Source organism: Candidatus Pelagibacter sp. HIMB1709, from assembly GCF_052047635.1.
Lineage (GTDB): Bacteria > Pseudomonadota > Alphaproteobacteria > Pelagibacterales > Pelagibacteraceae > Pelagibacter.
Genome location: NZ_JBNAJW010000001.1, coordinates 917,547 through 1,031,113, shown reverse-complemented (window position 1 = coordinate 1,031,113; position 113,567 = coordinate 917,547). Strand labels below are relative to the sequence as shown.

The window sequence follows — 113,567 nt, the reverse complement described above, 5'->3', positions numbered from 1 at the left end:
TTTTTTTCCTTCATCCTCAAGTTTTTTTGAAGCTTCATTAATTGCTAGGGTAGAAGATGGTTTTAAATCTTTAACTATATTTTTTAACATTTAATAACTTAACTGTTTCAAATTTTTGTATTGTTTTAAAACTTCTGGGTTTGCTAAAGCTTCTTTATTTTTAACAACACTTCCTTCTATAGTGCTTTTAACTGCAAGCTCAACAATTTTACCACTTTTGGTTCTTGGAATATCTTTTACAACAATTACTTTGCTAGGGACATGTCTTGGTGATGCATTTATTCTTATTTGAGTTTTTATTCTATTAAGCAAAGAATCATTAAGTATGTATTCATTACTCATTACAACGAAAAGAATTATTCTGATATCATTATCCCAAGATTGACCAACTACTAGTGCTTCTTTAATTTCTTTAAACTTTTCAACCTCAGAATATATTTCAGCAGTCCCAAGTCTTACACCTCCTGGATTAAGGGTAGTGTCAGATCTTCCATGTATAATAAAACCATCGGTATTTCTTCTTTCAGCATAATCCCCATGATGCCAAGTATTTTTATATCTATTGAAGTAAGCTTTTTTAAATTTTACGTCATTTTTATCATTCCAAAATTTAAGAGGCATTGATGGAAATGGATTTTTACAAACTAGTTCACCTTTAGAATTTTTTAAAGATTTGCCGCTATCATTAAAGACATCAATATCTAAACCTAAGCCGGAATTTTGTATTTCACCAATATTTACTGGCTGATATATATTTCCTAAAACAAAACATGATACAATATCTGTACCACCCGAAATAGATGAGAGATGAACTTTCTTTTTAATATTTTTGTAAACATATTTAAAACCTTCACTTGATAAAGGAGAACCTGTTGAACATATTGTTTTTAGTTTTTGAAGTTTATATTTAAATTTAAGATTAGGTTCTAATTTTCTTAGAGCATCAATATATTTAGCACTAATTCCAAACAGAGTAATTTTTTCTCTTTGTGCTATTTTTAAAAGTAAATCACTTGATTTATACATTGGAGAACCATCAAAAAGTACTATTGATGCCTTTGAAGCTAACGAGCTTACTAACCAATTCCACATCATCCAACCACAAGTGGTAAAATAAAACACATTATCATTTTCTTTTATATCGCAATGTAATTGGTGTTCTTTCTTATGTTGAAGAAGAACTCCACCAGTTCTATGGCAGATACATTTTGGTTTTCCAGTTGTTCCACTTGAATATAAAATAGTCAACTCGCTTTCGAAATCATACTTTTTAAAATTTATTTTTTCAGATTGATTTTGAATAATCTCACGCCATTTAATTAAATTTATTTTCTTATATTTACTTTTATTAGTGACATATTTTTTTCCAGGATAATTAACAATCACAACATTTTTAATTGATGGAATAGATTTTAAAATTTCAGATAATCTCTCTAATACATTAATTTTTTTCCCGTTGTAAAAATACTGGTCTGTAATGAACAAAACTTTTGGATTAATTTGAGAAAATCTTTCAACAACACCTTTAATACCAAAATCAGGACTGCATGATGACCAAATGCTTCCTATAGTACACGCTGCTATAAACGCCTCAACTGTCTCGATAGTATTAGGCATATAAGCTGCAACTCTGTCTCCTTTTTTAATTTTAATTTCCTTTAAAAACTTTACAATTTTGCCTGTACTTAAATTTAATTCTCTCCAAGATTTTTCTTCTCTAAAGCCATTTTCGCTTACAAAAGTGATTGCCTTATCATCATTATTTTTTGACAATAAATTCTCACCAAAATTTAACTTACTACCTGGTAAGAATAAATTTTTATGAAATATTTTAGATTTTTTAATTTTTTTTTTACTTTTCAATCCTTTAATTTCTGAAAATTCCCAAAAATAATTCCAAAACTCAGGAGAATTTTTAACAGTCCAATTTAAAAAAGTTTTGTAATTTAAATTAAATTTTTTTTTGATTTTATTTGAAATAAATTTTTCAAAAGCATAAAGATTTGAATTTTTTTTCTCTTTTAAAGATGCTTCCCAAAGTTTATTGGTCATTTTTATTTTATTAAATTACTATTATAGAATTAATCTCAATTATGATATTCTCATTAATATTAATATAAAAATGAGAACTTTTTACCCTCCGATTCGGTCATGTTTTAGTCTATTTTTGTTCTTTAGCACTAACAATATCTGGTAGGTAAAAAAAATTATACACCAAAGATAGAAATGCCTAAAAATAAAATTACAGCTGTTCTTGGTCCAACAAACACAGGTAAAACTCATCTTGCAATTGACACAATGCTATCTTTTGACAGCGGAATGATTGGGTTCCCATTAAGATTATTAGCAAGAGAGGTTTACGATAAAGTAATAAAAAAAATTAGTATAGACAAAGTTGCTTTAATTACTGGTGAAGAAAAAATAATTCCTACAAACGCAAAATATTATTTATGCACAGTCGAATCAATGCCTATTGAAAAACATTTAGAATTTGTGGGCATAGATGAAATCCAAATGTGTGCAGATCATGAAAGAGGTCACATATTCACAGATAGATTATTAAATTTAAGAGGTGAAAAACTTACGATGCTAATGGGTTCTAGTACTATTAAAAACATCATATCTAAATTAAACGAGGATTTAGAGTTTATTAATAGAGATAGATTGTCAAAACTCACTTATGCCGGACATAAAAAGATATCAAGGATAAATAGAAAAACTGCAATTATAGCTTTTTCAGCGGAGGAAGTTTATGCAATAGCAGAATTAATAAGAAGACAAAAGGGTGGGGCAGCTATAGTTATGGGTTCATTAAGTCCTAAAACGAGAAATGCTCAAGTAGAACTTTACCAATCTGGAGATGTCGATTTTTTAGTAGCCACTGACGCTATTGGAATGGGAATAAATATGGATCTAGATTATGTATATTTTTCAAATCTTAAAAAATTTGATGGAAAAAAATTAAGAAAATTAAATTTATCTGAAATAGGTCAAATAGCGGGAAGAGCTGGAAGATATTTAAATGATGGTGGTTTTGGAATAACTGGTGATTGTAAAGAAATTTCACCTGAAGAAGTCGAATTAATTGAAGGACATAAATTTGAAGAAATAAGAACTTTATTCTGGAGAAATTCTGATCTTAATTTCAATAACCCAAATTCACTGATTAAAAGTCTTGAAGAAAGACCCCAGATGGAATGGTTAAGAAAAGTTCACGAATGTGAGGATGAAAGAGCGCTAAAATATTTTATAAAAGATGAAAAAAATAATCTAGAATTTAACGAAAGAACTCTCAAATTATTATGGGAATGTTGTCAGATACCTGATTTTGTTAAAAAAACCTACGGCAATCATTATGAAGTGATCAGAAATGTTTTTAAATTTTTAAACAGTGAAAAAGGTCTAATTTCAGAAGATTACATGAGATTACAGCTCATGAAACTTGATAAATTAGAGGGAAATGTAGATTCTTTATCAAATAGAATTGCAAATGTAAGAACTTGGTCTTATGTTTCAAATAAAAATAATTGGGTAGAAAATCAAAATTATTGGATAGAAAAAACAAAACATTTAGAAGATAGACTTTCTGACAGACTTCATGAAGAACTTACCAAGACTTTTATCGACAAAAGAGCAAGTATACTTGCAAGAGGTTTAAAACAAGACATGGAATTCAAAACTGAAATATTACAGAACAATGACGTTAAAATAGATGATCAGTTTATTGGTAAAATCAAAGGTTTGAAATTAGAATTAGATTTAAAAAAAGGCTCTCTTGAAACTGATATAAAGTCATTAAAAAAAGCTGCTAGACAATCAATTGGACCTGAGTTTGATAAAAGAATTCAGTCAATTGTAGATACAGGATTAATAGATTTAAAAGAGGATTTTAAAATATATTGGAATGAATTTCCAATTGCTAGACTATTACCAGGAAATGATTATTTAAGTCCTAATTTTACTTTAGTTGTTGATGACATTATTGAACAAAATCCAAAACAAAAACTAAATGATTTTATTCAAAAATGGTTAAACTCTAAAATAAGCGATGTCTTGAAAAGTTTAATAGATTTAAAAAACATTAAAGAAGATAAGTCTTCGATTAAAGCTTTAGCTTATCAGCTTTATGAAAATAATGGTGTTTTAAAAAGAGAACAAGTTTCTGATTATTTAAAAAATCTTGAACAAATAGATAGAAAAGTACTTAGAGAATTGGGTGTAAAATTTGGAAGATACCATGTATTCCTTTATCAGCTTATAAAACCAGATGCTGTATCTTTAAGAACCTTATTGTGGAAAAATTTTCATCAAAAATTCTATAATTTAAAACCACCAACTTTTGGATTGAATTTTTTAGAAGATAAAGATTCTCAAAATAAAAACTTTATGCTTCTCTGTGGATTTGAAAAATTTGATAATTTTTTTGTAAGAATAGATATTCTTGAAAGACTGTTTGTACAAATTATTAATGCTACTTCAAAAGAAAATAATGAAATAAAAATGATACCTGAAATGTTAAATCTTTTAGGGTGCAGCAAAGAGAACTTTAAAAAATTATTGCAAAAAATGGGTTATAAAACTTATGAGAAAGAACTAGACATGTTTTTTAAATATAATCCTGTTAAAAAATTTAAAAAGATACAGAACAAAAAAGTTTCAAATGAAAATCCATTTAAAGTTCTTAAAAATCTCAAGTTAGGTTAATTTTATGTTTTTTAAAAAGACAGATAAAAAAGAAGAGAATAATTTTATAGTAAAAGTTTGTGCTTTATTGATCCATGCTGCAAAAATAGATGAAAATTATACTGACAAAGAAGAGGAAATAATTAAAAAAACACTTCTAGAGTTGGGCCTTGAAAGTGAAAAAATCACAAAAACTATCCAAGATGCAAAAATTATTGAGGAAAATTCAAACCAAATTTTAGACTTCACAAGAGAAATTAAAAATTTACCTGAAAAAGATAAAATTAAAATAGTGGAAGCTCTTTGGTCAATTATTTATTCTAATGAAGATGCAGATATGTATGAAACAAATCTTATGAGAAGATTGGCGGGACTTTTATACATTGACAGTAAAACTATGGGGGATATTAAGCATAGAGTAAAAGAGGAAAGTAAAGAGTGACTTATATTGTAAACGATAATTGTATTAAGTGTAAACTTACTGATTGTGTAGACGTTTGTCCGGTTGATTGTTTTTATGAAGGTAAAAATATGCTTGTAATTAAACCGGATGAGTGTATAGATTGTGGCGTTTGTGAGCCAGAGTGCCCCGTTGATGCTATAAAAGCAGATACAGAACCTGGAAGCGAAAAATGGTTAGAGATCAATAAAAAATATTCAGAAATCTGGCCAAACATAAGTGAGAAAAAAGATCCCCCTGCGGATCACGAAAAATTTAAAAATGAGCAAAATAAGTACGAAAAGTATTTTAAAGAAAATCTTTAAAGGCAAATCAGACAAAGAAATGACAAAAAAAGTTAAAAAGAAAAAAGTTACCAAAATTAAAAAAACTGCAAAACCTAAAACTAAAAAAGTTAAAAAAGTAGTAATAAAAAAAACCAAAAAAGTATTAAAAAAAATTCCAAATAAATCACCTAAAATACAAAAAGTTTCAAAAACTACTGAAACGCCAGATGAACCAAAAGTAGATAATTTAAGAATATCAAAAACTAATGAGGTTAAACCTGAAATAAAAAAAGTTAAAAAACAAGAAACTGAAAAAAGAGAATTTAAAATTAAAGATTATGTCGTTTATCCAAAACACGGAGTTGGTCAAATTACAGAATTTAAAAAAATAAATATCGGTGGTATTGATGTTGAAACATATGTTATCAAATTTGAAAAAGATAAAGCTAATGGTATGGTACCTGTTAACAAACAGTCTCACCTAAGACCTTTAGCAACAATTAATCAAGTAAATAAATGTGTCTCCATATTAAAAAGTAAACCAAAAATCAAAAGATCAATGTGGAGTAGAAGAGCACAGGAATATGAGGCAAAAATTTCATCTGGTAAAATTTATGAATTAGCTGAAGTTGTAAGAGATCTAAACAAAGGTGATGATCTTATGGTTGATCAATCTTATAGTGAAAGACAACTTTTTGAAAAAGCTTATGAGAGAATGCAGTCAGAATTTCAGATAATTTTAAATTTATCGCCAGAAGACACTCAAAAAAAATTAGATAAAGCATTAAAGAGAAATGTTGGTGGACAAACACAAGCGATCAGCGCTACTCCTAAAACTCCAACTGCTGATTTACCTGTCGAAGAACCTATTTCTGAAACTGACGAACCTTTAGACGAATAAAAAAAACGCCTCTCACACAAAAAGTTATGAGAAGCGTTTTTTGTAAAGAATACTAAGTTATTATTTTCTTCTTTTCTTAGCTTTTTTCTTAGCTTTCTTCTTAGTTTTCTTTGCAGCTTTTTTCTTAGTTTTTTTTGCCGCTTTTTTTCTTTTCTTAGGCATCTTTAGCTCCCTTTTTAGTTTAGCGAATCAATTTGATTCGCTGTTAGTTTATTTTTATTTTTTTATATAACTTATGTCAAATCATTAATTAGAAGTTAATTTTTAAAAAAATTATTTTTTATTTTTTATTTTTTTTTAAAAAATTTTTTATTAATTTAGTTAATATTTATGCGATAAATAAACTATTAATTAATAATTATTTAATAAAGATTTTCTATTTCAGTTTTATACTTTTGAATAATTTTATATCTTTTTAACTTTAAAGTTGGTGTCATTAATCCATTTTCAATTGTAAATTGATCTTTAATTACAAAAAATTTTTTTATTTTTTCTATCTTAGATAAATTTTTATTTATTGTTTCTATTTCTTTTGAAATATTTTCATCAGAGACATTACTTGTATCTTTATTTAAAACTAAAATAGCTACTAAATAAGGTTTATTATCTCCATAAACTAATGCTTGTTCTACAAATTCAATTTTAAGTAAATCATTTTCAATTTTTACTGTAGAAATATTGTCACCACCTGGTGTAATTAAAATATCTTTTTTTCTATCAGTGATTTTTAGATATCCATTTTCAAAATGCCCTATATCTCCAGTATATAACCAGCCATCCTTTAAAACTTTTTCAGTTTCTTCCTTTTTATTCCAATAGCCTAACATGACATTTTCGCCTTTGACCAGAATTTCACCATCATCAGCAATCTTTACTTCATTACCACTAAAAGCAGGACCTACTGTATCTATCCTTATATCTTTTATTGGGTTACAACTTACAACTGGAGAAGTTTCAGTTAAACCATACCCTTGCAAAGTTGGTAACCCTATTGAATTTAAAAAAACACCTACTTCTTTATCTAGTGCACCTCCACCAGAAATAAATGCCTTTAAAGAACCCCCAAATTGAGCTTTTATTTTTTTTCTAACTATTTTTTCACAAATCGTATTTTGCACTTTTTCAAAAAAAGTAAGTTTTTGATTGGTTAGTACTTTTTCTCCAAGGTAAAGCATTTTGTTTATTAGAGTTTTTTTAAAACCAGTAGCTTTATTAAATGTTGAATTAATTTTTTGATAAAGATTTTGATAAAATCTTGGAACAGCTGTCATAATATCTGGGCTACATTCTCCCATATTTTTAATTAACTTATCTATACTTTCTGCATAGTAAACTTCGGCGCCTATTGCTATTTGGACAAACTGAACAGTGTGTTCATAAGAATGAGATAATGGTAACCAGGTTAGGAATTTAGGTTTGTAAGATATTATTTCTCTTAAAAGTGAAATAGAGCCTTCACAATTATTTAAAATTCCCCCATGGCTTAGCATTACTCCCTTGGGATTACCTTGGGTCCCTGATGTATAAATAATACAAGCTACGTCTTTTCTTGAAATTTCTAACTTTAAAAAATCGATCTCTTCATAATCGTTCTTCGAAAAAATATCTTTAGTGCATCTAGTATCTGATTGACTGTTAATTTGATCAAAGGTGATAATCTTTTTTATAAATGGCTTTGTAGAGATTATATTATTAATTTTATTATATTGAACTTGATCTGAAACAATTATTACTGATGGATTACAATCATCAATTAAATATTCATAATCTCTCTCTGTGTAAGTAGTATAGGCTGGCACCGTAATTCCACCAGCTAACATTATCGCTAAATCAGTTATCATCCACTCAGGTCTATTTTCTGAAATTAATAAACATCTATCTTTTTTTTGAATTAAAGATTTAAGCTCATTGCTTAACTTTAAAATATTCAAATAAGTATCTCTCCAAGAAAACTTATCATTTGGATTTTTTAAGGATTTTAAAAAAATCTGATCAGCTTTTTCTTTTGTATACTGATTATAAAATAGTTCTAAAAGATTATTTTGGTGTTTTATATTCATAAACTTTGGTGGGCGAAGAGAGAATCGAACTCTCACTTCTTGCGAAACACGATTTTGAGTCGTGCGCGTCTACCAGTTCCGCCATTCGCCCATTAAATTAAATTATAATTAAATAGTATAAGAACTAAAATTATATTAAAACCAAAAAATGTTCCAAAGTCTTTATAAAAAGTGTTTAAATTTAGCTGCTCACAAAAGTTCAAAATTATATTTAAGCATTGTTTCTTTCACTGAAAGTTCATTTTTTCCTATACCACCAGATGTAATGATAATACCGATGGTGATTGCTAAAAAAAAAGAATATTTTAAAATATTTTTAATCGCATCTATATTTTCAGTTTTAGGTGGAATTTTTGGATATTTAATTGGTTATTTGTTTCATGATTTAGCTATTCATGTAATTGAATTTTATGGTTATGAAAATAAAGTAGAAAATTTGAAAATAAGTTTGTCTCAAGGATCAGGTTTTTTTACCTGGCTCAGTGTTCTTTTTCTAGCAGGATTTACTCCACTTCCCTATAAAGCATTTACTATTGCGAGTGGTATTATTGCTTTTAATTTCCCTGTATTTATTATTGTAAGCTTAATCTCGAGAAGTCTTAGATTTTTTATTATTGCTTATTTATCTTATAAATTTGGTGACTTATTTACTGAATTCATGGAAAAACATGGATCAAAATGGTTCACTATAATTGGAATTTTAATAGTTATATTGTTAGGTATTATATTTTTAATTTTTAAATTTAATGCTTAATAACAAATCATTGTTGCTTAACCTAATTTTATTAGTCAGTTTCGTCGCTTTAATATCAGCATTCTTTATTGAGTATGTGTTAGGTCATCAACCATGCAATCTTTGTATTTTAGAAAGAGTTCCATATGTAATTGCAATAGTAATTATACTTTTGAATTATAAATTTTCTCAGTTTGAAAAAATATATTTGGTTTTATTAATAATAGTTTTTTTAACAGCAACTATTTTATCAGTTTATCATTTTGGTATTGAACAAGGATTTATTGAGGAATCATTAGTTTGTGACCTAAAAAATGGCTCAGGAGTAACTTCAAAAGAAGAAATTTTAAAACAATTTCAGGAACAAAAAGTAAGCTGCAAAGATGTAACATTTAAAATTTTTGGATTATCTCTTACAACCTATAATATTCTAATTTCTATATTAATTACAATGAATACATTAAAAATATATTTAAACTATGCCAAAAGTAAGTAAAAAAAAAATTGAAGAATTTATAAGGGTAGATCATGCTGGTGAACGCGGGGCTGTAAAAATATATGAAGGTCAATTATTAGCTTTAAACACTTTTGTAAAAGATGAAAATTTGAAAAAAATCATAGAAGATATGAGAATTCATGAGAAAGAACATAGTGAATTCTTTGAAAACGAAATTAAAAAAAGAAATATTACTCCTACAAAACTTTTACCACTATGGGATTTGTTAGGTGTTGGTTTGGGATTTGGTTCTACTTTATTAGGAAAAAAAGCAGCCATGTTGTGCACAGCATCTGTGGAAGAAGTAATTGATGAGCACTACTTAAATCAAATCAATCAGTTAGATCAAGAAGAAAAATTTCTCAAAGACAAAATTACAAAGTTTAGAAAAGATGAACTTAATCATAAAGATATTGCTTATGAAAAGGGCGCAACAAAAAAAGGACCTTATAGCATTTTAGATAAAATAATTAAAACTGGTTCTAAAATTGCAATTAATATTTCTGAAAAAATTTAGGCTTCTAACTCAACATCCCAATATAAATAATCCATCCAACTTTTGTGTAAAAAATTAGGAGGAAAGTTCTTACCATTTTTATGTAAATCTTCTGTTGAAGGTCTAAAAGGATATTGATTTAATTTCATTCCTGAATGTTTTAATAATTTTCCACCTTTTTTTACATTACAAGCTGAACAAGCTGTAACAACATTATCCCAATTTGTTTCTCCACCTTTGGATCTTGGAAGCAAATGATCAAAAGTAAGTTCCTCATTACTTCCACAATATTGACAAGAAAATTTATCTCTTAAAAAAACATTAAATCTAGTAAAACTTGGTTTCGTTTGAGGGACAATGTAGTCTTTTAAAGCGATAACGCTTGGTAACTTCATATTAAATGATGGACTTCTGATAGTTCTATCATAATGACTTACAATGATAACTCTATCAAGAAAAACTGATTTTACTGTGTCTTGCCACGACCATAACGATAGTGGATAGTAGCTAAGAGGTCTATAATCAGCGTTGAGAACTAATGCAGGACATTTTTCTAATGATACGTCTTGTTCAATAAAATTGTTCACTTTAAAACATTAACTTAGTTTGAGAACATAATCAATATGGTCAAATGTTAAATTTTTTTTAAAATATAATTTAAGGCTGTACTTGATGCTTCAATAGGAATGTGATGATCACAATTTTTTATTAATAATGTCTCTATTGGAATATTATTTCGAATTAAAAAATCTTTAGCTTCAAGTAAATGTGTCGATGGAACAATTGGATCATCATCACCATGAATTAATAATGTATCTGTACTATTTTTAATTCTATCTTTTAAATTAATTTGATCTATTATTTTACCAGAAAATCCTACAATACATAAAAACTTTTCATTTGAAGTAAGACCAACATTCAAAGACATCATACAACCCTGACTAAAGCCTGATAAACAAATTTGTTGATGTGATAAGTTAAATTCTGTTTTAACTTCCTCAATAAATTTTTTAATAACATTTTCAGCTTTAATTGACTCATTAAGGATATAAGAAGAGTCCTCTTTTGTTAAATCAAACCATTGATATCCTGATGGATTAATTGCACACTTTTCGTGTCCATTAGGACAAATAAAAACTGTATTTGGTAAATGTCTTTTCCAATTTAAAGTTAACATGCTTATATCTTTTCCATCTCCGCCATACCCATGAAGTAATACTATCGCATTCTTAATTTCCGTCCCATCTTCTGGTTTGATGATGATTGAATTTAGGCAAAATGTCATAGAATGATTTATTATGTTTTTTATTATAAAAAATACTCTACTATAATTAAATGATTTCAGGAATATTTGTTAAAATAATATCAATAGTACTTCTTGTTGCAGTGGGCATTGTTTTAATTCTGGGTATTGGAACCCTATTTAAAGGTGGGGAAACGAGTAAAAAATATTCAAACAAATTGATGCAATTAAGAGTTCTTTTACAATTTGTTGCCATTCTTGCTTTAGTGGGGTTTGCTTATTTTTTTAAAAATTAATTATATTTTTTTATCCAATTAACAAAGTTGTCATCTTCAAAATCAATGGAGCCCATAATACGAGCAAATTCTTTTCCATCTTTATTAAATAAAATTGTTGTGGGAACACCCCTTAAAGAAAAAATTTTTGCTAATGTATTGGGTGAGTCAAAAAAAGGATCAAAGCTTGTAATATTTAGGTTTTCAAAGAACTCATTAACTTTCTTTGGATTGTCTTTACCGATATTGATTGCAAAAATTTTTAAGTTATTTAGACCATAATTTTTTTTAAGATTGTCTAAAGATGGCATTTCTTTTTTACAAGGTTCACACCAAGTAGCCCAAAAATTTAATATCAACAAACTTTCTTGATAATTATTAATATTAATTTCTTTATTATTTTTGTTTAAAAAAATAACATTATCATATGTTTTTGGCTCTTTATGTACTACAATATTTTTTATTCCAGATACTTTCTCGGCCAATGCATTTGTTATCAAAAAAATAAATAATATTAAAAATCTCATGTTAAATAGGTATAATTAAATATCATGGCAAAAAATAAAAACAACCAAGCAATATGGAATACACGTATAAAAAAAAATGCCTCAAGTTTATTTCAAAAAATAGGAAACTCCATCGATATAGATAAACGTCTTTATAAACAGGATATTCTAGGATCAATTGCTCATACAGAAATGCTTTTCAAGCAAAAAATTATTTCATTTAAAATTAAAAATAAAATTATTTATGGTCTAAATAAAATTAATAAAGAAATTTTAAAAAATAAATTTGAATTTAATAAAAAATATGAAGATATTCATATGAATATTGAAAAGAGACTTTTTCAAATTATTGGAGAAGAAGCAGGATATGTTCACACAGCAAGATCACGTAACGATCAAGTAATAACTGATTTTAAAATTTGGATCAAAGATGCAGTTAAAGATATTAATACTAATATTAATCAAGTTATTAAAAGTACAATTAAGTTGGCTGAAAAAAATGTAGAAACTATTATGCCAGGATTCACACATTTAAAAAATGCTCAAGCAATATCTTTTGCTCATTATTTATTATCATATGTAGAAATGTTTAGTAGAGATAAAAAAAGATTTTTGAATAATCTGGATAGTCTAAATGAAAATCCTTTAGGTGTTGCAGCTTTAGCTGGTACTTCATTCAATATAGATAGGAACTTTACAACAAGAAAACTTGGTTTTGACAGACCAACAAAAAATTCTATAGATACTGTTTCAGATCGAGATTTTGTTTTAGATTTCTTGTATGCAACTTCCGTATGCTCAATGCATATTTCTAGAATCGCTGAAGAGCTTATAATTTGGAATTCTGATGGATTTAACCTGATCAATTTATCTGACAAAGTTGTGACAGGGTCATCAATAATGCCTCAAAAAAAAAATCCTGATTTACTTGAATTTTTAAGAGGAAAATCAGGGTCTACTTATGGAAATTTATTTTCAATGCTAACGATTTTAAAAGGCTTGCCATTGTCTTATTTCAAAGATTTACAAGATGATAAAGAAATTGTTTTTAAATCAAATGATATTTTAATGAATTGTTTAAAAATTTTAGATGAGGTGCTCAAAAATTGTAAACCAAATAAGAAAAAAATGCTTGAACTTGCAAATAATGGATACACAACCGCAACTGATCTAGCTGATTATTTAGTTAAAAATCATTCGATGTCATTTAGAAAAGCTTATCAAAAAACTGCTGCTATTGTTAATTTTTCAGAGAAAAAGAAAAAAAAATTAAATGAATTAACTTTAGAAGAACTAAAAAAAATTGAACCAAAATTAAAAGAGGATGTTTTAAAAGTATTTGATTTAAATAATTCTATAAACTCTAAAAAATCATATGGAGGAACATCTTTTGATAATATTAAAAAAATGATAATGAATTATAAAAAACAAAAATGATTAAAAAAATTACGTTAATTATATTATTTTGTTGCACTTTGATTTCTTGTGGAAAAAAAGGAGATCCTCAGTATGTAGATCCTGATAAAAAAGCAGAAATTGAAGCAGTTTTAATTAATATAGCTTAATGAAGTACATTAATAACAAACTAACTATAGAAAAAATTAGTTTTTCTGAAATTGCCAACAAATACGGAACACCATCTTATTGTTATTCTCAAACAAAATTAGAAGAAAATATAAATAAATTTAAAAAAAATTTTAAATCTTTCTCACCTTTAATTTGCTTTGCAGTCAAATCTAACACTAACGTTAATTTAATAAAAGTAATCAAAAAACTTGGATTAGGAGCTGATGTAGTTTCCATGGGAGAACTAATGATGGCTTTGAAAGCAGGAATAAGTCCAAATAAAATAGTCTTTTCAGGTGTTGGTAAAACATCAAAAGAAATAAATTTTGCAATTGAAAAAAAAATATTATTAATTAATGCAGAATCTTTAAGTGAAATAAAAGAAATTAATAAAATTGCCAACGCAAAAAACAAAAAAATAAGTATTGGAGTAAGACTTAATCCCAATACAGATCCAAAAACTTTAAGTCAAATTTCAACTGGGAAAAAAGAAAATAAATTTGGAGTAAATAAAGAAACTTTTTATGAAATAGTAAATTACTGTAAAAATTCAAAAAATATTAACCTACAATGTCTTAGTGTTCATATTGGAAGTCAAATTTTAGATCATAAACCATATGAAAAAATGCTTATAGCAGTTGATAAAATTTTAAATAAGACAAATCATAGATTTCAATACATAGATTTAGGCGGTGGAATGGGCATAGCCTATTCTAATAAAAATAAACAACTAAATTATAAAAAATATAATAACGCTATTCTTAAATTTTTAACAAAACATAAAGTTAAAATTATATTTGAGCCAGGAAGATCAATAATTGGTAATACAGCAACATTAATTACTAAAGTGGTTTATATTAAAGATAGTGATAAAAAAAAATTTATAATTCTAGACGCAGCAATGAACGATTTAATGAGGCCAGCTCTTTATGGTGCATTACACACAACTCTTCCAGTTATAAAATCAACTAAACTCTCAAATAAAACATATGAATTCGTTGGTCCAATATGTGAGAGTACAGATAAATTTATAACTTTAAAAAAATTTCAAGAGTTAAAAGAAAAAGACCTAATTGCAATTTGTGATGTTGGGGCTTACGGAATGTCGTTAAGCTCAAACTACAATTTAAGACCAAAACCAATTGAATTATTAATTAAAGGATCAAAAATTAAAATAATCAGAAAAAGACAAAAGCACAAAGATTTAATATAGCTTTTGAAACAATGATAAGAAACTTTTTATTTTCGATAGCATTTTTTACTGGAATAATTTTTATCTCTTTAATTTTTTTGCCAGCATTTTTTTTACCTAGAAAAATTGTTTTAATTGGTGGAAAACTAATGGGTTATTGGACAGGTTTTTGCTTAAAAACAATTTTATCTGTTAAAATTTTTGTTAAAGGAAAAGAAAATATTGTTAAAAATGAAAAATTTTTTATTGCTGCATCTCATCAATCAATGTTTGAAACTTTTTATTTACAAACAATTTTTAATTCACCAGTATTTATTCTTAAAAAAGAGTTGCTGTTAATACCTATATTCGGTTGGTATTTAAAAAAAATAGGCTCAATATCAATTAAACGAAACAAGGTAACAAAAGATAATTTAGATTTTTTTAAAGACATATCTCACATGATAAACACCTCGAATAGACCATTAATAATATTTCCTCAAGGAACTAGAGTTCAACCAGATGAAAGACCAATGTTTAAAAAAGGAGCTTCTAGAATTTATGAAGAACTGAAGGTAACATGCCAGCCAATAGCAATTAATTCTGGCTATGTTTGGCCTAAAAACGGTCCTAAAAATAGTCATAAGACAATATCAATATCAATTTTAAAACCAATTTCTGCTGGCCTACCCAAGGAAGAATTTATAAAAACTTTAGAAAAAGATATATATACTGAACTTGATTTATTAAACTAGCCTTTCATAGGCATAACAACATAAATACTATCAAAATCACCTGGATCTTTTATTAAAGCTGGAGAGCCTGTATCATTAAAATATATTTCCACTCTATCTCCATCAAGTTGTGAAGCAACGTCTAACAAATATCTAGAATTAAAGCTTATTTCTAAATCATGTTCAAATTTAACATTTAATGTTTCTTTACCATCACCACTATTTGTATTGTTCACAGATAAATCCAGTGTGTCTTTTGATAAATTAAATTTCACACCATCTTTTTTATCTAAAGAAACAGAGGCAACTCTATCTACTGAATTTAAAAATAACTTTAAATCTATTTCTAATTTTTTTTGATTATTTTTAGGAATTACTTGAATATAATTTGGAAATTTTCCATCAATAAGTTTAGATATTAAAATACTATTATTTAATTCAAATTTAATTTTTGATTTAACATTTGATACTTTTACATCGCCATCATAATTATCTAATAACGAACAAAGTTGAAAGATTGTTTTTTTAGGTAAAATAATTGGTTCAAAATCAATTTTTTCATCTAGTCTAATTTTAGAAATTGACATTCTATGACTATCTGTTGCAACTGCTGTTAAATAATTTTTATCCTCAACTTCAGTTTGATGAAAATAAATTCCACTTAAATAATGTCTGGTCTCATCATTTGAAACTGAAAATTTACATTTATTTAGAAGTTTTAAAAGTTGTTTTGATTTTATAACAAATTCATTTTCATTAAAATTTTCGTCAGTTAATGGAAATTCTGTTGCACTAATACAATTTAAATTAAAAATGGATTTCTCGGATTCGACTTGTAATTTACTTACATCTGTTAAAGATAAATTTATTTTTTTTCCTGAATTGAGCTTTCTAATAATATCATACATTATCGATGAAGTTGTCGTTGTTTTTCCCTCTTCAATAATCTCAACATTGCTCAACTTATGAATAAATATTAAATCTAAATCAGTAGCAGTAATTGTTAAATTTGAATTACTCACATCCAATAGAATATTTGAAAGTATTGGTAGTGTACTTCTTTTTTCTATAACACCTTGGCAATAATTTAATGCTTGCTGGAGATCTTGCTGATTTACGTTAAATTTCATTTTCTTTATTATTATACAATATCTGGTTTTTTAACTTATTAATATTCTCAACCATTTCAGTATCTTTTTCCTTTAATTTTTCAATTGTTTTTACCGAATGAATTATAGTTGTGTGATCTCTATTTGAAAATTCTCTTCCTATCTCTGGTAATGATTTTGAGGTTAAAATTTTCGTTAAATAAATCGCTGTTTGCCTAGGTCTTACTAAATATCTTGACCTTCTAGAGGATAACATTTCATTTTTACTAATTTTAAAAAATTTACAAACAATTGTCTGTATTAAATCAATTGTAACTTTATTTTCTGCAAGATTTAGCAAATCTTTTAAAACTACTTTTGTTTCGGATAAATTTGGGGCTTTGTTATAAATTCTTGAAAAAGAAACAACTCTATTAATTGCTCCAACTAACTCCCTAATACTTCCTGTAATTTCAGAACTAATAAAATTCTGAATTTCTTTAGAAACACTTAGTTGATCTGAATACAAATTATTTAATTCTTCAGTTTTCTTCTCGACTATTTTTTTTCTTAATTCAAGATCAGGCTTTTGAATATCAACTACTAGTCCTCCAGAAAATCTAGATTTAATTCTTTCTTGAATTCTTGATAATTTGTTTGGAGCTCTATCAGCAGAAACAATTATTTGAGATCCTTTATCTAGTAAAGCATTAAAAGTATGAAAAAACTCTTCCTGCATAGCTTCTTTTCCACTTATAAATTGAATATCATCAATTAGTAAAATATCTGTGTTCCTAAAATATTCTTTAAACTTAACCATGTCATTTGCTTTGATAGATTTAACGAACTGATACATGAAACGTTCTGCTGAAATGAACATAACTTTATTATTTTTTTTTAATTCTAAGCCTATAGAATTTAACAAATGAGTTTTACCCATTCCAACTCCACCATAAATGTATAATGGATTATAATGAGAAATATTTTCTGAAACTTTTAAAGAAGCTTCATATGCAAGTCTGTTGCTACTTCCCGTTATGAAGTTATCAAACCTTTTGTTTGGATCAATACGATTATATTGAAGATAAGAATCTTTAATAAATGAAATATTTTGGTTAGTATTATTTTCTATTTTTTGATTTTTTTCGGTAAAATTATTTTTAGCTTGTTCTACAATTTTAAATTCTATTCTGATTATATCTTTTTTGTTCAATCTAACTATTTGCAATATTTGGTCTAAATATCTTGAAGTAATCCAATCTCTTATGAATCTTGTAGGGACTGATAATAATAAATAATTATTAAATTCTTCTACAAAAGTTATTTTTTTTAACCAACTTTCATAAACCTCTAAACCTAGTTTATTTCTCATCTCAGCTTGAACCAACTCCCAATCAAAGCTATCTGAGTTTATATTAGTTAAATTTTTTGTATTTATAGGTTTGTTCATAAAATATATGGAGAAATCTCAGTTAGAACGATTTAAAAAAATTTGCAACAAGTTAATAAAAAAATATAAAAAAAAATAAAATCTACGATTGTAGTTTTGATTGTCGCATTATTTTTTTCAAAATTTTTTAAAAGAATTTTTTTTGTATTAATTAGAATAACAAAACAATTTATAAAATTTCTAATTGAATCAAACGTAGATTGAATCAAATATAAATTGTATTTGCTATATTCATACGTTTACTAAATCTAAATATAGTAATTTTTTTTTTATACTTGTTATATGATGTGTTAAATTTTTATATCTAAAAAATAGATATTTATAATTTTATATTGTTGAAATTTTCTTAGTAATTCTTGAAACGTTTCTTGATGCGTTCTGCTTTTTAATTATTCCAGTCTTGGCTATTTTCATCAACTCTGAGTTTAATTTAGGTAAAAATTTTAATGCCTCATCTTTCTTTTTGGCATCAATTAAAGTGTTCATCTTCTTTAATGCATTTCTAAATCTACTTTTTCTAGCTTTATTTACAGCTGTTTGCTTAGAAATACGTCTTATACGTTTAATAGCTGATTTTGTGTTTGCCATGCGCAGGGGTATAGCTTGAGATCTTAAAGTGGTCAACTAAATATTTAACTATTTTTGACAGGAAACACAAAAGAAAGTGGATCTATTTGATATAATTTTTTTTTTTATAGTACCTCTACAACCTCTTGTTTTACATCTTAATCCCTCTTGCTGATAAACATTGAATTCCTTTTGAAAATTTCCCAAAATACCTGAAGCATCTTTAAAATCTCTTATACTTGATCCTCCTTTTTTAATTGCTTTTGAAAGTACTTTTTTTGAATTTAAAATTATTTTTTTACAATCATCAATGGATAATAAGCTTGCTTTTTTAAAAGGATTAATTTTACTTAAGAACAAAATTTCGCTTGCGTAAATATTACCAATACCTGAAACAAATTTTTGATCCAATAAAAAGTTTTTTATACTTTTATTCTTTCCTTTAAAATATTTAAATACATAATTTAAGTTAAATTCTGAATTAAATGGTTCTGGTCCTAAGTTTTTTAATCTATTTTTTAAATCATCATAAGTCTCAATCAGTTCAAAAAAACCAAATCGTCTTGGATCGTTATAAATTACTTTTAAAGAATTAAATATCAATTCAATATGATTATGTTTATTCGGAAGTATTGGAGAGTGATAAAAACTTGTATTGGTAAATTTTGATTTTTGTTTTTTACTTAAAACATGAATTGTACCTGACATTCCCAAATGTATTATACAAAAACCACTACTCTTAAAATTTATTATTAAATATTTTGAAAATCTATCAACTTTAGCAATTTTTTTATTTTTAAGGAAAGTAGAAAAATTTTTTGGAATTGGGAATCTAAGATTTTTATTTCTAATGATTACTTTTTTAATAGTTTTTTGTTTGATTTTTTTGTCTAGTGATTGTCTGACAATTTCTACTTCTGGTAATTCTGGCATTTCGTACTATATTAAATATATATTTTTATATGCAACAATATCTTCAAAATAAAAAAGGTCTAGTAGAGGAAGTTTTTGATCAAGTTTATAGTAAGTACGACTTGATGAACGATTTCATGTCATTGGGGATCCATCGTTTTTGGAAAAAAAGTTTGATCAATATAATGAATCCATCTTCAAATAAAAGTCTAGTGGACGTTGCTTGTGGAACAGGAGATATTGGTAAATTATTTTTAGATAATACTCGCGAAAGATCAGAAGTAATTTGTGTAGATCCAAACAAAGGTATGATTAGTGAAGGTAAACAAAAATTATCTAACTATAAAAATATAAAATGGGTCAATTCAGCAGCTGAAGATCTTCCTCTCAAAGATAATCTTTTTGATTATTACACAATAAGTTTTGGCTTAAGAAATACAAAAAATTTAGACAAAACTTTATCTGAAGCTTATAGAGTGTTGAAGCCAGGCGGTAGATTTTTGTGCTTAGAATTTTCAAAAATTCAAAACTCTAACTTAGACTTTATTTATAAAAACTATTCAAAGCTTATACCTCATATTGGTCAGCTCATTGTAGGTGATAAAAAACCTTATGAATATCTGATAAAGAGTATTGAAGAATTTATTAATCAAGAAGAACTAATTGATTTAATGAAAAAAAATAATTTTACAAAATGTAGTTATAGGAATTTTTCTGGAGGAATAGTTTCTATTCATAGTGGCTGGAAGATATAATGATTAAAAAATTAATTACATTATTTAAATTAGGTAGAAAAATTGCAAAGTCTGATATTTTAAAAATTGCATCAAAATTTAAAAAACCACCTATCGGAATTACAATTTTATTTCAGTTATTAGCAATTTCATTTAAAAAAAAAGATTTAAATCAAAACATTCAAGATGATGGGGAAAGACTTTCAAAATCATTGGAGTCCATGGGAACAACATTTATAAAACTTGGACAATTTTTAGCAACTAGACCAGATATTATAGGTGAGGAGCTTTCCGCAAAACTAGAAAATTTACAAGATCGTTTACCACCATTTTCAGTTAATCAGGCAAAAAATATAATTAAAAAAGACCTAGGCATTGATGCTTTTAATTCTATTATTGATTTGAGCGAACCTGTGGCTGCTGCATCTATAGCTCAAGTTCATAAAGCAAAAATTAATGATAATGGAACAATTAAAGATGTAGCTATTAAAATTTTAAGACCAGATATCAAAAAGATTTTTAATGAAGAAATTGATGCCATGATGTTGTTTGCATTTATCATTGAGTCATTTGTAAAAAAAACAAAAAGATTAAAACTTGTAGAGGTTGTTTTTTTGTTAAAAGAAATAACTAACCTTGAAATGGATTTAAGATTTGAGGCTGCAGCTGCTAACGAATATGCAGAAAATACAAAAAATGATGCTGGATTTAAAGTTCCTGAAATATATTGGAATTTTACCAGTGAAAATGTCATGACTTTAGACTGGATAGATGGTGTTTCAATTCGTGAAACCGAAGAATTAAAAAAAAGAAATCTAAATACAAGTAAAATTGCTGAAGATATCATCCAACATTTTTTAAGACACGCTGTAAGAGATGGTTTTTTTCATGCAGATATGCATCAAGGTAACATATTTATTGATGATAATGGCCAAATAGCCCCCATAGATTTTGGAATAATGGGTAGATTAGACAAAATGAGTAAACGTTTTTTGGCTGAAATTTTATTTGGATTTATCCAAAGGGATTACAGAAAAGTTGCTGAGGTGCACTTAATAGCTGGTTTAGTTCCTAAAGATGTTCCTATTGATGATCTTGCTCAAGCATTAAGATCAATAGGTGAGCCTATATTTGGACAAGAAGTCAAAGATATTTCTGGGGGAAAACTACTAAAGCAACTTTTTGATGTGACTGAAAAATTTAATATGCAAACCCAGCCTCAATTATTAATGCTTCAAAAAACAATGGTTGTAGTTGAGGGAGTTGCAAGAAAATTAAATCCAAACACCAATATATGGACGACGTCTAAACCAGTTCTTGAAAGTTGGTTGAGAGAAACAAAAGATCCTATAAGTAATTTGAATGAAACATTAAAAAATACCTCAGAGGTAATTAAAAGACTACCTGAATTTCCTGAGATCATGGATAAAGCAAATCAAGCATTAACATTTTTAGCTAGTGGACAAATTCCTCAAAACTCAAATTCATATACTGCATTGAATGATAAAAAATTAGAAATGGTAGCTTTTAGAAATCAATCAATTATTGGCTTATTACTTCTTGTAATTTTTGGTCTTATAGTATTTTAATTCGACAAATGAAAAATCTTCATAACAAAAAAATTCTGTTTATAATTTGTGGTGGTATTTCTGCATACAAAAGCCTTGAAACAATAAGATTGTTTAAAAAAAATGGTGCAGAAATAAAAACTATACTAACATCAAGTGCTAAAGAATTTGTAACTCCCTTATCAATTACATCTTTATCTCAAGGAAAAGTTTATACTAATTTATTTAATGTAGAAAATGAAACTGAAATGGACCATATATCTTTATCAAGATGGGCTGATGTAATTGTTGTTGCCCCTACAACTGCAAACACTATTTCGAAACTAGCACAGGGTTCAACAGATGATTTAGCATCTACAGTTATACTAGCTTCAAATAAAGATATTTATTTAGCTCCTGCAATGAATGTTAGAATGTGGGAACACAAATCTACAAAAATGAATTTAAAAAAATTAAAAGATTATGGATATAAATTCATTGGTCCAGAGATCGGTGATATGGCATGTGGTGAATATGGTGAAGGCAAAATGTCCGAACCATTAAAAATTGCAGATGAGTTAAATCAATTTTTTTTAAACCAAAGTCAAAATAAAAAATTTAAAGCTTTGGTTACCGCCGGACCAACAAATGAGTATATCGATCCTGTTCGTTTTATAACAAACAAATCAAGTGGCAAACAGGGATATGAATTAGCTAAATGTCTATCAAAAAAAGGTTTTGATACAACACTGATTTCAGGACCAACTAATCTAGAAGTAGAACAAGATATTAAACTCATTAAAGTTGAAACAGCGGATGAAATGTTTGCCGCTACACAAGATAATTTGCCTGTAGATGTAGCAATTTTTTCAGCAGCAGTATCAGACTTTAAAGTAAAAAATAAATCTCAAACAAAGATAAAAAAAGAAGAATCATTAAATTTAAATTTAGAAAAAAATGTTGATATTTTAAATTATATATCAAATCATAATTCTATGAGGCCTGAAATTGTGATTGGTTTTGCAGCAGAAACGAATGAAGTTTTAAAAAATGCAGAAGAAAAATTAAATAAAAAGAATTGTGACTGGATAATTTCTAACGATGTTTCTAAAAAAAACATTGGATTTAACTCTGACTATAATGAAGTTACAATCCACTACAAAAATAAATCTTTAAAAAGTGAAGTCCTACCGTACAAAAGAAAATCCGAAATTTCTGAAGAAATAGTTGATAGAATAATTGATCAATTAAATTAATGGCAAAAATCCTTGTTAAAAAATTAGATCCTTCAATAGAGCTACCTGCCTATAAAACAGAAGGGGCTTCAGGAATGGATCTTATGGCTTTTATAAAGGAACCTATTCTACTTAAATCTGAAAATTCCTGTTTAGTTCCAACTGGAATTGCTGTTGCTTTTTCAAATGAATTTGAAATTCAAATACGACCCCGATCAGGTTTAGCAGCAAAAAATAATATTAGTGTTTTAAATACGCCAGGAACAATAGATAGTGATTACAGGGGAGAGATAAAAGTAATACTTTACAATCACGGAAAAGAAGATTTTTTAATAAACAATAAAGACAGAATAGCTCAATTGGTTCTTACACCAGTGATAAAAATAAATTTTGAAGAGACAGATGAGCTTCCAGAAACAATAAGAGGCGAAGGCGGATTTGGCTCAACGGGAAAATGAGCAAAAAATTAAACAAAAAACAAATCGAGCGTTTTTCAAGACAAATAATTCTAAAAAATATTGGTATTTTAGGTCAAAATAAAATTTCAAATTCAAAAGTATTAATAATAGGCATGGGTGGTCTTGGATGTCCAGTGGCAGAATTCTTAACTAGATCAGGGATTGGCTCATTGGGAATTGTAGATCACGATCGAGTTAGCCTTTCAAATATTCATAGGCAAAGTTTATTCAATGAAAAAGATTTAAATAAACCAAAAGTTAAAATTGCTAAAAAGAAGTTAAACAAGATTAATTCTTTAACAAAAATAAAAATTTTTAATTACAAATTAAATAAATCTAATTTTCAAAAAATTATTAAAGATTATGATTATATTGTTGATGGAACTGATAATTTTGAAAGTAAATTTCTAATTAATGACTTAAGTTTCAAATATAAAAAATTTTTGGTAACAGGTGCTATAAGTAAATTTGATGGTCATATCTTTACATTTAATTTCAAAAACAAAAAAGAACCATGCCTTCGATGTTTTTATCAAGAGGAAAAAATATCAAATGAAATACTTAATTGTGAATATGAGGGAATCTTAGGAACTGTTGCAGGAATTGTTGGCACAATGCAAGCAAATGAAATTTTAAAAAATATTTTAAATATAGGCCAAAGTTTAAATAATTATATTTTAATTATTGATTTATTAAATTTAAATTTTAGAAAAGCAAAAATTACAAAAAGAAAAAACTGTCTATGCCATTAATTATAAGAATAATTTTAATTTTTATTTTATTAATATCAACAAGCTCAGCAAAAGAGATATTTGTTTCTTTAAAAAAAAATAAAGTAAACGTTAGGTATGGTCCAAGTTTTGACTCAGATGTAAAATATGTTTACAAAAAAATTAATCTTCCTTTAAAACAAATAGATAAAAAAGAAAACTTTAGAAGAATTATAGACTTTAAAAACAATGGTGGTTGGATACATATATCTCAATTAAAAAAAAATAATTCTGTAATAGCAACCAAAGATAAAATTTTATTTAAAAACCCAACATCTTTTTCAAAACCTATTGCTCTTATTAAGCAAGGTAGGTTATTAATATTCGAAAAATGTGAGCAAGAATGGTGTGAAATAACCTCCGGAGAATTTCAAGGTTGGATTAAAACAGATAATATCTGGGGATTTAATTAACTAAAATCAGCCGAAAGTGACTTTTTGTTCTCAGCAGATAACTTGGTAGTATGAGAATATTCTTTGTGATCTATTCCTATTTCAACTTCAATTTCTTCAGATTTAAATTTAGCTATTTGGTCGTCTGAAAAATTAAAATGAATAAATTGAACTGAAGAAGCTTTTCCTTCAGCTGATGTTCTATCAACATCTTCCTCTGGTATAGCTTTTATTTTTTCTCCATTAATTTTCATAAACACAGTTTCCTCAATTCCGCCTACTTTTCCAAGGAAAGCCGCGCGAGATATAGGGTTGTCTATTTCAAACATTAATGTAGCAGTTAATTCTTTACCATTTGGTATTAGAGGATTGTATGCTGACAACTCGTCTTTAAGCTGTTCATCTCCACCTTTTTCAATATATAGCATTTCTTGAACTTGAGCCAACATTGTCTCGTAGCTTTCAAAGTAAAAGGTTGCATAAGGTCCTAATGCAATTCTTCTATTTTTTTTAAAATCAACAATGCTTTTTCTTAATTCTCTTCTGTTTTTTGTATAGACATCTAATGGCATAATGTCTTCTTTTTGTATCTCTCTTTTTTCTCTTGGCATAATCATAATTTATAACTTTTAGCCATCAATTCGATAGGATGTAGTGCCTCATCATTGGAAATGTTAGTATCCACTTCAAGCTGCTTTAAGTGCTTACCTGCTAAAGGACAATCAGAAGCCATGTACTTGTTATTTTTTGTTTTAATTTGTCTTGCAGTTGGTCTTCCTACTTTATTGGCCAGATCATGTGTTTCTTTCATCACACCAAAAGTTCCACCATGCCCGGCACATTTCTCTACAACATCAATTTTAACATTCGGGATAAGTTTAAGCATATCTCTCGCTTTGATACCCATGTTCTGTGCTCTTGCGTGACACGCATGGTGCACTGTCACTCCACCATCTATTTCTTGTAAACCATCTGCTAATCCCTCATTGTTTGCAATATCAACAACATACTCATCGATATCCATAACGTTTGCAGATAATTTTTTTATTTTATCATCATTAGGTAAAAGCAATGGCCATTCAAATTTTAACATTAAACCACAACTAGCGGTTAATGTAACAACTTTGTAACCTTTGTTAATCCATTCAACTAAATCTTTAGAAACTTTTTTAGCCTGTTCCACAACTTTAGGAAGATCAGCTTGCTCTAAGAATGGCATTCCACAACATCCAGGATAGGCTTCTTGAACTTCTACACCATTTTTCTTTAAAACTTTTAAAGCTGCGACACCCGTATTTTTTTTATTAAAGTTAACAAAACAAGTAGAATAAATTACAACTTTTCTATCATTAGTTTTTGTCTCATAGTTTATTTTGTCATTATTTTTCTTAAAAAAGTTAGAAAAAGTTTCTGAATTGTATTTTGGAAGTTGAACCCTTTTATCGATACCAGCAACTACCTCTAATATTTTTCTGAACAACTTATTTTTTATATCTGATGCCCAATTAATTATTTTAGAAAATAAAACCCCAATTTTTGCGTTTCTATCTATTTGGGCTAATTGCATTGGAACACTTGGTAATTTACCTAATTTTTTCTGTGCTGTTCTGTACCTCAACATTAAATGAGGGAAATCAAGATCAAAATCATGAGGAGGTACATAAGGACATTTGGTCATAAAACACATGTCGCAAAGAGTACAGGCATCAACAACCGGAGCAAATTGCTCACTTTTTAAACTCTCTACGTCTTCATTTTCAGACTCATCAATCATATCGAACAATTTTGGAAAGGAATCACAAAGATTAAAACATCTTCGACATCCATGGCAAATATCAAACACTCTTCGCATTTCTGCATCTAATTTTTCAGGATTTAAAAAATCTGGATGCTCAAAATCAATAGGGTGACGTATTGGGGCGTCTAGACTTCCTTCTTTGCTCATACGATTATATTAGAAATTATAATTAATGATAAAGAAACTAATACCACTGGTTCATTAAACCAATCTTTTATTAATTGTAAAAGTTGCTCTTTCATTTTTTTTGATTTTAGAAATTTTGTTAAATTTAGTGGGCGGTAAACGCCCACTAATGAATATTATTTAGGCAATAGACTCTAAAGTTTTTTGAAATTTACCAGCATGAGATTTTTCAGCTTTTGCTAAAGTCTCAAACCAATCTGCAATTTCCTCAAAACCTTCTTCTCTTGCAGTTTTAGCCATACCTGGGTACATGTCAGTATATTCATGCGTTTCTCCCTCAATTGCTGAAGCTAAATTTGCTTTAGTTTCACCAATTGGTTTCCCAGTAGCTGGATCTCCAACTTGTTCAAGGTATTCTAAGTGACCATGTGCGTGACCAGTTTCACCTTCTGCTGTTGATCTAAATACTGTAGCTACATCATTATAACCTTCGATGTCAGCTTTTTGTGCAAAATAAAGATATCTTCTATTTGCTTGACTCTCACCAGCGAATGCTGCTTTTAAGTTCTCTTCTGTTTTACTTCCTTTTAAAGACATTTTTTTCTCCTTAATTTAACTTTATAGACCATATAGTGTCTAAAACTTTAATGTCAATAGTTTAGAATTATTATAATCTAGATTTTATATAATTGATTTAATTGAATTATTTTTGAGTTTGATTATCACTCGCAACTTTAACCAAAACTTCAACTGAATTTATTTTTTTTCCTGTAATATTTTTTTTAATATTTACTGGGTCTATATCATTTTCATCACAATCTATTAGCTGGTGGGTATCTTCATCATAAAAATGATGATGAACAGATGTGTTTGTATCAAAATAACTTTTATCGCTGTTAATCGAAATTTCTTTTAAATATCCTTTTTTCTGAAATGCATGAACAGTGTTGTAAACTGTTGCTAAAGAAATTTTTTCATTCATCTCCTCAGAAATCATTTTTACAAGATCATTAATTGTAAAATGAAAAGTTTTTTCTCTATTAAATAGAACTTCACACATTTTAACCCTTTGTTTAGTGGGTCTAAGTCCTAAATCTCTTAATTTTTCAACAAAATTGCAGTTTTTTACCATTGTATTTTATAATTATTCTAATGTATGAATAAAAATATACAGTTTTATTATATTATATTGGCATTAAATCAAGTAATAAGGTTTCTCAAAAAATATGAAAAAAAATTCCTACTCATATGACGATCTAATAAGTTGTGGAAATGGTGATCTTTTTGGACCAGGTAATGCAAAATTACCACTTCCTCCAATGTTGATGTTTGATAGAATAACTGAAATCAACGAGAATAATGGAGCTTTCAGTAAAGGCTCTTTAAAGGCTGAATTAGATATAAAAAACGATCTATGGTTTTTTGACTGTCATTTTAAAGAGGATCCAGTCATGCCTGGGTGTCTAGGTTTAGATGCTATGTGGCAACTAGTTGGATTTTTTCTGGGCTGGTTAGGAAATCCTGGCAAAGGTAGGGCTCTAGGAGTTGGTACTGTAAAATTTACTGGTGAAGTTTTACAAAATGTTAAAAATGTAAGGTACGAAATAGATATGAAAAAAATTATGTCACCAGGTGGAACAACTGTTGGTCTTGCCAATGGAATTGTACTAGCTGATGACAAAAAAATATATTCAGCAGAAAGTTTGAAAGTGGGGTTATTTAAATAATGAGAAGAGTAGTAATTACAGGATTAGGAATTGTCTCTTGTTTGGGAAACAACCAAGAGGAAGTTCATCAATCATTAATTAATTCAAAATCAGGAATTTCTTATGCTGAGGAATATAAAGAACATAATCTTAAAAGTCATGTCCATGGTAAACCAAATATAAAATTAGAAGATCATATCGATCGAAAAACAATTAGATTTATGGGTTCAGGTTCAGCTTATAATTATATTGCAATGAAAGAAGCTATTGAGGATTCTGGATTAGAAGAATCTGAAGTTAGCAATTTTAAAACTGGGATCGTTATGGGTTCTGGTGGTCCATCAATTGAAAATGTTATTTTGGCTGCGGATAAAACGAGGGCTAAAACTCCAAAATTAATGGGACCGTTCATTGTTCCAAGAACAATGGCAAGTACAGCTTCTGCAACACTTGCTGTTCCATTTAAAATTAAAGGAACCAACTACACAATGAGTTCTGCATGCGCAACAAGTGGCCACTGTATTGGTAATTCAATGGAATTAATTCAAATGGGCAAACAAGATGTTGTATTTGCAGGTGGAAGTGAAGAAGTTCATTGGGCTATGACTGCAATGTTTGATGCGATGACTGCTTTATCATCAAAATATAATGACGCTCCTGAAACAGCATCAAGAGCATATGACAAAACAAGAGATGGTTTTGTAATTGCAGGTGGTGCAGGTGTGTTAGTACTAGAGGAATATGAACACGCTAAAGCGAGAGGTGCTAAAATATACGCAGAATTAACTGGTTATGGAGCAACTTCAGATGGATACGATATGGTAGCTCCATCAGGAGAAGGTGCTGTCAGATGTATGCAAATGGCGATGGCAACTAGCAAAAATAAAATTGATTATATCAATACTCATGGAACTTCTACTCCAGTTGGAGATATCACAGAGCTAAATGCAGTTAAAAATACTTTTGGAGACAATATCCCAAAGATTAGTTCGACAAAATCTTTATCGGGACATCCACTTGGTGCGGCTTCAGTTCATGAAGCAATTTACTGTTTGATAATGATGAAGAATAATTTCATAGCTGGCTCTGCAAACATAAATGAGATGGATGAAGAAGCAAAAAAATTTCCTATAGTTTCAAAAACTGAAACAGGAGCAACTTTAAATACAGTAATGTCAAATAGCTTTGGTTTTGGTGGAACTAATGCAGCTTTAATTTTTGAAAAGGTTTAATTTATGAGTTTAATGAAAGGCAAAAAGGGATTAATCATGGGTGTTGCCAATGAAAGATCTATTGCCTGGGGTATATCTCAAAAACTTGCTGAAGCAGGTGCAGAACTAGCATTTACATATTTAGGCGATGCTTTGAAAAAAAGAGTAGTTCCTTTAGCAGAAAAATTGAATTCAAACGTTACATTTAGTTGTGATGTTGAAAAAAAAGAAGAGGTTGTAAAATTATTTGAAGATATCAAATCCCAATGGGGTGAAATTGACTTTGTGGTTCATGCAGTTGCTTTCTCTGATAAATCAGAGTTATCAGGTGAATATTTAAATACCACTAGAGAAAACTTTTTAAGAAGTATGTTAATCTCATGCTTTTCATTTACTGAAGTAGCAAAAGAAGCCTCAAAGGTAATGAAACAAGGCGGAAGTTTATTAACTTTAACTTACGAGTCTACTAAAGCTATTCCAAATTATAACGTAATGGGTGTTTGTAAATCAGCTCTTGAGGCAAGTGTTAAGTATTTAGCAAGAGATTTAGGAGCCAAAGGTATGAGAGTAAATGCTATAAGTGCTGGACCTATCAAAACATTGGCTGCCTCTGCAATTGGAGACGCAAAATTCTTATATAAATGGAATGAAGACCATTCTTTCCTTAAAAGAAACGTAGATATCCATGATGTTGGAAATTCAGCATTATATCTATTAAGTGACCTTGCAAACGGTGTTACAGGTGAAATTCACTACGTTGATGCTGGATATAACAAGGTTGGGATGCCAGATCCTAAAAATATTAGCTAAAATTTAGTTAAATTTAGTTAAAAAAAACCCCCAGAATTCTTATTCCAGGGGTTTAGAATTTTAATTTAGGCTATTACTCAGCAGCTTGTTTCATAGATAGTTTAACTTTACCTCTATCGAAACCAATCACTTTAACTTTTACTTCGTCACCTTCTTTGACAACGTCAGTAACTTTAGCAACTCTTTTATCTGCAAGTTCTGAGATATGAACCAGTCCATCTTGTTTTCCTAAGAAATTAACAAATGCACCAAACTCCATGATCTTCATTACTTTACCTGAATAAATTTTGTTTAATTCAGCTTTTGCAGTGATGTCTTTAATCATTTGCATTGCGATATTTCTAGACTCTTCATCTGGCGCAGCAACTGTTACTACACCTTCGTCATTTACATCTACTTTCGCACCTGATTTTTCAACTATCTCTCTGATTGTTGCACCACCTTTTCCAATAACAGCAGCAATGTCTTTTTTATCAACATTAACTTGTTCCATTTTTGGAGTATGTTTTCCAACATCAGATCTTGAAGCTGATAATGCTTTATTCATTTCTCCCAAGATATGAACCCTTCCATCTTTGGCTTGGCTTAACGCCTGCTCCATAATTTCAAATGTAATACCTGTAATTTTGATATCCATTTGAAGAGAAGTAATTCCATCTTTTGTTCCAGCAACTTTAAAGTCCATGTCACCAAGATGATCTTCATCACCTAAAATGTCTGATAAGACACTAAAATCATCACCTTCCTTAATTAAACCCATTGCAATACCCGCAACTGGCTCTTTAATTGGCACTCCAGCGTCCATTAACGCTAAAGACGTTCCACAAACAGTAGCCATAGAAGAAGAACCATTAGACTCGGTTATTTCTGAAACTACTCTAAAAGTATATGGAAATGCCTCTTTCGTTGGTAATGAAGAGTTAATCGCTCTCCAAGCTAATTTACCATGTCCGATTTCTCTTCTACCAGTTCCAATTCTTCCAGTTTCTCCAACTGAAAAAGGAGGAAAATTATAGTGAAGCATAAATCGTTCTCTCTGAAGCCCATCTAAACTTTCAATTCTTTGTTCGTCATCAGAAGTTCCTAGAGTTGCTACAACAATTGCTTGGGTTTCCCCCCTAGTAAATAACGCAGAACCATGAGCTCTAGGTAAAATACCCACTTCACACTCGATAGGTCTTACATCAGATAAACCTCTTCCATCAATTCTATTTTTATTTTTTAGAATATCAGTTCTAACAATTGATTTTTCTAGGCTTTTTAGCTGACTGTTAACATCAAGATCTGTATAGTTTTCATCTTCCTCATAAAGTTTTTTAGCTTTATCAGTAATTTCGGAAATTTGATTTGATCTATCTTGTTTATCTCTTGTAGCAAAAGCTTTTTTAAGATCTTCTGTAAAAGTTTCCTCAAGTTTTTTCTTAACTTCAGATAAATCTTTTTTCTCAACTGTCCATTCAGGTTTTCTACATTCTTTTGCAAGTTCCTCTATCATTTCAATCACTGGAACAAAGCCTTCATGACCAAATTTAACTGCGTTTAACATTTCTTCTTCAGTTAAACCGCTTGCTTCTGACTCAACCATAAGCACAGCGTCTTTCGTACCTGCTACAACTAAATCTAATTTCGATTTTTCTAACTCTGCTTTAGATGGGTTTAAAACATATTTTCCATCAATAAATCCAACCCTTGAGGCTCCTACAGGTCCCATAAATGGCATTCCTGATATAGCTAATGCTGCTGATGAAGCAGTGATTGATAAAATATCTGGTTCGTTTTCTTTGTCGTATGAAATTACAGTTGGTAACAACTGTACTTCATTTTTGAATTCATCAGGAAACAAAGGTCTGATTGGTCTATCAATTAATCTAGAGATTAATGTTTCACTCTCAGTTGGTCTTGCTTCTCTTTTAAAATATCCACCCGGAATTTTTCCAGCTGCATAATATTTCTCTTGGTAATTTACAGATAATGGAAAGTAATCCATATCAGGATTTACTTTTTTTGCCCCCACTACTGTTGCTAGTACGACTGTCTCTCCACATGTTGCTATTATTGCACCGTCTGCCTGTCTTGCTACTTTACCTGTTTCTAAACTTATCTTCTTTCCCGCTACTTCAATTTCCTTCTTGTATACTTTAAACATTTCATTTCCATTTCGTTTCGTTCGTTTCGTTCCATTCCGTTCTATCTATCTTGACTTCTATTTTCTTAAATTCAATTTCGACAGTACATTTTTGTAAGAATCCATTTTGTTTTTCTTTAGGTATTCTAACAATTTCTTTCTTCTATTTACCGCTCTCAACAATCCAACAGATGAATGTTTATCCTTCTTGAATTGCTTAATATGCTTAGAGAGAGTTTCAATTTTCTCTGTTAGCAAAGCAATTTGGATTTCTGAAGATCCAGTATCTTTATCATGCATTGCTAATTCTTGTGCCTTTTTGTTCATGCCTCTTTCTTCCTATTTATTTGTTTGTTTTATTAAGTTTTCTATTTTTTCCGCATACTCAAAAGATTCGTCTTTTCTAAAAAGTAATTTTGGTAAAAATTTCATAACCACTTTTTGTGATAAAATTTTTCTTATTAAAAATGAGTATTCTTTCAAAACATTAATTGTTTCCTCAGCATCTTTTCCTCCCAATGGAAGAACATATGCTTTAGCAATTTTTAAATCAGGACTCATTCTAACCTCTGTAACTGTTATAGTATTTGTTTCTAAGTTGGGCACCTTAGCCTCATTTCTTATAAAAATCATGCTTAAAGACTGCTTAATCATCTCTCCGACTCTAAGCTGTCTTTGCGATACTGGTTTTCCTATTCTATCAGCCATTAAATCGATCTCTCTGTAGATGTAACACTAAATGCCTCTATTGTGTCGTTTTTTTGGAAATCCATATAATCTTTAACAGTAATTCCACATTCTTGACCATCACTAACCTGTTTTACTTGGTTTTTCTCTCTGAAAATTGTTGAAACTTTCCCTGTGTAAATTATTGCGCCGTCTCTAATAATTCTTACATCAGAATTACTATTTATTTCTCCTTCTGTAATTTTTGAACCTGCAACTTTTCCAGCACCTGAAACTTTGAATATCTCAAGAATTTGTGCTGTTCCAGTAATTGTTTCTTGAACATCAGGAGATAATAGTCCAGACATTTTTTGCTTAACAAAATCTAAAACCTCATAAATAATATTATAAGAAGAAATTTTTATTTTTTCATTTTCAGCAAGTTTTTTAGCCTCTTTGCTCGGTTTAACATTAAAGGCTATTAATACGGCATTTGATGCTTTAGCCAATGTAACGTCGGTTTCTGTTACCATTCCTATGTCTGCTAAAATTATTTTTGGTTTAACTTCCTCATGTTTAATTTGAGCTATAGCATTTTTGATAGCCTCAGAGGATCCTTGTACATCTGATTTTATAATTAAATTTAATTCTTCAGAGGATTTGTCTGAAAAAGCAGAATCTTGAGTTGCAAAAGTTAAAGGATTTTTTCCATCTTTGCTCTCTTGAGCTCTATTTTCACTCAAAGTTTTAGCCTCTTTTTCAGTATCTAAAACAATAAAATCATCTCCAGCTTTAGCAGCACCATTTATACCTAAAACTTCTATAGGAGTTGAAGGTGGAGCTTCACTTATATTTTGACCTTTATCATTGATAATTGCTCTAACTTTTCCCCACTTTAAACCACTCACAAAAAAGTCACCTTTTTTAAGAGTACCTGTTGTTACAATAATATTTGCAACTGGTCCTCTTCCAATATCAATTTTAGATTCTAACACTATCCCTGTAGCTTTAGATTCATAATCAGTTTTTAGATCTAAAATTTCAGCTTGTAAGATTATAGATTCGACTAACTTATCTAAATTTTGTTTAGTTTTTGTAGAAACTTCAACCATTAAAGTATCTCCAGATAAATCCTCTGCAATTAACTCGTGTTCAAGTAATTGGTTTTTAATTTTCTGTGGATCTGCTTCAGGAAGATCACATTTATTTATAGCAACTACAATTGGAACATTTGCAGCTTTTGCATGTTTAATTGATTCTACAGTTTGTGGTTTTACTCCATCATCAGCAGCAACAACTAATACAACTACGTCTGTTAATTTTGACCCTCTAGCTCTCATTTCTGTAAAAGCAGCATGACCTGGGGTGTCTATGAAAGTTAATTTGTTATTTTGACTTTCAATTTGATATGCTCCAATGTGTTGAGTAATTCCACCAAATTCTCCTGAAACTACATTTGCACTTCTCAAAACATCCAGAACAGAAGTTTTTCCATGGTCAACATGACCCATGACTGTAACAATAGGGGGTCTATTTTTTAAATTTTCTACTCTTGTAGCTTTTATTTTTTGTATAATTTCTTCTGCTTTTTCCTCTCTTATTGGATTATGACCAAATTCTTTAACTAAAAATTCAGCTGTATCAGCAGCTAAAGTTTGATTAATTGTTACTGTTACTCCCATTCCAAATAGATATTTTATTACATTACTCGACTGCTCTGCCATTCTATTTGCCAACTCTCTAACAGTTATTGCTTCTGGAATGTTGATATCTCTTTTGACTGGTTTTAGGTTTTCTTGAGCCTCTTCTTTTGAAGAGTTTTTCATTTCTTTTTGTCGAGCCCTTTTAACTGATGCAAGACTTCTTTCTCTTGCTTCTATTTCATCACTTAAAGCTCTTGAAACTGTTAATTTTAATTCTCTTTTTTTCGTTCCTACTTTTAAAGTTTTTCTATCTTTGCTTTCACTGTCACCTTTTAATCTTTTTGTGGCTCTTTGTTCTGCCAATTTTCTTCTCTCAAAATCGTTCGTGATTGGAGGGGATTTTGGCGCAAAAGAAGGTTTTAAAGGTGCACCTCTGTTAAATGAAGGAGTTGATCTTGGTTTACCAGCACCTGGTCTAAATGATCCACCTCTACTGGTAAATTTTCCAGTTTGTTTTTCTATAACAACTGAATTTTTTCCATGAGATTTAGCTATCTCAATATTTTTTATAGATTTTTTGGGTGAGCCAGATATTGTTAACTTTGTTTTTTTCTCCATTGCTCATCACCTAATCTTTATAAACTATATTTCTAGCAGACATAATCAACTCATCTGCTTCTTCTTTTGAGAGAGCAAAATCTTCAAGGTATCCTTGAATTTTTACTCTTTCACCTTTAACTATATCATAACCACCTGTAAGTTCATCCGATGCTAAGTCAGCAAAGTCCTCTAATGTCAAAATTTTTTGCTCACCTAAGGTAACTAACATTCCTGGTGTTAATCCTTTTAGATTAATTAATGTGTCTTCCAAACCAAGCTCTTTAATTCTTAGTGAAATATCTTCTTGATCTTTTTGATGAAAATCTTTAGCTCTTTCAATTAAAGCCTCTGCTGTTTCTTCCTCGATTCCCTCAATTTTAATTAAATTCTCTACTGTGCTATCTTTAATATCATCAATTGTTGAAAATCCTTCAGCAACTAGTAATTGACCCAAGGTTTCATCTAGTTCTAAATTTTTGACAAAATTATCAGTTTTTTCTTTAAACTCTAGTTGTCTTCTCTCTGAATCCTCTGCATCAGTCATTATATTAATTTCGTAATTTAATAACTTAGTTGCTAATCTTACATTTTGACCTCTACGACCAATCGCTTTACTCAAATTTTCTTCTGTAAGTATTACATCAAGTTTTTTTCTTTCAGCGTCTACATTTACTCTCTGCACTTCTGCTGGAGATAAAGCATTTGATACCAATATAGCAGCATCTTCTGACCAATTTACAATATCAATTTTTTCTCCCTGAAGTTCGTTTACTACTGCTTGAACTCTTGAACCTCTCATTCCAACACATGCTCCAACTGGATCTAATGAAGTATCAACTGCTTTAACGCATATTTTTGCTCTACTTCCAGGATCTCTAGAAGACGATTTAATCTCAATTAATCCGTCATAAATTTCTGGTACTTCTTGAACAAAAAGTTTTTCCATAAATTTTGGGTGAGCTCTTGATAAGAAAATCTGTTGACCTCTTGGCTCTCTCCTTACATCATAACAATAAGCTTTTATTCTATCACCAGCTTTAATGTTTTCTCTTGGAATTAACTCATTTTTTTGAATGATTGCTTCTGTTCTTCCTAAGTCAACAATTACACTTCCAAATTCTAATCTTTTAACAATACCACTTAAAATTGAATCTTTTTTATCAATAAAGTCATTATATTGTCTTTCTCTTTCAGCCTCTCTAACATTAAAACTGATAACTTGTTTTGCAGTTTGTGCAGCAATTCTTCCAAAATCAAAAGATGGCAAAGGTTGAAGAACTTCATCTCCAACTGATTTATCTTTATTGATTTCATTTAAAATTATTGCATCTTCTAACTTTATCTCAGTATTAGAATTCTCAGGATTATCTGAGATAGTCAGTTTTCTAAATAATTCTATATCGCCATTATCTCTGTTAATAGATACTTTGATTTCATTTTCTTGACCAAATTTAGATTTAGCTGCTTTAGCAATACCTGTTTCCATAGAACTAATTATAAGTTCTTTATCTATAGATTTCTCTAAAGCTACAGCTTCAGCAATTCTTAATAACTCTAATTTATCAGCTCTTTTATTTAACATTTTTGTTTGCTCCAAAAAAAAATGGGCTAGAGCCCATTTTGATAATTCAACAATGTAAGGGCAATATAGTAAAGTTTTTTTTTAATTCAACAGAAACTATTTAAAAAAAACCTCAGTTTTATCAGTTTTTTCCCAAGAAAAAGAACCATTATCCTCAGGGTTTCTGCCAAAATGACCGTAGGCTGCTGTTTTTTCATATATTGGTCTATTTAAGTTCAGCATTTCTCTAATTCCTCTTGGGCTTAAATCAAAACTTTCATTAATTTTTTCAACAACAAATTTATTTTTTTCTATGTCATTATCAAATAAATCAACATAAATTGATAATGGTTTAGATACTCCAATTGCATAGGCAAGTTGTATTAAACATTTATCTGCTATTTTTGAAGCGACAACATTTTTAGCAATATATCTTGCTGCATAAGCAGCAGATCTATCTACCTTGGTAGGATCTTTACCCGAAAAAGCGCCTCCACCATGTGGTGCCGCACCTCCGTATGTATCAACAATAATCTTTCTTCCAGTTAGGCCACAATCTCCATCTGGACCACCAATAACAAAGTTACCTGTTGGATTAACATAAAACTCTTCATCTCTAAAATCTTGAAGAAACTGTTCAGGAATTGACTTAATCATATAGGGTCTTAACAAATCCCTCACTTGAGATTGATTAACATCAGCAGAATGCTGTGAAGAGATAACTACAGATTTAACTCTAGTAGGTTTGCCGTCAACATACTCAAATGTAACTTGGCTCTTTGAATCTGGTTCTATGTTTTTTAATTTACCAGACTTTCTATCTTCTGCCATTAGTCTTAAAATTTTGTGTGAATAATGAATTGGCGCAGGCATCAAAACATCTGTTTCATTACAGGCGTATCCAAACATAATTCCCTGATCACCTGCTCCTTCATCTTTATTTCCAGATGAATCTACTCCCATTGCAATATCAGCAGATTGAGAATGTAAATGGCTTTCTATTTTTGTTGCTTCTCTCCAAGTAAAACCATCCTGATCATAACCAATATCTTTTATACAGTTTCTTACTTTTTCAATTAATTCATCTTTTTTTATCTCAGGTCCTCTTACTTCACCTGCCAAAACAACTTTATTCGTTGTGGTCAAAGTTTCACAAGCAACTCTTGAAAATGGATCACCGGAAATATAACTATCAACTACCATATCAGAAATTCTATCTGATACTTTATCAGGATGACCTTCAGATACAGACTCGCTTGTAAAAAGGAAATTTTTTAAATTACTCATTATTTTTTCTATTAAATGAAAATATTAGAAAAATATACAACAAAATTATTATTCCAAAAATTTTATTTCCAAATTTTGAAAAAACTGTTGGTTGAATTTTTCTCATTTCAAACAAATCAATATATCCCACATCATTAAATGCTACTTGATTTTCAACAATCCCCAGTGGATTTATTATTGCTGCTATTCCATTATTAGCAGATCTTAGAACATATTTTCCACTTTCTATTGCACGATAAATACTATGAATAAAGTGTTGTTTAGGTCCTATTGATTGACCAAACCAACCATCTTCTGAAATATTTACAATAATATCAAATTCCTCATTTTTAAACAATTTTCCTGAATAAATTATTTCATAACAAATCAGAGGTAGAAATCTTAAAGAAAAGTTATTTTGATTTATCTCGATAATATCTCTTTTTTCACCTCTGGAATAAGACTGATAATTATTAGTTAAAGATCTTAAACCAATTTTTTTCAAAAAATTTTCCATTGGTAAAAATTCACCAAATGGAACTAAATTTGTTTTGTCGTAAGATTCTAGTAAGTTAAGATTATGATCATAAACTGAAAGAGAGTTAAAATATTTTGTGACTTCATTTTTTTTAGACTTACTGTTAATGCCTAATATTAATAAATGATTTTGACTAAAATGATCTTTAAATTTGAAATGATAATCCTTTATTTCATCTTGAGAAATCCCTGGTAATATACCTTCGGGCCAAATAAAAATTGTATTTGTTTCTTTTTTAGGCGAACTAATTTTAATTAAATCCTCAATAGACTTCATGGGACCATCGCCCGAATAAAATCTATCAAGTGAGATATTAGAGCCAATAAGTCTTATTTTATAGTCAAGTTCATTCAACTGAATATTGAAAAATTTATCCTTATTAGATGATCCATTTAGATAAAAAATCAAAACTAATAGAGGAAAAAGCAAACAGAAAACAATATCTTTTTTGCTATCTCTCAAGATATATAAAGCTGGACATAAGAATAATGAAATACAAAATAAATTAAATCCATAAGTTCCAATAATTGAAGTGATACTTAAAATTTCTAAATGATTTGAAAAACTATAAGCAATCAAATTCCATGGAAAACCAGTTAAAATTGATCCTCTAACAAATTCAATAATTCCAAAAAGTACCGAAAATAAAAAAAAACAACTCAATATTTTTTTAGGTTTCAAAATAACAAATAAATAAGAAATCAAACCATAAAATAATGCCAAAAATGAAGGAATAAGAATTAGAGTAAATGGAATCAGAAATCTAAAATTCTCATCAAAAGTTAAAGAGATTGAAATCCAATAAACATTAGTTAAAAAATAACCAAATCCAAACAACCATCCATAAAAAAAGAAAATTTTATGATTGTTGATTTTTTTTTTTATTAAAAAAATAAAAAATAAAGATAATGAAAAAAAATTTATTATTAAAAAATTAAATGGTGGTAAACTTAGAGAGGTTATTCCACCTAATAAGATTAAAAATATTACCTCGATATATAAATTATTTTTCAATTTAATTTATTTTGGAAATTACTGATTGATAAATTTTTTCTTCTTCTTTCAACATTTTAAAATAATCTTTATTTTTAATATGATCAAAGCCTAGTAAATGCAAAAAACCATGAATGAATATTTTAATTATTTTTTCTTTAAATTGTTTTATATTTTGTGATTTAGGTTTGTTTATAAAATTAAAACTTATAATTATATCTCCTAAATAAGTTTCTTTAGAAATCTTTGTTTTTCTGTTTAAAGGAAATGATAAAATATCAGTAGATTTATTTTTATTTCTAAAATTTTTGTTTAATATTTTAATGTTTTGATTATTTGATAATAACAATGTTAAACTAACTTTTTTATTAAAAAATCTATATTTTTTTGGAAAAGCGTTGCAAATTTTTTTAAAAAAAAGTTGCTTATTTTTTAACTTTTTTGACCAAGCCTTCTCTTCAGAGAAGACATTTATATTAATCATTTTGTGAGTATGCTTTTACTATTTTTGAAACAAGAGGATGTCTTACAACATCAGAATGATCAAAATCTACAATCGAAATCTCATTTAAATGACCTAATAGTTCTTTTGATCTAACTAAGCCTGACATACTTTTGTTTGGTAAATCTATTTGAGTTGGATCTCCATTTACAACTATTTTTGAATTCTCTCCGATTCTTGTAAGGAACATTTTTATTTGAGTATCAGTTGCATTCTGAGCTTCATCCAAAATTGCAAATGAATTTTTAAGAGTTCGTCCTCTCATAAAAGCTAATGGAGCAATTTCAATATCTCCTATTTCTATCATTCTTTGTATTTTTTCAAAATCAAACAGATCATACAATGAATCGTAAAGTGGTCTTAGATATGGATCTACTTTTTCCTTCATATCACCAGGAAGAAATCCTAATCTCTCACCAGCTTCCACTGCAGGTCGAGATAAAATTATTCTTTCTATTTTTTTTTCTAATAACATCGTTAAACCAACAGCAACAGCCAGAAAGGTTTTGCCTGTTCCTGCGGGCCCTGCAGAAATAATTATATCGCTTTGTCTTAAAGCCCTAACATAACCTTTTTGTTTTTCAGATCTTGGGATGATAGATTTTTTTGGAGTTTTAATTATATCAGTAACATTATTATTTTTTACTTTTTCATTAATCATAAATTTATCAATAGATGAAACAATATCTTTATTTTCAATTGAGCCATTATTAATAAATTGATTAGCCAAGAATTGAATAGCATTCTTAATAAGTTCATTTGTTTCGGTATTTGATTTAATCATTATTGAGTTTCCTCTAGAATACAAATTAGAATTAGTCATTTTTTCTAATTCTTTTAAATTTTTATTAAACTCTCCTGCAACTCCCATCAATAAATCATTATCATGAAATATTACGCTTAATGAATTATTATCCGAGTAAACAAACTTTAAAGATGCGTTGATATTTTGTTTATTTGTATTTTGCAAAATCTAGGCTACCTTTTGTTTTGTATCATGGATGAGTTCACCAAATAAAGTATTTCTATTGCTATTCTTTATTTTAACCTTCACAACTTTTCCAACATGTTCATTTTTACCATCAAAAATTACAGATGTCATAAATTCAGATCTACCAAAAACTTTGGTTTTGTCTTCAGTTAAATTTTCCACTAAAACATCGATTATTTTATTTTCTAAATTCTTATTCATCTTAATTTGATTTTCAAACAAAAGATTTTGAACTAATTCCAATCTCTCCATAGAAATTTTTCTATCAACTTGAACTAAATTCTCTGCTTTTGTTCCAGGTCTTGGGCTGAATATAAAAGAATATGAATTTATAAAATTCACTTTTTTTATTAATTCTATCGTATCCTGGAAATCTTTCTCACTTTCACCAGGATAAGCTAAAATAAAATCACTTGAAAACTCAATTTTTGGATTAATTTTTTTTAGTTTATCAAATGTTTTTAAATATTCACTAATTGTATGTTTTCTATTCATTAATTTTAAAACATTATCAGAACCACTCTGAACTGGAAGATGAACTAATGGCATTAATTTTTTAGAGAACTTATAAACTTCAATCAGATCATTTGTCATATCTTTTGGATGTGATGTTGTATATCTAATTCTCTCAACCTTATCTATTTTTTCAATTTCTAAAATTAAATTTGATAATCTTTTTCCATTATCATCATATGCATTAACATTTTGTCCTAGCAATATAATTTCTTTAGCACCATTATCAGCTAAATATTTTGCCTCATTTATAATTTGACTAAATGGTCTTGAGTATTCTGGTCCACGTGTATAAGGAACAACACAAAAATGGCAAAACTTATCACACCCTTCTTGAATAGTTAAAAAAGATGAAACCTTACCAGTTTCATTTTTTATTTTACTTAAATATTCAAACTTAGAGACAGCATCAAAATCTGTTTCTTCAATTTTTTTATTTTTTTCTTCATAATTTAAGATTGTTTCATTAATTTTATGATAAGATTGTGGACCAATAACAAGATCAATATAAGGTTCTCGCTTTAGCATTTCTTGATTTTCGGCTTGAGCAACACATCCAGCAATTATCACTAATGGTTTTTTTTCATTTCTAAAACTTTTTTTTACTCTCCCAATTTCTGAATAAACCTTTTCTTTTGCCTTATCTCTGATGTGGCAAGTATTTAATAAATAACAATCAGCATCTTCTTGGTTTTGCGTTTTCTGATAACCAATTTTTTTTACAGTATCAAATATTCTATTTGAATCGTATTCATTCATTTGACATCCGAATGTCTTAATAAAGATTTTTTTCATTTGACTTTTAGGATTTCTTTTTGATTCCATATAGCTCTAATTTATGATCAACTAAAGTATACCCATATTTCTCTGCTACTTTTTTTTGAAGCTTCTCTATGTCTTCATCAACAAATTCAATAATTTCACCTGATTTCACATCTATTAGATGATCATGATGACCCTCGTTAAGTTCTTCATATCTTGCCTTTCCCCCTTTAAATTCATGCTTAGCAAGTATTCCACTTTCTTCAAATAATTTTACTGTTCTGTAGACAGTGGCAATACTTATTTTCGAATCTATTTTTGATACTCTGTTATAAAGTTCATCTACATCAGGATGATCAGTGGACTCTGACATTACCTGGGCGATTACTCTTCTTTGATCTGTTAATTTTACACCTTTTGCTAAGCATTTTTGCTCAATGGTTTCGGACATATGATAACTTAACTTATATAAATGGGGTTAATCAAATTTTTTTTAATTTTAAATTTATCACATAATTCAGGTATATTTTTATGATTTAATTCTTTTTCACCTTTAAAATCCTGAAAACTGTAACAATAATAATCAATTTTTAATGCTAATTGGATAGCTTTAACAATTGAGATTGAATTTCTAATCCCCGCAAAGCTTCCTGGACCTCTATTAATATAAATCTTGCTAATATCACTCAAATCAAATTTATTAGATTTTAAAAATTCTTTAATTAACAAAGTTAATTTTTCATAATTTATTTTAGTATTATCATGAGTAATGCTGTAAATATCACTACTAGTAATAACCATGAGAAAAATTTTTGCTTCTGCTACATCTATAATAAGTTTATTCATATTTAGTTTATTATTCAGCTTTAGTTCTAAATCAGATGAAAATAATATCAAATATTATTCTAAAGATAACGGAATTTTATCAATAATGTATCATCGTTTTAATGAAACGAAATATCCATCTACAAATATTAATATGGATATTTTTAAAGAACACATAAAAATTATAAAAAATTCAAAATATAATTTTCTTAATCCAAATGAATTTGAAACTAAGTTTAAAATTTCTAAATCAAATAAAGAAATTTTATTGACTATTGATGATGGATTTGAATCATTCTACTTAGAAGCATGGCCTTTTTTAAAAGAGAATAAAATACCATTTATACTCTTTGTTTCAACTGAAGCAGTTGGAAAAAGAGGATATATGACATGGGATCAGATAAGAGAAGTCAGTTCAGAAGATTTTTCTTTAATTGGTCATCACTCCCATAGTCACGAATATCTAATCGATGAAGATACAAACAATTTTGTTTTAGATATTGCTAAAGCAAATGTAATATTTCAAAAGGAACTAGGAAATATACCAAATATTTTTTCCTATCCTTTTGGAGAATACTCTAAATTTATGAAAGATTATATATCTAAAAATTTTAAATTTGCTTTTGGTCAACATTCGGGTGTAATTGACATTAATAAAAATAAATTTGAATTACCAAGATTTCCAATAAATGAGAAATACGGAGAGTTAAAAAGATTTAAGTCAATAATAAATTATTATCCATTGGAATATAAAAAATTGTCACCAAATGAAAAACAACTAACAAAAGAAAATAACCCGCCAAAGTTTGAAGTTGAATTTTTTAAAGAACAACAAAATTTAAAAAATATTACATGTTATTCAAATGAAGGAAATAAATGGGAAAAATCTAAAACAAATTTTACAAATCAGGTTTTAACAATTGAATTTAGAGCTCCGTTTGAACCTAGAAGAGGTAGAGTAAATTGTTCGCTAAATGATAATGGAAAGTGGAGATGGTTTGGCGTTCAATTTCCAATTAAGACAAATTAAATCAAACTTTCTAAATCTTTACTAGAAGGTAGCAATCTTGCTTCATCAAAATCTTTTAAATTATTCTGTTCAATAATTTTTTGAAGAACATCAGTGTATTCTTTTCCTGTCTCTGCATACTTATCTAAATATTTTGATAATATTAAACTATCTAAAGGTTTATTTTTATTCCTAAAATCTGTTCTAGCTTTCCTTAAATTTTTATATGAAGAATGTGTATTCAAATTTCTCAGATATGCTCTTACCGAAAGTTGCAAACTATGAAATTTCATCACTTTGTGCTCTTTTCCATCCTCAGCATTTTTAGGTTTTAAACCTTCTCCAGACCAAGTCCATTGACCAAACAATGCGTTTCCTTTTAATGCAAATCTAGAAGTTCCCCAACCAGTTTCCTTTGCAGCTTGAGCAATCGCTAAAGAAACTGGAATTTCGTCCATTCTTATTTTTAATGTGGAAAAATCATTTTTCTTAACACCATATTGTTTGAATTTTTTTTCTAACCATTTCTTTTCAATTTCAGAATTACTGTTTTTATTTAAAATTGTGAAAAGTCTCTTTCTATCAATTCTAATTTTAGTATTTTCTTTAACTATTAAAGGTAAAACAATTTTGATGAACATTTCTTTTCTTTTTTTTGTATTTCCAATATTTTTTATTTCATTTGGCAAAAGACCTATATCGATTGGTTTTACTAATTTTGTTTTTCTTACGTCTTTAAGGGTGTAGTTAACTTCTTCAAATAACGCATCAATTTGAGATGTAGTAAATCTTACAAGGTTAATTTCAGAATTATTTTCTTCCAAAATATCATAAAGTAATTCTCTCTCATCATTTTCAACAAAAGAATCAATTTCCTCAACTTTTTTATCTCTTTTTAGAGCTTTATTTAAAATATTTTTAGAATTGTTTGTGTACTCTTCATTATTAAAGTTTTTTTCTGCAAAATTTATTAAAACTGGTGTTACATAAAAAAATGAAGTAACCATCAATGCACTTAATAAAAATCTTGATAGTACATTTAAACTTTGATCTTTAGAGTTTTCAGATTTTTTTATTTTTTTCATAATTATTAAACCGAAACAACTTCTTTAACCTCAGGTAAATAATGACATAATAAATTTTGAACCCCTTGTTTTAATGTCATTGTGGAGCTTGGACAGCCAGAACAACTTCCTTGCAACTGAACTGTAACTATTCCATCTTTAAATTCTTTAAATTTAATATCGCCACCATCTCTTGCTACTGCAGGTCTTATTTTCTGATCCAAAATTTTAACTATCTTCTCCTCAATTTCGGTTAAATTAGTTTCTTCATTTTCTGAATTTTCGTCTATTACAAACTCTTTGCCACTTGAATAAAAATCATTAATTAAAGAAATTACAATATGCTTTATTTCATCCCAATTAATATTACCTTTCTTATTAACGGATATAAAATCTTGCCCTAAAAATAAACCTTCAACACCATTAACTGATAATATATTTCGAACTAATTCATTTTTTACATCATCCTTATTTGTAATTTCATAAGGACCACTATTTGAAACCTTCTTGCCCGGAAGAAATTTCAAAGAATTTGGATTTGGTGTTACTTCAGTTTGCACAAACATAAAATTATATATAGTTAAATTTTTTAAAAATGAAACTTGATTATAAATTTTTCTAAAAACCTACTATTTCTTTCAATCTTTCAATCTTTTTAGATGCAATCGCATTAGCTTTTTCAACTCCTTCTAGAAGGATTTTGTCTAAATATGATTTATCATTTAAAAGTTTTTTAATTTCACTAGAAATAGGATTTATCTTATCAACTAATTGATCAGATAATCTTTCTTTAAATTCTGAGAAATTTTTCCCAGCAAATAAATCAACAGAATTTTGTAAAGATGAATTTGTCAAACTAGAATAAATACCTAATAAATTTTTTGCTTCTAATCTATTTTCAAGCTCATTTATATCTTTTGGCATTGGTAAGGGATCTGTTTTTGCTTTTTTAATTTTAATAATAATTTGATCTTTATCGTCTGTTAAATTTATTCTACTTAAATCTGACAACTCGGATTTGCTCATTTTTTTCGAACCATCTTTCAAACTCATTATTCTTGAGAATTCTTTTTGGATTAAAGGTTCAGGAACCTGTAAAAAATTTTCAATTTCAAAATCATTATTAAATTTTTGAGCTATATCTCTACATAATTCTAAATGCTGCTTTTGATCATCTCCAACTGGAACATGGGTAGCATCATATAACAGGATGTCTGCAGCCATTAAAACAGGATAAGAATAAAGACCGACACTTGCTTTTTCTTTATCTTTTCCAGCTTTCTCCTTAAATTGAGTCATTCTATTTAACCAACCCATTCTAGCTACACAGCTAAAAATCCATGCCCCTTCAGAATGAGCTGGAACTCTAGATTGGTTAAAAATAATACTTTTTTTTGGATCTATTCCACTTGCTACAAAAGTTGCAACAGTTTCTCTAATATTATTTTTTAATTCTTTTGGATCTTGCTTTACTGTAATCGCATGTAAATCCACAACACAAAAAATACATTCATTTTCATTATCATTATTTAAATCTACAAAATTTTTTATAGCCCCTAAATAATTTCCTAAATGAAGATTTCCTGTAGGCTGAACACCAGAAAATATTTTTTTACCCATATGACTAGTACTTTAATTTAATATCGTTCATTTGAAAAGCTTTGATGAAATAACATACAATTAAATAGAATAACAATCCTAATGCAACAGATAGAACTAAATATAAAGATTTAATTGATTGATTAAATGCTAATTCATTTTGAAAAAAAATTAACATAAAGTTAAAGAATAAACCCATAAGGATTGATGCAAAAATTATTTTAATAAATTTAATAAAAAATATTTGATTGAAATAAAATAATTGTCGATTTTTTAAAAATATAAATAATAGTACTGAATTAAACCATGATGAAATAGATGTTGCAATTGGAATAATTATAAAACCAATTTCTCTAAAAAAGTAAATACTAATAAAAATATTTAGCATTACTGAAATTAAAGAAATATAAAATGGAGTTTTGGTATCATAATTTGCAAAGAAAAAACTTGAAAAAACTTTTATTAAGGCAAATGCAGGTAGTCCTAATGCAAAATAATATAAAGCTAAACTTGAATTATTTACTGAATTTTCATTAAAAGAACCATAACCAAATAAAGCTGAAATAATTTGTTCTGATCCGATAACTAAAGCAATAGTTGCTGGAAGACTTAAAAATAAACTTAACTCAAGCGCTTTATTTTGTATTAGCAAAATTTTACTTTTTTTTCGAGATTGAATATGTCTTGATAACTGAGGAAGGATAACTACTCCAATTGCAATTCCAGCTATAGCTAAATTTATTTGATAAATTCTATCTGCATAATACAAATATGAAACTGCACTTGCTTGAAAAGACGCAATAATTGTTCCAATTAAAATATTAATTTGAGTTACACCAGAAGAAAATATACTTGGTAAAAGTTTTTTAAAAAAAAACTTAACTTTATTACTTACACTAAAATTAAAATCAAATTTAAGTGAGTAATATTTTGATACGTATTTATATAAAAATATTAACTGAAAAAAACCTGCTAAAGAAACACCATAAGACAAATAATAAACCAACTGATCACCTAAAGATTTAGAAAAGATTAAAACTAAAATTAAAATAATATTCAAAATTATTGGGGCTGCAGCTGCAGCTGCAAACTTGTTATGTGAGTTTAGAATTGCAGAAAAAAATGATGCTAAACAAATAAAAAATAAAAAAGGAAAAGTAATTCTTGTTAAATTTATTGCTGCTTCCATTTTTTCTAAGTCACCAACAAATCCTGGAGCAATGATTGAAACAAATGCAGGCATGAAAATTTCAATAATTATTGTTAAAAACAGTAGCCCTAAAAAAAGAAGATTAAAGACACTATTGGCAAACTTATTGGATTGTTTTTTTCCTTTAATTAATTCAGATGAATAACTTGGAACAAATGCTGCATTAAAGGTTCCCTCAGCAAACAATCTTCTAAACGTATTTGGAATTCTAAATGCTACAAAGAAAGCATCGGCCAACATTCCTGTACCAAGAAATATTGCAATTAAAATATCTCTTAAATAACCAAGCAACCTACTTATTATTGTATAAAACCCAAATGTGCCTGTTGACTTAAGTAAGTTCATAAATCATATTAGTCTTAATTTTACCCTAATTGTAAGCTTATTGTAAGGATATATAGATAAAATATTTAGAATAATAAAAATATTAAAAATTACAAAAAATATTTAACTTTGACTTATAGAGAAATGAAAAAAACAAAAATTGACCATTACACTGACAAAGAAGCTTTAGATTTTCATAAAGATAGAAGACCTGGAAAAATTGAAATCAGATCATCTAAAAACATGACAACTAAACGAGATCTTGCTTTAGCATATTCTCCAGGAGTGGCCGCTCCAGTTAAAAAAATTAGTGAAAATCCTGAAGCTGCATATGATTACACTAGTAAAGGAAATTTGGTTGCAGTAATTAGTAATGGTTCAGCAATTTTAGGAATGGGAGATTTGGGAGCACTTGCCTCAAAACCTGTAATGGAAGGAAAGGCTGTATTATTTAAGAGATTTGCTGATATTGATTCAATAGATTTGGAGATAGATTCAAAAAACTCTGATGAGATTATCAACTCAATTAAAAATTTTGCACCGAGTTTTGGTGGAATTAATTTAGAAGACATAGCTGCTCCTGATTGTTTTATTATTGAGCAAAAATTAAAAGAAATTTTGGACATTCCAGTTTTTCATGATGATCAACATGGTACAGCAATTATAACAACAGCGGCATTAATTAATGCCTTAGATATAAGTGGCAAGTCTATTAAAGATATAAAAGTTGTTGTAAATGGTGCGGGAGCTTCTGCTATAGCTTGTACCGAATTATTTAAAAGTTCAGGGGTTCCTCATGAAAATGTCACCATGCTAGATAGAAAAGGTGTTATTTATAAGGGAAGAACGGAAGGAATAGATCAATGGAAATCAAGACATGCCATTGAAACTAAAAATAGAACTTTAGCAGAAGCTATTAATGGTGCCGATGTTTTTTTAGGTCTTTCAGCTAAAGGTGCATTAAAAAAAGAATTAGTAAAAACCATGGCAAAAAATCCAATTATATTTGCTTGTGCTAATCCAGATCCAGAGATAACACCAGAAGAAATTAACGAGGTAAGAGATGATGCAATTATAGCAACTGGTAGATCAGATTATCCAAACCAAGTAAATAATCTTATTGGATTTCCATACATATTTAGAGGTGCTCTCGATGTTAGATCAAAAATTATAAATGAAGAAATGAAGGTTGCAGCTGCTGAAGCTATAGCTAAGCTTGCTAGAGAAGATGTTCCTGACGAAGTAGCAGCAGCAATGGGTGGCGAAAGACCTCATTATGGAAAAGATTATATTATTCCATCTACTTTTGATCCAAGGTTAATAAGTGTAATTCCATCAGCAGTAGCTAAAGCAGCAATAGATAGTGGTGTAGCTAGAAAAAAAATTGAAAATTTTGATATTTATCGAGAACAACTAAAACAAAGATTGGATCCTACTGTTACAATCATGCAAGGAATAAATTCTTTTATAAAAAAAAATCAGAAAAAAATTGTATTTGCTGATGGTGAAGACGAGAACACTTTGAAAGCAGCAATAGCTTTCAAAAAAAATAAGCTTGGTATTCCAATATTAGTTGGAAAAGAAAGTAGAATAAAAGAACAATTAAAAAAAATTGGTTTTAGTGAAAACTTCGATATTGAAATTACAAATTCAAAAGATGAGCAAAAGAGAAAAAAATATGTTGGTCAATTATTTAAAAAATTACAGAGAGAACAAGGATTATTAGAACGTGATTGTGATAGAATGGTAAGAAATGATAGAGTTATATGGGCTACTAGTATGGTTGCCTGCGGAGATGCAGATGGTGCAGTGACTGGAAACACTAGGCGTTTTGGAGCTTCATTAGAAAAAATTAAGCAAGTTGTGGATGTTCGTAAAGGCGAGATTATGTATGGTCTAAATATGATTGTGCATAAAGGAAGAACTATTTTTATTGGTGACACAAGTGTTCATGAATACCCAACTTCTGAACAAATGGCAGATATAGCCACTTCTGCAGCAAGAGTAGTAAGGCTTTTTGGATTTAATCCTAAGGTTGCATTTGTATCGCATTCAACTTTTGGACAACCTTTAACCAGCAGAACAAAACACATTAGAAGCTCAGTAGAAATTCTAAAAGAAAGAGAGGTTGACTTTGAATTTGATGGTGACATGCAGCCAGATGTAGCTCTTAATTCTGATTATCAGGAATTGTATCCATTCGCAAAAATTGTTGGAAAAGCAAATATCCTAATAATGCCAGGACAACACAGTGCAGCAATTTCATACAAGTTGATGAAAACTATTGGAGATGCAAAAGTCATAGGCCCATTACTAATCGGGCTTGGGCTTCCAATTGAAATTGCTCCATTAAGATCTTCAACGTCTGAAATTTTAAATCTTGCATCTGTCGCTGCATACTCTTCTGAAATTATAGATTACAAGAAATAACTATTCTCTTTGTATTCTTAAATCTTCTACTAACAAAATACTTGCAATGACATCCTCTACATCTAGAATTTCTTCTGCTTCACTAATTACCAGCTCTTTTTCTTCTGCGGTCAATGCTATTCCATAAATATAAATTTTACTTTTGTGGGTATCGATTTGGAAATTTGTAGCTTTAATATTTTTGTTTACAATTAAAGCAGTTCTTAATTGTGAAGTTATTAATAAATCTTTTGCTGATTGTTTTAAATTAAACTCTTCTTTTATTTTAATATCATTTCTTACTGATCTAGCACCTTTAGTTTCCCATGCAATTTTCGTTATGTGTAATTTTTCTTCTGGTGTATTTACTTTTCCAGTGATAAAAATTCTTCCATCTAATACTTTAGTTTTAACAGCTAAAAAATATTTTTTATCTTTAGCAAGGATTTTTGTCGTAATACTTTTTTGCATAATAGAATCATCAATTTGAGTACCCACTGTTCTTGGATCTAAAGCAACAGACACCCCACTTCCTAAAATTCCCTTTGATGCTACACCAGCTGCACATCCTGACAACACAATTGCAAAAAAAATTAGTACTAAAAACTTAAATTTCATTTTTTAATTTTAAACAGTAATCATAAATCACTTTTTTTGGCACATTTTTGTTTGAACTAATAATTTGAGTAATTTCTCTTATTGAAAATTTATTTATCATTTTATTTATTATAACTTTATCTGATTCACTTAATTTATGTGAATTAATTTTTCCATCTTTTTTTTCAGATATTACAACCGTACACTCACCTTTAGGTTCTTTTTCAAAAGGTTTTAAGTCATCTACATTATCTCTAATAAATTCCTCATATAATTTAGTCATCTCCCTACAAAATATAATTTTTCTTCCAGAAAAATATTTTTTTAACTCTGGTATAATTTTATTAATTTTTTTAAAAGAAACAAAAAAAACCAAAGAATGATTAAATTCTGAAAGACGTTTTAATTCATTTGATATTTCATTTTTTTTTTCAGGAAAAAACCCATAAAACAAAAACTTATCAGAAAAACCACTTATTGAGATTGCAGTAGAAACAGCTGAGGGTCCAGGTATTGGGAAAATAGCAATATTCTCATCGATACAAGTATTAATTAAAATTTCTCCTGGATCAGAAATACTTGGCGTACCAGCATCAGAGATTATTGAAATGATTTTTCCTGATTTTAAAAAATTTATTATTTTACTAATATTTTTTTTTTCATTAAATTTATGATTTGATATCAGGTCTGATTTTATTTCATATTTATTCATTAGAATTTTTGAAACTCTAGTATCCTCACATAGTATAAAATCAGATTTTTTTAATGTTTCTATTGCCCTTAGTGTAATATCGTCTAAATTTCCTAGGGGAGTTGAAACTAAGTAAAGTCCACTTTGATAATCTTTTATTTTAGATTGTGGTTTAATTATCATAATTTAGCTAAAAAAATTTATAATAACATTAAAATGATAAAACTTATTAAAATTCTTTATATAATTTTTGTAAGCTTTGTTTGTTTATTTTTTCAAACAGCTAAAGCAAATGAGAAAATAAAAATAGGATTACTAGTTCCTATGACTGGTCCAAATAAAGATATTGGAAAATCTATAATAAAAGCAGTCAGTCTTGCTGTAAAAGACATTAATAATAATCAAATAGAAATTTTTCCAAAAGATACTGCCTCACGAGCAAATCAAACACTCAAATCGGCATTTGAATTGAGTCAAATGGGTATAAAAGTTGTAATAGGACCTGTCTTTCATGAAAGTCTGACTTACTTAGATGAGATGGAAAATTTAATCTTTTTATCCTTAACAAATAAGACGTTAGATCTTCCAAAAAATGTTATTTCAGCAGGAATAAACTCAACATCACAAATAAATACAATAAAAAAATTTCTAGAGATAAATAATATTCAAAGAACGCTTTTTTTAACTCCTATAACTAATTATGAATTTGAAGTTAAAAAAGGTTTGAAAAACTCTAAAATTAAAATTTATAAGAATTATGAGTATAACACCGAGCCAACAAAATTAACAAAACAAATAGAGGATATTACAAATTACAAAATTAGAAAAAAAAACTTGGAGGATGAAATTAATAGAATTAAAAATTCTAATGAACCAAACAAGAAAATAAAAATAAGAAATTTGGAAAAAAAATACACTTTGGGTAATTTAAATTTTGATGCAGTTGTAATTGCTGATTTTGATGAAAGTTTAAAAAGTGTAGCAACTTCTTTACTATACACAGATGTTTTGCCTGAAAATAAATATTTTATTGCTTTAAACCAATGGTTTGATGAAGGTTTGTTAAAACAAACTGATATTCAACCTTTATATTATCCATCAATCAATAAAAATAATTTTGATGATTACAAAATAAAATATTTTAATGCATTTGGTGAGGACCCCTCTCACCTATCTCTTTTAAGTTATGATCTTGTTGGTCTTGTCTATTATTTGTCCTTAAATACTGATCTAAAAAAACTAAACAAAATTTTTCAAAGAAAAAATTCTTTTAAAGGCAAAATAGGAATTTTTGATATTAAAAATAATAAGATTAATCACAAATTAAATTTTTATAAAATAGAAAATCAAGAACTTATAGAAATTTTTTAAGTTTTTTAAAAGCCTGATATCTATGATCTATTTTATATTTGTGAGAAGGTTTCATTTCACTAAAAGTTTTTATCTCTTTAGATGGAATAAAAATTGGATCATAACCAAATCCGTTTTTACCTCTTGGTTCATTTGAAATTTTACCATCTACTTTTCCTAATACACATGCAATTTTTTTATTTAAAAAAGAAATAGATAAAGCGCAGACAAATCTGGCTTTAATTTTTTTATTTTTCCAATTTTTATCTTTTTTATTTAACTCTCTATAAACTCTTTTTATGGCTTTATTAAAATCTCCACGTTTTCCACCCCAACGGGCTGAAAAAATTCCAGGTTTTTTATCTAAAAGGTCTATCTCAAGACCAGAATCATCCGCCAAACAGATTAATTTTGTTTTTTTTGAAAAATATTTTGATTTAATTAACGAATTTTCCCTGAAAGTTTTGCCATTTTCTGCTGGACTTTTTAGATTATACTGTGAAGTTGAGTAAATTTTAATATTTTTTGGCAACAAGCTTCTGATTTCTCTTAATTTACCCTTATTATTTGTACCGATTAGTAAACTATTAATTTTTTGTTTAAGCATCTAGAAATTATTAAAATCCTTACCATATAAGTGGTTATGGAAAAAGAAGAAAGCCAAATTAACACTAATCAAAGCCAAAATGATAATGTGGATAAAGAAACTGCAAAATCTGATGAAAATCCAAAAGGCGAAGACCAACAAGAAGTAAATCAAGAACCAAAAGAAGAAGTTAAAGAGCCTACCCCAGAAGAAAAGATTGCTGAGCTTGAGGATAAAGTTGCTAGAACTTTTGCTGAAATGGAAAATCAGAGAAGAAGATTTGAAAAAGAAAAAGAGGATGCATTTGAGTATGGTGGTTATAGTTTTGCTAAAGAGGCATTAAATTTAATTGATAATTTAGATCGATCCAAACATGTTTTAGAAAATGATGAAAAACTTAAAGACACAGAAGCTTTAAAAAAAACTTTAGAGCACTTAGATATAATTAAAAAAGATCTGATCTCTATATTTGAAAAAAATAATATTAAACCAATTGATAGTCTTAACAAAAAATTAGATCCAAATTTTCATCAAGCTATGATGGAAATAGAAGATGATACAAAAGAACCAGGTACAATTATTCAGGAAATTCAAAAAGGTTTTACCATAAAAGATAGGTTACTTAGACCTTCGTTAGTAGGAGTGTCAAAAAAAGTAACAAAAAAAGATGAAAAAACTGAGGAAATTAAGGAAAATTCAGAGGACAAATAATTATGAGGTCAACTTGTAGTTTTAAATTTAAACCCTATATGACGAAAGAGAGCAAATAATAATGAGTAAAATAATTGGAATTGATTTAGGAACAACTAATTCTTGTGTTGCCATAATGGAAGGGACTCAAGCTAAAGTTTTAGAAAATGCTGAGGGTGCAAGAACAACTCCTTCGGTAGTCGCATTCACTGATGAAAATGAAAAATTAATTGGTCAACCAGCTAAGAGACAAGCTGTTACTAATCCTGAAAATACAATTTTTGCAGTTAAAAGATTAATTGGAAGAAACTTTGATGATCCAACTGTTAAAAAAGATGTAGAAGCAGCCCCTTTTAGGATTGTTAATTCTGAAAAGGGCGATGCATGGATTGAAGCTAAAGGTGAAAAATACTCACCTTCACAAATCTCAGCATTTATTCTTCAGAAAATGAAAGAAACTGCAGAAAAATATTTAGGACAATCTGTAGAAAAAGCAGTTATTACTGTGCCAGCATACTTTAATGATGCTCAAAGACAAGCAACAAAAGATGCAGGTAAAATTGCAGGACTTGAAGTTTTAAGAATTATTAATGAGCCTACAGCTGCATCCCTTGCCTATGGTCTAGATAAAAAACAAAATAAAAAAATCGCTGTGTATGATTTAGGTGGTGGAACTTTTGATGTTTCTATTCTAGAGCTTGGTGATGGTGTTTTTGAAGTTAAATCTACTAATGGAGATACTTTTTTAGGAGGTGAAGATTTTGATAATGCTGTTGTTGATTATTTAATCTCTGAATTTAAGAAGGATAATGGAATTGATCTAAAATCTGATAAACTCGCGCTGCAGAGATTAAAGGAAGCCGCTGAGAAAGCAAAAATTGAATTATCATCAGCTGAACAAACTGATATTAACTTACCATTTATCACAGCTGATAAAACAGGTCCAAAACATATTAATTTAAAAATGACTAGAGCAAAACTTGAAGCTCTTGTAGAGGACTTAATTGCTAAAACTTTACCTCCTTGTAAAACAGCTTTGAAAGACGCTGGAATTAATGCAAGTGAGATTGATGAAGTTGTAATGGTAGGTGGTATGACAAGAATGCCAAAAGTTATTGAAGAGGTAAAAAACTTCTTTGGTAAAGATCCAAACAAAAGTGTAAATCCCGATGAAGTTGTTGCAATGGGCGCGGCTATCCAAGCAGGAGTATTGCAAGGAGATGTAAAGGATGTTCTATTGTTGGATGTTACCCCATTGTCTCTGGGAATCGAAACTTTAGGTGGAGTTTCTACAAAATTAATTGATAAAAACACAACAATACCAACAAAAAAAAGCCAAGTTTTCTCAACTGCTGAAGATAATCAACCAGCTGTTTCTATTAGAGTGCTGCAAGGTGAGAGAGAAATGGCTACTGATAATAAATTGCTTGGAAACTTCGAGCTAGTAGGTATTGCACCGGCTCCGAGAGGAGTGCCTCAAATTGAAGTTACTTTTGATATTGATGCTAATGGTATTGTGAATGTTTCTGCAAAAGATAAAGGAACTGGTAAAGAACAAAAAATTCAAATTCAAGCATCAGGTGGATTAAGTGATGAAGAAATTGAAAAAATGGTTAAAGATGCTGAAGCTAACAAGGAAGCTGACAAAAAGAAAAGAGAGTCCGTTGATGTTAGAAATCAGGCAGACACTTTAATTCACTCTACTGAGAAAAATTTAAAAGAACATGGAACAAAAGTTTCAGATGCAGAGAAAAAAGCAATTGAAGACGCTTCATCTTCTTTAAAAGAAGCCTTAAAAAGTGAAGATATTGAGGATATCAAGAAAAAAACTGAAGCTTTAGTTCAAGCTTCAATGAAACTTGGAGAAGCAATCTATAAATCGCAACAAAATGCAAAACCTGAATCTGGTAAAGATGATGGTGGAAATGATGCAGGCAAAAAAGACGAGAATGTTGTTGATGCTGATTTCGAAGAAGTAAAAGACGAAAATAAGGAAAAAAGCGCTTAAATTGACATTTAACTGTCTGGGGTAATTTGATGGCTAAAAGAGACTATTATGATGTCCTGGGCGTTAACAAAAGCGCAAGTCCTGAAGAATTAAAATCCGCATATAGAAAATTAGCAGTAAAATATCATCCTGATAAAAATCCAGGAGACAGTGCTGCTGAGGAAAAATTTAAAGAGGCTAGTGAAGCCTACGGAATTCTTTCAGATAAAGAAAAAAAACAAAACTACGATAATTTTGGTCACGCAGCATTTGAAAATGGTGGTGGTAGACCAGGGGGAGGTTTTGGGGGATTCAGTGGTGCAGATTTTTCAGATATTTTTGAGGATTTCTTTGGAGATTTTGGAGGCGGTGGAAGATCAAGAAGTAGGAAGTCTAACAATCGAGGTTCTGACCTAAGATATGATTTAACAATTTCACTTGAGGATGCTTATCACGGAAAGAAACAGGACATTAAATTCTCTACAACAGAACAATGTGGGACATGTAAAGGGAATGGATCTAAACCAGGTTATTCTCCTGATAGATGTTCATACTGTGGGGGTAATGGTAGAATAAGATCTAATCAAGGTTTCTTTACAGTTCAACAAACTTGCCCACAATGTAATGGCAATGGAGAAGAAATTACTAATCCCTGTAATGATTGTAACGGTCAAGGTAAAAAACAAGCATCAAAAAAAATATCTGTAACAATTCCCAAGGGAGTAGATGATGGAACTAGAATAAGGTTAGCTGGTAAAGGTGAAGCTGGAACTAGAGGTGGCGCAACAGGAGATCTTTATTTATTTATTAACATCAACTCACACGACCTATTTAAAAGATCAGATGAGAATTTATTTTTTGAATTTCCTCTATCTCTAGCTGATGCTGCCTTAGGGACTACTATTGAAATCCCAACTATTGATGGCGGAAAAGCAAAAATAAAAATACCTGATGGAACTCAAAATGGTAAACAATTTAGATTAAAAGGAAAAGGGATGCCTTTTATGAGAAGAGGTGATTTTGGTGATTTATATGTACAGGTAAAAACGGAGGTACCCGTTTACTTAAATAAGAAACAGAAAGAATTATTAGAACAATTTAGAGAAATTGAAAATGACAAATCAAATCCAAGTATTAAAAAATTTTTTGAAAAAGCAAAAAGTTTCTGGAAAAACTAGTCAATAGTGGTAAGATTTTTCATTGTTTACATAATTTACTTCTAAATGAACATTTTTTTGAAAAACATTATTACTTTAGTTTTGCTTACATTTTTTATCCAGGGATGCACAACAGCATTAACAGTAGTGGACGAAACTGTTGCAACGACTACAAAAGTAGTTACAGGAACTGTTAAAGGAGTAGCACATATTACAACTTGTCCATTTACAGAAAAAAAATGTTTTTAATGTTAAAAAGTTATGAAGAAAATTAATTTAGCTATTTCAGGATGTATGGGTAGGATGGGCCAGCAGCTAATTAAATCTTCAATAAAAAATAAAAATTTTAAACTAGTTGCGCTTACAGAAAACAGAACAGTAAATAAGAGATTTAATGGAATTAAACCTGAGTTTAATTCTGAAAATGCATTTAAAAAAACAGATATAATTATTGATTTTACTATCCCTGAATGCACCCTGGAAATATTAAAAATAGCCTCTAAACTTAAGAAAAAAATAGTGATTGGAACTACTGGATTTACCAGAAGTCAAGAAAATCAAATCAAAAAGTATTCAAAAAAAATATCTATTTTAAAAGCTGGTAATATGAGCCTTGGTGTAAATTTATTAATGTATTTAACTGAGATTGCTTCAAAATCATTGAATGATGAATACTTGAGCAAAATACTTGAAGTACACCACAAACATAAAAAAGATTATCCTTCTGGTACTGCACTGATGCTTGGTAAAGGAATTGCTGATGGAAAAAATAAAAATTTGTATGATTTAATTGGAAAAAAATATTTAAATAAAAAAACATTCCCTTATGGTAACAAAATTAATTTTAATTCTATAAGAAAAGGAGAAATAATTGGAGAACACGAGGTAAAATTCTCAAGTGGAAAAGAAATAATTACATTAAATCATGAGGCTTTTGATAGAGCTCTTTACTCAGATGGTGCCTTAGCTGCTTCTGAGTGGTTAATGAAAAAAAAACCAGGCCTATATTCAATGAGAGACTTGCTTAACTTCTCATAATGAATGAAAAACAAAAAGCAAAAATAATCGTTAAAACTCTCAATAAAATTTATCCTAAAACCCCTGTTCCTCTAAAAAGTAAAAATACTTTTACACTATTAATCTCTGTATTACTTTCAGCACAATGTACTGATGTAAATGTAAATAATGTTACAAAAGATATATATCCAAAATACTATAAACCAGAACACTTTGTAAAATTAGGAAGAAAAAAAATTGAAAAATTAATTAGGAAAATTGGTATTTTTAGAATTAAAGCAAAAAGCATTTATCTAATGTCAAAACAAGTTTTAGAAAAACACAAGGGTAAAGTGCCAAAAACCTTTAAGGAATTGGAACAATTACCAGGGGTAGGACATAAAACAGCGAGTGTCGTGATGTCTCAAGGTTTTGGACTTCCAGCTTTTGCAGTTGATACGCATATCCATAGACTTGCACAAAGATGGGGTTTAACAAATGGAGAAAATGTAGTCCAAACTGAGAAAGACTTGAAAAGAATATTTCCTCAAAAAATATGGTCTAAACTACATTTACAAATAATTTTTTATGGAAGAGAATATTGCAAAGCCAGAGATTGTTTTGGTTTAAAATGCAAAATATGCACTAGTTGCTATCCAAAAAGAAGAAAACCTGTTATTACCAAAAAAGCTTAATATGAATATTTTAGGAATAGGAAATGCAATAGTAGATGTTATCTGTAGAGTTGATGATAACTTTATTTCTCAAAACAATCTTACAAAAAGTACAATGAAATTATTTTTTGATGAAAGTGAATTTGAAAATTTATTAAAAAATCTTAAAATTGAAAAAACTGTTTCTGGAGGTTCTGTGGCCAATTCTATAGTTGGACTATCTCAACTTGGAAATAAAGTAGGTTTTATTGGAAAAGTTTCTGATGATGACTTTGGAGATAAATATGAAAAAGGTCTAAAGCATGAAAATGTAGATTATTTTTATTCAAAGAAAAAAGAAAAATTACCAACAGGTAGTTGTTTGATTTTAATCACCCCAGATTCTGAGAGAACAATGTGTACTTTTCTAGGAACTGCAGGAAAAATTAATGAAAACGATGTTAGTATTGATGCTGTTAAAAACAGTGAGATAATATTTTTAGAAGGTTACTTATGGGATGAGGGTGAACCTAAGAAAGCATTTGATAAAGCTATAGATAACGCAAATAAAATCGCTATGTCTTTATCTGATCTGTTTTGTGTAGATAGACATAAACCTCACTTTTTAAACTTAGTAAAAAATAAAATTGATATAACCTTTGCAAACGAGCAAGAAATCATCTCATTAATTGAAGCAAAAAATTTTGATGAGGTTATAAACTTTTCAAAACAGCTTCATAAATTAGTAATTATAACAAGAGGAGAAAAAGGCGCCATTGCAATTAAAGGTGATGAAGTTGCTGAAAGCAACATACAAAAAAATTTAAATATTGTTGATCTTACAGGTGCTGGGGATCTTTTTGCAGCAGGATTTTTACATGGATATTTAAATAAATTTTCTATTAAAGAAAGCTTAGAAAAAGGGACTGAGATGTCATCAAAAGTAATTCAACAATTTGGGGCAAGACTATAATATTAACTTTTTTTTCGCTTAAAACTTCCCTTACCCTTTTTTGGTTTAACAATTTTTGATTTGTATTTTTTTGTAAATAGATCTCTAGCTACTGGATTTTTTTTATTGAATTTGATAGCCATTTTTGTTGTTGATTATAAAATTTTGATCTTTGAAAATTTTTAAAATTTTTTTTCTAAGTCTATAAATGTGAGTCTCTACAGTATGTGTTTCAATTTGTTTTTGATAATTCCAAACATTTAACTCCAACTCATCTATACTAACTGGAGTTTGTTTTTGATGTAAATAAGAAATTATATTAACCTCTTTCTCGGTAAGTTTTAATTTATTTTTTTCATTAAAAATTTCTCTTGAGTTTAAATTAAGAATATAGTTGTTTATTTTGATTTTAGATTGATTGTTGAATTGGTTTTTAATAAATAAAATATTAATTTTTTCTATAAGTCTAAATAATTTTACAGGATACGTATTTAAAATATGTTGATTCTGTATATTAGATATTTGTTTAGTTGTTAAAACAAGATAATTGGTAAGATTTTTAATTTTAATTGATAAATTCTTTTCATCTTTAATTTCAATAACATTTAAATTTAATTCTAGATCAATTTCCTTTAAAATTTGAAATAAAGGACTTAATTGATAAACTATTAAATTCTTACTGCTCATAATAGTAACATATGACAATTGTATTAAAAAATAAACATACACTTAAAATTAAAGATTTTTTCTTTAAATGTGTCATAGGAAAAAATGGTCTCTCAAAATCAAAAAAAGAAGGTGATAAGAAGACACCAAAAGGAACATTTGGTATTCAACATTTATACTTTAGAAAAGATAAAATAGAAAAACCCGAATGTAAACTTAGGTGTATAGAAATCAAAAAAAATATGGGATGGTGTGACGACGTTAGATATCATGCCACGTACAACAAACTAATTAAAATTAAGAGTAAGATAAAACACGAAAAATTAAAAAGAAATGATGATAAATATGATTTGATAATTCCAATAAAATATAACTTTAAAAAGCCTATCGTTGGATTGGGTAGTTGTATATTCATTCATTTAACTAAAAATTATAAACCTACTGCAGGATGTATAGCTTTAGCCAAAAAAGATTTTTTAATTATGTTAAAGTTAATTGATGAAAATACAAAAATTAAAATTATTTAAAATCTATTCCCAAAAATACTAGATCCTATTCTTAAATATGTGGCCCCAATATCTGCAGCCTCAAGATAATCATTGGACATGCCCATACTTAATTCTTTTAAACTAAGCTGATTATTTAAATCTTTTAGTTCATTAAAATATTTTGATGTTAGCCCACTTTGTGGTGGTATACACATTAGTCCAATTATATTTAATTTAAGGTCTTTTGTGGCATAATTATATAAAGTTGGTAATTCTTTAATTGAAACTCCATTTTTTTGGTCCTCATGTCCCAAGTTTACCTGAATAAATATTTTTATTTTTTTATTATGTTTATTTTCTTCTTTTGAAATTTTCTCAGCCAATTTCATATTATCCAGTGAATGCATATAATCAAAATATGGAAATAAAAATTTCACTTTGTTCGTTTGTAATTTACCAATCATGTGTAAATTGATATCGTTATATTTTTGTTTCAAACTTGGCCATTTTTTTAATGCTTCTTGCACTTTATTTTCACCAAAATCTTTATGACCATATTCTAAAAGAGGCACTATATGTTCTTGGTTAAAAGTCTTACTTACAGCTATAATCTTTGCTTTTGAATAATTAACTAGTTTTTTTTTTATATGTTCTAAATTATTAATAGTAGTATGCATTTTAATTTATTTTGTTTTATAAATAACTATAATTTTAATTTAATTAATAATCTGCCAAAAACAACTTCGATTATTTTTAGAAATTATAAATATCCTTTAAGTATAGATTCAATAATTAAAACTAAAAAACTATGTAAAAAACTTAATTATAAATTATATTTAGCAAACAACATTAAATTGGCTTTAAAACTTAATTTAGATGGTGCGTATATTCCTGCCTTTAATAGTGATTTTAAAATAAATTCTTACCATCTTAAAAAAAAATTCACATTAATAGGGTCGGCACATAATTTAAAAGAAATAAGAACTAAAGAGCTTCAAAATGTTAATTATTTATTTTTATCTCCATTATTTGTGTCAAAAAAAAACAAAAAAGGGTTGGGTATTTATAAATTTATAAACTTATCTAAAAGAACAAAAAAAAAAATAATTTGTTTAGGTGGTATAAATAAAGATAATATAAAAAAAATTAATCTAATTAAACCATATGGAATAGCAGGAATATCATACTTTCAAAATTAATTAATATGATTACTAGAGAAGATATTTTATTCATTACTAAGGAAATTAAAAAATTACAAAATTATTTTGAAAAAGGTGATTTTGAAAAAGTAATCAGAAAAGCAAAAATTTTATTAAAAAAATATTCCAATCAACCAATACTTTATAATTTAATTGGTTTGTCCTACAAACAACTTAATAATCTAGAATTTGCAGAAAAGACATTTGGATCAGGGCTAAAGGCTATACCTAATGATTCAAGTATTTTAGTAAATTTAGGAGCCACATATCGACTACAAGAAAAATTCAACGAAGCAAAAAAAACCCTTGAAAAAGTTTTACAGTCAGATCAAAACAACTTTAATGCGTTGGTAAATTACGCAAATGTTTTAAAAGATTTAAATCAAAATTCTGAAGCCATTGATTATTACAATAAGGCTTTAAATATAAATAACAAAAATCAATTTGTGCAAATCAATCTAGCAAGCAGTTATCAAATGATTGGAGATTTCGAAAAATCAAAAAAAATTTTGAGAAATTTACATAACGAATTTCCTCAAAATGTTTATGCAGATCAATTGTATAGCTCTATTCATAAGTATGACGATGATCAAACACATCAAAAAGAAATGTTAGAAAAATTAAATAAAGAGAACATATCTCAAAATGATAAGATGATACTTTGTTTTGCTTTAGCTAAATCATTTTCTGATCAAAACAATCCTGAAATGTCCTCAAAATACTTTATAATGGCTAATGATCTAAAATTTGCCTCAATTAAAAATTTTGATTTTGAAAAACAAACTATATATTTAACCAAACCAAAACATATTTTTAAAAATTTTACATTTGAAAAAAATACTTCGTCCAAAAAACCAGAATTAATATTTATTGTTGGATTGCCTAGATCCGGCACTACTTTAACACATCAAATTATATCATCACATTCAGGAGTATTTGGAGCTGGTGAGTCTCCAATATTAAAAAACATATTTGTAAAAAAATTTGAAAATGATGATTTTATTAAAAATATGGTTAATTTTGACAATAAGCAGAATGAGTTTAAGAAAAATTTAAGAGCAGAGATATTAAATTTATTTAAACAATACCATAATAATTTAATTATTTTAGACAAAGCACCTCTTAATCTTTGTTGGCTGGGCTTTATAAACATTCTGTTCCCTTCAGCTAAAATTATTCATTGTAAAAGAAACTTAAAAGACACCGCTTTGTCTATTTATAGAAATACATACGAAGGGTGGGCATTACCTTGGAGCTATAATCAAGAATATTTGGTGAAATTTATAGATTTATATAAGGAATTAATGGTATTTTGGCATACAAAAATGCCAGGCTACATATATGACTGTCATTATGAAAAATTAGTAAATAATCCAGTTGAGGAAACAAAAAAACTTATCCAATTTTGTAACTTAGAATGGGATGAAAATTGTCTAGATCATACAAAAAATAAAACTGGAATAAGAACTGTAAGTATTGAACAGGCTAGAAACCCTATTTATAAAAAATCAGTAAATCTTAGTGAAAATTATTTAAAATATTTAGATTTTTTAAATAAAATATCTGAATAAAAAAAAGGGCCTAAGTTTCTTAGGCCCTTTAAATATTTGTCTTTCAACAATTAGAATGCGAAAGATACAGATAACTCAGTGTGTTTGTAGTTATTTGCTGTGTTACCGATGTTATCACCTTCGTTTGCGTGCATCGCTATAGATAGTCCACCCATTGAGTAACCAATAGAGATACCTTTGATTTCTTGATCTACAGATCCAGAAAGTTCAGTAGTCGACTCACCATATGAAATTGATAAATCATCATTTACTGCAAATGAAATACCGTATGCAAGAGTTTCTTCCTCACCAGATGCTGCAGGATCAACAGTTGATGATTGAACACCAACAGTCGCTGCACCCATAGAGTAAGTAGCACCCATAGTATCCACGTCAGTTTCAGTTGCACCACCTAAAGTTCCAGTACCAAAGAAAAGATTAGCACCTTCAATACCAGTGTACTGAACAGCTATAGAGTCAGATGAATTAGTAGCACCAGCTCCTGATACTCCACCATCATCATTAGATGCTTGGCTAGTACCGTAACCGATTTCTATTTTAACACCATCAACAGAAGTGTTTGTGTACTCAAAACCACTTGTAGCTTGTGAAACATAACCATTTTTAGCTGCTGTTGGGTTAGTTCCAAGACCATCCCATGGCTCTTCTACAGCAGTTGGCATTAAATCATCAATACCAGCGATACCTAATCCACCAGCACCGTCAGTAAACATAATTTTACCAGCATCACCCATATCATAAGTTAATAAAGATGAAGATTGAGCACCTTCAACTGTCATTACGTGAGTTAATGATACAGAATGACCGTTATCTAGTTCACCACCACCAGAAAAAGTCATAGCTTTCTGCATACCCCAGTTGTTACCAGTGTCTGTGTTAGAAGTTCCACCTTTTGTAGTGTGAGATAGTTTTGCACCACCACTAACTGATAAAGAACCAGCCATTGCAGTAGTTGCAATAAGAGATCCAGCTAACGCTGTAAGTCCTATTTTTTTAATGTTTGTCATTAATGTCTCCTTTGTTTAATTATTAATATTAATAACATCCGGAAATTATCTTATTTTTCTATAAAATTTATCTTAATTGATGATTTTCTATTTTTTAAACTAAAGTGTTGCAATAATATCACACAATAATTACTATAATTAATAGATATTCGTGTTAACTAGTCAATATTATGAATATTTTAATAAAATATACGAAACTAGCAATAATTTTTCTAATTTTTGCAGTTATTTCAGGTTGTGGAATTTACAAAAAAGTTGATGCTAAAAAAGTTCCACCAAACGTATATGACAGAGTTCAAAAAAATATTGAAGAAGGAAGAAGTTTTAAATTATTTGATCAAGAAAAAAATTTAATAGGTGGAAATTTTCAATTTGCAAGCTCCAATGAATTATGGAGAGCATCTCTAGATGTTATTGATTTTATGCCACTATCTTCTGTAAATTACAGTGGCGGCATAATTATTACAGACTGGTATACAGATAATTCTAGCCAAAATGAAAGTATTAAAATTTCAATTCGATTTCTAACAAACGAAATTAGGTCAGATTCGTTAGATATAAAAGTGTTTAATAAAAAATGTATAGACAATTTATTGAATTGCAAAATAACTGAACAAAATAGTTTGGTTCAAGAACTTAAAAAAGAAATACTAAAAAAAGCAGCACTGTACAAAGAACAAAATCAGGGTAAAAAAAAGAAAAGAAATAAGAGTAGATTTATCTCAAAATAAAAAATTCAACTTAATTTTGTGGAAAGATATAATTTTAAAATTATCGAAAATAAATGGCAAAGCTACTGGGAAAGCCAAAAAATATTTTCAGCAAAAGTAGAAATAAATAAAAAAAAATTTTATTGCCTAGAAATGTTTCCTTATCCATCAGGAAAGATTCATATGGGACACGTTAGAAATTATACAATTGGCGATGTTTTAGCTAGATACAAAGCACTACAAGGATATAACGTGCTACATCCTATGGGATGGGACTCTTTCGGAATGCCTGCCGAAAATGCAGCAAGACAAAATAATTTAAGTCCAAAAGATTGGACTGAGTCTAATATTGCAACAATGAAATCTCAACTAAAAAAGCTTGGACTTTCTATTGATTGGGATAGAGAAATATCAACTTGTTCAGATGATTATTATAAACATCAACAAGAATTTTTTTTAGAACTTTATGATAAGGGACTAGTCTATAGAAAAGAAAACTATGTTAACTGGGACCCTGTAGAGAAAACAGTTTTAGCCAATGAACAAGTAATAGATGGAAAAGGATGGAGGTCTGGGGCAACGGTAGAGAGAAGAAAGTTAAATCAATGGTTTTTTAACATAACTAAATTTTCTAGTGAACTGCTTGATGGCCTTAAGTCACTTAATGAATGGCCAAACAAAGTAAAAGTTATGCAAAAAAATTGGATAGGTAGGTCGTTTGGCTGTGAGATAAATTTCAAAATTCAATCAAATAAACAAATTGATGAAATCAAGTGTTATACTACTAGACCAGATACTCTTTTTGGTATGTCTTTTTTGGCTTTATCTGTAGACCACCCTGTAGCAAATCACTACAAGTCAGATCCTGAATTTATAAAATTTAAAGAAGAATGCTCAAAAACAGGTACTACTGAAGAATCAATAGCAGTGGCAGAAAAACTTGGCTTTAAGACTGATTTAATGGCTATAAATCCTTTAGATCCAGCAGTAAAAGTTCCTGTTTATTTTGCAAATTTTGTTTTAATGGATTATGGATTAGGTGCAGTCTTTGGTTGTCCTGCTCATGATCAAAGAGATTTGGATTTTGCAATAAAATATAATTTAAATATTACTCCTGTTGTTAGACCAGATGGTGAGACAAATTTTACGATAAAAAATAAAGCCTACACAGATAAAGGAATTTTATTTAATTCTAAATTTTTTGATGGTTTTAAAGTACCAACAGAATCTATTTCAAAAGCAATAGATTATATTGAAAAAAATAATATTGGAAAAAGAAAAACAAACTTTAGACTCAAAGATTGGGGGATCTCAAGACAAAGATATTGGGGATGCCCAATACCAATAGCCTACGATGAAAATGGAAATCCAACTAAAATTCCAAAAGAACTTCTTCCTATAAAATTACCAGAGATAAATAAATTCGCTTCATCAGGAAATCCTTTAGATGAAATGAATGACTGGAAAAAAATTTCATTCGATGGGAAAGAGTATACCAAAGAAACTGATACGTTGGATACTTTTGTTGATTCTTCTTGGTATTTTTTAAGATTCTGCTCTCCACATAATTCTAATTATGGATTTAACAATGAAGAAATAAAATACTGGATGCCAGTAGATCAATATATTGGCGGTGTTGAACATGCTATACTCCATTTATTATATTCAAGATTTTTTATGCATGCTCTCTCTTTTGAAAATAAAAATTTTGTAATTAAAGAACCTTTTAAAGGACTATTTACACAAGGGATGGTTTGTCATGAAACTTATAAAGATCAAAATAATAATTGGGTAAGTCCAGATGAAATTATTTCAATAAATGGGAAAAAATTTCTTGCTTCAGATCAGTCACAACAAATCAAGATTGGCGCATCTGAATCAATGTCTAAATCAAAAAAAAACACAATAGACCCAGAGCAAATAATTGAAAACTATGGAGCAGACTCGGTTAGATTATTTATATTATCAGATAGTCCTCCCGAAAAAGATGTTCAATGGTCAGATGAGGGCATGAATTCGTCATTCAAATTTGTTCAGAAATTATGGGTATTAAATCAGAAGATTTTAAGTGAGATTGATAAAAATCATCCAATAAATAAAAATAATGATCTAGAAAAAATATCTAATCAATTTATTGAGAATGTTGAAAAAAACATTGAAAATTTTAGTTACAACAAAATTATTGCAAACTTCCATGAAACTTACAGATTAATAAACAAAATTACAAATGACAAAATAGATAAAAATAATTGGATCGAAAATTATAGTAAAATTCTTGTTGCGATGAGTCCTGTAATACCACATTTTGTAAGTGAATGTTTAGAAATGTTAAAAACTAAAGGACTAAAGCATTCTGAAAGTTGGCCTAAAGTTAATAAAAAAGTGTTAATTAAGGATGAAGTAAATCTTGTAATACAAATAAATGGTAAAACTAGAGGAATTATAAAAGTTGATAAAGATAATAATGAAAAAGAATTACTTGAAATGATTAAAAGAGAAAAAAAAATGAGCATTTATTTAGAAAATAAATCCATTAAAAGAACAATACTTGTTCCAGGTAGACTAATAAATATAGTAATTTAATGTTAAATTAAATGTGTAGAAAAATTTTTTATATAATATTTATTTCATTATTTCTTAACAATTGTGGTTTCGAACCTATTTATTCAAAAAAAGTAAACAGTGATTTTTCATTAAATTCTTTGAAACTTACTGGTGACAGAACAATTAATAATTATTTAAATTCAAACTTAAAACAGTTTAAAAATAAAAAATTTGAAAAAACATTTTCCTTAGAAATAAGCACTGATTACAAGAAAAGCATATTAACAAAAGACAAAACTGCAAAAGTTTCAAGTTATAAATTATCAAATACTACTTCTGTTAAAGTTTTTTCTAATAATAGACTAATAAAAGAAATTCAAATTTCTTCCAAAAAAAATATGGACAGTATCGAAGACGAATTTGAAGAAGAAAAAAATGAAATTTTGACGAAGCAAAACTTTAGTTCAGAAATATATAATCAAATAATTACTGAATTAGCACTTTTAGATGATTATTAAATCATACGAAACGAAAAATATAGATTTTAATTATAGTCCATTTATTCTTCTTTATGGGGCAAATGAAGGACTAAAACAAAATGAATTAAAAAATATTTTAAAAGAAAAAAAACTTACTTCCTCTTATGATGAAAAAGATATTTTAAATAACCCAAACTCTTTTTTTGAGAGTTTACTTTCAACATCTCTTTTTGAAAATGAAAGGGTTATTCTAATTAAAAGAGCAACAGACAAATTATATTTAATTTTATCTGAATTATTTAACAAAGAATTATCAGATATTATAATTATTTTAGATTCAGATATGTTGGATAAAAAATCCAAATTAAGATCTTTTTTTGAAAAAGCAAAAAATTGTATATGTATTCCATTCTATCCTGATAATGAAGAAACTCTCTCAAAGATAGGATATGAGTTTATTAAAAAAAGAAAAATTAATATTTCGATTTCAAATATTAATTTAATTGCAAGCAAATGTAATGGTGACCGTAAATTTTTTTTATCGGAATTAGAAAAATTAGAAAATTATTCAAGAAATGGGAAAAAAATTGACAATGAAACTATATTCAAACTAACCAATTTGATTGAAAATCATAGTATATTTGAGCTTGTTGATAGTTGTTTGGCTCATAATAAGCGTAAAACTCTGAAAATTTTAAATGAAAATAATTTCAATAACGAAGACAGTATTATAATTATGAGATCATTTTTAATTAAATCAAAAACAATTTTAAGATTATTAAAGGAATTTGAAAAGAATCAAAATTTAAATCTAACAATTTCTTCTGCTAAACCACCAATTTTTTGGAAAGAAAAAGAAATTACAAAACAACAAATTTTAAATTGGACTCCAAAAGCGCTTAAAGAAACACTCTACAAAATAACAGAGGTTGAGCTAAAAATTAAAAAAAATTACGAAAATTCAACTAATTTAGTCTCAGATTTTATTTTAAATCTAGTTTCCAAAAAAGTTAGTAATTAGATTTGATTATATCAATAATTTTATTTAATTGATCTAAATCTTTATATTCAATACATATTTTACCCTTATTTCTTTTATTGTTTTGGATATCTACATTTAATCCAATTTTATTTGATATAGACAATTCAAGAGCTATGATATTTGTGTCTTTAATTGAACTTGGTTTTTTTCTATTTTTAAAAATTTTAACAAAGTTTTCTGATTGTCTTACAGATAATTTTTTTTCAATAATTTTATTTGCAACAAAAATTGCATTTTCAAGACCAACTAAAATTTTTGCATGGCCTGCTGATAGTTTTTGATTTTCAATTAATTTTATTACTTCGTCAGGTAAAGTTAAAAGTCTTAAAGAATTAGTAATATGACTTCTGCTTTTTCCAATAAATTTTGATACTTTTTCTTGATCATATGAGAACTCATCTATTAATTTTTTATAGCCTTGAGCTTCTTCAAGGGGGTTTAAATCATGCCTTTGGACATTTTCAACTATTGCAAACTCTAAAGATTTTAAATCATCAGCTTCAGTGATAACCACAGGGACATTGTGAAGACCGGCTCTTTGTGCTGCAAGCCACCTTCTCTCTCCAGCTATTATTTCAAATTTTGTATTGTCATCATTTGATTTTCTAACAATGATTGGCTGTATCATTCCCCTTTCTTTAATAGAGTTTGTTAAATCAATTAAATTGTTTTCATCAAATATTTTTCTTGGTTGATATTTATTTGGAACAAGATCGATAATTTGTAATTGGTTTGTTTGAGGCTCTACTTTTGCTTCACCTATTAATGATGACAAACCTCTTCCAAGACCTTTTTTGATTTTATCCATTAAGCAGCACTCCCTATTGTTGACTCTTGATTAATAAATTCATCAGTGAAATTAAAATAAGATTTACTACCCGGACATGATTTGTCATAAATTAATACTGGCATGCCATGAGAAGGCGCTTCCGACAATCTAACATTTCTTGGTATTACAGTTGAGTAAACTTTTTCACTAAAATAATCTCTAGCTTCTTTTTCAACTTGTGAAGACAACTTATTTCTTTTATCGTACATCGTTAAAAGTATTCCTCTGATTTTTAATTCTGGATTTAAACTTACTTTTATTCTTTCGATTGTTTTCATTAACTGCGTTAGACCCTCAAGGGCAAAAAATTCTGTCTGCAAAGGCACCAGTAGAGAACCAGAACATACTAGAGCCATTACAGTTAACAAGCTGAGCGATGGTGGACAATCAATTAATATATAGTCGTAGGATCCTCTAGAAGTGTTTAAATAAGCGGTTAATTTACGCTTTAAAATAAATGCCCTGTTAATATCATCAGCCGTTTCAACCTCTAGACCTGATAGATCTACGTTAGATGTTATTAAATCCAAATTTTCAAACTGAGTTTTCTTGATTACCTCATAAATTTCTTTAGCTCCATTCAATACACCATAAATTGTATCACCTGAATTATCCATATTAGATAAACCAAGACCTGTAGTTGCATTTCCCTGAGGATCTAGATCAATAACTAAAATTTTTTTTTCCAATTGTGATAGTCCAGCTGCAAGATTTATGACTGTAGTAGTTTTTCCTACCCCACCCTTTTGATTTATGACAGAAATAATTTGCATTTAATTTAATTTAAAATTCAATAAATTTTTTTTTCAATTTTTTTTATATTTATTAAAAATGAATCTTCACTTGTTAAACTTTTTTTTTCTATATAATCCATGTTCCATTTTTTTTTTGAATTTTTAAAAACTTTTTTTCCATTTTTTCCCAGAAAGAAAATTAAATTTTTATATTTCGAAAAATTTTCATAAACTAAATCTAAAACAACTGGTATTGGTTTAAATGCTCTCGACATAATTGTTCCCGTTTCTAAATTTTTTATCTCATAAATATTTTTTTGAAAAATTTTTGTATTTAAATTTAATTTTTCTGAAACTTCTTTTAAAAAATGGCTTTTATGGTAGCTTTTTTCATACAGATGAACATTCATTTTATTTTTCATATTTTTTAGTATAATTGCCACTATAATGCCTGGAAAACCTGCTCCAGAACCTAAATCTGTGGTTGTATTGGAATTTAAATCAATAAAATCAATTATTTGTGCAGAATCAATAATATGACGCTCAATTATCATATTTTTTGATGCTGTATTTTGGCTAATTATGTTAATTTTTTTATTTTTTTCAAGAATTAGAGATATATAGTTTTCAAAGTCTAAAAATGTTTCACGTGAAACATTTAGATCGTTAAGTCTAGAGTACGATTTTAAAATTTCTTGATCCATTAAGCTATATGCTTAATAGACTTTCTTTTAACATGTGACAACAAAATATATACAGCTGCAGGAGTTATTCCATCAATTCTAAGTGCTTGGCCCATAGTTTTAGGCTTTATTTCCTTAAATTTAGCCTTTACTTCATTAGATAGACCTGAAAGCCCATCGTAATTAATTTTATCAGGAATAAGTAAATTCTCATCCCTCTTGAATGCTAAAATATCGGATTTTTGCTTCTTTAAATACCCTCTGTAATGAGCATTAATTTCTACTTGCTCGTCAATTTCTTCATTAAAATAAGGTATGTCTGGCCATATTTCTCTAATTTTACTCATATTGACGTCCTTTTGAGTTAGGACCTCATTTGAAGTTCTCAATATTCCATCTTTAGCTATTTTAATTCCAAATTTTTCAGCTTTAGATGGTGAAATATTAGATTTACTCATTTTTAAATTAATTTTTTCAATTTTATCAAATTTATCTAAATATAAATTTTTTCTATCTTTTCCAACTAGCCCAATTTGTATTCCCTTAGCTGTTAATCTTTGATCTGCATTATCAGCCCTCAAACTTAATCGATATTCTGCTCTTGATGTAAACATACGGTATGGCTCTGCTACCCCCTTAGTAACTAAATCATCAATCATTACTCCAATATAAGCATCAGATCTATCAAGGATGAAAGGCTCTAAATTTTTAACAGACAAAGCAGCATTTACTCCGGCTATAAGTCCTTGTGCAGCTGCTTCTTCATATCCTGTCGTTCCATTAATCTGTCCAGCAAGATAAAGATTGCTGATTTTCTTAGTTTCAAGTGTTAAAAATAGTTCACGTGGATCTATATAGTCATATTCTATAGCATATCCTGGTCTAATAATCTTAACATTTTCTAAACCATTGATATTATTACATATTTCTACTTGAACTTCAGCTGGTAGTGAAGTAGAGATACCATTTGGATAAATTGTATGGTCATTAAGCCCTTCTGGTTCTAAAAATATCTGATGACGAACTTTATCTGCAAACTTTACAATCTTATCCTCTATAGATGGACAGTATCTTGGACCTACTCCTTTTATATTACCCGAGTACATGGCACTTTTAGATAAATTTTTTTCTATAATCTTGTGAACCTTCTCATTTGTATAAGTCATTCGACATGAAACTTGTTTGTTTAAATTTTTTTTTGTTAAGAATGAAAAAAAATAAGGATCATCATCTGCAAACTGTTCCTCAAGATTTTCAAAATTAATCGTTCTTGCATCTAACCTAGGGGGTGTTCCAGTTTTTAATCTTCCAATTTTAAAATCATATTTTGCTAATTGTTCACTTAAGCCAGTTGAAGGTTTTTCATCATACCTACCTGCTGGTGTTCTTTCATCACCGATATGAATCAAACCATTTAAAAAAGTTCCTGTTGTTAGTATTAACTTGTTGCAAGATACCTTTTTACCTTCTTTTGTTTCAAAACCACTTATAGTGTTTTTTTTAAAAATAAACTTTATTACTGGATCTGAAAAAATGATTAAATTACAATAGTTTATAAGTTTTTCTTGCATAAATTTACGGTAAAGAGCTCTATCTGATTGAGTTCTTGGTCCACGCACAGCTGGACCTCTGCTTCTATTTAATAATCTAAATTGTATACCTGATTTGTCTGCAACATCTCCCATAACACCATCAAGTGCGTCTATTTCTCTAACTAAATGACCTTTGCCTAGACCACCTATTGCAGGATTACACGACATCTCACCAATAGTTTCTATTTTATGGGTGAATAGGGCAGTGTTAACTCCTAAACGTGCAGAAGCTGCAGCTGCTTCACATCCTGCATGACCTCCACCAATTACAACTACATCAAATGACAAATCATTTTTCATGGGGTAAATTTATATGTGAATATATAATTTACAAGACAGGCTTATTATTTTGTAAATAAGCATTAATTATCAACAGTTTTTGATAAAAAAAATCTAAAAAACAATGAAAATAGGGTATTATTTGCCGATGCAAAAATCGTTGAAAATACTACCTAATATCTCTTCTACGTCAACTTTTCCAACGATCATACCCAAATGTCTAGTAGCTAATCTTAAATCTTCTGCTGCTTTATCAAAATCTTCTATTTCTTTTTTTTGATTAAAATTATTCAAATGATCTAAACACTGTTCTAAATGTTGTCTGTGTCTCTCTCTAGTAATTAAAATATCATCACTAGTTATAAATTTATTTTTTAAATTATTTTTTATTTTTATAATTAGTTGATCAACATTTTTGTTTTCTTTAATGGAAATTAAAACATGATTTATATTTTTTATTTCTGAATTAATTTCTTTTTCTAAAAGATCAGACTTGTTTATAACTAAAATTGCATTTTCATCTAATAAACCCTTCAAAACATCAGTAAAATCAAGGCTTTTTGCATCTACTACTACAAGCTTTAAGTCAGCTTCTTCAGCTCTAATTAAAGATAATTTAATACCTTTTTTTTCTATCTCATCTTTAGATTCTCTTATTCCTGCGGTATCAGATATTATTACGGGATAACCATCTATACTAAGATGAGTTTCGATAACATCTCTTGTTGTACCAGCTATTTCAGAAACAATTGCTACATCTCTATTTGATAAATGATTTATTAAACTAGATTTCCCTGCATTGGTAGGTCCAAGAATTGCGATCTTAAAACCTTCTCTAATTCTTTCTCCAACTTTTTGATCATTTAAAATCTTTTCGATTTTTTTTATTACTTCGTTTGAATTATTTTTAATCTCATCCAAAATATTGTTTGGCAAATCTTCATCCGGAAAATCAATTTTAGCTTCAACATGAGACAAAATTTTTAAAAGTTTTTCTCTTAAAAAATTAAATTGATCAGCAGATTTTCCATTCATAATTTTAATTGCTTGTTGTCTTTGAATTTCTGTTTCTGATGAAATTAAATCAGCAATACTTTCTGCCTCTAATAAGTTTATTTTTCCATTTTGAAATGCAAGTTTAGTAAATTCACCTGGCTCAGCTAATCTACAATTTTCAATTTGAGAAATAGAAGAGTGGAGGGCTTCTACCACGGCTTTACCACCATGAACTTGTATTTCAGCCATATCTTCGCCTGTGTAGCTCTCAGGCCCTGGAAACCATAATATTATACCCTCGTCAATTAGCTCAGAACTATTGATTTTATTGATTTTTCTTAACGTTGCTACTCTTGGCTGAGGAACCTTTTTGCCTGTAAGGGTCTTAATTACTTTTGAAGATTGTTCTCCTGAAATTCTAACAATTGCAACACCTGAAACACCAGGTCCAGTTGATAAAGCATAAATTGTCATTTGAAGATTATATCTTCAAATTTGTATCACTGTAAAACTTAAAATGTTATAGAAAATTCTTATGCTGGTTTGTTCATTGAGTTAAAAAACTCAGCATTGTTTTTAGTATCTTTTAATTTTGAATTTATAAACTCTATTGCATCCATAGTTCCCATAGGAGCAATTATTCTTCTTAATACATTCATTTTTTGTAAATCATTTTTATCAAACAAGAGCTCTTCTCTTCTTGTTCCAGATTTTGTTATATCAATTGCAGGATAGATTCTCTTATCTGCAATTTTTCTATCTAAGACAGTTTCGCTATTACCTGTTCCTTTAAATTCTTCAAAAATAACTTCGTCCATTCTACTTCCAGTATCAATCAAAGCAGTAGAAATAATGGTTAATGAACCACCTTCCTCAATATTTCTTGCAGCACCAAAAAATCTTTTTGGTCTCTGAAGCGCATTTGCATCTACACCTCCTGTTAAAACTTTTCCCGAACTTGGTATTACAGCATTATATGCTCTACCCAATCTTGTTATCGAGTCTAATAAAATAACAACATCTTTTTTATGTTCAGTTAATCTTTTTGCTTTTTCTATAACCATTTCAGCAACAGCTACGTGTCTTTGTGCCGGCTCATCAAAAGTAGAGCTAATTACTTCACCTTTTACGGTCCTTTGCATATCTGTGACTTCCTCTGGACGTTCATCTATCAATAAGACTATAAGGTAACACTCTGGATAGTTTTTGGCTATTGAGTTTGCAATACTTTGTAAGATCATAGTTTTCCCAGCTTTAGGTGGTGAGATTATTATTGATCTTTGACCTTTTCCAATAGGACTAACTAGATCGATTAATCTTGGAGTAAGGTCTGGTTTTTTTTCTACCTTGGTTGTTTCAATTTCCATTACCAATTGTTTATCTGGATATAGTGGTGTTAAGTTATCAAACGCAATTTTATGTCTTGCTTTTTCTGGTTCTTCAAAATTTATTTTACTTACTTGTAGTAACGCAAAGTATCTTTCACCTTCTTTAGGGGCTCTGACTGGTCCTTCAACAGTATCTCCTGTTCTCAAACCAAATTTTCTAATCTGACTTGGGCTAACATATATATCATCTGGACCGGGCAAATAATTAGACTCCATTGCTCTAAGGAAACCAAAACCATCTTGCAGCAACTGTAAGACACCAACACCTGTTATTTCCTCTTTTTCTGCAACTTTTTTTAGAATAGCAAAAAGAATTTCCTGTTTTCTCAGTGTGCTAGCATTTTCAATTCCAAGCTCTTCTGCCTGTGTAATGAGCTGTTCTGATGATTTAAGTTTTAGTTCTTGAATGTTCATGATTAATTTTTTGATAAGGACTTATCGATAAATTAAATATATATGCTGATTTTATTATTTCAACCCTAGATTGGCTTAAAAATGGCCAAAAATACAACAATAATTAAAATAACAGTTGGTATTTCATTAATAATTCTAAAAAATTTAGCAGATCTTTTGTTTGTAGAATTTTTTAAGCTAACAAGACACTTTCCCAAAAAGTCATTATACGCTGATAGCAAAACTATCAAAATAATCTTTATCTGAAACCACAGCTGTAAAAAAATTTCTATTCCATTTAAGTAAATCAAAACCAATCCAAAGACCCAAGTAAATATCATTGCGGGACGCATAATATAAAAGAACAATTTTCTCTCCATCACTTCAAATATATCGGTGGCTTCTTTCTTTGCGTTGTTCTCGACATGATAAACAAAAATTCTTGGTAAATACAAAAGACCAGCCATCCAGGAAACAACTGCAATTAAATGTAAAGATTTAAATAGTAAATATGTGTTCATTAATCAAAGGTTGTTTTCAATTAAAGATTTTATCAAAAATATATGGTCATCATTGTCATTTAAGCATGGGACCATATCAAAATTTTTCCCTCCAAAATTTAAAAAACTTTCTTTACCTTGGATTAATATTTCTTCTAATGTTTCTACACAATCAGATGAAAAACCTGGGCAAATTGTGAGAATATTTTTAATTCCATCTTTAGGTAAACTTTCTAAAGTTTTGTCAGTATATGGTTGAAGCCATTCTTGTGGACCAAATCGTGATTGAAAAGTAGTTTTAATTTTAATGGAAGTAAATTTTTCTGAAATAAGTCTTGTTGTTTTGTGACAATAGCAATGATATGGGTCTCCTTTATCAAAATATTTTTTTGGTATCCCGTGGTATGAGGCTATGATTATCTCTGGTTTCCAATCAATTTCATTAATTTTTTTATTAATCGAACTGACTAATGCATCAATATAAAGAGGATTAGATTCATAATGAGGAATTATTTTTAAAGAAGGTTGCCACCTCATTTTCATTAAAGTTCTATAAACCTCATCACAGACTGTGGCCGTTGTAGCTGCCGCATATTGTGGATAAAGAGGAAGTATAACTAAATTTTCACAACCCATATCATGCAGTTTTGCTATTTTGCTTTTTATACTTGGATTACCGTATCTCATCGCAAAATCTACTATGATATTTTCTTTATTAAATAATTGAGAAGTTTTTTTACTTTGTTGTTTGGTGTAATAAAGGAGTGGAGACATATTTTCATTTTTCATCCAGATTTCTTTATAAGCCTTAGCAGTTTTCGAGGGTCTGAAAGTTAAAATAAATAAATTCAGAATTATTTGCCAAATTATAGGATTTACTTCAATCACTCTTTTATCTGAAAGAAACTCTCTTAAATACTTTCTTATATCAAACCAACTGGTTGAATCTGGTGTACCTAAGTTAATAATTAGAACACCAGTTTTTCCATATTTTATAGGTGGATGATTAACGTCCATATTTTAATTATTTTTTACTATTTTTATTAAGTTTTCAACCATCTGTGGATTGGTCTCGGGCAAAATACCATGACCTAGATTAAATATATACGGATGGTCTTTGAAAATTTCTAAATATCTAGAAGTTTCTTTTTTTAAATTTTCATAATCTGTTAAAAGAACTTTCGGATCCAAGCCTCCTTGAATAGGAATTTTTATATCTTTAAGTATTTTTTTGGGGTCTACATTATAGTCGATACTTATTGCATCAGGTTTAACAACCTCACAAAATTCTTTGTAATTTTTAATTTCCCTTGGAAAACATATCACAGGTATATTAAGAGATTTAACATATTCTACTAAATTTAAAGTGGGTGAATAAATATAATTTGGTAAGTCTTTTTCTTCTAGTAAACCAGCCCAACTATCAAAAATCTGAATTACATTTGCTCCATTATCTATTTGATTTTTAATATGAACTTTTAAAAATTTTTCTATAATTAATAAAATTCTGTTTATTAAAAACTCATCTTTAAAAAAATTTTCATTCAAATCCTTCTTTGGGGATTTTAAATTAATCATATAAACTAAAAGAGTCCATGGGGCGCCTACAAATCCAATAGTATTTTTGTGTTTTACGATTGGATCTGAACTTACTTTTTTAATTGCTTTATAAACGGGATATATCTTTTCAACAAAATCTATCTCATCTAGTTTTGCTATCTTATTTAAATCTAGACTATCTAGTTTGGGACCAAAATTTTTCTCGAATTTTACTTTTTGACCTAGACCATAAGGTAACATTAAAATATCAGAAAAGATTATTGCAGCATCAATATCGAATCTTTTTAATGGTTGTAATGTTATTTCGGCTGATAAATTATCATTTAAACATAAATTAATAAAATCAGGATTATTTTTTCTGATTTCTCTAAACTCAGGTAAATATCGACCTGCTTGTCTCATTATCCATAAAGGGTTAAATGAGGTATCTTTATTTATAATTACTTTGTTTAAAGGTTTCATATAAAAGTCTTATTAATTATTGTAGTATTATTATATCTTGTGAATAAAGGAGATTATTTTTTATAAACATTATACTCACAATTTATCAACAGGTTTGATGATTAAAATTGTTTAAAATGAAGCTTTTTTGATTTTTTCAATTTTTGTGGATTGTTTTAGCTTATTTATTATTATTGTTAATAAAAGTCAGATTTTGCAGATGTTATTGGAGAAATTTAAAATTGTATAATTTAATCAAAATAATACACAGTTTATTAACAATTTATTTATGAGTAATACTTATCAAATTTATTTAATCTCTGACTCCACTGGAGAAACTTTAGATAGAATATTTTTAGCTCTTAAAGCGCAATTTTTAAACATAGAATATAAAGTTCATTCTTATTCATTCACAAGAACAGAAAATCAAATTTTAAAAATTTTAGATGATGCAAAAAAAAATGAAAATTCAATAATTTTATATACTATTGTAGATAATAATCTTGCTAAGTATTTAGCTAACATGAGTGAAAATAAAAAGATACCTTGTTTTGGGGTACTAGGTAATTTAATTTTAAATTTTTCTAAAATTTTAAATCAAAAAGCTACCCACGAACCAAGTGGACAACACGTTTTAAATGATGAGTATTATGATAGAATTGAAGCAATTCAATTCACAATGAATCATGACGATGGAAATTTAATTAATGAAGTTGAAAAATCTGATATTATTCTTGTTGGTGTTAGTAGGACCAGCAAAACACCAACTTCTATTTATCTTGCCAACAAAGGTTTTAAAACATCAAATATTCCTTTGGTTAATGAAAAATCATTACCAGAAAAACTTAAGCAAAATCCTCATATAACTTGTGTTGTTGGATTAAGCACAGAACCGGAAAGACTAGCAGATCTAAGAAAAAATAGGATGAATTCATTAAAAGAAACAGAAAGTATAGATTATACTAACCTAGAAAGTATAAAAAAAGAAGTTCTTCAAGCAAAAAAAACATTTCAAAAATATAAATGGCCTTTAATAGATGTAACAAGAAAATCAGTTGAAGAGACTGCTGCTTCTATAATTAAAATACACGAAATATATTCAAATAATGTTAAGTAAGATTATCCTAGCGTCAAAAAGTAAGATTAGAAAGAATATTTTAGATAAAAATAATATAAAAGCGGCCGTAGAGCCTTCAAACGTTGATGAAGATATTGTAAAATTATCTTTACTTAAAGAAAATGCTAGTCCAGAAATTATTTCAAAAAATCTTGCAGAGTTAAAAGCAAACAAAGTTAGTGCCAAAATTCAAGATAAAATAGTACTAGGTGCAGATAGTGTCATTGATTTAAATGGAGAGTTAATTTCAAAACCTGAGAGTAGAAAAGAGGCATTAGAGATATTAAAGAAACTTAACGGTAAAATGCACTTTCTAATAAGTTCAGTTTGTATTTCAAAAAATGGCTCAATGATTTGGAACTACACAGATAAAGCAACCTTAGTAATGAAAAATTTTTCAGATTCAGAATTAACAGAATATTTATCTAAGATATCGGATGAAAATCTTTACGCCTATAATGTTTATCAAATTGAAGGGGAGGGTAGAAATTTGTTCAGTAGCATAAATGGAGATGAAGATACAATAATGGGTTTGCCTATAAAAAAAATTAAAGAATATTTAAATTTACAAAAATGAAAAAATATTTTGTAATTGGAAACCCAATTAATCATTCTTTATCGCCAAAATTGCACAATCATTGGTTAAAACAAAATAATATTAATGCAGTTTATGAAAAAGTTAAACTCGAAGAAAATGAAATTGAAAATTTTTTACTTAAAATTAAAAACCAAGAAATAAATGGCTGCAATGTTACTGTTCCGTTTAAAAGAACTGTAATTCCTTTCTTAGACAAATTAAGTTTAGAAGCAGAAAAAACCCAATCAGTGAACACAATTATTTTTCATAATGATAATTTAGTTGGCCACAACACAGATATTGTTGGTTTTCAAAAAGCAATAAATAATTTGAAATATAATGTAAAAGATAAAAAAATTTTAATTTTAGGTGCTGGTGGAGTAGTGCCATCAATAATTTTCGCTTTAGCTAAAATGAAAGCATCTAAAATAATTGTAACCAATAGAACTCACAAAAAGGCTGAGAATTTAAAATCCCAATTCAAGGAAATTGATATTGTAAATTGGGGTGAGATACCTGATTTTAATATGATTATAAATGCAACTAGTTTGGGTTTAAATAATGAGGCTATTAATTTAAATACTTACAATGTTGGTGCTGATAAGTTATTTTACGATGTGATTTATAATCCTGCTGAAACCAAGTTTTTAAAAGAAGGAAAAAAATTTGGAAATCAAATAGAAAATGGTAAATTAATGTTTATTTATCAAGCATTTGAGGCATTTAAATTGTGGCATGACATTGAACCAAGTGTGAATAATGAGGTTCTTGATTTATTAAATAATGATTAGAATAGGCATAATTGGTGATATTGGGTCTGGAAAAACATTTGTTGCAAATAATTTTGGGTATCCAGTTTTTAATGCAGATCATGAGGTATCGAAACTATATAAAAAAGATAAGAGGATTTTTTTAAAATTAAAAAAAAAATTGCCTAAATATATTTGCACCTTTCCAGTAGATAAGACTGAAATTATAAAATCAATATTAGCAAACAAAAATAATCTTAAAAAAATAATTAACATTGTACATAAGGAAATTAGAGAAAAATTAAAAATATTTTTAAAAAAAAATAAAAATAAAAAATTTGTTATTTTGGATATTCCTTTATTAATTGAAAATAAAATTTTTAATAGAAAAGATATATTAGTTTTTGTTGACTCTAAAAAGAGAGATATCGATAAAAAGTTAAACAAAAGAGAAAATTTTAATGTAAGGCTTATAAATATATTTAAAAAAATACAACTAAATCCAAAATATAAAAAAAAAAAATCACATTTTGTAATTAAAAATACTTTCACAAAAAACCCTGTTAAAAAACAAATCAAAGAAATTTTAAATTTAATATAACAAATGAAAGAGATAGTATTAGATACCGAAACAACAGGAATATCTGTTAAAGAAGGACATAGAATTGTTGAAATTGGCTGTATCGAGTTAGATGATTTAATACCAACAAATAATAAATTTCACTTTTATTTAAACCCAGAGAGAAAAGTTTCAGAAAAAGCATTTGAAGTTCATGGATATACCGACGAGTTTTTGTCAAAACAAAAAAAATTTGAAGAAATTGGAGATCTTTTTTTAGAATTCATTAAAAACAAAAGATTAATTATACACAATGCAGAATTTGACTTAGCTCATCTTAATAATGAATTAAAGCTTTCTGGGAAAAATGTAATTGAAAATGAAATAGTTGACACTTTAACTTTAGCTAGAGACAAATATCCAGGTTCTCAGGTTAGTTTGGATGCTTTATGTAAAAGATTTAGGATAGATAATTCTCGAAGAAAATTTCATACAGCTTTAATTGACTGTGATTTATTGTCGAAAGTTTACATAAATTTGATTGATCAAAAAGAACCATCACTAAATTTTAAACAAACTGAAGAAATTGAAGATAAAAGCAAGATAAATATTGAATATTATAAAAAAGTAATAATTCCTACAAAAGAAGAGCTTAATTTACATAAACAATATTTAAAAAATAATTTAAAGAAAAATTATTTTAATTAAATCTTTGATTATATAAATTTTCGAAATCAACTTTTTTTTCAAATTTTATATTTGGATATCCAGAATTATGCAAAAGGTTCAAAAGGGTTTTCTCTAGTTGAGGATAAATCTCAATTTGAACATCACATAATATAATTTTTTCTAATTCATTTTTATCTTTTATTTCATCATTAATTTTAATTATTGTTGAAAAAATAATTTCAAAATATGATTTTTTTTTAACATCTTCTTTTTCTTCAAATTTAAATGTTGTATTTATTTCTATCATTTTGTTTTTCAAAGGCTTCGAATTTATATCAATCCCAAGTTGATATTTTGTTATTCTATCTTTCACAAACAAATATGTTTCTATGTCAGGCGTTTCCACCGAAATATCTTTGATGTATTTACCTAAAATTTTATATCTTTCTATTTTCATCATCATCTCCTATATCTTCAAACTCTCCCTCAATAAAATTATTTTTTTCTTTTTTTGATTTTTCATATTTTCTAGAAAATTTACTAAATATAAATTTTCTACTGATTGGAAATATTAACAAGAAACCCAAAAAATCAGTTGCGAAACCGGGTATAATTAAAAGTAATGCTGCAAAAGCTATAGCAGCTCCAGAAATTACTTCATATGCAGGTGTTTCATTTTTATTTAATTGAGAAAAACCAGCCTTTAAAGTATTCAAACCCTCATATTTTGCGTAATAAATACCAAGAATAGCTGTCAAAAATATTAGTAGAATGGTTGTTATTGCTCCTATTTGTGCTCCTATTTTGATGAAAAGATAAATTTCAATAACTGGAATAAAAATAATTAAAAATAATATTGGGTTCATTTGTCCATAATCTAAATTGCTGGTTGAAATTAATCAATAGAGTAATTACTATCGGTATATGAATTATAGTTTTGAGTATATCGATATTATTTTGCTGGCAATGATTGCGGGTTTTATATTTTTAAGACTTAGAGGTATCCTTGGTAAAAGAACTGGTTTTGAAGGTAAATCACCAGCTCAATTCAAAGAAGTTTTAAAAAACATAAAAGTGGAACAAGCTATAAAACCAAAGGAAAACTTTGATGACGAAGCACAAAAAGAATTTTTGAAAGGAGCAAGAATTGCATACGAAACAATTATCACTGATTTTAGTGACAACGATAATAAAATTGTGAATGCTAAACCATTGCTTAATAAAGATATATACAATCAGTTCGATGACGCTTTAAAAGAGAGGACAAAAAGAGGACATACTGCTGAAATCACTTTTATAGGCGTAAATAAAGCTGAAATAAAAGAGCATAAAAAAATTGGTAATATTTTAAATGTTACAGTGGATTTTATAGCTGAGGTTATTACTTGCATTAGAGATAAAGAAAAAAAGATTGTTTCTGGTGATCCTAAAAAAATAAAAAAAATTTATGATACTTGGGTTTTCTCTAGAGATACCACATCAGCTAATCCTAACTGGCAGTTAGTTAATATTTTAACTTAATTGAACGATAAAATTTCAGATAAAGATAAAAAAGATTGGCAAAGTTTTATTTCGAGTAAAGAAAAGATACCTGATAAAGATTTTAAAGTAAAAATTATCAATGCTACAAAAATAAGATCAATTGATTTACACGGATATACTCTAGAGCAAGCAAACAAAACAATTGAAGAATTTATATTAAAAGCGTTTGAGGAAAGAGTAAATAAATTGATCGTTGTTACTGGCAAAGGTATTCATTCTAATGTTGAAAAAGATCCTTACGTTTCAAAAGATTTAAGTATTTTAAAATATTCAGTTCCAGAATTTATATCTAATAATGAAAAGTTAATGAGAGTAATAAATGAGATTCAAGACGCTTCTGTTGAAGATGGGGGTAGTGGGGCTTTTTACATTTTTCTAAAAAAGAATAAATCTACAAAATAAATTTCGATAGGTCAGTATCCTTAACTAAATTATCTAGATTTTTGTTAATATATTCTTTGTTTATTATAATTTTTTCACCAGCTCTGTCGGTAGCTGTGAAACTAATGTCATCTAATATTTTTTCAATAATTGTGTGCAATCTTCTTGCGCCAATATTTTCTACAGTTGAATTAACTTCGGATGCTATATTTGCAATTGTATCAATACCATCATCAGAAAATTCAAGTTCAACATTCTCAGTCTTTAAAAGAGCCACATATTGCTTTATTAAACTATAGTCTGGTTCTTTTAAAATTCTTTTAAAATCATCACTAGTTAAAGCTTCCAGCTCAACTCTTATGGGCAACCTTCCTTGTAATTCAGGTAGAAGATCAGATGGTTTTGCTAGCTGAAAAGCCCCTGATGCAATAAATAAAATATGATCAGTTTTTATTGGTCCATGTTTAGTGTTAACAGTTGTTCCTTCAATAAGAGGTAACAAATCTCTTTGGACACCTTCTCTAGATACGTCACCACCAACCCTATCAGTTCTTGCTGAAATTTTATCTATCTCGTCTAAAAATACTATACCATTGTTTTCTGTTGAAAGCTTTGCAGCTTTAACAATTTTATCTTGCTCAATTAGCTTATCAGACTCATCGTTAATTAAAATTTCATGAGACTCTTTTACTGTCATTTTCTTTTTCTTTTCCTTATTCCCCATTGATTTACCAATCATTTCTCCAATATTTATCATTCCAACATTGGCACCTGGCATTCCTGGTATTTCAAATGATGCTCCACTAGAACCAGTGTCACTAACTGCTATCTCAATTTCATTATCATCTAGATCACCGTTTCTAAGTCTTTTTCTAAAACTTTCTCTAGTTGCGAGACTTGCTTTATTTCCTACCAAAGCATCTAATACTTTTTCCTCAGCAGCTTTTTGAGCTTTTGCGTAAACTTCTTTTCTTTTTTTTATTTTTTCCATCGCTATTGCAATTTCAATTAAATCTCTAACAATTTGTTCAACATCTCTTCCAACATATCCAACTTCCGTGAATCTTGTTGCTTCTACTTTGACAAAAGGCGCTTCAGCAAGTTTTGAAAGTCTTCTAGAAATCTCTGTTTTTCCAACCCCAGTTGGTCCGATCATTAAAATATTTTTTGGTAAAACTTCATTTTTCATTTCACCTTTCAAAGCTTGTCTTCTCCATCTATTTCTTAATGCAACAGCGACAGCTCTTTTTGCTTTATTTTGACCAACTACAAAACGATCAAGTTCTGAAACTATTTCCCTTGGTGAAAGAGCACTAACTAAAGAAGCTTCTTCTTTTTGAGTTTTTTCTTTAGGATGCAAAGGTGTTACGTTTGAATTATCCATTATATTTTTTCAATTTTAACATTATCATTTGTGAAAACACATATATCCGCTGCAACTTTAATCGCTTTTTTAGCAACTTCTTCTGCAGACAAATTACCTTCCATTAAAACTTTTCCAGCTGCTAAAGCATAATTTCCACCAGAACCAATACCGATAACATCACCTTCAGGTTCTAGAACATCACCAGTTCCAGAAATTATATAGCTATTATTTTTATCACCCACAGCCATTAATGCCTCTAACCTTCTTAAGTATTTGTCAGTTCTCCAATCTTTGGCTAACTCAACCGCAGCTCTTGATAAATTGCCAGCATGTTTTTCTAATTTTCCCTCTAATCTTTCAAATAGAGTTAATGCATCAGCAGTTGATCCTGCAAATCCTGCTACGACATCTCTTTTTTCAATTTTTCTTACTTTTGAAGCTGTGCTTTTTACAACAGTATTTCCCATACTTACTTGTCCATCACCAGCAACCACAACTTCATTATTTTTTCTTACTAACACAATTGTTGTCATATCTAATAAATGGTAACTATTTTTGATACTTCAAGTATCTAGACTGATATTGATATACTTGGATTAAGTATGTATACCATCTGAAATATATGGCTAGAAAAGGAAAAGTTTCTCGAAAAACTAAAGAAACAAGCATCAATGTTGAACTAAACATTGATGGCAAAGGTAAATATAAAATTGATACAGGAATAGGTTTTTTAGATCATATGCTTGAACAACTATCAAAGCATTCTTTAATTGATCTGAAAGTAAAAGCAAAAGGGGACACTCATATTGATCTTCATCACACAACTGAAGATACAGGAATTGCAATTGGAGAAGCTTTAAAAAAGGCCGCAAAGAAATTTGTAGGTATCAAAAGATATGCACATAGAGTTATTCCAATGGATGAAACATTAACTAGAGTTGCTATAGATGTTTCGAACAGACCTTATTTAATTTGGAAAGTAAAATTAAAAGTAGAAAAACTTGGAGAGATGGATACAGAGCTCTTTAAAGAATGGTTCCAGGCATTTTCACAGGCCGCAGGTATTACAATGCACGTCGAAAATATTTATGGTGATAACAGCCACCACATCATTGAGTCTTGTTATAAAGCATTAGCAAGATCATTAAGAGAGGCATTAGAAATGGATCCTAGGAGCAAAAAAAGTATTCCATCAACTAAAGGCTCATTATAAGTTTAATGAACGTCACGATTGTTGATTATAATTCGGGCAATATAAGCTCGGTAATAAACTCATTTAAGGAAGTTGCCAAAGATAAAGTAAACATCGAAGTAACTTCAGATTTAAACAAGATTAAATCTTCTGATAAATTAGTTTTGCCAGGGCAAGGTTCGTTTAAAAGTTGTGTTGATGCACTTAATAGTGTTAATGGTTTAGTAGAAGTATTAAACGAATTTGCAATAAATAATAATAAACCACTTCTGGGTATTTGTGTTGGCTTACAAATGTTTGCAGATATTGGTTATGAAGAAACAGAAACTAGAGGACTTGGTTGGATTTCAGGCAAGGTATCAAAAATAGATAATCAAAATGGAAAATACAAACTTCCACATATAGGCTGGAACCAAATAAATATTTTAAAGGATAGCAAGATCTTTAAAGATATAGAAAACAATTCACATATGTATTTTGTTCATAGTTATGAATTTATTCCAGAAGATAAAAATGTTATTTCTGCAATAACAGACTATTCATCAAATATTGTTTGTTCTGTAGAGAAAGAAAATATTTTTGGAACTCAGTTTCACCCAGAAAAAAGTGACAAGATTGGTCTTAAAATAATTGATAATTTTATAAACTTATAATGAAAATATTTCCAGCAATAGACATTAAGGATAAAAAGTGTGTGAGGTTAGTCAAAGGAGATTTTGATAATAAAACTGAATATGAAATGTCCCCAATAGAACAGGCTGGAAAATATAAAGATCATGGTTTTAAAAACTTACATCTAGTTGATTTAGACGGAGCTTTAACTGGTGAAACTGTTAATTTAGATATTATTCAACAAATAGTTACTAAATTTGATCTCAAAATTGAGATTGGTGGAGGTGTAAGAAATTTTGAAAGTATTCAAAAATATACTGACGCTGGTGTAGAAAAAGTTATTTTAGGAAGTGCTGCTATAAAAGATAAAAATTTTTTAAAACAAGCTTGTGAAAAATTTCAAAATAAAATTGCATTAGGTTTAGATGCCAAAGATGGCTATTTATCTGTTTCTGGTTGGAAAGAAAATTCTAATCAATTAACTTTGGATTATTTAAAAGAAGTGAAAGAATATGGAGCAAGTAGACTAATTTATACTGATATTAATAGAGATGGAATGAAGCAAGGTCCTAATTTTGAAGAAACAGTTAAGGTTGCTGATATATCGAATTGTCCAGTAATCATATCAGGTGGAGTTTCATCAATAGATGACATTAAAAAAGCCAAGGAATTAAATAATGAAAGTATTGAAGGGATTATAGTTGGAAAAGCGATTTATGATGGTGATATAAAATTAGAGGAGTTGGCTAAGGAACTAGATGCTTAAAAATAGAATAATACCTTGTTTAGACGTTAAAAATGGCCGTGTTGTAAAAGGAATTAACTTTGTTGATCTACAAGATGCAGGTGATCCAGTTGAACAAGCTAAAGTTTATTCTGATGGTGGCGCAGATGAAATTTGTTTTTTAGATATAACTGCATCAAATGAAAACAGAAATATTATTTATGATGTTGTAGAGAAAACTTCAAAAAAATGCTTTGTTCCATTAACAGTTGGGGGAGGCGTTAGAAGTGTTGATGATATAAATAAATTACTTAATTGTGGAGCAGATAAAGTTTCTATCAATACTGCAGCAGTTCAAAATTCAGAGGTAGTAGTAGCAAGTTCAAAAAAATTTGGTTCGCAGTGTATTGTGGTTGCTATTGATGCTAAAAAAAATACTGATAAATGGGAAATTTTTACTCACGGTGGAAGAAATAATACTGGAATTGATGCAATAGAATTCGCTAAAAAAATGGAAGACAGTGGGGCAGGCGAGTTACTAGTAACGTCAATGGATAGAGATGGCACTCAAGTGGGTTATGATATTGAGCTTATGTCTAAGATTTCTTCCAAGGTAAATATTCCTGTAATTGCATCTGGTGGTGTGGGTAATTTAGACCATTTAGTCGACGGAATTAAATTAGGAAATGCAAGCGCAGTCCTAGCAGCATCAATTTTTCATTATGGCAAACATTCTGTAATGGAAGCAAAGGAATATTTGGATTCAAAAGGAATACCTGTTAGAATTTGATATGCTTAACACATTAGAAAATCTAATCAAACTTGCAAGAGAAAGAAAAACCAATCCAGTTGAAGGTTCTTATACAAATAAATTACTTACAGACAAATCACTAAGCAAAGCAAAGGTTCTAGAAGAAATTGATGAGTTAATTGAAGCTATAGAGGAAAATACAAATAAAATTCATGAGGCTGCTGATGTATTTTATCATCTGCTAATGTATTTAGAAGCTAATGATGTGAAAATTGAAGAAGTAATGGAAGAATTAGAAAAAAGAAAAAAATGAGTTATGATAATAATAATATTTTTGCTAAAATTTTACGCGGAGAGATACCTTGTAATAAAATTTATGAGGATGATTATGTTTTGTCATTTCATGACATCAACCCACAAAAGAAAATTCATGCATTAGTAATTCCCAAGGGAAAATATATTGATCTAGATGATTTTAGCATGAATGCATCATCCGAAGAAATGGTAGGTCTTTTGAAGGCTATCAACATAGTTGCAAAAAAGCTTGGTATTTCAACAGAAGTAGGAAAAGGCTATAGAACACTAGCAAATATAAGCGAACATGGAGGTCAAGAGGTTCCTCATCTGCATTTTCATTTATTTGGTGGTGAAGTTGTTGGAAAAATGGTCGAGTGAGAGAAGAAGTTAAAAGAAACTATCTTGAAATAAACTCGCTTAAAGATTTACAAGAGAGCAAGCATCCTTCTGAAGATTATATAGTTAATTTAATTGAACCAACTGATTTTCAGCTAAATAAATTTTTTTATAAAAATATAGGTAAAAAGCATCATTGGATTGATAGATTAATATGGACAGAAGAGCAGTGGATCAAACATGTATCTAACAAAGATGTTAAAACATTTGTATTAAAAAATAAAAATGACTTAGCTGGTTTTTATGAATTAGTTATTCATAAAGAAAAAAAAGAAGTTGAAATAGCTTACTTTGGAATTTTGGAGGAATATCAAAATAAAAAATTAGGATCATTTTTGTTATCAGATGCAATTAAAAAATCATTTCGAGAAAATGTAGATAGAGTTTGGTTACATACTTGCTCTTTAGATCATAAAAATGCCCTTAACAATTATTTAGCAAGAGGTATGAAAATATTTAAATCAGAAATTGTTAGAATTTAATTTTGAGAAGGTGTGTTAAATATTTTTTCGTTAACTGCTTGATTTGATTTAACTGAATAAAGTAGTGTTACAGCAGTATTTTGATAAATATCCTTAGTTTGCCAGCCAATTAAATTATGATGATTTATATCAAAAAAAATCTCTATTAATTGACCATTTTCTTTTATTGTAAATTTTACAAGTGAATTATTAATTATCTCTTCATTTAAGTTAGATATTTTTTTTAATAAGAAATTTTTATCTAAAATAAAATTTAATGGCGTTTTATCCAATGGATATCTATAATAACTTGAAGTAGATTTTATAATTAAAGATTTTCCATTTGAAACTATAACTTTATTTTCTTTTTCATAAGCACAAAACATTTTTTTTGGATATTGAATTGTGCAGTTTCCAAATTCAATTTTTCCATTTATATTTTGCTCAAAATCAAAATTTAAATTTAAAGTATCTTTTAATTTATTAATTATTTGATCTTTATTATTTGCATTTACTTCACTAGATAAACTAATAAGAAAAATTAAGAGCACTATCCTTAGCATCAAAGAACGTCTCTTTTACCCACATGATTTGCTTTGCTAACAATTCCATCAGCTTCCATCATATCAATTATTCGTGCAGCTCTGTTGTAGCCAATTTGAAGTTTTCTTTGTAAAAATGAGGTAGAGGCTTTTCCTTCAGATCTAATTATTTCAACGGCTTGTTGATATAATTCATCTTTATCTCCTTGATCTGTATTTGATCCTAACTCTTTTTCGTCTGCGAAATTCAAGATTTCGTCAATATAGTCTGGTTCTGCTTGTGATCTTAAAAAATTGTTAATTTTTTCTATTTCATTATCAGAAACAAATGGAGCATGAATTCTTACTATTCGGTTAGCAGACGACATATAAAGCATGTCTCCTTTTCCTAACAGTTGTTCTGCCCCTTGTTCGCCTAAAATTGTTCTGCTATCTATTTTTGAGGTTACTTGAAATGAAATTCTAGTTGGAAAATTTGCTTTAATTGTTCCTGTAATTACATCTACACTTGGTCTTTGTGTTGCCATGATAATATGAATACCAGCTGCTCTAGCCATCTGAGATAGTTTTTGAATATAATTTTCAATCTCTTTCCCAGCAACAAGCATCAAATCAGACATTTCATCAACTACTACAACTATGTAAGGCATTGGAAGATTGTGCTTAGCATTATAGCCATCAATATTTCTAACACCTTCCTTTGTCATAAGCCTGTATCTACTCTCCATTTCTTTTACTACCCAACCAAGTACAGAAGCAGCTTTTTTTGCCTCTGTAATTACAGGACAGAGCAAATGTGGTATTCCCTCATATGTAGATAGTTCAAGCATTTTTGGATCAATTAAAATGAACTTACATTTCTCTGGAGTATGTCGATAAAGAAGAGATAAAATTATTGTGTTGATACAAACAGATTTACCCGACCCCGTTGTACCAGCAATTAGAAGGTGGGGCATCGAAGCGAGATCTCCTACGATAGGTTTTCCAGAAATATTTTTACCAAGAGCGATTGGTAATTTTATCTCTTTTTTCTTAAAATCAGAATTGTTTAAAATTTCATTTAAATATACGTTTTCTCTCAAATCATTTGGTAGCTCTATTCCAACTGTGTTACTACCAGGAATAGTAGAAATCCTTGCAGATTCTGAGCTAGTATTTCGAGCTATATCATCAGACAAGTTAATTATTTTAGATACTTTTACCCCAGCTGCTGGTTCAAATTCATTAAGAGTTACAACTGGCCCATGACTAACCTTTTGAATTTCTCCTTTAACTCCAAAATCTAAAAGTATTTTTTCTAAAAATTTTGGGTCATTTGTCTGATTTTTATCTAAACCCAACCTTTCTTTTTTGGAAGGGGCTTTTAGTAGATCAATTTTAGGCAATTGAAATTTATTTTTTTTATTAATTTGAGCTTCAGCTTTAATAAATGGTAAATCTTCTTGAATAAGATTTTTTATTTCTTCTTGTGGTATATACTCGCTTATAAGCTCACTTTTATCAGTATAAGACTTACTTTTTGATTTAGAGAAAATTTTAATAATTTTTTTTATAAAACTATAAAATTTTAAAGGGTGAAAATTTATACTCAATAAAAATAAAATTATAATAAATGTAATTAACAAATAATAAAAAATTGTTTGATGGTAAAGAATAATTGAGTTTAGAAATGTTTGATTTAAGTAGTTTCCTATAAAGCCTCCATTACCATTTATGTGGAGAGTAAAAGCATTAGAATAAAAATGACTTAAAAAAAGGGTTCCAAATATTGAGTATAATATTGCTGTAAAAGTATTTTCGATTATTAAAAAAATTTCTTTGAGACGAAATATATTTATTCCAGTTACTATATAGGTGAAAGATATTAAATAAGATATCAAGCCAAAAGATTGTAAAAAGAAATCCGAAATAAAACTTCCTTGGAAACCTAATAAGTTTTTTATTTCTACATTCCTAGGAAATATAAAATTTGGATCTTCAGGAGAATAGGAAAAAAGAGATATTAATAAAATAATACCTATTATGAAAATTATGATACCAAAAATTTCTGCCAATCGCCTGAAAGTAAAATTAATTAATGAATTAGCTGTTTTTTTAATATCCATTTATACAAATCAATTATATCACTTTGTATCATCTAATTTTTGTTGTTAAAATTAAAAATAATATGAGAGTTTGTATACTGGGGGCTGGTCTAACATGTTTAACTTTAGCAAAAGCTTTAGTGAATCAGAATATATATGTTGAAATCTTTAGTGATAAAAAAAAGGAAATTATAGATCAGTCTAGAACTATTGGAATTACAAAAAGTAATGTTGAGTATTTCAATAATAATATAGTTAATATTGAAAGAATTCTTTGGAAAATAAAAAAAATTGAAATTTTTTCTGAAAAAAAAAATAAAGAAAAATTGTTAAAATTTGAAAATAATAATGAACAACTTTTTTCAATTGTTAAAAATTATAATTTAAAAAAAATATTAGAAAAAAGTTTAATTAAAAATAAATTTTTTAAACAAAATTATAAAAAAAAATTTTCATATAACTATAATAATTATGATCTTATAATAAATTTGGATTTTTCTAATTTAATTACAAAAAAATTTTTTAATAAAAAAATAATAAAAAAATATGAAAGTTATGCATTTACAGGAATATTAAAACATGAAAAAATTAACAATAGAATAGCACGTCAAATTTTTACAAAAATTGGCCCACTTGCTTTTCTTCCAATTTCAGAAAGAGAAACTTCAATTGTTTATTCAATTAAAAATTCTAAAAATTTTAATAATGATAATTTTATAGAGTTAATAAAACATCATAACTTTATATATAACGTTAAGGAAATAAAACAAATCTTCAGTTTTGAATTATACTCGATTAATTTAAGATCCTATTATTATAAAAATATTCTAGCTTTTGGTGAATTGACTCACAAAATCCATCCTTTAGCAGGTCAGGGTTTTAATATGACTGTGAGAGATATAAAAAATTTAATAGAAATAATAAAAACTCGAAAAGAATTAGGATTACCATTAAATTCTTCTGTTAATCAAGAGTTTCAAAAAAATGTAAGACATAGAAATTTTATTTTTTCAAGTGGGATTGATATAATTTATGAGCTTTTTAATTTTGATGGAAAACTAAAAAATCATTTATTTATAAATTCATTAAAGTACCTGAGTAAAAAAGACTCAATAAATAAAATATTTAAAAAAATTGCAGATAAGGGTTTAATTTATTAGTTACTGAAGAGTATTATTTTCATAAATATCATGAGAATAAGTTTTTAATATCTCAGAAATTTTATTTTTTCTGATATCTATATTTTGTGCCTCTAGTAAAATTTGTTTTTCTTCTAATGTAAATGGAGATGCCATAGATAACGCGTTAATTATTTCATTAAGGCTCTGTTTTTCTAGAGCTTTCCAGTTAATAATAAATCCTTTTTTCTCAAATAGAGATTTTAAATCTCTGAAGATTAATTCTAAATCTGAAAATTTAAGATTTTCTTTTTTATTTTCTAGGTCCTCTAAATATTTTTCATAATTTACCTCTAAAATTCTATATTTATTTTGGGTTTCCAATTCTTTTATTGATTTGAATCTTGCAATACCTTTTAATTCAATTAAATACCGGCCGTCATCTGTTTCTCTAAAACTTGTAATTTTACCTGCACAACCAACATTGTATAATTCTGGTTTCTCATTTTGAAATCTTGATGATTTTGGTTGTATCATTCCAATAATTTTATTTGATTTCATACTATCGTTAATCATATCTAAGTAACGTGGTTCAAAAATATTTAATGGAACAGTAGTTTGTGGAAAAATAATAAAATTACTCAGTGGGAATACAGGTATATTTTTTGGCAAATCACTCATATTTTATATAAATTTATATTATTTAACTATATTGTTTACTCAATGATTTTTTGGATTGCCTCTTATCCTAAGAGTGGAAATACATGGCTTAGAGCTCTTTTGTGTTCTTATTATTTTACTCATGATGGAGTATTTAAGAAAAATACTATTAGATATATTGATCAATTCCCAGAAAAACATCATTTTCGAGAATTTTTATATGATAAAAAAAATCAAGTGGCTACAACTTATCTTTGGATTAAAGCCCAAGAAAAAATAAATAAAGATAAAAAAATTAAATTTTTCAAAACACACAATGCATTTAGTGAAATAAATAAAAATCCATTCACTGATGAAAAAAACTCAATTGGATGTATTTATATTATAAGAGATCCAAGAAATGTAATTACTTCTCTTAAAAATCATTATGAATTAAATTATGAACAAGCTTATAATTGGATGTTAAATGAGAGAAATTATATATATGATGTTCATAATTTTGAAAAAAATGGGTATAGTGATTTTCAATTTATAAGTTCCTGGAGCACTAATTATAAATCTTGGAAATTTCAAAAAAAAATACCAATTAAAATTGTTAAATATGAGGATCTCTTAAATGAAACTTTTTTTGTTTTTAGAGAAATAATACAATTTATTAATACAACTATTAATAACAAAGAAAAAATTAATAAAGAAAAGCTAAAAAATTCAGTACAATCTACAGCATTTGATAAACTAAAAAATTTCGAAAAAAAAAATGGATTTTCTGAGGCAGTTATATCAAAAAAAACCCAATCCAAGATTCCCTTTTTTTATCTTGGACCTCATAATGATTGGAATAAGATTTTATCAGAAAAATTAAAAAAAAAGCTCACATATAGTTTTGAAAAAAACTTAAAAGAACTTTCTTATATTTAGATTTTCTTATTGCTTGCATTTATAAAAACCGCTATCTATAATGTTTTTTTAACAAGCGGGCATAGCTCAGTGGTAGAGCGTCTCGTTGCCAACGAGAAGGTCGAGGGTTCGACCCCCTTTGCCCGCTCCAAAATGATGAATAATTTTCTCACTAGTGTTTTTCAGAAATACATTGAAAATAAAGATATAAGGAATTTTAAAGCTAATTTTTTTTATTATTTTTTTTTTAGGATTCTTCGAAAGTTTTTAAATAAGGACATAAAAGTAAAAATATATAATTTTCTTTTATTTTGTAGTTATAAAAAAAATAAAATGTCTTATTCGATTATACGTAAGTGTGATTTTGAGGATCTAAAAGAATTAAACTTAATAAAAAATATTTCTGAAAAAAAATCAACATTAATTTTTGATTGCGGTAGTAATTTTGGTTTCTACTCGCTTTATTTAGCTTCATTAAATGAAAGTAACAAAGCAATTGCATTAGAAGCATCTCCCAATACATTTAAAGAATTACAAAAAAATATTAAATTAAATAATTTTGAAAATATCACACCATATAATTTAGCTATTACAGATAAAGATAATGAAAAAATATCATTTTTTGAAAGTTTAAATGATTGGGAAAGTTCTTTAGTAGAAAGTAATTTTACAAACAAAAAAAAAATTAACATAAGCTCAATAACCCTTGATACTTTGGGTAAAAATTTAGATATAGAAAATTATCATTTGGTAATAAAATTAGACGTTGAGGGATTTGAAATGCAAGTTTTAGATGGTGCAAAAAATTTGTTAAGAAATTATTCTCCATTAATTATTTTAGAATTTTCAGTATTTATTCAAAAAAATGAAAAATTTAATTATTCTTATCTTAGTAATTTTTTACTTGAATCTGATTATTTAATTTATGATACTAACTATAATCAAACTAGTTTGGAACAAGTTCTAGAAGAAATTAAAAATTTGCCCACCAATATGTATGGTGTTGGAAATAAATTTCTTATTAAGAAAGGTTCAAATATAGAAAAAATTATTAAAAATCTAGAAAACTTATTATGAGCGATTTATTAAAAAAAAAATGTTTACCTTGTGAAGGTGGAGTAATTCCTTTTGATATCTCAGAAATCCATAGATATCAAAAAAAAGTAGATGGTTGGGATATTACTGAAGATAATAATAAAACATTTTTTTTATTTAAAAAATTTAAATTTGAAAATTTTTTAAAAAGTCAAAACTTTGTTAATGAGGTTGGTAAAATTTCTGAGGAAGAAGGTCATCATCCAGATATATCTTTTGGTTGGGGTTATGCAGAGATAAAAATTACAACTCATGCCATAAAAGGCCTTTCAGAAAATGATTTCATTTTAGCAGCTAAAATAGATAGAATTTCTAATGTCTAAAATGTCTGGTTTTTGAAAAAACTAGAATAGTTTCAGTTTCGTTTGCAAACTTAATAATTTCTTTATCTCTAATAGATCCAGAAGGCTGAATAACTGCCCTAACACCAGATTGCACTAACTTTTCTATACCATCTACAAATGGGAAAAAAGCATCTGAGGCTGCAACTAAATCATTATTAAATAAATTAAATTTTTTCATTTTATTAATTGCTATTTCACAACTATCTAGTCTACTTGGTTGACCTGAACCAATGCCAACAGTTGATTCTTTTGACACAAGAACAATTGCATTTGATTTTACATATCTGCATACATTGAATGCAAAAATAAGATTTTTAAGTTGTTTGGAAGTTGGTTTTTTTTTAGAGACAATTTGGAAATCTTTATTTCTAAATATTTTAAAGTCTTCTGATTGTACTAACATAGATTCATTTGATGAAGTAAATTTAGTAATTTCTTTTAGAGAATAATTTTTTGCATCAATCAAACGAAGATTTTTTTTACTTTTTAATATTTTCAGTGCATCTTTATCAAAACCATTACTAATTATTACTTCTAGAAATAATTTTTTTAATTCTAAAGCTAAATTTTTTTTTATTTTAAAGTTACAGGAAACAATCCCTCCAAAGGCACTAACAGGATCACAGTTAAGCGCAGAATTATAACTTTCTACTTGATCAGCTTTGATTGAAACACCACAAGGGTTAGCATGTTTAACAATAACCGTCCCTTTATTTTTTGGTAACGATTTTGATATAGTTAAAGCAGCAAATATATCGTTATAATTGTTATAACTAAGTTGTTTGCCATGAATTTGTTTTAAATTAGTAGTTAAATTTTTTGAATAAAAACCACTAAATTGATGAGGATTTTCCCCATATCTTAGTTTTTCAATTAAATTTCCATAAAAAACCTTTTTATTAGGTAAATGTATATTTGATTTTTTATTTAAATAATTTGAAATCACAGAGTCGTAATAAGCAGTTTCTGTAAATGCTTTTCTTGATAACTCTTCTCTAAATTCTAACGAAGTTGATCCTTTGTATTTGTTCAATTCATCAATCAGTTCCTGGTATTGATCAGCAGAAGTAATAACTGTTACATCATTATAATTTTTTGCGGCGGATCTAACCATTGTAGGACCACCCACATCAATATTTTCAATTATTTTTTGATGATTATTAGTTTTTTCTAAAGTTTTTTCAAAAGGATAAAAATTTACAATAACAAGATCAATATTTTCAAAATTATTATTTTTTAGATCTTTTAGGTGTGTTTTATTATTTCTTTTATTTAAAATACCTGCATGTATTTTTGGATGTAGAGTTTTAACTCTGCCCCCTAAAATTTCTGGAGAATTTGTAAAATCAGATACTTCTAAGCAATTAAATTTTAGCTTTTTAATTTCTTTATATGTTCCACCAGAACTAATAATTTTAATATTGTATTTTTTTAAAATATTTAATATCGGTTTTAAATTATTTTTATCTGAGACAGAAATAAGAGCTGTTTTTATTTTTTTCATTATATTTTACTTATTTCCCATTTAATTATTTGTTTATTTTCATTATTCATACCTGAAATAAATATGTTTTGATTTTCTTGGTATGAATTTTTATTACCGAAATATAAACCATTATCAATATTAATATCATAATTATCACAACTAAATTTCCAGCCTTCCTCTTCTAATTCTATTAGTATGAATTTGTTATTTTGTGTTTTCATAACTTTTGAGTTAGGGTGTAAGTGAAATCTGATATCAAACTTAATTTTTTTATCTGGGCTTTTTCTTAATACCTTATCATATCCAATGAATTTTAATTGCTCAGGATAGAATTCTATTTCCCTTTCATGATTTAGGCCAAATTTATTTAAATAACCATCATGGCTAGATGAAATTTTCCAATAATTTTTTTCAAAAACAACATTTTTTTTTGAAACTTTAATATTTTTTTCTACAAAAAAATCTGAATTGAATTTAATAAAATCACATGATGAATAATCTTCAATTATAAGAGCGCTCTGTAGGGCAGTATTTTTTGATAATTTGTTAAGTTTATTTTTATTATTTGGAAAATATCCAGAATTAGAAATTAATTTTTTATTATTCGAAAAAACTTCAAAAGAAAGTGCTCCTGCCTGGTAATTTTTAGAGTGTGTTTTAATTGGGCTTGAACCAATATCTGAAGCTAAAATAATTTTTTTATTTTTTAGAATTACGTATCCACCTAATTCATTAATTTGATTTTTAAAAGTATAGCCAAATCGTTTTAAATATTGATCAAATTCATCATTATTAGACAAAAAATTTCCATTAAAAAAAACATCTTGTTTAATATTTTGCCATATAAATGCATAACAAGAGCCTAAATAATATATTGTTTCATCAATATACTCAGGAATTGCATTTTGAGACTCTTTAAACCATTCTCTAATAATTATGAAGTATTTTAAATAAAAAACTAGGTGTTGAATATTTCTAGATTTAGGAAACCCCTGTTTATCTAAGGAGTGTTTTATAATCCCTTTAAGTGAACTTAATCCATTATCTAAATAAGATTTTTCATTTTTGTAGGTTAAACCAACTAAAATTATTGCAGCACAACCAACTATTTTTTCTTCATCCTCTGTTATATTTTTTATTTCATTTAGTAAATGATTGGCTTGTTTTTGAACCATGTGATTGAATAATAATCTATATTGTTCATCACCATCTTCATAAGTTAATTGATGATTTGATAACCACGCAATTATTCTTTTCGCAGTAATATTAAATTCCCAGCTATTTTTGTTATAATTCTGGTTATTATTTATCCAATTAGAAATTACTGATTGGGTAGTTTTTTTCGAAGATTTTAAGTCCAAACTAAAAAACCAAAAAAAATTATTAAGTTTATTAAAATCTTTAATACTTACTTTGCTTTTCCAAATAGATTCAACAGTAAAATCTTCTATTTTATATTTTTTTGTTTGATATTTAATTATTGATGAGAGTAGATGAGGACTTGGCTTATACACAAAATTATTATCATAAGTTTTTGATATTTTTTTTTCGTAAAAATTTGAATTTTGATAAATTTTTTTGAAGACTTTTCTAAGTCTATAAAATAACTCGTTAGAAAGAACTAAGGATTTCTGGTTTAGCATTAACTTATTTTGCTTTTAATAAATTAATATTTTTTTTAATATCCCCATCATTGCTTTTAAAAACTGTTGTCCCAGATACAAGAATGTTAGCACCAGCATTAATTGCTATTTTACAATTGTCAAAATTTATCCCACCATCTATTTCAATATCAAAGTTTAAATTTTCTTTTTCTTGAATTTTTTTTAGCTCTCTAATTTTTTCTAAAACTTCAGGCATAAATTTCTGACCACCAAATCCAGGATTGACACTCATGATTAAAACTAAATCAATTTGACTTAATAAATTTTTAATTAAATCTAAGCTTGTTTCAGGATTTAACGAAACTCCAACTTTTTTTTTAAGTGCTTTAATTTTATTAATTGAGTTTTCTAGGTTATCAGTTGCTTCTGGGTGGATAGTAATAATATCTGCTCCTGCATCTGCGTAAGCTTCAATGTATTTATGCACAGGTGAAATCATTAAATGAACATCAAATTTTAATGAGCAATGTTTTCTAAGAGCTTTAATTACTGGAGGACCTATTGTTAAGTTTGGAACAAAGTGTCCATCCATTACGTCTACATGGATCATATCGGCCCCACCTTCTTCTAGCCTTTTTATTTCAGTGCCTAGTTTACTAAAATCAGCTGATAAAATTGAGGGTGATATTTGTATATTTTTCATTAATATCTAGACTTACTAGTATCAATTTTTAAAATTTAATTGAATTAAAAAATTGATAAATCTGCCTAGAAATTTCACTTTCAAGAGGGAACGACAACATACCCATAACCGAATATCCTAAAATCCAAGGCATCAAATAAAATCTAATCATAAAAAAGAACCAAGCTACGTAAAGTGGTACCAACGGTTGTATAATAAATGATGGTGTGACAACTTTAAAAATTCTCATTAAGGGATTTGTAAGTTTAACAAAAACTTTCATAAAGAAAAATTCAGAGTCTTCTCTTTGAAAGATATTCATTGCTACTCTTCCAACTAAAGTCCACATTATAATTCCAAGTATATAATCAATTATATAAACTAAAGGATGAAAGTTAGCAGACATTAAGGAATTTATATTTGATCTTAAAAAGAAATAAAAGGGGCGAAATTAATCGCCCCTTAAAAGATTATTTATTTTTGGCCGCCGATTACAGATGCACCCGCAGGTACCCTAGAATCATCAACCATTTTTTGTGTTGCAGCGCTAGGTGCTGAAGTCATTAAACTTACAACAACCATAGCTACTAAGCTAACAGTAGATCCGAAGATACCAAATGTTAACTGCGTAATGCCTAAGAATCCGCTTCCACCACTTCGTACCCAAACTAGATACGCGAAACCAGAAACTAGTCCTAAGACCATACCAGCTATAGCACCTTCTTTATTAGCTCTCTTCCACCATACACCAAGTACAAGTGGCCAGAACAATCCGGACATCGCAAAGTCAAAAGCCCAGATTACTGAACCTAAGATACCTTGGATCTCCATTGCTGCAATAGTTGCTCCTGCAAAACCAATTACTACAAGTAATACCCTTGCAACAACTAGTCTCTTAGCAGTCTCAGCTTTAGGGTCTACCATTTTGTAGTAAACGTCATGCGAGATTGCATTTGCAATTGCAAGAATCAAACCATCTGCAGTTGACATCGCAGCTGCCAAACCTCCAGCAGCAACTAGACCTGAGATTACATATGGTAATCCAGCAATTTCTGGTGTTGCTAATACAACGGCTTTACCACCCATGAAGAACTCGTTTAATTCAACAGTTCCATTTCCGTTAAAGTCGCTTACAAACATCAGATTTGCTTGGTTCCAGTTTTGATACCAATCGATTGCTTGAACTTCTGCAATTGATTTACCAATAATACCTGTCGGTAAGTTTGGATCAATCAAAGCAAGTTTAGATAGTGTCGCTAACATAGGTGCAGAGGAATATAGTAGGAAGATAAAGAATACTGACCAACCTACTGATTTTCTAGCTGCTTTAACACTTGGAGTAGTAAAGAACCTCATCATCACGTGTGGTAATGAAGCTGTTCCCATCATCATTGCTAATGCTAATGAGATGAAAGCCCAAGGTGTTGCGTTAACTTCAGAGTGAGCCTTAGTAATACCAGCTAACCCTTTAGGTACTGTAGCTAAATCAGCAGCAGAGTTTTTAACAAACCCATACTGTTGCTCTAACTCACCAATTCTAGCAACTTCATCAGCTAACATAAAGTGTGGGAAGAAACCCGCACCAATGTTGTTACTGATCCAGAATACTGGAAGTAGGTAAGCTATAATTAGTACAATGTATTGTGCAACCTGTGTCCAAGTAACCCCTCTCATACCACCAAGCATTGAACATAGTAAAATACTAACTAGTCCAACATATACTGCGTATTGGAATGGGATATCTAAAGCAACAGCTGCAATAGTACCTGTAGCGTTAATTTGTGCAGTCACATATGTAAATGATGCAACAGTTAAAACGATAACTGCCATCAATCTTGCAGTATTACCACCGTATCTAGTACCTACGAAATCTGGAACTGTGTAACAGCCAAATTTTCTTAAGTATGGTGCTAATAAAGTTGCAACTAACACATAACCACCTGTCCAACCTACAAGCAAAGCCATGTATCCATAACCTTTGAAGTAAATACCACCTGCCATCGCAACGAATGAAGCACCAGACATCCAGTCGGCTGCTGTTGCCATTCCGTTGAACACAGTTGGAACCGTTCTTCCAGCTACGTAATAGTTACTTGCTTGGGCTGTTCGAGATAGCCAACCAATTGCTGCGTAGATGAAAATGGTAAAACCTACAAAGCAAATACCAATTGCTTTTGCAGACATACCCATCTGCTCACCAATCGCCATTAAGATTATGAAACCTATAAATCCACCAGTGTAGATTCCATAAACTTTAGGCAAGTTATCTATAAAATTACCCTTAATCATTAGTCGTCTCCTTTTTCACTGAAGCCGAACTCTTCATCAATTTTTTCTTGTCTACCTGCAAACCAGAAAATAAGGATTACAAATATTGCAAGAGAACCTTGACATGTGAACCAATAAGTTAATGGATACCCAAAAGGTCCAGTAACCGAGTTCATTTCAGCTCCGAAAAGGAATATACCCATTGAGAATACAGCCCAGATTGCTAGTGTCACAAACAACAAGCCTCTGGTCTTTTCCCAGTGTTGAGCGTTTTTCGCCATGTATACCTCTCTTTTTAGTTATAACTGTTAAAACCATAACCATTATGAAGGATAATAAAAGTGTAAAATTCGCCGTATTAGGTTAATTTTTTCAAATATTTTCAATAAAATTAACTTTTTATGGATAAAAAAAAACTAAGTTGGAAAGATTTATCGTTAAGTGATTTCAAAGTTTATTTTTTTTCTTTGTTTAAAGCTTTTATTCCTAAAACAAAAATTAAAACCTTAGATGAGTTAGAAGAATTTATTCAAACAAAATCTGCATGGGTATCTCAAGTTACACTCTATAGTTATTTAAAAACTAGAATGGGCACAAGATATGTTCTTCATTTTGATAATGATGAATTTATGAAATCTGTTAATGAAGCTAAATGGAATATTTATGCTGTTGCTTTACAAGATTTAACTTTTTTTACTTTTTCTTACTTAAAAATTAATTCTAATTTTAGTGAAATAGAAAAAGCTAAAGAAATTTTTTTAAAAATTTTAGATGATGAAACTACAAATAACATGCCTTTAAATATTATAGATAAAGCAAGAAAAGATTTTGAAGAAAGACTAATTAAAATTGATTGGGATAAATATTGTAATGATCGTCCTTTTAATCCAAGCGCCCTATCTTTATATGAATGGGCACCAATAGCAGATGAATTAAAAACTCTTGATCGAAAAATAGTTTTAAACTCTGTTATTTTAAAATGGGATGTTATTAAAAAAGAATTTAAAGATAGAGTACAGTTTTAGATATTTTTTCTATTCTCAACTAAACTATCGACAACACTTGGATCAGCTAAAGTAGTTGTATCACCTAGTTGACGGTGTTCATTTGCTGCAATTTTTCTTAAAATTCTTCTCATAATTTTTCCAGATCTTGTCTTGGGTAGACCTGGAGTAAAATGAATTAAATCTGGTGTAGCAAGAGGTCCAATTTGTTTTCTAACCCAAAGTTTTAAGTCTCTTTCTAACTCTCCTGTTTCTTTCTCTCCAGCATTTAAAGTTACATAGCAATACAAGCCATTACCTTTAATATCATGAGGGTAACCTACGACTGCTGCCTCTGCTACTTTTGGATGCGCTACAAATGCACTTTCTATTTCAGCAGTACCTAAATTATGACCAGAAACTATAATCACATCATCAACACGTCCCGTGATCCAGTAATATCCATCTTTGTCTCTTCTACATCCATCACCGGTAAAGTATTTTCCATCAAATTGTGAAAAATACGTATCAATGAATCTTTGATGATCACCATAAACAGTTCTCATTTGTCCAGGCCATGACTGAGCTATACAAAGTCTACCTTCTCCAGGTCCTTTTATCTCTTTGCCTGATTTATCAACAATCATAGGTTTTATTCCATAAAATGGTTTTGTTGCAGAACCAGGTTTTAAAGGAATGGCTCCAGTTTGAGGTGCAATCATTATACCTCCAGTTTCTGTCTGCCACCAAGTATCTACAATTGGACATTTAGAGTTACCAACTGTCTTATAATACCACATCCAAGCCTCAGGATTAATTGGTTCTCCAACGGTTCCAAGTAATTTTAAAGATTTTCTAGAAGTTTTGTTTACAGGCTTATCACCCTCACGCATTAATGCTCTAATTGCTGTTGGGGCTGTGTAAAAGGTATTAACTTTATACTTATCTACTATTTGCCACCATCTAGAGCTATCAGGATAGTTAGGAATTCCTTCGAACATGATTGTAGTAGCGCCATTTGCTAATGGTCCATAAATTATATAACTATGACCTGTTACCCAACCTATGTCTGCTGTACACCAGTAGATATCTTTTGATTTATAATTAAAAATATATTGATGAGTCATTGAAGCATAAACCATGTACCCACCTGTTGTGTGAAGTACCCCTTTAGGTTTGCCAGTTGATCCTGAAGTATATAAAATGAAAAGCGGATCTTCTGCGTTCATTTCTTCTGGTTCACAATTATTTGAAACATCTTTAATTAAATCATGATACCAAACATCTCTTTTTTTATTCCAGCTAATATCGTTTCCAGTCCGTTTGACAACAATGCATTTTTTAACATAAGGACAACTACGAAGAGCTTCATCTGTGGTTTCTTTAAGTGGAATAGTTTTTCCACCTCTAACACCCTCATCAGCTGTAATTATATATTCAGACTCACAATCATTAACTCTTCCAGAAATAGAATCTGCAGAAAAACCACCAAAAATAATTGAATGAACAGCACCAATTCTTACACATGCTAGCATTAAAATAGCAAGTTCTGGAATCATAGTAAGATAAATTGTAACTCGATCTCCTTTTTTTATTCCTAGTTTTTTTAATCCGTTTGCAGCTTTAGAAACTTTTTGGTGAAGTTGTTTGTAAGTAATTTTTTGACTATCTTTTGGATCATCTCCAACCCAAATAATTGCAGTTTTATCTTTTTTATCTTTTAAGTGTCTATCAATACAGTTAGCAGATGCATTTAAAGTTCCATCTTCAAACCATTTAATTTTTACTTCTTTAGTGCTGTATTTTACATCTTTAATTTTTTTGTAGGGTTTAATCCATGTAATTCTTTTTCCTTCTTTTTGCCAAAACTTATCGTTATCTTTTATAGATTCTGAATATTTTTTTGAGTATTTGCTTTTATCAGCTAAGCTATTTTTTATCCATTCAGGCTTAGTTTTTATAACTAATTCTGAAGTTGTATTTTTATTTTGTTTTATAATCTTTTTTGATTTTCTCTTTTTAACTTTAGTTTTTTTCTTAACTGTGCTTTTCTTTTTGACCTTAGTTTTTTTAGATTTAATTTTTTTCTTTTTTTTTGGCATGGGATAATTTTTTTTTTAAAGTTTACTCATGTTATTTATGATTTTCCAGCTTTTATCATCAATTGGCATTACTGAAAGCCTACTTTGTTTAATAAGCGCTAAATGCCTTAAATCCTTATTTTTTTTGATATTTTCAAGCGTCACTGGTTTTGAAAACTTATTTTTAAATTGGACTGTTACGGCAACAAACCGTCCAGTCTTATCAGTTTTATCTAAATAGTGTTCTTTGGTTATTTTAACAATTCCAACTATCTCTTTTCCAATATTGGAATGGTAAAAAAAACATAAATCACCTTTCTTCATGCTTTTTAAATTGTTTGCTGCTTGATAATTTCTAACACCATCCCAAGGCGCACCTTTTTTACCTACTTTAATTTGTTGATCAATTGACCAAACATCTGGTTCAGATTTTAATAACCAGTACTTCATTATAATTTTACTCCAGCACCTTTTAAAAAAGCAGCTTTTTCATCTAGAGGCCATCTTGGTTTTGCTGGATAATCTAGATTATCAAATTTGTTTAATTTATATTTTTCTAATCCAACCATTGCAATCATTGCAGCATTATCTCCACAAAGTTCTGTTGGAGGAAAAATACTTTTATAATTATTATTTTTGCATAAATCAATTAACATAGATCTAATCTTTTTATTAGCAGCAACACCACCAGCAACTACAAAAATTTTTTCATTCAATTTATTTTGTTTTTCAAATTCTTCAAAAGCAATTTGAGTTTTTTTAAATAAAATTTCTTCAATAGTTTTTTGAAAAGAAGCAGCTAAATCAAATTTTTCTTGTTCTGTTTTGATAGACTTTGTTATTTTTAAAATAGCAGTTTTTAATCCTGCAAAAGATAAATTGCAGCCACCTTTGTTAAAAATTGGTTTTGGTAAAGCATATTTTTCTGGATCTCCTTTTTTTGCTAATACTTCAATTTGAGGTCCACCAGGAAATTCAATTCCTAATAGTTTTGCTGTTTTATCAAAAGCTTCACCTAGTGCGTCATCGATTGTTGTTCCTAATCTTTTATATTTTCCAAGACCTTGCACATTTAAATATTGTGAATGTCCTCCAGAAATTAATAATAACAAATAAGGATAATTTAATTCAGAATTTAATTTAGGACTTAATGCATGACCTTCAAGGTGGTTTACTGCTATAAAAGGTTTATTGATTGCACTTGCAAAAGCTTTTCCAAAACTTAATCCAACTGACAAGCAAACAATTAAACCAGGCCCAGCTGTTGAAGCAACAGCATCAATTTCTTCAATTTTCTTTCCACTGTCGCTAATTGCCTTATCTACAATCCAATCTATTTTTTCCATGTGAGATCTTGCTGCTAGCTCTGGAACTACACCTCCAAATTCTTTATGAACATCAACCTGACTAGATACAATATTGGATAAAACTGTTGGAATTCCTTTGTCATTTTCAGTTATTATAGATGCAGCGGTTTCATCACAGCTGGTTTCTATTCCAAGAATTAAGGGTTTTTTACTCATTCAAATAGTTTTTAATAATTGTACAATCTCAATACAAGTAAGAAATAAATTTATTCATGGATAGAAAAATTATCATTGGCTCAAGAGGAAGTAAATTGGCTTTGCTTTACGCGCAAAAAGCTAAAGATAAAATTATAGAAGGTTTAAATTTATCTGATGAGCAAGTTATAATTAAAACAATAACAACTAAAGGCGACCAGGTACAAGATCGAAGATTATCAGAAGTTGGTGGAAAAGGATTATTTTCGAGCAGTATTGAAAATGAACTTAAAGAAAAAAAGATTGATATTGCTGTTCATGCATTAAAAGATATGCCAGCAATTGAAACTAAAGGACTTAGAACAGACACATTTTTAGAAAGAACAGACTCAAGGGAAATTTTAATTGCTAATGAAAAAAAAAAAATTAACGAACTAAAAGAAAATGCAATTGTAGGCACCTCATCTTACAGAAGAGAATTTCAAATTAAAAAATTAAGATCAGATGTTAGCTGTAAATTAATAAGAGGAAATGTAGATACTAGAATTAAAAAATTACGGGAAGGTCTTTATGATGCAATAGTTTTATCTTATGCAGGTATAAAATATTTAAATTTAGATAAAGAAATTTCTGAAATTTTTTCTACTGATCAAATTATTCCAAGTGCAGGCCAAGGTATTATTGCTTTACAGTGTAGAGATGATGACAATGACATTATAAAAGTTTTAAAAAAAATAAATCATAAAGATACTTATATGAGAGCTCACATAGAGAGAAACATTTTAAAGGTATTGGAAGGTGACTGCGAAACTGCAATAGGTGCTCATTCAATTATAGAAGGGGATAAAATTACCGTTGAAGCTGAATTATTTTCATTAGACGGTTCTCAAATATTTTATGAAAAAAAATCTGGTAATATTGATATGTTTAAAGAAATTGGAACAGAAGTTGGTAACTCTTTAAAAATTAAATCAAATAATTCATATAAAAAGTAAAATGCATATTTTGTTAACTAGACCTATAGAAGATTGTTCAGAAATGATAGTTAAGTTTCAATCTTTAGATCATAAAGTTTCTCACCTACCATTAATAAATATACAAAAAGTTCAACATGAAGAAGTTAACTTCTCAGATTATGGTGGTGTTATTTTTACAAGTTCCAATGCAGTAAGAAATTTAAATTTAGAAAATTTAAATAAAAAATTAATTTGTTTTTGTGTTGGTAGTGCTACAGAAAAAAAAGCTAGAAGTTTAGGATTTCAAAATACAATTGCTGCAGAAGGAAATGTTTCAAACCTTAAAGAACTAATTTTACAAAATTATGAATTAAAAGAAACTCCACTTCTTTATGTAAGTGGTGAGATCATAACAACTGATTTAGACCAACAATTATTAAAAGAAGGGTATGCTGTTAAACGTATTATTAATTATAAAGTAAATCATACTGAAAAATTTGATGAAAATTTTGTTAACGAATTAAAGCAAAATATGCCAGATATTGTTTATGTTTATTCTCAAAACAGTGCCTCTAGTTTCTTAAATTTTATAAAAATCTATCAAACAGAAAACCTTTGGATGAATACAAACTTGATGTGTATAGGTGAAAAAACCTCGTCAATATTGAATGAAATTAAATGGAAAAAGATATTTCTTTTTAACCCTGGAGAAGAAGAGTTTTTGTTATATAAAATTTAGGTATGGAATTAATAAATAATTTTTCTGAAATATTTTTATCTGTTTGGAGTAAAGGAATACTTGGTGTTGATATTTTTCAAATTTTAATTGGAATAGGGATATTCTTACTTTTTTTAGTCTTTAGAGGATTAATTAGTAAATTAATTATAAAAAAATTAGAAATTATTTCCAAAAGAACAACCAACAAATTAGATGACACTTTTGTTCAGTCATTAATTGGTCCAGCTAGATTTTTACCTATTGTACTAGGTTTCTTTATTGCAAGTTACTACATGACTTTTTCAATAGAGGGAAGAGAAGTAGTTGATACAATTAATAGAACTTTAATTACGATATTAATTTTTTGGGTTATTCATCAAATTATAGAACCAATTTCATATATCTTAAGTGGACTAGATAAACTTTTAACCAGAGAACTCATAGGGTGGATAATTAAATCACTTAAGATTTTAATATTTATTTTAGGATTAGCTGCCGTACTTGAATTATGGGGAATTAAGATTGGACCTATTATTGCTGGTCTAGGTTTGTTTGGAGTTGCTGTTGCACTTGGAGCACAAGATTTATTTAAAAATTTAATTTCTGGAATTTTAGTATTAGTTGAAAAAAGATTTAAAATTGGAGATTGGATTGCAGTAGACGGGATTATTGAAGGCACAGTTGAAAAAATTGGTTTTAGATCAACAACAATAAGAAAGTTTGATAAATCTCTAGCGATTATTCCTAATTTTCAATTTGCGGAAAATGCTGTGGTTAATGTTAGCGAAACATCTAATTGGAGAATAAGATGGATAATTACATTGCAGTATGATTCTACAATTGATCAATTAAAAAAAATAAGAGAGGAAATTGAAAGTTATATAAACAACAGTGAAGACTTTAATCAATCAACTGGGGTTGCGGTTAGAATTGAGAAGTTTTCTGATAGTTCAATAGATTTATTGGTGAGATGTTTTACGAATTCAAATAGTTGGAGTAATTCTCTAGAAGTTAAAGAGAGATTAGCAATTGAAATTAAGCAGATTGTAGAAAAAAATAATGCCTCTTTTGCTTTCCCGAGTCAGTCGATTTATATCGAGAAAAAATGATAGCAATTTTTTATTTAGTTTTACAGATTTTGAAACTGTATTCTTATATTGTAATAGCAAATGTAGTTATAAGCTGGTTGATAGCATTTAATGTTTTAAATACTCAAAATAGATTTGTTTACTCAATTTTAGAGCTAACTTATAAATTAACTGAGCCAATTCTTAATAAAATTAGACGTTTTTTGCCTAATTTAGGATCACTAGATATTTCACCAATTATTCTTCTTCTGTTGATTTGGTTTATTGAAATGTGTATGAAGCTCTACATTGCACCAATTATATTTTAGAAAATAAAATGATTTTAATTGACGGAAAAAAAGCTGCAGCTGAATTAAGAGAAGAATTAAAACAAGAAGTATCAGGACTTAAATCCAAATATAATAAAGTCCCTGGTTTAACTGTGATATTAATTGGAGATCTTACTCCAAGTCAAATTTATGTTCGTAATAAAGAAAAATCAGCAAATGAGGTAGGGTTAAAATCAGAAGTAATTAAATATCCAGATAGTGTTGAAGAAAAAACTGTTTTAGAAAAAATTGAAGAATTAAATAAAGATGAAACAGTTTCGGGTATTTTAGTTCAATTACCATTACCAAAACATATAGATAAACAAAAAGTTATTGAAGCCATTGATCCTTCTAAGGATGTAGATGGTTTTCATCCAATGAATGTAGGAAATCTTTCATCGGGTTATGAAAGCTCAGTTCCTTGTACACCACTTGGCTGTTACTTGTTAATTAAAAAAATTGAACCAAATTTAAGTGGAAAAAAAGCAGTTGTAGTTGGTAGATCAAATTTAAATGGAAAACCAATGACACAACTACTCTTGAAAGAAAATTGCACTGTAACAATTACTCACTCAAAAACTAAAGATCTAAGAGCTGAATGTTTAGAAGCTGATATAATTGTTGCAGCAGTTGGAATACCTGAACTTGTAAAAGGAGATTGGGTAAAAAAAGATGCAATAGTAATCGATGTTGGTATAAATAAAACTGATAAAGGTATTGTTGGAGATGTTGATTTCGAAGATGTTTCAAAAAATGCAAAAGCTTTAACACCAGTTCCAGGTGGTGTAGGACCAATGACTATTGCTTGTTTATTAAAAAACACAATTGAGTGTTTTAAAAGATCGCAAAAATAAAGACTTTTTATCTAAGTTTAATTGTCTCAAGGATATTTAAACTGATTAAATTGCTGTTGTTTTTGATAAGCTAATCTTAATGAAAAAACCAAAATATGAATACAGAATTGCAATAATAATGATTTTGTTAACTGCAATTCCAATTGGAGCCACTCAATTAGGTTGGTATTTATATAACAAACAAGTTGGATTTGATTTTGGAATGATTGCGGGGGTTTTTTCTGTTATCCTAGCTGGATATTTGATGTATCAAAAAGGTTGGAGAGATGAGGATGAGGATTAATTAATGGAAAAAATTATTTTTTTTGCTTTAGCAGTGCCAATTTTAGGATTTGTTTTTTATCTAGGCGGATCTGCAATAATGAAAGGCTTTAAGGCTAAAGTTGATAATCGACCCAATAAACCTGAGGAAACAGAATCAAATTCAGAAACAGTAATTAGACCTTCAAATAGTAACGATTTAAGTTCTGAAATTTCTAGGCTAAATGAGTTGTATAAAAATGGAGCTCTTACCCAAGAAGAGTTCGAAAAAGCTAAAAGTAAACTATTGAATAATTAAATTTAGATATGTTTAAGATTATTCCCAATAAAAGAAACATTGGGGCTGAGGTTGTTGGAAACATTAAAAATATTTCTAAAAATGATTTCAAAATAATTTTTAAATCTCTTGAGTTTTATGGAATGATTTTCATAAGAGGACAAAAATTAAGTTCTTCAGATTATATAAAATTTGCTAAACATTTTGGTAAATTAGCAGATTATCCAAGATTAAAAGGATTAAGTAAAAAATATAAACAAATTACTGTTGTTCAAAGAAAAGCAACAGATAAGGGACCTAGTTTTGGAGAACAATTTCATACAGATTCTATTTACACAAAAAAACCACCTAGATTTACAATGTTACTATCAAAACTTGTTCCCAAAAAAGGAAGAGCAAATACTGAATTCTCATCTCAATATTTAGCTTATAATTATTTATCTAAATCAATTAAAAATAAGTTGCTTAAAGTGAAAGGAAAGTATTCTTCAGAGGGACCAATTTCAGTTACTACCAGGGAGAGAGTAAAAGAGAAGGGAAGAAAAATAAAAGAATTAAAGTCTACTCATAAAATTATTAAAAAGATAAACTCTAAAAATACAATTTATTGTA

At 28.4% G+C, this 113,567-nt stretch carries 126 protein-coding genes and 2 tRNA genes (2 of these 128 cut by a window edge); 66 read left to right on the top strand and 62 right to left on the bottom strand.

Translation table 11 applies throughout. The features are described from left to right. Together ACTTAR_RS05620 and ACTTAR_RS05615 are read right to left on the bottom strand one after the other, a co-directional pair. Positions 1–90, bottom strand: partial view of a pyridoxal phosphate-dependent aminotransferase gene (locus ACTTAR_RS05620; RefSeq protein ID WP_440681303.1) — the beginning only. 1,137 nt of this gene lie to the left of the window's left edge; the window shows 90 of its 1,227 coding nt (coding positions 1–90); it begins with the start codon at positions 88–90; its stop codon lies off the left edge, out of view. Next, complete coding sequence (locus tag ACTTAR_RS05615) at positions 91–2,052, bottom strand: acetoacetate--CoA ligase (RefSeq protein ID WP_440697923.1); 1,962 nt, start codon at positions 2,050–2,052, stop codon at positions 91–93. A 174-nt stretch (positions 2,053–2,226) separates the two neighbouring features. Between ACTTAR_RS05615 and ACTTAR_RS05610 the strand changes: the two genes are divergently transcribed. The 4 genes from ACTTAR_RS05610 to ACTTAR_RS05595 are packed head-to-tail and all read left to right on the top strand — an operon-like array spanning position 2,227 to position 6,310. Next, positions 2,227–4,704 carry a helicase-related protein gene (locus tag ACTTAR_RS05610; RefSeq protein ID WP_440697922.1) on the top strand — a complete coding sequence of 826 codons (2,478 nt, stop codon included), beginning with the start codon at positions 2,227–2,229 and terminating at the stop codon, positions 4,702–4,704. Between the two features lie 4 nt (positions 4,705–4,708). Beyond that, entirely contained in the window at positions 4,709–5,125 is a 417-nt protein-coding gene (locus ACTTAR_RS05605) for a TerB family tellurite resistance protein (RefSeq protein ID WP_440697921.1), read from the top strand. Continuing rightward, positions 5,122–5,448: a ferredoxin FdxA gene (fdxA, locus tag ACTTAR_RS05600; RefSeq protein WP_075484280.1), complete on the top strand. Its 327-nt coding sequence runs from the start codon at positions 5,122–5,124 to the stop codon at positions 5,446–5,448. Before ACTTAR_RS05605 ends, fdxA begins: the two co-directional genes overlap by 4 nt. Then, on the top strand, positions 5,405–6,310 hold the full coding sequence (locus ACTTAR_RS05595; protein ID WP_440681307.1) for a CarD family transcriptional regulator: 906 nt from the start codon (positions 5,405–5,407) through the stop codon (positions 6,308–6,310). Before fdxA ends, ACTTAR_RS05595 begins: the two co-directional genes overlap by 44 nt. A 362-nt stretch (positions 6,311–6,672) precedes the next feature. Here the strand turns inward: ACTTAR_RS05595 and ACTTAR_RS05590 are convergent, their stop codons facing one another. Both ACTTAR_RS05590 and ACTTAR_RS05585 read right to left on the bottom strand, forming a co-directional pair. Then, positions 6,673–8,370, bottom strand: coding sequence for an AMP-dependent synthetase/ligase (locus ACTTAR_RS05590; protein ID WP_440697920.1), 1,698 nt, complete (start codon positions 8,368–8,370; stop codon positions 6,673–6,675). Between the two features lie 6 nt (positions 8,371–8,376). Next, positions 8,377–8,461 (bottom strand) — tRNA-Leu (locus tag ACTTAR_RS05585). Positions 8,462–8,518: 57 nt separating this feature from the next. Here ACTTAR_RS05585 and ACTTAR_RS05580 point away from each other — a divergent pair. From ACTTAR_RS05580 to ACTTAR_RS05570, 3 genes are read left to right on the top strand one after another with little or no spacing between them, the layout of a single operon-like run. Then, positions 8,519–9,124: a YqaA family protein gene (locus tag ACTTAR_RS05580; RefSeq protein ID WP_440697918.1), complete on the top strand. Its 606-nt coding sequence runs from the start codon at positions 8,519–8,521 to the stop codon at positions 9,122–9,124. After that, positions 9,117–9,599: a disulfide bond formation protein B gene (locus ACTTAR_RS05575; RefSeq protein WP_440681315.1), complete on the top strand. Its 483-nt coding sequence runs from the start codon at positions 9,117–9,119 to the stop codon at positions 9,597–9,599. The genes ACTTAR_RS05580 and ACTTAR_RS05575 overlap by 8 nt, the downstream gene beginning before the upstream one ends. Continuing rightward, the gene (locus ACTTAR_RS05570; RefSeq protein ID WP_440681316.1) at positions 9,583–10,116 is read left to right on the top strand and encodes a demethoxyubiquinone hydroxylase family protein; all 534 of its coding nucleotides are present in this window, start codon (positions 9,583–9,585) and stop codon (positions 10,114–10,116) included. The genes ACTTAR_RS05575 and ACTTAR_RS05570 overlap by 17 nt, the downstream gene beginning before the upstream one ends. On the opposite strand, the gene ACTTAR_RS05565 is transcribed toward ACTTAR_RS05570, so the two are convergent. Next, a complete protein-coding gene (locus tag ACTTAR_RS05565; protein WP_440681317.1) occupies positions 10,113–10,682 on the bottom strand; it encodes an HNH endonuclease in 570 nt (189 codons plus the stop codon). The two genes, ACTTAR_RS05570 and ACTTAR_RS05565, sit on opposite strands and share 4 nt — an antisense overlap. A gap of 47 nt (positions 10,683–10,729) precedes the next feature. After that, the gene (locus ACTTAR_RS05560; protein ID WP_440681318.1) at positions 10,730–11,380 is read right to left on the bottom strand and encodes an alpha/beta hydrolase; all 651 of its coding nucleotides are present in this window, start codon (positions 11,378–11,380) and stop codon (positions 10,730–10,732) included. 50 nt (positions 11,381–11,430) lie between these two features. On the opposite strand from ACTTAR_RS05560, the gene ACTTAR_RS05555 reads away from it, so the two are divergent. Beyond that, positions 11,431–11,634, top strand: coding sequence for a twin transmembrane helix small protein (locus ACTTAR_RS05555; RefSeq protein WP_440681319.1), 204 nt, complete (start codon positions 11,431–11,433; stop codon positions 11,632–11,634). Here the strand turns inward: ACTTAR_RS05555 and ACTTAR_RS05550 are convergent. Further along, entirely contained in the window at positions 11,631–12,140 is a 510-nt protein-coding gene (locus ACTTAR_RS05550) for a TlpA family protein disulfide reductase (RefSeq protein WP_440681320.1), read from the bottom strand. The genes ACTTAR_RS05555 and ACTTAR_RS05550 overlap by 4 nt on opposite strands. Before the next feature lie 24 nt (positions 12,141–12,164). Here ACTTAR_RS05550 and argH point away from each other — a divergent pair, with 24 nt between their 5' ends. From argH to ACTTAR_RS05530, 4 genes are read left to right on the top strand one after another with little or no spacing between them, the layout of a single operon-like run. After that, the gene (gene argH, locus ACTTAR_RS05545) at positions 12,165–13,556 is read left to right on the top strand and encodes an argininosuccinate lyase (RefSeq protein WP_440681321.1); all 1,392 of its coding nucleotides are present in this window, start codon (positions 12,165–12,167) and stop codon (positions 13,554–13,556) included. Further along, complete coding sequence (locus ACTTAR_RS05540; protein WP_440681322.1) at positions 13,553–13,684, top strand: hypothetical protein; 132 nt, start codon at positions 13,553–13,555, stop codon at positions 13,682–13,684. The genes argH and ACTTAR_RS05540 overlap by 4 nt, the downstream gene beginning before the upstream one ends. Further along, positions 13,684–14,898, top strand: coding sequence for a diaminopimelate decarboxylase (gene lysA / locus ACTTAR_RS05535; RefSeq protein WP_440681323.1), 1,215 nt, complete (start codon positions 13,684–13,686; stop codon positions 14,896–14,898). The genes ACTTAR_RS05540 and lysA overlap by 1 nt, the downstream gene beginning before the upstream one ends. 11 nt (positions 14,899–14,909) lie before the next feature. After that, on the top strand, positions 14,910–15,611 hold the full coding sequence (locus ACTTAR_RS05530) for a lysophospholipid acyltransferase family protein (RefSeq protein ID WP_440697917.1): 702 nt from the start codon (positions 14,910–14,912) through the stop codon (positions 15,609–15,611). Here the strand turns inward: ACTTAR_RS05530 and dnaN are convergent. The 4 genes from dnaN to mutM all read right to left on the bottom strand — a co-directional run bounded on the left by dnaN (position 15,608) and on the right by mutM (position 19,628). Further along, positions 15,608–16,720 carry a DNA polymerase III subunit beta gene (dnaN, locus tag ACTTAR_RS05525; protein WP_440697915.1) on the bottom strand — a complete coding sequence of 371 codons (1,113 nt, stop codon included), beginning with the start codon at positions 16,718–16,720 and terminating at the stop codon, positions 15,608–15,610. The two genes, ACTTAR_RS05530 and dnaN, sit on opposite strands and share 4 nt — an antisense overlap. Beyond that, positions 16,710–18,128 carry a chromosomal replication initiator protein DnaA gene (gene dnaA / locus ACTTAR_RS05520; RefSeq protein WP_440681326.1) on the bottom strand — a complete coding sequence of 473 codons (1,419 nt, stop codon included), beginning with the start codon at positions 18,126–18,128 and terminating at the stop codon, positions 16,710–16,712. The genes dnaN and dnaA overlap by 11 nt, the downstream gene beginning before the upstream one ends. A gap of 327 nt (positions 18,129–18,455) precedes the next feature. Next, on the bottom strand, positions 18,456–18,716 hold the full coding sequence (gene rpsT / locus ACTTAR_RS05515; RefSeq protein WP_440681327.1) for a 30S ribosomal protein S20: 261 nt from the start codon (positions 18,714–18,716) through the stop codon (positions 18,456–18,458). Positions 18,717–18,764: 48 nt separating this feature from the next. Then, on the bottom strand, positions 18,765–19,628 hold the full coding sequence (gene mutM, locus ACTTAR_RS05510; protein WP_440681328.1) for a bifunctional DNA-formamidopyrimidine glycosylase/DNA-(apurinic or apyrimidinic site) lyase: 864 nt from the start codon (positions 19,626–19,628) through the stop codon (positions 18,765–18,767). Between the two features lie 29 nt (positions 19,629–19,657). On the opposite strand from mutM, the gene ubiE reads away from it, so the two are divergent. The 6 genes from ubiE to ACTTAR_RS05480 are packed head-to-tail and all read left to right on the top strand — an operon-like array spanning position 19,658 to position 24,764. Further along, the gene (ubiE, locus tag ACTTAR_RS05505; RefSeq protein WP_440697914.1) at positions 19,658–20,362 is read left to right on the top strand and encodes a bifunctional demethylmenaquinone methyltransferase/2-methoxy-6-polyprenyl-1,4-benzoquinol methylase UbiE; all 705 of its coding nucleotides are present in this window, start codon (positions 19,658–19,660) and stop codon (positions 20,360–20,362) included. Further along, positions 20,362–21,930, top strand: coding sequence for a 2-polyprenylphenol 6-hydroxylase (ubiB, locus tag ACTTAR_RS05500; protein WP_440681330.1), 1,569 nt, complete (start codon positions 20,362–20,364; stop codon positions 21,928–21,930). Before ubiE ends, ubiB begins: the two co-directional genes overlap by 1 nt. 8 nt (positions 21,931–21,938) lie before the next feature. Beyond that, positions 21,939–23,144 (top strand): bifunctional phosphopantothenoylcysteine decarboxylase/phosphopantothenate--cysteine ligase CoaBC, encoded by a 1,206-nt coding sequence (coaBC, locus tag ACTTAR_RS05495; protein ID WP_440697913.1) that lies wholly within the window; start codon positions 21,939–21,941, stop codon positions 23,142–23,144. After that, on the top strand, positions 23,144–23,581 hold the full coding sequence (gene dut, locus ACTTAR_RS05490; protein ID WP_440681333.1) for a dUTP diphosphatase: 438 nt from the start codon (positions 23,144–23,146) through the stop codon (positions 23,579–23,581). The genes coaBC and dut overlap by 1 nt, the downstream gene beginning before the upstream one ends. Further along, positions 23,578–24,333, top strand: a complete 756-nt coding sequence (locus tag ACTTAR_RS05485) for a HesA/MoeB/ThiF family protein (RefSeq protein ID WP_440681334.1) — start codon at positions 23,578–23,580, stop codon at positions 24,331–24,333. Before dut ends, ACTTAR_RS05485 begins: the two co-directional genes overlap by 4 nt. Further along, positions 24,324–24,764 (top strand): SH3 domain-containing protein, encoded by a 441-nt coding sequence (locus ACTTAR_RS05480; protein ID WP_440681335.1) that lies wholly within the window; start codon positions 24,324–24,326, stop codon positions 24,762–24,764. Before ACTTAR_RS05485 ends, ACTTAR_RS05480 begins: the two co-directional genes overlap by 10 nt. Here the strand turns inward: ACTTAR_RS05480 and ACTTAR_RS05475 are convergent. From ACTTAR_RS05475 to ACTTAR_RS05460, 4 genes are all read right to left on the bottom strand, one after another. Beyond that, a complete protein-coding gene (locus ACTTAR_RS05475) occupies positions 24,761–25,354 on the bottom strand; it encodes a DUF3501 family protein (protein ID WP_440681336.1) in 594 nt (197 codons plus the stop codon). The genes ACTTAR_RS05480 and ACTTAR_RS05475 overlap by 4 nt on opposite strands. Positions 25,355–25,356: 2 nt before the next feature. Beyond that, positions 25,357–26,688, bottom strand: coding sequence for a (Fe-S)-binding protein (locus ACTTAR_RS05470; RefSeq protein ID WP_440693552.1), 1,332 nt, complete (start codon positions 26,686–26,688; stop codon positions 25,357–25,359). 159 nt (positions 26,689–26,847) lie between these two features. Next, positions 26,848–27,264 carry a rubrerythrin family protein gene (locus tag ACTTAR_RS05465; protein ID WP_262590070.1) on the bottom strand — a complete coding sequence of 139 codons (417 nt, stop codon included), beginning with the start codon at positions 27,262–27,264 and terminating at the stop codon, positions 26,848–26,850. Positions 27,265–27,370: 106 nt separating this feature from the next. Continuing rightward, entirely contained in the window at positions 27,371–27,799 is a 429-nt protein-coding gene (locus tag ACTTAR_RS05460) for a Fur family transcriptional regulator (RefSeq protein ID WP_262590069.1), read from the bottom strand. A gap of 94 nt (positions 27,800–27,893) precedes the next feature. Between ACTTAR_RS05460 and fabA the strand changes: the two genes are divergently transcribed. From fabA to ACTTAR_RS05445, 3 genes are read left to right on the top strand one after another with little or no spacing between them, the layout of a single operon-like run. Continuing rightward, complete coding sequence (fabA, locus tag ACTTAR_RS05455; RefSeq protein WP_440681338.1) at positions 27,894–28,394, top strand: bifunctional 3-hydroxydecanoyl-ACP dehydratase/trans-2-decenoyl-ACP isomerase; 501 nt, start codon at positions 27,894–27,896, stop codon at positions 28,392–28,394. Continuing rightward, the gene (fabB, locus tag ACTTAR_RS05450; protein ID WP_440681339.1) at positions 28,394–29,605 is read left to right on the top strand and encodes a beta-ketoacyl-ACP synthase I; all 1,212 of its coding nucleotides are present in this window, start codon (positions 28,394–28,396) and stop codon (positions 29,603–29,605) included. The genes fabA and fabB overlap by 1 nt, the downstream gene beginning before the upstream one ends. 3 nt (positions 29,606–29,608) lie before the next feature. Then, positions 29,609–30,394 carry an enoyl-ACP reductase FabI gene (locus ACTTAR_RS05445; RefSeq protein ID WP_262590066.1) on the top strand — a complete coding sequence of 262 codons (786 nt, stop codon included), beginning with the start codon at positions 29,609–29,611 and terminating at the stop codon, positions 30,392–30,394. A 73-nt stretch (positions 30,395–30,467) separates the two neighbouring features. Here the strand turns inward: ACTTAR_RS05445 and pnp are convergent, their stop codons facing one another. From pnp to ACTTAR_RS05385, 12 genes are all read right to left on the bottom strand, one after another. Further along, entirely contained in the window at positions 30,468–32,540 is a 2,073-nt protein-coding gene (gene pnp / locus ACTTAR_RS05440; protein ID WP_440693544.1) for a polyribonucleotide nucleotidyltransferase, read from the bottom strand. Between the two features lie 57 nt (positions 32,541–32,597). Continuing rightward, entirely contained in the window at positions 32,598–32,846 is a 249-nt protein-coding gene (gene rpsO / locus ACTTAR_RS05435) for a 30S ribosomal protein S15 (RefSeq protein ID WP_075485648.1), read from the bottom strand. Between the two features lie 12 nt (positions 32,847–32,858). Continuing rightward, a complete protein-coding gene (gene rbfA, locus ACTTAR_RS05430; RefSeq protein ID WP_075485631.1) occupies positions 32,859–33,227 on the bottom strand; it encodes a 30S ribosome-binding factor RbfA in 369 nt (122 codons plus the stop codon). Continuing rightward, positions 33,227–35,446: a translation initiation factor IF-2 gene (gene infB, locus ACTTAR_RS05425; protein WP_440697912.1), complete on the bottom strand. Its 2,220-nt coding sequence runs from the start codon at positions 35,444–35,446 to the stop codon at positions 33,227–33,229. Before infB ends, rbfA begins: the two co-directional genes overlap by 1 nt. Positions 35,447–35,456: 10 nt before the next feature. Continuing rightward, positions 35,457–37,010 carry a transcription termination factor NusA gene (nusA, locus tag ACTTAR_RS05420; RefSeq protein WP_440681343.1) on the bottom strand — a complete coding sequence of 518 codons (1,554 nt, stop codon included), beginning with the start codon at positions 37,008–37,010 and terminating at the stop codon, positions 35,457–35,459. Between the two features lie 96 nt (positions 37,011–37,106). Beyond that, complete coding sequence (gene metK, locus ACTTAR_RS05415) at positions 37,107–38,276, bottom strand: methionine adenosyltransferase (RefSeq protein ID WP_440697911.1); 1,170 nt, start codon at positions 38,274–38,276, stop codon at positions 37,107–37,109. Then, positions 38,269–39,807: an apolipoprotein N-acyltransferase gene (lnt, locus tag ACTTAR_RS05410; RefSeq protein WP_440681345.1), complete on the bottom strand. Its 1,539-nt coding sequence runs from the start codon at positions 39,805–39,807 to the stop codon at positions 38,269–38,271. The genes metK and lnt overlap by 8 nt, the downstream gene beginning before the upstream one ends. Position 39,808: 1 nt before the next feature. Beyond that, on the bottom strand, positions 39,809–40,270 hold the full coding sequence (gene ybeY, locus ACTTAR_RS05405; protein WP_440681346.1) for an rRNA maturation RNase YbeY: 462 nt from the start codon (positions 40,268–40,270) through the stop codon (positions 39,809–39,811). Continuing rightward, positions 40,263–41,258: a PhoH family protein gene (locus ACTTAR_RS05400; RefSeq protein ID WP_440681348.1), complete on the bottom strand. Its 996-nt coding sequence runs from the start codon at positions 41,256–41,258 to the stop codon at positions 40,263–40,265. Before ACTTAR_RS05400 ends, ybeY begins: the two co-directional genes overlap by 8 nt. A 3-nt stretch (positions 41,259–41,261) precedes the next feature. Beyond that, positions 41,262–42,617, bottom strand: coding sequence for a tRNA (N6-isopentenyl adenosine(37)-C2)-methylthiotransferase MiaB (gene miaB / locus ACTTAR_RS05395; RefSeq protein WP_440681349.1), 1,356 nt, complete (start codon positions 42,615–42,617; stop codon positions 41,262–41,264). After that, entirely contained in the window at positions 42,595–43,005 is a 411-nt protein-coding gene (locus ACTTAR_RS05390) for a Fur family transcriptional regulator (RefSeq protein ID WP_440681350.1), read from the bottom strand. The genes miaB and ACTTAR_RS05390 overlap by 23 nt, the downstream gene beginning before the upstream one ends. Before the next feature lie 8 nt (positions 43,006–43,013). After that, on the bottom strand, positions 43,014–43,400 hold the full coding sequence (locus tag ACTTAR_RS05385) for a peptidase M22 (protein ID WP_440681352.1): 387 nt from the start codon (positions 43,398–43,400) through the stop codon (positions 43,014–43,016). Between ACTTAR_RS05385 and ACTTAR_RS05380 the strand changes: the two genes are divergently transcribed. Next, complete coding sequence (locus ACTTAR_RS05380) at positions 43,354–44,409, top strand: polysaccharide deacetylase family protein (RefSeq protein WP_440681353.1); 1,056 nt, start codon at positions 43,354–43,356, stop codon at positions 44,407–44,409. The two genes, ACTTAR_RS05385 and ACTTAR_RS05380, sit on opposite strands and share 47 nt — an antisense overlap. Here ACTTAR_RS05380 and ACTTAR_RS05375 read toward each other — a convergent pair. From ACTTAR_RS05375 to murJ, 4 genes are read right to left on the bottom strand one after another with little or no spacing between them, the layout of a single operon-like run. Beyond that, positions 44,406–45,473 carry a glucosaminidase domain-containing protein gene (locus ACTTAR_RS05375; RefSeq protein WP_440697910.1) on the bottom strand — a complete coding sequence of 356 codons (1,068 nt, stop codon included), beginning with the start codon at positions 45,471–45,473 and terminating at the stop codon, positions 44,406–44,408. The genes ACTTAR_RS05380 and ACTTAR_RS05375 overlap by 4 nt on opposite strands. Positions 45,474–45,478: 5 nt before the next feature. Next, a complete protein-coding gene (locus ACTTAR_RS05370) occupies positions 45,479–46,018 on the bottom strand; it encodes a NifU family protein (RefSeq protein WP_440681355.1) in 540 nt (179 codons plus the stop codon). Positions 46,019–46,070: 52 nt separating this feature from the next. Continuing rightward, on the bottom strand, positions 46,071–47,072 hold the full coding sequence (gene trpS, locus ACTTAR_RS05365) for a tryptophan--tRNA ligase (protein ID WP_440681356.1): 1,002 nt from the start codon (positions 47,070–47,072) through the stop codon (positions 46,071–46,073). A 4-nt stretch (positions 47,073–47,076) separates the two neighbouring features. After that, positions 47,077–48,606: a murein biosynthesis integral membrane protein MurJ gene (gene murJ, locus ACTTAR_RS05360; protein WP_440697909.1), complete on the bottom strand. Its 1,530-nt coding sequence runs from the start codon at positions 48,604–48,606 to the stop codon at positions 47,077–47,079. A gap of 123 nt (positions 48,607–48,729) precedes the next feature. Here murJ and ACTTAR_RS05355 point away from each other — a divergent pair, with 123 nt between their 5' ends. After that, complete coding sequence (locus ACTTAR_RS05355; protein WP_440681358.1) at positions 48,730–51,015, top strand: NADP-dependent malic enzyme; 2,286 nt, start codon at positions 48,730–48,732, stop codon at positions 51,013–51,015. On the opposite strand, the gene ACTTAR_RS05350 is transcribed toward ACTTAR_RS05355, so the two are convergent. Both ACTTAR_RS05350 and rsmI read right to left on the bottom strand, forming a co-directional pair. Beyond that, positions 51,016–51,612 (bottom strand): BON domain-containing protein, encoded by a 597-nt coding sequence (locus ACTTAR_RS05350; protein ID WP_440681359.1) that lies wholly within the window; start codon positions 51,610–51,612, stop codon positions 51,016–51,018. It lies immediately after the preceding gene. Continuing rightward, positions 51,602–52,465 (bottom strand): 16S rRNA (cytidine(1402)-2'-O)-methyltransferase, encoded by an 864-nt coding sequence (gene rsmI, locus ACTTAR_RS05345; protein WP_440697908.1) that lies wholly within the window; start codon positions 52,463–52,465, stop codon positions 51,602–51,604. The genes ACTTAR_RS05350 and rsmI overlap by 11 nt, the downstream gene beginning before the upstream one ends. A gap of 33 nt (positions 52,466–52,498) precedes the next feature. On the opposite strand from rsmI, the gene ACTTAR_RS05340 reads away from it, so the two are divergent. After that, the gene (locus ACTTAR_RS05340; protein WP_440681361.1) at positions 52,499–53,653 is read left to right on the top strand and encodes an ABC transporter substrate-binding protein; all 1,155 of its coding nucleotides are present in this window, start codon (positions 52,499–52,501) and stop codon (positions 53,651–53,653) included. On the opposite strand, the gene rdgB is transcribed toward ACTTAR_RS05340, so the two are convergent. Then, positions 53,637–54,239 carry an RdgB/HAM1 family non-canonical purine NTP pyrophosphatase gene (gene rdgB, locus ACTTAR_RS05335; RefSeq protein WP_440697907.1) on the bottom strand — a complete coding sequence of 201 codons (603 nt, stop codon included), beginning with the start codon at positions 54,237–54,239 and terminating at the stop codon, positions 53,637–53,639. The genes ACTTAR_RS05340 and rdgB overlap by 17 nt on opposite strands. Before the next feature lie 36 nt (positions 54,240–54,275). Between rdgB and ACTTAR_RS05330 the strand changes: the two genes are divergently transcribed. From ACTTAR_RS05330 to ACTTAR_RS05300, 7 genes are all read left to right on the top strand, one after another. Then, complete coding sequence (locus ACTTAR_RS05330; protein WP_440681363.1) at positions 54,276–54,929, top strand: nucleotide exchange factor GrpE; 654 nt, start codon at positions 54,276–54,278, stop codon at positions 54,927–54,929. 61 nt (positions 54,930–54,990) lie between these two features. After that, positions 54,991–56,916 (top strand): molecular chaperone DnaK, encoded by a 1,926-nt coding sequence (gene dnaK, locus ACTTAR_RS05325; RefSeq protein ID WP_440697906.1) that lies wholly within the window; start codon positions 54,991–54,993, stop codon positions 56,914–56,916. Between the two features lie 29 nt (positions 56,917–56,945). Then, a complete protein-coding gene (gene dnaJ / locus ACTTAR_RS05320) occupies positions 56,946–58,073 on the top strand; it encodes a molecular chaperone DnaJ (protein WP_440681365.1) in 1,128 nt (375 codons plus the stop codon). Positions 58,074–58,118: 45 nt separating this feature from the next. Beyond that, positions 58,119–58,301 carry a hypothetical protein gene (locus tag ACTTAR_RS05315; RefSeq protein ID WP_440681366.1) on the top strand — a complete coding sequence of 61 codons (183 nt, stop codon included), beginning with the start codon at positions 58,119–58,121 and terminating at the stop codon, positions 58,299–58,301. 12 nt (positions 58,302–58,313) lie between these two features. Beyond that, positions 58,314–59,090, top strand: a complete 777-nt coding sequence (gene dapB, locus ACTTAR_RS05310) for a 4-hydroxy-tetrahydrodipicolinate reductase (protein WP_440681367.1) — start codon at positions 58,314–58,316, stop codon at positions 59,088–59,090. Continuing rightward, the gene (gene nth, locus ACTTAR_RS05305) at positions 59,090–59,743 is read left to right on the top strand and encodes an endonuclease III (RefSeq protein ID WP_440681368.1); all 654 of its coding nucleotides are present in this window, start codon (positions 59,090–59,092) and stop codon (positions 59,741–59,743) included. Before dapB ends, nth begins: the two co-directional genes overlap by 1 nt. Position 59,744: 1 nt before the next feature. Then, positions 59,745–60,674, top strand: coding sequence for an adenosine kinase (locus tag ACTTAR_RS05300; RefSeq protein WP_440697905.1), 930 nt, complete (start codon positions 59,745–59,747; stop codon positions 60,672–60,674). 102 nt (positions 60,675–60,776) lie between these two features. On the opposite strand, the gene ACTTAR_RS05295 is transcribed toward ACTTAR_RS05300, so the two are convergent. Next, positions 60,777–61,340 carry a winged helix-turn-helix domain-containing protein gene (locus ACTTAR_RS05295; protein WP_440697904.1) on the bottom strand — a complete coding sequence of 188 codons (564 nt, stop codon included), beginning with the start codon at positions 61,338–61,340 and terminating at the stop codon, positions 60,777–60,779. Between the two features lie 11 nt (positions 61,341–61,351). Between ACTTAR_RS05295 and ACTTAR_RS05290 the strand changes: the two genes are divergently transcribed. Further along, positions 61,352–61,846 carry a L,D-transpeptidase family protein gene (locus ACTTAR_RS05290; RefSeq protein ID WP_440697903.1) on the top strand — a complete coding sequence of 165 codons (495 nt, stop codon included), beginning with the start codon at positions 61,352–61,354 and terminating at the stop codon, positions 61,844–61,846. On the opposite strand, the gene ACTTAR_RS05285 is transcribed toward ACTTAR_RS05290, so the two are convergent. Next, on the bottom strand, positions 61,843–62,484 hold the full coding sequence (locus ACTTAR_RS05285) for a YggS family pyridoxal phosphate-dependent enzyme (protein ID WP_440697902.1): 642 nt from the start codon (positions 62,482–62,484) through the stop codon (positions 61,843–61,845). The genes ACTTAR_RS05290 and ACTTAR_RS05285 overlap by 4 nt on opposite strands. Between ACTTAR_RS05285 and ACTTAR_RS05280 the strand changes: the two genes are divergently transcribed. Together ACTTAR_RS05280 and ACTTAR_RS05275 are read left to right on the top strand one after the other, a co-directional pair. Then, the gene (locus ACTTAR_RS05280) at positions 62,479–63,006 is read left to right on the top strand and encodes a thiamine phosphate synthase (RefSeq protein WP_440697901.1); all 528 of its coding nucleotides are present in this window, start codon (positions 62,479–62,481) and stop codon (positions 63,004–63,006) included. The genes ACTTAR_RS05285 and ACTTAR_RS05280 overlap by 6 nt on opposite strands. Before the next feature lie 5 nt (positions 63,007–63,011). Then, on the top strand, positions 63,012–64,577 hold the full coding sequence (locus ACTTAR_RS05275; protein WP_440697900.1) for a tetratricopeptide repeat-containing sulfotransferase family protein: 1,566 nt from the start codon (positions 63,012–63,014) through the stop codon (positions 64,575–64,577). Between the two features lie 50 nt (positions 64,578–64,627). Here the strand turns inward: ACTTAR_RS05275 and ACTTAR_RS05270 are convergent, their stop codons facing one another. Then, on the bottom strand, positions 64,628–65,584 hold the full coding sequence (locus ACTTAR_RS05270; RefSeq protein ID WP_440697899.1) for a hypothetical protein: 957 nt from the start codon (positions 65,582–65,584) through the stop codon (positions 64,628–64,630). Positions 65,585–65,754: 170 nt separating this feature from the next. On the opposite strand from ACTTAR_RS05270, the gene ACTTAR_RS05265 reads away from it, so the two are divergent. From ACTTAR_RS05265 to holA, 4 genes are read left to right on the top strand one after another with little or no spacing between them, the layout of a single operon-like run. Beyond that, positions 65,755–66,315, top strand: a complete 561-nt coding sequence (locus ACTTAR_RS05265) for a DUF3576 domain-containing protein (RefSeq protein ID WP_440697898.1) — start codon at positions 65,755–65,757, stop codon at positions 66,313–66,315. 18 nt (positions 66,316–66,333) lie between these two features. Next, a complete protein-coding gene (gene leuS / locus ACTTAR_RS05260) occupies positions 66,334–68,877 on the top strand; it encodes a leucine--tRNA ligase (protein WP_440697897.1) in 2,544 nt (847 codons plus the stop codon). 11 nt (positions 68,878–68,888) lie between these two features. Next, positions 68,889–69,356: a hypothetical protein gene (locus ACTTAR_RS05255; RefSeq protein WP_440697896.1), complete on the top strand. Its 468-nt coding sequence runs from the start codon at positions 68,889–68,891 to the stop codon at positions 69,354–69,356. Further along, entirely contained in the window at positions 69,346–70,338 is a 993-nt protein-coding gene (holA, locus tag ACTTAR_RS05250) for a DNA polymerase III subunit delta (protein ID WP_440697895.1), read from the top strand. The genes ACTTAR_RS05255 and holA overlap by 11 nt, the downstream gene beginning before the upstream one ends. Here holA and ACTTAR_RS05245 read toward each other — a convergent pair. The 9 genes from ACTTAR_RS05245 to hemE form a co-directional block, all read right to left on the bottom strand. After that, a complete protein-coding gene (locus ACTTAR_RS05245) occupies positions 70,328–71,167 on the bottom strand; it encodes a ParB/RepB/Spo0J family partition protein (protein WP_440697894.1) in 840 nt (279 codons plus the stop codon). The two genes, holA and ACTTAR_RS05245, sit on opposite strands and share 11 nt — an antisense overlap. Then, positions 71,167–71,961, bottom strand: coding sequence for a ParA family protein (locus ACTTAR_RS05240; protein ID WP_440697893.1), 795 nt, complete (start codon positions 71,959–71,961; stop codon positions 71,167–71,169). The genes ACTTAR_RS05245 and ACTTAR_RS05240 overlap by 1 nt, the downstream gene beginning before the upstream one ends. Positions 71,962–71,978: 17 nt before the next feature. Further along, a complete protein-coding gene (locus tag ACTTAR_RS05235; protein WP_440697892.1) occupies positions 71,979–72,626 on the bottom strand; it encodes a 16S rRNA (guanine(527)-N(7))-methyltransferase RsmG in 648 nt (215 codons plus the stop codon). Then, complete coding sequence (gene mnmG / locus ACTTAR_RS05230; protein WP_440697891.1) at positions 72,626–74,497, bottom strand: tRNA uridine-5-carboxymethylaminomethyl(34) synthesis enzyme MnmG; 1,872 nt, start codon at positions 74,495–74,497, stop codon at positions 72,626–72,628. Before mnmG ends, ACTTAR_RS05235 begins: the two co-directional genes overlap by 1 nt. 117 nt (positions 74,498–74,614) lie before the next feature. After that, positions 74,615–75,946 carry a tRNA uridine-5-carboxymethylaminomethyl(34) synthesis GTPase MnmE gene (gene mnmE / locus ACTTAR_RS05225; RefSeq protein WP_440697890.1) on the bottom strand — a complete coding sequence of 444 codons (1,332 nt, stop codon included), beginning with the start codon at positions 75,944–75,946 and terminating at the stop codon, positions 74,615–74,617. A 59-nt stretch (positions 75,947–76,005) separates the two neighbouring features. Next, complete coding sequence (gene rho, locus ACTTAR_RS05220; protein WP_440677542.1) at positions 76,006–77,274, bottom strand: transcription termination factor Rho; 1,269 nt, start codon at positions 77,272–77,274, stop codon at positions 76,006–76,008. A gap of 65 nt (positions 77,275–77,339) precedes the next feature. Beyond that, the gene (hemJ, locus tag ACTTAR_RS05215; protein ID WP_440697889.1) at positions 77,340–77,774 is read right to left on the bottom strand and encodes a protoporphyrinogen oxidase HemJ; all 435 of its coding nucleotides are present in this window, start codon (positions 77,772–77,774) and stop codon (positions 77,340–77,342) included. Positions 77,775–77,777: 3 nt separating this feature from the next. Then, complete coding sequence (gene hemH / locus ACTTAR_RS05210; protein WP_440697888.1) at positions 77,778–78,770, bottom strand: ferrochelatase; 993 nt, start codon at positions 78,768–78,770, stop codon at positions 77,778–77,780. Positions 78,771–78,773: 3 nt separating this feature from the next. Continuing rightward, a complete protein-coding gene (gene hemE / locus ACTTAR_RS05205; protein ID WP_440697887.1) occupies positions 78,774–79,775 on the bottom strand; it encodes a uroporphyrinogen decarboxylase in 1,002 nt (333 codons plus the stop codon). A 268-nt stretch (positions 79,776–80,043) separates the two neighbouring features. Between hemE and ACTTAR_RS05200 the strand changes: the two genes are divergently transcribed. Genes ACTTAR_RS05200 through dnaQ form a run of 5 tightly spaced genes read left to right on the top strand, consistent with a single transcriptional unit; the run spans position 80,044 to position 83,464 of the window. Continuing rightward, positions 80,044–80,871, top strand: a complete 828-nt coding sequence (locus ACTTAR_RS05200; RefSeq protein WP_440697886.1) for a pyruvate, water dikinase regulatory protein — start codon at positions 80,044–80,046, stop codon at positions 80,869–80,871. Then, the gene (locus tag ACTTAR_RS05195) at positions 80,861–81,448 is read left to right on the top strand and encodes a Maf family protein (RefSeq protein ID WP_440681390.1); all 588 of its coding nucleotides are present in this window, start codon (positions 80,861–80,863) and stop codon (positions 81,446–81,448) included. Before ACTTAR_RS05200 ends, ACTTAR_RS05195 begins: the two co-directional genes overlap by 11 nt. After that, positions 81,445–82,239 (top strand): shikimate dehydrogenase, encoded by a 795-nt coding sequence (gene aroE, locus ACTTAR_RS05190; RefSeq protein ID WP_440681391.1) that lies wholly within the window; start codon positions 81,445–81,447, stop codon positions 82,237–82,239. The genes ACTTAR_RS05195 and aroE overlap by 4 nt, the downstream gene beginning before the upstream one ends. Next, positions 82,232–82,798, top strand: coding sequence for a dephospho-CoA kinase (locus tag ACTTAR_RS05185; protein ID WP_440681392.1), 567 nt, complete (start codon positions 82,232–82,234; stop codon positions 82,796–82,798). Before aroE ends, ACTTAR_RS05185 begins: the two co-directional genes overlap by 8 nt. 3 nt (positions 82,799–82,801) lie before the next feature. After that, positions 82,802–83,464 (top strand): DNA polymerase III subunit epsilon, encoded by a 663-nt coding sequence (gene dnaQ / locus ACTTAR_RS05180; protein WP_440697885.1) that lies wholly within the window; start codon positions 82,802–82,804, stop codon positions 83,462–83,464. Here the strand turns inward: dnaQ and ACTTAR_RS05175 are convergent. Then, positions 83,457–83,885, bottom strand: coding sequence for a protein-export chaperone SecB (locus tag ACTTAR_RS05175; RefSeq protein WP_440681394.1), 429 nt, complete (start codon positions 83,883–83,885; stop codon positions 83,457–83,459). The two genes, dnaQ and ACTTAR_RS05175, sit on opposite strands and share 8 nt — an antisense overlap. Next, positions 83,863–84,291: an FxsA family protein gene (locus tag ACTTAR_RS05170; protein ID WP_440681395.1), complete on the bottom strand. Its 429-nt coding sequence runs from the start codon at positions 84,289–84,291 to the stop codon at positions 83,863–83,865. Before ACTTAR_RS05170 ends, ACTTAR_RS05175 begins: the two co-directional genes overlap by 23 nt. A gap of 58 nt (positions 84,292–84,349) precedes the next feature. Here ACTTAR_RS05170 and ACTTAR_RS05165 point away from each other — a divergent pair, with 58 nt between their 5' ends. After that, on the top strand, positions 84,350–84,946 hold the full coding sequence (locus tag ACTTAR_RS05165) for a Tim44/TimA family putative adaptor protein (protein ID WP_440681396.1): 597 nt from the start codon (positions 84,350–84,352) through the stop codon (positions 84,944–84,946). Then, positions 84,947–85,369, top strand: coding sequence for a Smr/MutS family protein (locus ACTTAR_RS05160; RefSeq protein ID WP_440681397.1), 423 nt, complete (start codon positions 84,947–84,949; stop codon positions 85,367–85,369). On the opposite strand, the gene hslU is transcribed toward ACTTAR_RS05160, so the two are convergent. Next, positions 85,359–86,732, bottom strand: coding sequence for an ATP-dependent protease ATPase subunit HslU (gene hslU / locus ACTTAR_RS05155; protein WP_440681398.1), 1,374 nt, complete (start codon positions 86,730–86,732; stop codon positions 85,359–85,361). The two genes, ACTTAR_RS05160 and hslU, sit on opposite strands and share 11 nt — an antisense overlap. Then, entirely contained in the window at positions 86,732–87,247 is a 516-nt protein-coding gene (hslV, locus tag ACTTAR_RS05150; RefSeq protein ID WP_440697884.1) for an ATP-dependent protease subunit HslV, read from the bottom strand. Before hslV ends, hslU begins: the two co-directional genes overlap by 1 nt. A gap of 89 nt (positions 87,248–87,336) precedes the next feature. Here hslV and hisB point away from each other — a divergent pair, with 89 nt between their 5' ends. The 7 genes from hisB to ACTTAR_RS05115 are packed head-to-tail and all read left to right on the top strand — an operon-like array spanning position 87,337 to position 91,168. After that, positions 87,337–87,927, top strand: coding sequence for an imidazoleglycerol-phosphate dehydratase HisB (gene hisB / locus ACTTAR_RS05145; RefSeq protein WP_440681400.1), 591 nt, complete (start codon positions 87,337–87,339; stop codon positions 87,925–87,927). Positions 87,928–87,932: 5 nt separating this feature from the next. Then, positions 87,933–88,559, top strand: coding sequence for an imidazole glycerol phosphate synthase subunit HisH (hisH, locus tag ACTTAR_RS05140; RefSeq protein WP_440681401.1), 627 nt, complete (start codon positions 87,933–87,935; stop codon positions 88,557–88,559). Then, entirely contained in the window at positions 88,559–89,284 is a 726-nt protein-coding gene (gene hisA / locus ACTTAR_RS05135) for a 1-(5-phosphoribosyl)-5-[(5-phosphoribosylamino)methylideneamino]imidazole-4-carboxamide isomerase (protein ID WP_440681402.1), read from the top strand. Before hisH ends, hisA begins: the two co-directional genes overlap by 1 nt. Then, positions 89,277–90,032, top strand: a complete 756-nt coding sequence (gene hisF, locus ACTTAR_RS05130) for an imidazole glycerol phosphate synthase subunit HisF (RefSeq protein WP_440681403.1) — start codon at positions 89,277–89,279, stop codon at positions 90,030–90,032. Before hisA ends, hisF begins: the two co-directional genes overlap by 8 nt. Position 90,033: 1 nt before the next feature. Beyond that, the gene (hisE, locus tag ACTTAR_RS05125) at positions 90,034–90,306 is read left to right on the top strand and encodes a phosphoribosyl-ATP diphosphatase (RefSeq protein WP_075506069.1); all 273 of its coding nucleotides are present in this window, start codon (positions 90,034–90,036) and stop codon (positions 90,304–90,306) included. Further along, positions 90,303–90,668 (top strand): histidine triad nucleotide-binding protein, encoded by a 366-nt coding sequence (locus tag ACTTAR_RS05120; protein ID WP_440681406.1) that lies wholly within the window; start codon positions 90,303–90,305, stop codon positions 90,666–90,668. The genes hisE and ACTTAR_RS05120 overlap by 4 nt, the downstream gene beginning before the upstream one ends. Further along, on the top strand, positions 90,665–91,168 hold the full coding sequence (locus tag ACTTAR_RS05115; protein WP_440697883.1) for a GNAT family N-acetyltransferase: 504 nt from the start codon (positions 90,665–90,667) through the stop codon (positions 91,166–91,168). The genes ACTTAR_RS05120 and ACTTAR_RS05115 overlap by 4 nt, the downstream gene beginning before the upstream one ends. Here ACTTAR_RS05115 and ACTTAR_RS05110 read toward each other — a convergent pair. Continuing rightward, entirely contained in the window at positions 91,165–91,698 is a 534-nt protein-coding gene (locus tag ACTTAR_RS05110) for a LolA family protein (protein ID WP_440697882.1), read from the bottom strand. The genes ACTTAR_RS05115 and ACTTAR_RS05110 overlap by 4 nt on opposite strands. 11 nt (positions 91,699–91,709) lie before the next feature. Next, complete coding sequence (locus ACTTAR_RS05105; protein WP_440697881.1) at positions 91,710–93,794, bottom strand: DNA translocase FtsK 4TM domain-containing protein; 2,085 nt, start codon at positions 93,792–93,794, stop codon at positions 91,710–91,712. A gap of 119 nt (positions 93,795–93,913) precedes the next feature. Between ACTTAR_RS05105 and ACTTAR_RS05100 the strand changes: the two genes are divergently transcribed. Next, the gene (locus tag ACTTAR_RS05100; RefSeq protein WP_440697880.1) at positions 93,914–94,933 is read left to right on the top strand and encodes a ubiquinone biosynthesis protein UbiB; all 1,020 of its coding nucleotides are present in this window, start codon (positions 93,914–93,916) and stop codon (positions 94,931–94,933) included. Here the strand turns inward: ACTTAR_RS05100 and ACTTAR_RS05095 are convergent, their stop codons facing one another. Continuing rightward, positions 94,934–95,572, bottom strand: a complete 639-nt coding sequence (locus ACTTAR_RS05095) for an LON peptidase substrate-binding domain-containing protein (RefSeq protein WP_440681415.1) — start codon at positions 95,570–95,572, stop codon at positions 94,934–94,936. It abuts the gene before it with no gap. 42 nt (positions 95,573–95,614) lie between these two features. Between ACTTAR_RS05095 and ACTTAR_RS05090 the strand changes: the two genes are divergently transcribed. The 4 genes from ACTTAR_RS05090 to ACTTAR_RS05075 all read left to right on the top strand — a co-directional run bounded on the left by ACTTAR_RS05090 (position 95,615) and on the right by ACTTAR_RS05075 (position 97,866). Then, positions 95,615–96,469: a sulfotransferase domain-containing protein gene (locus ACTTAR_RS05090; RefSeq protein WP_440681417.1), complete on the top strand. Its 855-nt coding sequence runs from the start codon at positions 95,615–95,617 to the stop codon at positions 96,467–96,469. A 55-nt stretch (positions 96,470–96,524) separates the two neighbouring features. After that, positions 96,525–96,599 (top strand) — tRNA-Gly (locus ACTTAR_RS05085). A gap of 182 nt (positions 96,600–96,781) precedes the next feature. Beyond that, complete coding sequence (locus tag ACTTAR_RS05080; RefSeq protein ID WP_440681425.1) at positions 96,782–97,525, top strand: FkbM family methyltransferase; 744 nt, start codon at positions 96,782–96,784, stop codon at positions 97,523–97,525. Further along, positions 97,522–97,866 (top strand): 4a-hydroxytetrahydrobiopterin dehydratase, encoded by a 345-nt coding sequence (locus ACTTAR_RS05075; RefSeq protein WP_440681427.1) that lies wholly within the window; start codon positions 97,522–97,524, stop codon positions 97,864–97,866. Before ACTTAR_RS05080 ends, ACTTAR_RS05075 begins: the two co-directional genes overlap by 4 nt. Here the strand turns inward: ACTTAR_RS05075 and purH are convergent. From purH to ACTTAR_RS05045, 6 genes are all read right to left on the bottom strand, one after another. Beyond that, on the bottom strand, positions 97,856–99,391 hold the full coding sequence (purH, locus tag ACTTAR_RS05070) for a bifunctional phosphoribosylaminoimidazolecarboxamide formyltransferase/IMP cyclohydrolase (RefSeq protein ID WP_440681430.1): 1,536 nt from the start codon (positions 99,389–99,391) through the stop codon (positions 97,856–97,858). The two genes, ACTTAR_RS05075 and purH, sit on opposite strands and share 11 nt — an antisense overlap. Continuing rightward, positions 99,391–101,016, bottom strand: a complete 1,626-nt coding sequence (locus ACTTAR_RS05065) for a heparinase II/III family protein (RefSeq protein ID WP_440697879.1) — start codon at positions 101,014–101,016, stop codon at positions 99,391–99,393. The genes purH and ACTTAR_RS05065 overlap by 1 nt, the downstream gene beginning before the upstream one ends. 4 nt (positions 101,017–101,020) lie before the next feature. Then, positions 101,021–101,680: a ribulose-phosphate 3-epimerase gene (gene rpe, locus ACTTAR_RS05060; protein ID WP_440697878.1), complete on the bottom strand. Its 660-nt coding sequence runs from the start codon at positions 101,678–101,680 to the stop codon at positions 101,021–101,023. Between the two features lie 28 nt (positions 101,681–101,708). Continuing rightward, entirely contained in the window at positions 101,709–102,065 is a 357-nt protein-coding gene (locus ACTTAR_RS05055; protein ID WP_440681436.1) for a hypothetical protein, read from the bottom strand. Positions 102,066–102,133: 68 nt separating this feature from the next. After that, complete coding sequence (locus ACTTAR_RS05050; protein WP_440619142.1) at positions 102,134–103,948, bottom strand: sodium:solute symporter family protein; 1,815 nt, start codon at positions 103,946–103,948, stop codon at positions 102,134–102,136. Continuing rightward, entirely contained in the window at positions 103,948–104,208 is a 261-nt protein-coding gene (locus ACTTAR_RS05045) for a DUF4212 domain-containing protein (protein ID WP_440633151.1), read from the bottom strand. The genes ACTTAR_RS05050 and ACTTAR_RS05045 overlap by 1 nt, the downstream gene beginning before the upstream one ends. Before the next feature lie 120 nt (positions 104,209–104,328). Between ACTTAR_RS05045 and ACTTAR_RS05040 the strand changes: the two genes are divergently transcribed. Further along, complete coding sequence (locus ACTTAR_RS05040) at positions 104,329–104,952, top strand: esterase (protein WP_440681438.1); 624 nt, start codon at positions 104,329–104,331, stop codon at positions 104,950–104,952. Here ACTTAR_RS05040 and acs read toward each other — a convergent pair. From acs to tsaD, 3 genes are read right to left on the bottom strand one after another with little or no spacing between them, the layout of a single operon-like run. Further along, entirely contained in the window at positions 104,949–107,012 is a 2,064-nt protein-coding gene (gene acs, locus ACTTAR_RS05035) for an acetate--CoA ligase (protein WP_440681440.1), read from the bottom strand. The two genes, ACTTAR_RS05040 and acs, sit on opposite strands and share 4 nt — an antisense overlap. A gap of 15 nt (positions 107,013–107,027) precedes the next feature. After that, the gene (locus ACTTAR_RS05030; protein ID WP_440681442.1) at positions 107,028–107,441 is read right to left on the bottom strand and encodes an EVE domain-containing protein; all 414 of its coding nucleotides are present in this window, start codon (positions 107,439–107,441) and stop codon (positions 107,028–107,030) included. After that, positions 107,441–108,514: a tRNA (adenosine(37)-N6)-threonylcarbamoyltransferase complex transferase subunit TsaD gene (gene tsaD / locus ACTTAR_RS05025; RefSeq protein ID WP_440697877.1), complete on the bottom strand. Its 1,074-nt coding sequence runs from the start codon at positions 108,512–108,514 to the stop codon at positions 107,441–107,443. Before tsaD ends, ACTTAR_RS05030 begins: the two co-directional genes overlap by 1 nt. A 56-nt stretch (positions 108,515–108,570) precedes the next feature. Here tsaD and hemC point away from each other — a divergent pair, with 56 nt between their 5' ends. From hemC to ACTTAR_RS04985, 8 genes are all read left to right on the top strand, one after another. Beyond that, positions 108,571–109,488 (top strand): hydroxymethylbilane synthase, encoded by a 918-nt coding sequence (hemC, locus tag ACTTAR_RS05020; protein ID WP_440697876.1) that lies wholly within the window; start codon positions 108,571–108,573, stop codon positions 109,486–109,488. Between the two features lies 1 nt (position 109,489). Continuing rightward, positions 109,490–110,188, top strand: coding sequence for a uroporphyrinogen-III synthase (locus ACTTAR_RS05015; protein ID WP_440697875.1), 699 nt, complete (start codon positions 109,490–109,492; stop codon positions 110,186–110,188). Between the two features lie 2 nt (positions 110,189–110,190). Then, complete coding sequence (locus tag ACTTAR_RS05010) at positions 110,191–111,276, top strand: mechanosensitive ion channel family protein (RefSeq protein WP_440697874.1); 1,086 nt, start codon at positions 110,191–110,193, stop codon at positions 111,274–111,276. Next, positions 111,273–111,563: a YggT family protein gene (locus ACTTAR_RS05005; RefSeq protein ID WP_440697873.1), complete on the top strand. Its 291-nt coding sequence runs from the start codon at positions 111,273–111,275 to the stop codon at positions 111,561–111,563. The genes ACTTAR_RS05010 and ACTTAR_RS05005 overlap by 4 nt, the downstream gene beginning before the upstream one ends. Positions 111,564–111,571: 8 nt before the next feature. Then, complete coding sequence (locus ACTTAR_RS05000) at positions 111,572–112,417, top strand: bifunctional 5,10-methylenetetrahydrofolate dehydrogenase/5,10-methenyltetrahydrofolate cyclohydrolase (RefSeq protein ID WP_440681453.1); 846 nt, start codon at positions 111,572–111,574, stop codon at positions 112,415–112,417. Between the two features lie 79 nt (positions 112,418–112,496). Then, positions 112,497–112,700, top strand: a complete 204-nt coding sequence (locus tag ACTTAR_RS04995; RefSeq protein WP_440697871.1) for a hypothetical protein — start codon at positions 112,497–112,499, stop codon at positions 112,698–112,700. Between the two features lie 3 nt (positions 112,701–112,703). Then, a complete protein-coding gene (locus ACTTAR_RS04990) occupies positions 112,704–112,976 on the top strand; it encodes an SHOCT domain-containing protein (RefSeq protein WP_440697870.1) in 273 nt (90 codons plus the stop codon). 8 nt (positions 112,977–112,984) lie between these two features. Next, positions 112,985–113,567, top strand: partial view of a TauD/TfdA dioxygenase family protein gene (locus ACTTAR_RS04985; protein ID WP_440697869.1) — the 5' portion only. 209 nt of this gene lie beyond the right edge of the window; 583 of the gene's 792 nt are visible here — the first part of the coding sequence; its start codon is at positions 112,985–112,987; the stop codon falls past the right edge of the window.

Excerpts from the sequence above, each read along its gene's own strand:
- ACTTAR_RS05255 (WP_440697896.1), top strand. The coding sequence starts at position 68,889 with ATGTGTAGAAAAATTTTTTATATAATATTTATTTCATTATTTCTTAAC.
- metK (WP_440697911.1), bottom strand. The coding sequence starts at position 38,276 with ATGAGTAATTTAAAAAATTTCCTTTTTACAAGCGAGTCTGTATCTGAA.
- hisE (WP_075506069.1), top strand. The coding sequence starts at position 90,034 with ATGCTTAACACATTAGAAAATCTAATCAAACTTGCAAGAGAAAGAAAA.
- ACTTAR_RS05595 (WP_440681307.1), top strand. The coding sequence starts at position 5,405 with ATGAGCAAAATAAGTACGAAAAGTATTTTAAAGAAAATCTTTAAAGGC.
- ACTTAR_RS05605 (WP_440697921.1), top strand. The coding sequence starts at position 4,709 with ATGTTTTTTAAAAAGACAGATAAAAAAGAAGAGAATAATTTTATAGTA.
- ACTTAR_RS05270 (WP_440697899.1), bottom strand. The coding sequence starts at position 65,584 with ATGACAAACATTAAAAAAATAGGACTTACAGCGTTAGCTGGATCTCTT.
- hemH (WP_440697888.1), bottom strand. The coding sequence starts at position 78,770 with ATGGACGTTAATCATCCACCTATAAAATATGGAAAAACTGGTGTTCTA.
- dnaA (WP_440681326.1), bottom strand. The coding sequence starts at position 18,128 with ATGAACAAACCTATAAATACAAAAAATTTAACTAATATAAACTCAGAT.
- rpsT (WP_440681327.1), bottom strand. The coding sequence starts at position 18,716 with ATGGCAAACACAAAATCAGCTATTAAACGTATAAGACGTATTTCTAAG.
- rbfA (WP_075485631.1), bottom strand. The coding sequence starts at position 33,227 with ATGGCTGATAGAATAGGAAAACCAGTATCGCAAAGACAGCTTAGAGTC.
- ACTTAR_RS05195 (WP_440681390.1), top strand. The coding sequence starts at position 80,861 with ATGTTAAGTAAGATTATCCTAGCGTCAAAAAGTAAGATTAGAAAGAAT.
- ACTTAR_RS05120 (WP_440681406.1), top strand. The coding sequence starts at position 90,303 with ATGAGTTATGATAATAATAATATTTTTGCTAAAATTTTACGCGGAGAG.
- aroE (WP_440681391.1), top strand. The coding sequence starts at position 81,445 with ATGAAAAAATATTTTGTAATTGGAAACCCAATTAATCATTCTTTATCG.
- ACTTAR_RS05295 (WP_440697904.1), bottom strand. The coding sequence starts at position 61,340 with ATGAGCAGTAAGAATTTAATAGTTTATCAATTAAGTCCTTTATTTCAA.
- acs (WP_440681440.1), bottom strand. The coding sequence starts at position 107,012 with ATGCCAAAAAAAAAGAAAAAAATTAAATCTAAAAAAACTAAGGTCAAA.
- ACTTAR_RS05550 (WP_440681320.1), bottom strand. The coding sequence starts at position 12,140 with ATGAGATTTTTAATATTATTTATTTTTTTGATAACAAATGCATTGGCC.
- dnaK (WP_440697906.1), top strand. The coding sequence starts at position 54,991 with ATGAGTAAAATAATTGGAATTGATTTAGGAACAACTAATTCTTGTGTT.
- infB (WP_440697912.1), bottom strand. The coding sequence starts at position 35,446 with ATGGAGAAAAAAACAAAGTTAACAATATCTGGCTCACCCAAAAAATCT.
- ACTTAR_RS05235 (WP_440697892.1), bottom strand. The coding sequence starts at position 72,626 with ATGGATCAAGAAATTTTAAAATCGTACTCTAGACTTAACGATCTAAAT.
- mutM (WP_440681328.1), bottom strand. The coding sequence starts at position 19,628 with ATGCCAGAATTACCAGAAGTAGAAATTGTCAGACAATCACTAGACAAA.
- ACTTAR_RS05530 (WP_440697917.1), top strand. The coding sequence starts at position 14,910 with ATGATAAGAAACTTTTTATTTTCGATAGCATTTTTTACTGGAATAATT.
- ACTTAR_RS05445 (WP_262590066.1), top strand. The coding sequence starts at position 29,609 with ATGAGTTTAATGAAAGGCAAAAAGGGATTAATCATGGGTGTTGCCAAT.
- argH (WP_440681321.1), top strand. The coding sequence starts at position 12,165 with ATGGCAAAAAATAAAAACAACCAAGCAATATGGAATACACGTATAAAA.
- ybeY (WP_440681346.1), bottom strand. The coding sequence starts at position 40,270 with ATGATTAATATAAATGTCTTCTCTGAAGAGAAGGCTTGGTCAAAAAAG.
- ACTTAR_RS05475 (WP_440681336.1), bottom strand. The coding sequence starts at position 25,354 with ATGCCAAGAGAAAAAAGAGAGATACAAAAAGAAGACATTATGCCATTA.
- trpS (WP_440681356.1), bottom strand. The coding sequence starts at position 47,072 with ATGGGTAAAAAAATATTTTCTGGTGTTCAGCCTACAGGAAATCTTCAT.
- dut (WP_440681333.1), top strand. The coding sequence starts at position 23,144 with ATGGCAAAAATCCTTGTTAAAAAATTAGATCCTTCAATAGAGCTACCT.
- ACTTAR_RS05615 (WP_440697923.1), bottom strand. The coding sequence starts at position 2,052 with ATGACCAATAAACTTTGGGAAGCATCTTTAAAAGAGAAAAAAAATTCA.
- hisH (WP_440681401.1), top strand. The coding sequence starts at position 87,933 with ATGAACGTCACGATTGTTGATTATAATTCGGGCAATATAAGCTCGGTA.
- ACTTAR_RS05330 (WP_440681363.1), top strand. The coding sequence starts at position 54,276 with ATGGAAAAAGAAGAAAGCCAAATTAACACTAATCAAAGCCAAAATGAT.
- ACTTAR_RS05015 (WP_440697875.1), top strand. The coding sequence starts at position 109,490 with ATGCATATTTTGTTAACTAGACCTATAGAAGATTGTTCAGAAATGATA.
- ACTTAR_RS05050 (WP_440619142.1), bottom strand. The coding sequence starts at position 103,948 with ATGATTAAGGGTAATTTTATAGATAACTTGCCTAAAGTTTATGGAATC.
- ACTTAR_RS05390 (WP_440681350.1), bottom strand. The coding sequence starts at position 43,005 with ATGTCCGAAACCATTGAGCAAAAATGCTTAGCAAAAGGTGTAAAATTA.
- hslU (WP_440681398.1), bottom strand. The coding sequence starts at position 86,732 with ATGGATAATTCAAACGTAACACCTTTGCATCCTAAAGAAAAAACTCAA.
- ACTTAR_RS05315 (WP_440681366.1), top strand. The coding sequence starts at position 58,119 with ATGAACATTTTTTTGAAAAACATTATTACTTTAGTTTTGCTTACATTT.
- ACTTAR_RS05590 (WP_440697920.1), bottom strand. The coding sequence starts at position 8,370 with ATGAATATAAAACACCAAAATAATCTTTTAGAACTATTTTATAATCAG.
- ACTTAR_RS05275 (WP_440697900.1), top strand. The coding sequence starts at position 63,012 with ATGATTACTAGAGAAGATATTTTATTCATTACTAAGGAAATTAAAAAA.
- holA (WP_440697895.1), top strand. The coding sequence starts at position 69,346 with ATGATTATTAAATCATACGAAACGAAAAATATAGATTTTAATTATAGT.
- lysA (WP_440681323.1), top strand. The coding sequence starts at position 13,684 with ATGAAGTACATTAATAACAAACTAACTATAGAAAAAATTAGTTTTTCT.
- ACTTAR_RS05580 (WP_440697918.1), top strand. The coding sequence starts at position 8,519 with ATGTTCCAAAGTCTTTATAAAAAGTGTTTAAATTTAGCTGCTCACAAA.
- ACTTAR_RS05370 (WP_440681355.1), bottom strand. The coding sequence starts at position 46,018 with ATGTTTGTGCAAACTGAAGTAACACCAAATCCAAATTCTTTGAAATTT.
- rsmI (WP_440697908.1), bottom strand. The coding sequence starts at position 52,465 with ATGATAATTAAACCACAATCTAAAATAAAAGATTATCAAAGTGGACTT.
- rdgB (WP_440697907.1), bottom strand. The coding sequence starts at position 54,239 with ATGCTTAAACAAAAAATTAATAGTTTACTAATCGGTACAAATAATAAG.
- ACTTAR_RS05200 (WP_440697886.1), top strand. The coding sequence starts at position 80,044 with ATGAGTAATACTTATCAAATTTATTTAATCTCTGACTCCACTGGAGAA.
- ACTTAR_RS05560 (WP_440681318.1), bottom strand. The coding sequence starts at position 11,380 with ATGACATTTTGCCTAAATTCAATCATCATCAAACCAGAAGATGGGACG.
- rho (WP_440677542.1), bottom strand. The coding sequence starts at position 77,274 with ATGAACATTCAAGAACTAAAACTTAAATCATCAGAACAGCTCATTACA.
- ACTTAR_RS05350 (WP_440681359.1), bottom strand. The coding sequence starts at position 51,612 with ATGAAATTTAAGTTTTTAGTACTAATTTTTTTTGCAATTGTGTTGTCA.
- ubiB (WP_440681330.1), top strand. The coding sequence starts at position 20,362 with ATGATTAAAAAATTAATTACATTATTTAAATTAGGTAGAAAAATTGCA.
- ACTTAR_RS05385 (WP_440681352.1), bottom strand. The coding sequence starts at position 43,400 with ATGAATAAACTTATTATAGATGTAGCAGAAGCAAAAATTTTTCTCATG.
- ACTTAR_RS05375 (WP_440697910.1), bottom strand. The coding sequence starts at position 45,473 with ATGAAAAAAATAAAAAAATCTGAAAACTCTAAAGATCAAAGTTTAAAT.
- nusA (WP_440681343.1), bottom strand. The coding sequence starts at position 37,010 with ATGTTAAATAAAAGAGCTGATAAATTAGAGTTATTAAGAATTGCTGAA.
- ACTTAR_RS05240 (WP_440697893.1), bottom strand. The coding sequence starts at position 71,961 with ATGCAAATTATTTCTGTCATAAATCAAAAGGGTGGGGTAGGAAAAACT.
- ACTTAR_RS05470 (WP_440693552.1), bottom strand. The coding sequence starts at position 26,688 with ATGAGCAAAGAAGGAAGTCTAGACGCCCCAATACGTCACCCTATTGAT.
- ACTTAR_RS05480 (WP_440681335.1), top strand. The coding sequence starts at position 24,324 with ATGCCATTAATTATAAGAATAATTTTAATTTTTATTTTATTAATATCA.
- hemE (WP_440697887.1), bottom strand. The coding sequence starts at position 79,775 with ATGAAACCTTTAAACAAAGTAATTATAAATAAAGATACCTCATTTAAC.
- ACTTAR_RS05030 (WP_440681442.1), bottom strand. The coding sequence starts at position 107,441 with ATGAAGTACTGGTTATTAAAATCTGAACCAGATGTTTGGTCAATTGAT.
- ACTTAR_RS05610 (WP_440697922.1), top strand. The coding sequence starts at position 2,227 with ATGCCTAAAAATAAAATTACAGCTGTTCTTGGTCCAACAAACACAGGT.
- ACTTAR_RS05185 (WP_440681392.1), top strand. The coding sequence starts at position 82,232 with ATGATTAGAATAGGCATAATTGGTGATATTGGGTCTGGAAAAACATTT.
- hisF (WP_440681403.1), top strand. The coding sequence starts at position 89,277 with ATGCTTAAAAATAGAATAATACCTTGTTTAGACGTTAAAAATGGCCGT.
- ACTTAR_RS05460 (WP_262590069.1), bottom strand. The coding sequence starts at position 27,799 with ATGGTAAAAAACTGCAATTTTGTTGAAAAATTAAGAGATTTAGGACTT.
- ACTTAR_RS05465 (WP_262590070.1), bottom strand. The coding sequence starts at position 27,264 with ATGTCTTTAAAAGGAAGTAAAACAGAAGAGAACTTAAAAGCAGCATTC.
- dnaJ (WP_440681365.1), top strand. The coding sequence starts at position 56,946 with ATGGCTAAAAGAGACTATTATGATGTCCTGGGCGTTAACAAAAGCGCA.
- pnp (WP_440693544.1), bottom strand. The coding sequence starts at position 32,540 with ATGTTTAAAGTATACAAGAAGGAAATTGAAGTAGCGGGAAAGAAGATA.
- dapB (WP_440681367.1), top strand. The coding sequence starts at position 58,314 with ATGAAGAAAATTAATTTAGCTATTTCAGGATGTATGGGTAGGATGGGC.
- ACTTAR_RS05040 (WP_440681438.1), top strand. The coding sequence starts at position 104,329 with ATGGATAAAAAAAAACTAAGTTGGAAAGATTTATCGTTAAGTGATTTC.
- ACTTAR_RS05380 (WP_440681353.1), top strand. The coding sequence starts at position 43,354 with ATGAGAAAAATTTTTGCTTCTGCTACATCTATAATAAGTTTATTCATA.
- ACTTAR_RS05355 (WP_440681358.1), top strand. The coding sequence starts at position 48,730 with ATGAAAAAAACAAAAATTGACCATTACACTGACAAAGAAGCTTTAGAT.
- ACTTAR_RS05555 (WP_440681319.1), top strand. The coding sequence starts at position 11,431 with ATGATTTCAGGAATATTTGTTAAAATAATATCAATAGTACTTCTTGTT.
- ACTTAR_RS05095 (WP_440681415.1), bottom strand. The coding sequence starts at position 95,572 with ATGAGTGATTTGCCAAAAAATATACCTGTATTCCCACTGAGTAATTTT.
- ACTTAR_RS05570 (WP_440681316.1), top strand. The coding sequence starts at position 9,583 with ATGCCAAAAGTAAGTAAAAAAAAAATTGAAGAATTTATAAGGGTAGAT.
- hslV (WP_440697884.1), bottom strand. The coding sequence starts at position 87,247 with ATGACAACAATTGTGTTAGTAAGAAAAAATAATGAAGTTGTGGTTGCT.
- hisA (WP_440681402.1), top strand. The coding sequence starts at position 88,559 with ATGAAAATATTTCCAGCAATAGACATTAAGGATAAAAAGTGTGTGAGG.
- ACTTAR_RS05080 (WP_440681425.1), top strand. The coding sequence starts at position 96,782 with ATGTCTTATTCGATTATACGTAAGTGTGATTTTGAGGATCTAAAAGAA.
- mnmG (WP_440697891.1), bottom strand. The coding sequence starts at position 74,497 with ATGAAAAATGATTTGTCATTTGATGTAGTTGTAATTGGTGGAGGTCAT.
- ACTTAR_RS05165 (WP_440681396.1), top strand. The coding sequence starts at position 84,350 with ATGAATTATAGTTTTGAGTATATCGATATTATTTTGCTGGCAATGATT.
- ACTTAR_RS05045 (WP_440633151.1), bottom strand. The coding sequence starts at position 104,208 with ATGGCGAAAAACGCTCAACACTGGGAAAAGACCAGAGGCTTGTTGTTT.
- ACTTAR_RS05245 (WP_440697894.1), bottom strand. The coding sequence starts at position 71,167 with ATGGATAAAATCAAAAAAGGTCTTGGAAGAGGTTTGTCATCATTAATA.
- dnaQ (WP_440697885.1), top strand. The coding sequence starts at position 82,802 with ATGAAAGAGATAGTATTAGATACCGAAACAACAGGAATATCTGTTAAA.
- ACTTAR_RS05575 (WP_440681315.1), top strand. The coding sequence starts at position 9,117 with ATGCTTAATAACAAATCATTGTTGCTTAACCTAATTTTATTAGTCAGT.
- ACTTAR_RS05175 (WP_440681394.1), bottom strand. The coding sequence starts at position 83,885 with ATGATGAAAATAGAAAGATATAAAATTTTAGGTAAATACATCAAAGAT.
- ACTTAR_RS05105 (WP_440697881.1), bottom strand. The coding sequence starts at position 93,794 with ATGGATATTAAAAAAACAGCTAATTCATTAATTAATTTTACTTTCAGG.
- ACTTAR_RS05055 (WP_440681436.1), bottom strand. The coding sequence starts at position 102,065 with ATGTCTGCTAACTTTCATCCTTTAGTTTATATAATTGATTATATACTT.
- ACTTAR_RS04995 (WP_440697871.1), top strand. The coding sequence starts at position 112,497 with ATGAAAAAACCAAAATATGAATACAGAATTGCAATAATAATGATTTTG.
- ACTTAR_RS05540 (WP_440681322.1), top strand. The coding sequence starts at position 13,553 with ATGATTAAAAAAATTACGTTAATTATATTATTTTGTTGCACTTTGATT.
- ACTTAR_RS05010 (WP_440697874.1), top strand. The coding sequence starts at position 110,191 with ATGGAATTAATAAATAATTTTTCTGAAATATTTTTATCTGTTTGGAGT.
- ACTTAR_RS04990 (WP_440697870.1), top strand. The coding sequence starts at position 112,704 with ATGGAAAAAATTATTTTTTTTGCTTTAGCAGTGCCAATTTTAGGATTT.
- fabA (WP_440681338.1), top strand. The coding sequence starts at position 27,894 with ATGAAAAAAAATTCCTACTCATATGACGATCTAATAAGTTGTGGAAAT.
- nth (WP_440681368.1), top strand. The coding sequence starts at position 59,090 with ATGAATGAAAAACAAAAAGCAAAAATAATCGTTAAAACTCTCAATAAA.
- tsaD (WP_440697877.1), bottom strand. The coding sequence starts at position 108,514 with ATGAGTAAAAAACCCTTAATTCTTGGAATAGAAACCAGCTGTGATGAA.
- dnaN (WP_440697915.1), bottom strand. The coding sequence starts at position 16,720 with ATGAAATTTAACGTAAATCAGCAAGATCTCCAGCAAGCATTAAATTAT.
- ACTTAR_RS05170 (WP_440681395.1), bottom strand. The coding sequence starts at position 84,291 with ATGAACCCAATATTATTTTTAATTATTTTTATTCCAGTTATTGAAATT.
- ACTTAR_RS05485 (WP_440681334.1), top strand. The coding sequence starts at position 23,578 with ATGAGCAAAAAATTAAACAAAAAACAAATCGAGCGTTTTTCAAGACAA.
- rpsO (WP_075485648.1), bottom strand. The coding sequence starts at position 32,846 with ATGAACAAAAAGGCACAAGAATTAGCAATGCATGATAAAGATACTGGA.
- ACTTAR_RS05005 (WP_440697873.1), top strand. The coding sequence starts at position 111,273 with ATGATAGCAATTTTTTATTTAGTTTTACAGATTTTGAAACTGTATTCT.
- fabB (WP_440681339.1), top strand. The coding sequence starts at position 28,394 with ATGAGAAGAGTAGTAATTACAGGATTAGGAATTGTCTCTTGTTTGGGA.
- purH (WP_440681430.1), bottom strand. The coding sequence starts at position 99,391 with ATGAAAAAAATAAAAACAGCTCTTATTTCTGTCTCAGATAAAAATAAT.
- ACTTAR_RS05300 (WP_440697905.1), top strand. The coding sequence starts at position 59,745 with ATGAATATTTTAGGAATAGGAAATGCAATAGTAGATGTTATCTGTAGA.
- rpe (WP_440697878.1), bottom strand. The coding sequence starts at position 101,680 with ATGAAAAATATACAAATATCACCCTCAATTTTATCAGCTGATTTTAGT.
- ACTTAR_RS05000 (WP_440681453.1), top strand. The coding sequence starts at position 111,572 with ATGATTTTAATTGACGGAAAAAAAGCTGCAGCTGAATTAAGAGAAGAA.
- ACTTAR_RS05285 (WP_440697902.1), bottom strand. The coding sequence starts at position 62,484 with ATGCATACTACTATTAATAATTTAGAACATATAAAAAAAAAACTAGTT.
- ubiE (WP_440697914.1), top strand. The coding sequence starts at position 19,658 with ATGCAACAATATCTTCAAAATAAAAAAGGTCTAGTAGAGGAAGTTTTT.
- mnmE (WP_440697890.1), bottom strand. The coding sequence starts at position 75,946 with ATGACAATTTATGCTTTATCAACTGGACCTGGTGTTTCAGGTGTTGCA.
- ACTTAR_RS05075 (WP_440681427.1), top strand. The coding sequence starts at position 97,522 with ATGAGCGATTTATTAAAAAAAAAATGTTTACCTTGTGAAGGTGGAGTA.
- hemJ (WP_440697889.1), bottom strand. The coding sequence starts at position 77,774 with ATGAACACATATTTACTATTTAAATCTTTACATTTAATTGCAGTTGTT.
- ACTTAR_RS05280 (WP_440697901.1), top strand. The coding sequence starts at position 62,479 with ATGCATTTTAATTTATTTTGTTTTATAAATAACTATAATTTTAATTTA.
- hemC (WP_440697876.1), top strand. The coding sequence starts at position 108,571 with ATGGATAGAAAAATTATCATTGGCTCAAGAGGAAGTAAATTGGCTTTG.
- ACTTAR_RS05340 (WP_440681361.1), top strand. The coding sequence starts at position 52,499 with ATGATAAAACTTATTAAAATTCTTTATATAATTTTTGTAAGCTTTGTT.
- coaBC (WP_440697913.1), top strand. The coding sequence starts at position 21,939 with ATGAAAAATCTTCATAACAAAAAAATTCTGTTTATAATTTGTGGTGGT.
- ACTTAR_RS05290 (WP_440697903.1), top strand. The coding sequence starts at position 61,352 with ATGACAATTGTATTAAAAAATAAACATACACTTAAAATTAAAGATTTT.
- hisB (WP_440681400.1), top strand. The coding sequence starts at position 87,337 with ATGGCTAGAAAAGGAAAAGTTTCTCGAAAAACTAAAGAAACAAGCATC.
- ACTTAR_RS05265 (WP_440697898.1), top strand. The coding sequence starts at position 65,755 with ATGAATATTTTAATAAAATATACGAAACTAGCAATAATTTTTCTAATT.
- miaB (WP_440681349.1), bottom strand. The coding sequence starts at position 42,617 with ATGGAATCAAAAAGAAATCCTAAAAGTCAAATGAAAAAAATCTTTATT.
- murJ (WP_440697909.1), bottom strand. The coding sequence starts at position 48,606 with ATGAACTTACTTAAGTCAACAGGCACATTTGGGTTTTATACAATAATA.
- ACTTAR_RS05065 (WP_440697879.1), bottom strand. The coding sequence starts at position 101,016 with ATGCTAAACCAGAAATCCTTAGTTCTTTCTAACGAGTTATTTTATAGA.
- ACTTAR_RS05090 (WP_440681417.1), top strand. The coding sequence starts at position 95,615 with ATGATTTTTTGGATTGCCTCTTATCCTAAGAGTGGAAATACATGGCTT.